Origin of the sequence: Streptomyces sp. NPDC017676, from assembly GCF_044329325.1 — a bacterium.
Lineage (GTDB): Bacteria > Actinomycetota > Actinomycetes > Streptomycetales > Streptomycetaceae > Streptomyces.
Map to the genome: position 1 here is coordinate 111969 of NZ_JBIRJA010000009.1, position 115343 is coordinate 227311.

The following is a 115343-nucleotide window of genomic DNA, read 5'->3' on the forward strand; positions in this document are numbered from 1 at the left end:
GAGGGTGTACTGCTGGTCTCCCGTGTTCAGCCAGCCGCCCTTGCCGATCAGCTCGGGGGCGCGGACTCGGGCGCGTCGGGGTGTGGAGTCGGTCATGGCTTCAAGGGTGCCACCTGACGCCGGCAGCCGTTCCGGCGCCTGTGGACAACCCCGGGTGCTGTGGACAACCCGGGCCGAGGTGCGGCCCGCCCCTGACCGGCGCGGCCGTCAGTCCTGGTGGACCACGTTCCGGCCGGGGCCGCCGGAGAGCGTGTCCCGGCCCGGCCCGCCGTAGAGCCGGTCGTTCCCGCTGTTGCCGTACAGCTTGTCGTTGCCGCTGTTGCCGTACAGGACGTCGTTGCCCTTGCCGCCGTACAGGGTGTCGTCGCCGGTGCCGCCGGTGATCGTGTCGTTGCCGTCGTCCCCGGCCAGGTACTGCGCACCGGCGCCCCCGCGCAGCGTGTCGTCGCCCTTGCCGCCCTGCACGATGTTGTCGCCGCCGCTCGCGTCGACCGTGTCGTTCCCGTCGCCGCCCCAGGCCAGGCCCTCCTTGCCGACCGTGAGCCGGTCGTTGCCCGCGTCCCCCGAGACGTAGGCGCCGTCGAGGCGGCCGGAGTCGGTCGCCTTGTCGTTGCCGGAGCCCAGGGAGATCTGGGCGTAGTAGTAGATCTGGTCGGTGGCGTTCCTGTACGCGAGGGTGTCGTCGCGGTCGCCGAGGTTCACGATCAGGGCGGCGTACGGGTCCTGGCTGTCGAGGCTGGTGACCGTGCAGGAGACCTTCGTGCGGTCCGCGCCGTCCGGGTGGGCGCAGCCGTGGCCGGGCTTGATCGTGACGGTGTCGTCGATCAGGTAGGTGATGCCGGTGCGGTCGGCTGTGAGCGACGCGGTGACGGTGGCCTTGTTGGCCTGGCCGGGGGCGGCCTTGTAGGTGAGCTGCCAGTCGTACTGGTTGACCTCGGCGGTGGCGGGCGAGGTGGCCGCCGACGCGGTGCCGGACAGGGCGAACGGCACGGCCAGCGCGGCGGCCGTGCCGACGGCCAGGGCGAGCGCGCGGACGGGCCGGCGGTGGTGGGTGCGAGCGGACATGGTGGACCTCCGAGTGGAACGGGCGGACTGTTCGGCCGGCTTTCCTCCGGCTCCCGCACCGTTCGACCCGGGGGTGGTCCCGCTGGTTGGGCAACACCCTTGGGAACACCGGAAGTTCATCCCCGGAACACCTGGTGTCCCGGTGGATTCCGGCGTCCCGTCAGGAGCGCTTCAGGAGAGCGCGTGACCCGTGGTCGCGTCCACATGGCCGGGAACGTCCTCGTGCCGGTCGCCGACCGTCAGCGTCCCGGTGGGCTCGAAGAGCAGGATCTCGGTGGGCACGGGCGCGTACGGCTTGTGTTCGGTGCCGCGCGGGACGGTGAACACCGACCCCTTGGGCAGGACCACCGTGCGCTCGCCGGCCGGCTCGCGCAGGCCGATGTGCAGTTCGCCGGAGAGGACCAGGAAGAACTCGTCGGTGTGTTCGTGCGCGTGCCAGAGATGTTCGCCCTCCACTTTCGCCAGGCGGACGTCGTAGTCGTTGACGGCGGTGACGATGCGGGGGCTCCACTGCTCGGAGAAGGAGGCGAGGGCCGTGTCCAGGGAGATCGGTTCCATGCGCTCATCGTGGGGGGTGACGGAGCACCGCACGAGTGCTAGGAATCGCATATGCCGCAAGGATCCTCTCACCGTGTCGTCCTGGTGGTCGACGACAACTCCAACCCCTTCGAGATGAGCTGTGCCATCGAGGTCTTCGGGCTGCCACGGCCCGAGCTGGGGCGGGACCTGTACGACTTCCGGCTGTGCGCTGCCGAGCCGCACACCCGGATGCGGGACGGTTTCTTCACGCTCGGCGGGGTCGCCGGTCTGGAGGCCGCCGAGGAGGCCGACACGCTGATCGTGCCGAACCGCCCGGACACCGAGGTCCCGCGCGCCAAGCGCGTCCTGGACGTCGTACGCCGGGCACACGCGCGTGGCGCCCGCCTCGTCGGCTTCTGCTCGGGCGCGTTCACGATCGCGGAGGCCGGGCTGCTGGACGGGCGCCGCGCGGCCTGTCACTGGATGTGGGCGGAGGCCTTCCGGTCCCGCTTCCCCGAGGTGCGCCTGGAACCGGACGTGCTCTTCGTGGACGACGGCGACATCCTCACCGCCTCCGGCAGCGCCTCCGCGCTCGATCTCGGCCTGCACCTGGTCCGCCGGGACCACGGCGCGGAGATCGCCAACCACGTCTCCCGGCGGCTCGTCTTCGCCGCGCACCGGGACGGCGGACAGCGGCAGTTCGTGGAACGGCCGGTGCCCGAGGTGCCCGACGAGTCCCTCGGCCCGCTGCTGGCGTGGGCGCAGGAACGGCTGGGCGAGCCGTTGACGGTGGCCGACCTGGCGTCCCGCGCGGCGGTCAGCCCCGCCACGCTGCACCGGCGCTTCCGCGGCCAGCTGGGCACGACCCCGCTGGCCTGGCTCACCGCGGAGCGGGTGGCCCTGGCGTGCCGTCTGATCGAACGGGGTGAGGAGCGGCTGGACGTCGTGGCGGCGCGCAGCGGCCTGGGTACGGCGGCCAATCTGAGGGCGCGGCTGCGGCGGGAGACGGGGCTGAGCCCCTCGGAGTACCGCAGGCGGTTCGGGGCGGTGCCCGTGGCGGGTACGGCCGGCCGGACGCACCGGTCAGCGGACCGGGTCAGGACGGCGGGGACGGGTCCGATCCCGCGGTCGCCCGCGATCTGACCTGCTCGCCCCAGGCGTCCGACAGCGCCTTCGGGACCTTCGCCGTCAGGCCCCCGTCCTTGGTGAAGGCGAGCCCCCGGACGTACGCGCTGCTGCCGCAGCCGTCGGTCCAGTGGGTGAGCCGTACGTCGACGGACGTGTCGATGACCGGCCGTTGCTCGCCCTTGCGCGTGACCCGGAAGCGGACCGGACCGGAGGCGGGGTCGACGTCACGCGGCAGCGGGAGGCTCACGTCCGTGATCCGCTCCCGGCGCAGGGTGTCCTCCGCGCACTCGCCCCGCGCGCACAGCTCGTAGGAGCCGCCGGTGAGATCGCCGTATCCCCGGTGGTCGAACAGCACGCCGACGCCGGAGACGACGTCATGGCCGGCGCACGGCTCCCCGTACGAACACCCGGAGGCGGCCGCGAGCAGGGCGGCCCCGGCGGTCAGCAGACCTGCCCGCCTGATCGGTCTCATCACTTCCTGTCCCCTCCGCGGCCCTTCAGGCCGACCTGGCGAACCGGCACAACCTGTGACGATCAGCACGCGCCGGGGAAGCATGACCCGTATGAGATTCCTCGTGCGCGACCGGATCCTCGGCATCGGTGACGACTGGTGGATCGAGGACGACCAGGGCCGGAAGGTGTTCCTCGTCGACGGCAAGGCGATGCGCCTGCGGGACACCTTCGAGCTGAAGGACACCGAGGGCCGGGTCCTGATCGACATCCACCAGAAGATGTTCGCCCTGCGCGACACCATGCTGATCGAACGCGACGGCGAGCCCCTGGCCAGGATCCGGCGCAAGCGGCTGTCCCTGCTGCGCAACCACTACCGCGTCTCCCTGGTGGACGGCACCGAACTCGACGTCAGCGGAAAGATCCTGGACCGCGAGTTCGCCGTCGAGTACGACGGCGAACTCCTCGCGGTGATCTCCCGCCGCTGGCTGAGCATCCGCGACACGTACGGCGTGGACGTCGTACGGGAGGACGCCGACCCGGCGCTGCTGATCGCGGTGGCGGTGTGCGTGATCCACCTCGCCGAGAAGGAGGGGGAGGAGGACTGACGGGGCTAGGGTCTTTCGTTCGGATCAGGCCGGATCAGGGAGCGGGGTCTGGTGCCGTGCATCGCAAGGCGGAGGAGGGCGCCATGGCGGAGCCATGGCCACCGACGACAACGCGGCGAGGCGCGGTGCCAGGGCCCGCGAGCCCGGCATGATCCGAACGAAAGACCCTAGCTCGGGCGCCGGGGCGGTTCCAGACCCAGCACCCGGTCCTTGAGCGCCGGGAACTGTTCGCGGGTCGCGGCGACCTTCGCCGGGTCCAGGTCGACCGTGAGGACCTCTTCTCCGGGGCCGGCCTCGGCGAGCACCTCACCCCACGGATCCACCACGATCGAGTGACCCGCCTGCGGAACTCCGGCGTGGGTCCCGGCCGTTCCACAGGCGAGCACGAACGCCTGGTTCTCCACCGCCCGCGCCTTGGCCAGCAGCGTCCAGTGCGCGCGTCGCCGCTCGGGCCAGCCCGCCGGGATCACCAGCGTCTCGGCACCGGCGTCCACCAGACCGCGGAAGAGTTCGGGGAAACGGAGGTCGTAGCAGGTGGCCAGGCCGAGCGTGGTCCCGGGCAGCCGGGCCGTCACCAGGTCCCGGCCCGCGCCCATCAGCACCGCTTCGCCCTTGTCGAAGCCGAAGCGGTGGATCTTGCGGTAGGCCGCGACCAGGTCACCGGAGGGGGAGAAGAGGAGAGACGAGTTGTAGAGGGTGCCGTCAGGGTCCCGCTCGGGAAGGGAGCCGGCGTGCAGCCACACGCCCGCGTCGCTCGCCGCCTTGGCCATCGCCTCGTACGTCGGACCTTCGAGCGGCTCGGCCGCACGGCCGAACTCCTCGAAGGCGAAGGCACCGGTGGTCCACAGTTCGGGCAGGACGACGAGGTCGGCGCCGCTCTGCTCCCGCACCAGCGCGGCCACGCGCCGGCGCCGGGAGTCGACCGGTTCGCCCTCGTCCACGGCGATCTGGATCAGCGAGGCGCGCACACTACCACCGTCCTGGCATTCGAGTCGTCCACACGGGCCTACGATCGTCACACGAAAGCACTGCCGGGGTGCCTTTCAGCAGCGTAACTTAGCCTCTCAAGACACCCGCCGAAGTGCAGCCGCCGCCCGCTGGCCATGCCGCCACAACCTGCCCGTGTACCGACCGCCGAGGGGTCCTGTTCCGTGAGTCTGCATCCCACCCTCCAGCCCTACGCCGACGCCTGGACCCACTCCATCGAAGCGATATCCGAGATGGTGCAGTCGCTCGTCGAGGGCGAGTGGAACCGGCGGACGCCCTGCCCCGGCTGGTCGGTGCGGGACATCGTGTCCCATGTGATCGGCCTGGACTGCGAGATGCTCGGCGACCCGCGCCCCATCCACTCCCTGCCGCGCGACCTGTTCCACGTCACCACCGAGCACCAGCGCTACATGGAGATGCAGGTCGACGTCCGCCGCCACCACACGGCGCCGGAGATGACGGCCGAGCTGGAGTACACGGTCATCCGCCGCAACCGCCAGCTGCGCAACGAGGCCCGGGACCCCGGCACCAAGGTGCGCGGGCCGCTGGGCACGGAGATCACCCTGGAACAGGCCTACCGGGCCCGGGCGTTCGACGTGTGGGTGCACGAGCAGGACCTGCGCGCGGCCCTCGGCCGCCCCGGCAACCTGGACTCGCCGGGCGCCCACGTCACCCGGGACGTCCTGCTGGAGGCGCTGCCCAAGGTCGTGGCGCACGACGCGGACGCCCCGCGCAGCTCGGCGGTCGTGTTCGACGTGCACGGCCCGGTCGAGTTCCTGCGCACGGTCCGCGTCGACATCCAGGGCCGCGGCACCGTGGAGACCGCCCCCGCTCTCGGCCCCGCGGCCACCCTCAGCCTCGACTGGGAGACCTACGTCCGCCTGGCCTGCGGCCGGGTGAGCCCCGAGGCGGTGGCGGACCGGGTGAAGACGGAGGGCGACCAGGACCTGGCGGCGGCCATCCTGCGCCACTTCGCGGTGACGCCGTGACGGCACCCGGCGGGCCTCCCGGCCCACCGCGGGCGGGTGGGCACGCGGCAGGACCCTCGGCTCACGCCGCGGGCACGTGCACCGTCTCCACCCGGCTGGCGACCAGCCGCTCCCGCTCCCGCCGGGCCGCCCGCCCCCGCAGCCGCAGGATCTGACCGATCCCGAGCGCCTGGAGCACGAACACGGCGCTGAACGCCACGGTGTAGTCGTCCCCGGTCGCGTCCAGCAGCACGCCGATCGCGAAGAGCGTCGTCATGGAGGCGATGAAGCCACCCATGTTGGTGATGCCGGACGCCGTGCCCTGTCGCTCGGGCGGGTTGGCCGGCCGGGCGAAGTCGAAGCCGAGCATCGACGCCGGTCCGCACGCGCCGAGCACCGCGCACAGCACCAGCAGCAGCCACATCGGCGCGTGCTCCCCGGGGTAGGCCAGGGTCGCCGCCCACAGCAGCGCGGTGGCGGCCACCGTGCCCAGCGCCAGCGGCAGCCGCGCCGCGTGGTGCCGGGCGACGATCTGTCCGTAGACCAGGCCGATCACCATGTTGGACAGCACGACGAGAGTGAGCAGTTCGCCGGCCGTGCCACGGCTGAGGCCCTGCGCCTCGACCAGGAACGGCAGGCCCCACAGCAGCAGGAACACCATCGCCGGGAACTGGGTGGTGAAGTGCACCCACAGACCCAGGCGGGTGCCGGGCTCCCGCCAGGACGCGGCGATCTGCCGGCGGACGTAGGCCGCGCCCCGGTGCGGGGACGGCTCCGGCTCCTGCCCCTCGGGGTGGTCCTTCAGGAACAGCAGGGTGAGCACGAGGACGACCGCGCCCGCCAGCGCGCTTCCCGCGAACGCCGGGGTCCAGCCGATGCCGTGCAGCAGCCGGGACAGGACCAGGGTGGAGACCAGGTTGCCCGCCATGCCGACCAGGCCCGCGAGCTGCGCCACCAGCGGCCCGCGCCGGGCCGGGAACCAGCGGGTGCCGAGCCGCAGCACGCTGATGAAGGTCATCGCGTCGCCGCAGCCCAGCAGCGCCCGGGAGGCGAGCGCGGTGCCGTACGAGGGGGAGAAGGCGAAGCCCAGTTGTCCGGCGGTGAAGAGCACCGCACCGATGCTCAGCACCTTCTTGGTGCCGAGGTGGTCCACGAGCAGGCCGACGGGTATCTGCATGCCCGCGTAGACCAGCAGCTGGAGGATGGAGAACGTGGAGAGCGCGGAGGCGCCCACGTGGAAGCGGTCGGCCGCGTCGAGGCCGGCCACCCCCAGTGACGTACGGAAGATGACGGCGACGAAGTAGACGGCCACGCCTATGGACCACACGGCGACGGCCCGGCGTCCGCCGGGCGGATCGCCCGGAAGGGTGGCGCTGCGGCCCGCCAGGCTCATCGGACCTCACCCCGTGCCAGGTGCGAGAACCAGCCCACGTGCCGGTGCACGATCCCGACGGCCGCCTCCGCGTCGCCGGCGCGCAGCGCGTCCAGGATCTCCTCATGCTCGGCGAGCGTCTTGGCGATCCTGTCGGGGTGGGAGTGCATGACGGCGACGCCCATCCGCAGCTGCCGGTCGCGCAACTGGTCGTAGAGCCGGGCGAGGATCTCGTTGCCCCCGCTGCGCACGATCTCGGCGTGGAAGCAGCGGTCGGTGACCGCGGCGGCGGCCAGGTCACCGGCGGCGGCCTGCGCCTTCTGCTGCTCCAGCAGCTCGGCCAGCCGCTCCAGCAGGCCCGGCGGCGCGGGTACGGCCTTACGGGCCGCGTGCTCCTCGACCAGCAACCGGGTCTCCACCACGTCGGCGATCTCCTGCGCGGAGACCGGCAGGACCAGGGCGCCCTTCTTCGGGTAGAGCCGGATGAGGCCCTCCACCTCCAGCCGCAGCAGCGCCTCCCGGACGGGCGTGCGCGAGACCCCGACGGCCTCGGCCAGCTCCCCCTCGGTGAGCAGGGTGCCGCCCTCGTAGCGGCGGTCGAGCACACCCTGCTTGACGTGGGTGTACACGCGGTCGGCGGCGGGTGGCTGCTTGAGGGACTGCGGGGCGGACTGCTCGACGGCCGTGTTCATGCCCACAGCATAGATACAACACGTACGCAAGGGCGGGACCGTCCATCATGCGGACGTGACGAACGCCTCTCGCAGCGCCCGCACAACCTTCTGTGCTACTTACGTGTCACACTTATGCGGCCCCCCTCCCGCTTGCCACCTCAACTCGGCCGCAATCCAGGGGCATTCAAGACATTCGAGGTACATCACTTTGATTACCGGCATCAAGGGCATCCGCCTCCGCAGAGCAACTGCCGTCGCCGTCACGTCCGGCGCGCTGCTCGCGACCGGTGCCCTCACCGCAGCGCCCGCGCAGGCCGTCACCGCGCCGTCGATCGTGGCCAAGGGCGGGTTCGTGATGAACAACGCGAACAGCTCGACGCTGTACGGAAAGGCGGCGGACACCAAGCGCTCCACCGGCTCCACCACCAAGATCATGACCGCCAAGGTCGTGCTCGCGCAGTCGAACCTGAACCTCGACGCCAAGGTCACGATCCAGAAGGCGTACAGCGACTACGTCGTCAAGAACAACGCCTCCCAGGCCCACCTGATCGTCGGCGACAAGGTGACGGTCCGCCAGCTCCTGTACGGCCTGATGCTGCCGTCCGGCTGCGACGCCGCCTACGCGCTCGCCGACAAGTTCGGCTCCGGCTCCACGCGGGCCGCGCGGGTGAAGTCCTTCATCGGCAAGATGAACACCGCCGCCAAGAACCTGGGTCTGAAGAACACCCACTTCGACTCGTTCGACGGCATCGGCAACGGCTCCAACTACTCGACGCCGCGCGACCTGACGAAGATCGCCAGCAGCGCGATGAAGAACTCCACGTTCCGCACGATCGTCAAGACCAAGTCGTACACCGCGAAGACGATCACCAAGACGGGCAGCACCCGCACGATGAACCCGTGGAAGAACACCAACGGGCTCCTCAGCAGCTACAGCGGCACCATCGGCGTGAAGACCGGTTCCGGCCCGGAGGCCAAGTACTGCCTGGTCTTCGCCGCGACCCGCAACGGCAAGACCGTCATCGGCACCGTCCTCGCCTCCTCCTCCATCGCCCAGCGCGAGGCGGACGCGAAGAAGCTCCTCAACTACGGCTTCGCCAAGCTCGGCTGACGCACCGACGACAAGGGCCCGCCGCACCTCCGTGCGGCGGGCCCTTCGCCGTGTGCCGGCGAGTTGTCGGGCGGTCAGGCCCAGGTGATCAGTCGCTTCGGCTGTTCCAGGATCGCCGCGACGTCCGCGAGCACCTTCGAGCCCAGTTCGCCGTCCACCAGGCGGTGGTCGAAGCTCAGGGCCAGGGTGGTGACCTGACGCGGCTTCACCTTGCCCTTGTGGACCCACGGCTGGAGCTTGATCGCACCGACCGCGAGGATCGCCGACTCGCCCGGGTTGAGGATCGGGGTGCCGGTGTCGACGCCGAAGACGCCGACGTTGGTGATGGTCACCGTGCCGCCCTGCATGGCCGCGGGGGAGGTCTTGCCCTCGCGGGCGGTGGACACCAGCTCGCCCAGCGCCTCCGCGAGCTGCGGGAGCGTCTTGTCCTGCGCGTCCTTGATGTTCGGGACGATCAGGCCGCGCGGGGTGGCCGCGGCGATGCCCAGGTTGACGTAGTGCTTGCGCACGATCTCCTGGTTCGCCTCGTCCCAGGACGCGTTGATGTCCGGGTTGCGCTTGATGGCGACCAGCAGGGCCTTGGCGATCAGCAGCAGCGGGTTGACCCGCAGGCCCTGCATCTCCTTGTCCTGCTTCAGCTCCTCGACCAGCTTCATCGTGCGGGTCACGTCCACCGTCACGAACTCGGTGACGTGCGGCGCGGTGAACGCCGAGCCCACCATCGCCTGCGCGGTGGCCTTGCGGACGCCCTTGACCGGGACGCGGGTCTCCCGCGCGGTGTCGTACGACGCCACGGGCGCCGGGGCCGCGGGAGCGGCGGGCGCCGCCGTGACCGGGGCGGCCGGCTCGGCCGTGCGGGGCGTGGCCGCCGCGTGGACGTCCTCACGCGTGATGATGCCGTCCGGGCCGGACGGGGTGATCGCGGCCAGGTCGACGCCCAGGTCCTTGGCCAGCTTGCGCACCGGGGGCTTGGCCAGCGGGCGGGACTTCTCGGCGATCGACCCGCCGTGGCCGTTCAGCTCCGCCTGGACCGCCTGTGCCGGCGCCGGGACGGTGACCTCGGGGCCCTTGCGCGGGCGGCGCCGGGTGGAGGAGGTCGCCACGCCGTACCCGACGAGGACCGGCTGACGACCCTCCGGCTTGGGCTCCTTGGCCGGCGCCTCCGGCTGCCCGGCGGGGGCCTCCGGCTGCTCCGCGGGGACCTCCGGCGCGGCGGCGCCGGCCAGGGCCACCGCGATGATGGGCGTGCCCACGTCCACCGTGGTGCCCTCGGGGAAGTGCAGTTCGCGGACCACGCCGTCGTAGGGGATGGGCAGCTCGACGGCCGCCTTCGCCGTCTCCACCTCGCAGACCACCTGGCCGTCCGTCACCGTGTCGCCCGGCTGGACGTACCACTTGAGGATCTCGGCCTCGGTGAGTCCCTCGCCCACGTCGGGCATCTTGAACTCGCGTACGGACGCTTCCGTCATCGTCGTCACGACCCTCTCCTCAGTACGCCAGCGAGCGGTCGACGGCGTCGAGCACACGGTCCAGGTCCGGCAGGTACTCCTCTTCCAGGCGCGCCGGCGGATACGGGGCGTGGTAGCCGCCGACCCTGAGGACCGGTGCCTCCAGGTGGTAGAAGCAGCGCTCGGTGATCCGGGCGGCGATCTCCGCGCCGGAGCCGAAGAACACCGGTGCCTCGTGCACCACGACCAGGCGGCGGGTCTTCTCCACCGAGGCCTGGACGGAGTCGAAGTCGAGGGGGCTGACCGAGCGCAGGTCCAGGACCTCCAGGGACTTGCCCTCCTCGGCCGCCGCGTCCGCCGCCTCCTGGCACAGCTTCACCATGGGGCCGTAGGCCGCCAGGGTCAGGTCGGTGCCCTCGCGGACCACGCGCGCCTTGTGCAGCGGGGCGGGGATCGCCTCGAAGTCGACCTCGGCCTTGTCCCAGTAGCGCCGCTTGGGCTCGAAGTAGATCACCGGGTCGTCGCTCTGGATGGCCTGCTGCATCATCCAGTACGCGTCCGACGCGTTGGACGGGGAGACCACCTTCAGGCCGGCCACGTGCGCGAACAGCGCTTCCGGAGACTCCGAGTGGTGCTCGACCGCGCCGATGCCGCCGCCGTAGGGGATGCGGACCACGACCGGCAGCTTGACCTTGCCCAGCGAGCGGGCGTGCATCTTGGCCAGCTGGGTGACGATCTGGTCGTAGGCCGGGAAGACGAAGCCGTCGAACTGGATCTCCACCACCGGGCGGTAGCCGCGCAGGGCCAGGCCGATCGCGGTGCCGACGATGCCGGACTCGGCGAGGGGGGTGTCGATGACCCGGCTCTCGCCGAAGTCCTTCTGCAGTCCGTCCGTCACCCGGAAGACGCCGCCGAGCTTGCCGACGTCCTCACCCATGATCAGCACCTTGGGGTCGGCGTCCAGGGCACGGCGCAGCGACTCGTTGATGGCCTTGGCCATCGCCATCTTCTCGGCCATGTCAGTGACCCCCTTCATCGGCGAACGACGCCTGGTAGGCGGCGAACTGGGCGCGCTCCTCGTCGACGAGCGCGTGCCCGTCCGCGTACGCGTTCTCGAAGATGGCGAAACGGTCCGGGTCGGGCATCGCGCGGACCGCTTCGCGCACTCGTCTGCCCAACGCCTCGGACTCGGTCTCAAGTTCCGCGAAGAATCCCTCGTCCGCGTGGTTCGAGGCCTCCAGGTACCGGCGGAGCCGCAGGATCGGGTCCTTCGCCTCCCAGGCCAGCCGCTCCTCGTCGCCCCGGTAGCGGGTGGGGTCGTCGGAGGTGGTGTGGGCGCCCATGCGGTAGGTGAACGCCTCCACCAGGGTGGGTCCCTCACCGTTGCGGGCGCGCTCCAGCGCCCACTTGGTGACGGCGAGGCAGGCCAGGACGTCGTTGCCGTCGACGCGGACGCCGGGGAAGCCGTAGCCCTGCGCCCGCTGGTAGAGCGGGACGCGGGTCTGCCTCTCGGTGGGTTCGGAGATCGCCCACTGGTTGTTCTGGCAGAAGAACACCACGGGGGCGTTGTAGACCGCGGAGAAGGTGAACGATTCGGCGACGTCGCCCTGGCTGGAGGCGCCGTCGCCGAAGTAGGCGATGACCGCCGAGTCCGCGCCGTCCTTGGCCACGCCCATCGCGTAGCCGGTGGCGTGCAGCGTCTGGGAGCCGATGACGATCGTGTACAGGTGGAAGTTGTTGCTGTTCGGGTCCCAGCCGCCGTTGTTCACGCCGCGGAACATGCCGAGCAGGTTGGTCGGGTCGACGCCGCGGCACCAGGCGACGCCGTGCTCCCGGTAGGTCGGGAAGACGTAGTCGTCCTCGCGGGTGGCCCGGCCGGAGCCGATCTGGGCGGCCTCCTGGCCCAGCAGGGAGGCCCACAGGCCCAGTTCGCCCTGGCGCTGCAGGGCGGTGGCCTCGGCGTCGAAGCGGCGGGTGAGCACCATGTCGCGGTACAGGCCGCGCAGCTCTTCGGGGGTGATGCCGGCGACGTAGGCGTCGTACTCGGCGTTCTTGACCCGCTTGCCCTCCGGCGTCAGGAGCTGCACGAGCTCCGGCTCGGTGCTCTTCCTGGCGGTGCTGCGGGTGGTGCGCTTGGTGCCGGTGGCTCCGGTCGCGGCGCCGGTGGTGCCGGTCTTGCCGCCGGCGGTGCCGGCCTTGCCTGCGGCGGTGCGTCGCGGCTTGCGCGCGGCACTGCTCTCCACGGTCACGTGTGCTCCTCCGTCGTTCCGGCCCCCGGGGTTGCCGGTAGGCCAGTGCGGCTCACCTGTTTCGACCACCGGGCACGGGGTGGGTGCCACTCGGCCGGGAACAGGCGTGACAGGTGCCCCGGCGAGCGCCCTGCAACCATCACGTTACCCAGTGCCCCACATTTCTGTGAAACCCCGTTTGACCTGCGATTTTGCTTGGATTTCCAAGTAAATCGAGGTGATGCGGAAGCGCGCTGGTCACAGCCTTGCGGCAGTCCGGAGCACCCGCACGTTATCCCGCGCACCCAGGTCACGGGAAGAGTTTCATGTGAGACCGGCCTCGCACACAAAGAAGGAAAAGTCGCGGTATTTCTACTGCATTCGGATGAGGCCGCGGGGTGCGTACGAACGAGGACCGCGCCGTGGCCCGCGGCGAGCGGGAAAAGCCCGTCTCGTGACCGAAAGCGACCGTCGGCGACTGACTGTGACAAGCCCCAGCTCACACGGGCTGCGCGTGCCCTAGCATCTGGCGCGTGCCGCGCTCATGTGTACCACCCCCCGTGCCCCACGCACTCCCCCTGGGCGCCCTGCTCCGCCTGTACGCCGCGGGGACCGCCCTCACCTGTGAGCCGGTCGACCAGGGCCTGCTCAACCGCGGCTACCGGCTGTGCACCACCAGCGGCCGTTACTTCCTCAAGCACCACTTCGACCCGGACACCGCCGACCCGGCCGCCATCGAGCGCCGGCACCTGGCCACCCAGCGCCTCGCCGACCTCGGCGTCCCGGTCGCCGTACCGCTCCCGCACCGCGAGGGCCGCACGGTCGCCGTCGTCGGCGGCCACGCCTACGCGCTGCATCCCTGGATCGACGGCAGGCACCGGCACGGCGGCCAGCTCACCCGGGGGCAGAGCGCGCGCCTGGGGGCGCTCCTGGGCGCCGTGCACGCCTGTCTGGAGCGTGTGATGCCCCCCAAGGGGCGTACGCGCCCGGCGACGAGCCCCCACCCGGTGGAGAGCGCGGACCCGGCCGACACCTTCGCCCTCATCGACGACCTGCTCGCCCATGTGCGCCGGCACCGCCCCGCCGACGCCTTCGACGAACTCGCCCGGCACCGGCTGCTGGAGCGCCGCGCGCTCCTGGAGCAGCACGCGGACCGGCGCCCGCCGCGCGGCGGTTCGGTGGGCTGGGTGCACGGCGACTTCCACCCGTTCAACCTGCTCTACAAGGACGACGCCCCGGCCGCCATCGTGGACTGGGACCGGCTCGGTGTGCAGCCGCGCGCGGAGGAGGCCGTACGCGCCGCCGTCATCTTCTTCGTGGCGCCCGGCGGGACCCTGGACCTGCCGAAAGTGCGTGCCTACGCGCGCGCGTACCGGCGCGCGGCCGGCGCCACCCCCTCGGAGCTGTCCGCGGCCGTGCACCGGGTGTGGTGGGAGCGGCTGAACGACTTCTGGATGCTGCGCTGGCACTACGAGCGCGGCGACACGCGCGCGGACACCCAGTTCCCGGCCGCGTCGGCCCTCGCGGTGTGGTGGACCCGCGAGTACGACGCGGTGTGCGACGCGTTCGTGCAGTAGGCGCCGGGCATCAGGTCCCCGGCGGGCGGGACGCCCCGCGCGAGCAAGACGCCCCGTGCGGGCGATGAGACGCCTGCGGGCGGGGCGCCTTCGTGCGGCGGGCCGGCGGCGTCACCTCAGGGGGACGCCGTCCCGGCCGCCGTGGGTGTCCTTCAACCGGTGGTGGTGCCGGTGCTGCCGTCCGTCGTGGTGCCCTCGGTGGTGCCGGCGTCACCGGTGCCCGCGTCGGTGCCACCGGCGTCACCGGTGCCCGCGTCCGTGCCACCGGCGTCACCGGTGCCCGCGTCCGTGCCGCCGTTCGTCGGGTCCGTGGGCTGCGACTGCGAGGTCTGCGGCTGCGAGGGCTCGGTGCTCGGGGTGGAACTGGCCGTCCTCGACGGGGTGTACGACGGGGTGGTCGCCGGCGGCCAGCCGCCGGAGCCGGTGCCCGTGTCGGAGCCGCTGTTCGTCTCGGTCTCCGAGGGCTGGTCGGTCTTGTCGTCGGACGGGGTCGGGGTGGGCGATTCGTGCTTCGTGCTCTTGGACTGCGTCTTGGTCGGCTGGACGTCGGTGTCGTCGCCGCCGCTGCCGCCGCCCGCGCCGTTCAGCGCCAGTGCCACGCCCGCCGCGATCGCGATGACCGCGAAGACGGCGAGGAGCCACAGTTTGCCGCGTCCGCCGCCCTTGTTGCCGTGTCCCTCGAAACCGCCGTCGTCACCGCTGCCGTAGCCCGCGGGCAGGATCGGCTGCGGGATCTGCGTGGTGCCCGAGGCGTCCGACGCCGGGTGGGGCATGACGGTCGTCCCGGCGAAGCCGCCCGCCGGGGTCTGCCGGCCGTCGTGCGTCTCCACCGGGCCGGTGTTCCAGGTGCCGGTGTGCCCGCCCTGGTCATAGAGCATCTGCAGGCCGTACTGGACGAGCCCGCGCATCTCCTCGGCCGTCTGGAACCGGTCGTCGGGCTCCTTGGCGAGCGAGCGCATGACCAGGCCGTCCAGCTCCGGCGGGCAGGTCCCGTCGGAGACCTGCGACGGCGGCACCGGCATGTCCTGGACGTGCTGGTAGACCACCGACAGCGGGGTCTCGCCGGTGAACGGGGGCCGCAGCGCGAGGAGTTCGTACAGCAGGCAGCCGGTGGCGTACAGGTCGGAGCGGTGGTCGACGGCCTTGCCGAGCGCCTGCTCCGGGGAGAGGTACTGCGGGGTGCCCATGACCATGCCGGTCTGCGTCATCGTCGTCGACGCGCCGTGCAGGGCGCGGGCGATGCCGAAGTCCATCACCTTGACGGCACCGCTGTCGGTGATGATGACGTTCGCCGGCTTGATGTCACGGTGGACGATGCCGTGCTGGTGCGAGTAGGCGAGCGCCTCCAGCACCCCGGAGACGATGATCAGGGCCTGCTCGGGGCCCGGCGCCTCGGCGTTCATCAGCAGGTCGCGGATGGTGCGGCCCTCGACGAGCTCCATGACGATGTACGGCACGGACTGGCCGCCCACCGTGTCCTCGCCGGAGTCGTACACGGCGACGATCGCGTGGTGGTTGAGGCCGGCGACCGACTGTGCCTCGCGGGTGAAGCGGGCCTTGGAGACCGGGTCCTCGGCCAGGTCCGCGCGGAGCAGCTTGACCGCGACCGTCCGGCCCAGGCGGACGTCCTCGGCCGCGAACACCTCGGCCATGCCGCCCCGGCCCAGCCGGTGCGTGAGCCGGTACCGGCCGTCGCCGACGAGCCCGCCGTTGCCCCACATCTCCGGCGCGTCTGACATGCCGCCGCCAGTCGCCTCGGGGTCGGACGGGCCCTGAGAGCGCTGCGTCTGTGCCATCAGTCCTCGCCGTCGTTTCTGCCCGCGGTGCGCGCGGTGTTGTTACGGTCTCCGTCCGCCACGCTACAGCCTCCGCGGGGGCCACCGGTTCGGAACGGCAACCGGGACCGACCCGAGACGGACCGGTCATGAAACCTCTAGCACGCGCTGTCGTGCAAATTCTGTGCGCCGGTCGTACGCCCGCTGTAACGCTTGCGCGACGCTTCTTGCGCGTACGGTCACGGAACGGGCACCGAGCTTGACGTGTCCGGGCCCTCGGGCAGACTTGGCCGGGAATGACACATTCGATCAAGGCCTGTCCGCCGGCTGACGGCGCCGCACGGCCGGTGGGGGACGCGGAGAGATGAGCCAGGACGGCGCACACGGCCGGTACGCGGGGCAGGCGCTGGCCGGGGGCCGCTACCAGCTGCGCGACTTGCTGGGCGAGGGCGGCATGGCCTCCGTGCACCTCGCGTACGACGCCGTGCTGGACCGCCAGGTCGCCATCAAGACGCTCCACACCGAACTCGGCCGGGAACAGGCCTTCCGTGAGCGCTTCCGCCGCGAGGCGCAGGCCGTGGCCAAGCTCACGCACACCAACATCGTCTCCGTCTTCGACACGGGCGAGGACGAGTTGAACGGCATGGCGACGCCGTACATCGTCATGGAGTACGTCGAGGGCCGGCCGCTGGGCTCCGTGCTGGAGGAGGACATCCGGCAGTACGGCGCGATGCCCGCGGACAAGGCCCTGAAGGTCACCGCCGATGTGCTCGCGGCCCTGGAGATCAGCCACGAGAAGGGGCTGGTCCACCGCGACATCAAACCGGGCAACGTGATGGTGACCAAGCGTGGCGTGGTCAAGGTCATGGACTTCGGCATCGCCCGCGCCATGCAGTCCGGCGTCACCTCGATGACCCAGACCGGCATGGTCGTCGGCACCCCGCAGTACCTCTCGCCGGAACAGGCCCTCGGCCGCGGCGTGGACGCCCGCTCCGACCTGTACTCGGTCGGCATCATGCTGTTCCAGCTGGTCACCGGGCGGCTGCCGTTCGACGCGGACTCACCGCTGGCCATCGCGTACGCGCATGTGCAGGAGGAGCCGGTGGCGCCCTCCTCGGTCAACCGCGCGCTGCCGCCCGCCGTGGACGCGCTGGTCGCCCGCGCGCTGCGGAAGAACCCGAACGAGCGCTTCCCGACCGCCGAGTCCATGCGCGACGAGTGCCTGCGGATCGCGGCCTCCCTCCAGGCGGCACCGCCGAGCATCGTGCCGGGCGCCGGTCCGACGCAGAGCGGCTCGGGCGTCGGCTCCGCGGTGTTCCCGCCGGTCGACCGGACGGCCCCGGCCCCGCACGGGCAGGTACAGACGCCGTACCAGCCGGCCCCGGCACCGGCACCGGTCGCGAACCCGTACGGCCATCCGACGCCCGCCGCTGGTTACGGCTACCCGCAGCAGGGCGGCTACCAGACGCACCCCGTGGGCTACGGCCCCCAGGGCGCCGCCCCGACCCCGCCGCCGTACACGATGGCGCCGCACCAGGCGGGCCGGCCCGGTGGCGGCCGGAGCCGGCGGCCGGTGGTCATCGGTTCGGTCGCGGTGGCGGCCGTTGTGGCCGTGGGGCTGATCGTCGCGCTCACGCTGAGGCACACCGGCGACGACACCAAGGGCGGCAGCGGCGGATCGAGCGCCTCCGCCTCCGCCTCCCACCGGGCGGGCTACCGCCCCCCGGACACCACCCGGCGGATCGACACGGCCAAGTGCACCGATCCGCAGGAGTCCTACAGCGACCCGGACAAGATCGAACTGCCCGACTTCCGGTACAAGGACATCGGCTCCGTGAAGAAGTGCCTCCAGGCCGCGGGCTGGAAGTGGGACATCAAGCACGAGGACGACAACACCTGGGGGGAGGGGACCGTCCTCAACCAGTTCCCCGAACAGGGCACCGACGTCGACGAGGACGACGTGGGCACCATCGAGCTGAGGGTGTCGACGGGCAACCCACCGCAGTGAACCGCCCCCGGATGTCCGGGGTACGGGTCGGGCCCGGCGGTCGTCCGCCGGGCCCTCGGTGTGTCCGGCCGAGTCGGGGGGCTTACAGGTAGGGCCCGCCCGAGCGGCCGCCGGTGTGCTGGTCGTCGCCGCCCTCGTGGCCGGTCATGCCGGGCGGGAGGGCGCGGCGCATCTGCTCCAACTGGGCGCGGGCGGCCATCTGCTGGGCGAACAGCGTCGTCTGGATCCCGTGGAAGAGGCCCTCCAGCCAGCCCACCAACTGTGCCTGCGCGATCCGCAGTTCCGCGTCGCTCGGGGTGACGTCGTCGGTGAACGGCAGGGAGAGCCGCTCCAGTTCCTCGACCAGTTCGGGGGCCAGGCCGTCCTCCAGCTCCTTCACCGAGCTGGCGTGGATCTCCTTGAGTCGCACCCGGCTGGCCTCGTCGAGGGGAGCCGCCCGCACCTCCTCCAGAAGCTGCTTGATCATGCTGCCGATCCGCATGACCTTGGCCGGCTGTTCCACCTGCTCCGTCACCGGGGTCTCACGGGAGTCCTCGTGCCCGTCGCCACCGCCGAGCGCCATCCCGTCCTGACCCACGACAAGGATCTGGGGGTTCCCCGGCGACCGTTCGTTCCTCGGCATCTCCATGCCGCCATTGTCTCGCACGCCACCACCTCATCACCGTGGTGCCCCCTTGTGGGGCTGATCCACCGTTTAGACCCGACGGCCTAATCCGGAATGCCTCCTTTGCCATGGAATGTGAGGCTGGTTCCCGTCGGTTTTCCATCGGTCACGGCACCTGGGCCCCGGGAGGTCACCGACGTGACTGCACGCCCACGACTCACGCTGCGCTGTCTCCGGCTGCTGGTCGTCGTCGCGGCGACGGCACTGCCGGCGCACGGCACCGCCGTCGCGTACGGCGCCACCGCCGTCCTCGCCGCGGAACCGGGCTCCGCCCGCCCGTCCGCCACCGGACACCGGGAGCAGGCTGGAACGCGGCAGGGAACCAGGGAGGGCGCGGCCCGGAAGCACGCGCCCGCGCTGACGGCCGTCCCGGCACACGCGCCCCCCGAGGACACGGCTCCGGAACACGCCGCCCCGGACCGCGGACGCCCGGACCAGGGTCCCCCCGACGAGGCGTCCGCGGAGCAAGCGTCCTCCGACGAGACGTCCCCGGAGGAGACCTCCGACGAGGCGTCCCCGGACGAGACGTCCTCGCAGGACGCGTCTCCTGTCCCTCCGATGCCGTCCGACTCCGCCTCGGCGTCGGTCCGCCCCTATCGCCCCCTCGCCTCCGTGGAGCCGTCCCGTGCGGGCAGCCGGGCCGGTGAGGGGCGGATGCGGCCGGGGCGGCCGGACGGCCCCGAGATCGAGGACGAGGACGACGACCCCCCTCCCGCCACGCCTGCCGCCCAGCCCGAGGAGCCTGAGGAGCCGGAGACGGCGGAGGTGCCGAGCGTCTCCCCGTCGCCCCTGGAGACCGGCCCGGACCCCACCGGTTCCCCGCGGGGGCCCGGCGCCGAGCAGGCGGCCCCACCGGGCGAGGCCCCCACGGAGCCGGTCCTCCGGATCCTCCCGCTCGGCAGCGGTCTGGTCCTCATCGGCCTGGGCCTGGGGCTGGCCCTCCTCGGCCTGAGACTCCGCAAGAGCTGACCGCCAGGAACGGCCGGGGACCTCCTTGGATGGCCCGGGGACCTCCATGGACGGAGCGGACCGGACCGGGGCGGACCGGACTGGAGCGGACCAGGGCGGACCGGACTGGAGCGGACCGGGGCGGACCCGAACCGGACCGGGTCTCGCGGCACCGCCCCGCACCGCCTCCCGCTACGGCGCGACCAGCAGCACCTTGCCGATGTGGCCGCTCTCCTCCACCAGCCGGTGCGCCTCGGCAGCCTCCGGCATCGGCATCTCGCGGTCCACGACCGGGCGGACGTGCCCGGCGGCGAGCAACGGCCACACGTGCTCGCGTACGGCGGCGACGATGGCGGCCTTCTCCTCCAGCGGGCGGGCGCGCAGCGAGGTCGCGCTGATCGCGGCCCGCTTGCTGAGCAGCGTGCCGATGTTCAGCTCGCCCTTCGCACCGCCCTGCATGCCGATGATCGCGAGGCGTCCGTTGACGGCGAGCGCCTGGACATTGCGGTCCAGGTACTTCGCGCCCATGTTGTCGAGGATGACGTCGGCGCCCGCACCGTCGGTGGCCTGCTTGATCTCGGCGACGAAGTCCTGCTCGCGGTAGTTGATCAGTACGTCCGCGCCCAGTTCGGCGCACCGGTCGAGCTTCTCCTTCGTCCCGGCGGTCACCGCGACCCGGGCGCCGACGGCCTTGGCGAGCTGGATGGCCATGGTGCCGATGCCGCTGGAACCGCCGTGCACCAGCAGCGTCTCGCCCGGACGCAGATGGGCGACCATGAACACGTTGGACCAGACCGTGCAGACGACCTCGGGCAGCGCTGCGGCGCGCGTGAGGTCCACGCCCTCGGGCACGGGCAGCAGCTGCCCGGCCGGTACGGCGACCTTCTCGGCGTAACCGCCGCCCGCGAGCAGCGCGCACACCCGGTCACCGACGGCCCAGCCGGAGACGCCGGCGCCGAGCGCGGTGATCGTGCCGGAGCACTCCAGGCCGGGGTAGGGGGAGGCGCCGGGCGGCGGGTTGTAGAAGCCCTGGCGCTGCAGGATGTCGGCACGGTTGACGGCGCTGGCCACCACCTCGACCAGCACCTCGCCCTCGCCGGGCACCGGATCGGGGACCTCGTCCCACACCAGAGCCTCGGGACCACCAGGTTCGGGAATCGTGATCGCATGCATGCCGGTGACGCTACTCCCCCGGTGACCGGTCATCCGGGTGGCAGGGGGCGGGTGTCCGGGGCGACCCGGATTTCGGGGGTGGCGCGGACGATGGTGATGAGCCGGTCCGTCAGCTGGAGCGTGCCGACGGACGGATCGTCGTAGCCGAGCACCCGGTGTCCGCGGAGGACGCTCACCACCAGGTCGTCCGTCTCGCGCGGTGTCTTGCCGACCTCGCCGCGGACCACCGGCCGTTCGACGAGGTCCAGCCCGCTGCCCTGCTGGATGAGGTCCTCCATGACCATGCCGGCCGCGGGGCTGAGCACGGACAGGCCGAGCAGGCGGCCGGCCGCGCCGGAGCTGGTGATGACGGCGTCGGCGCCGGACTGCTTGAGCAGGGGGGCGTTCTCCTCCTCGCGCACCGCGGCGACGATCTTGGCGGTGCGGTTGAGCTGTCGGGCGGTCAGCGTGACGAGGACGGAGGTGTCGTCGCGCTGCGGGGCGACGATGATCTGCCGGGCCTTGTGCACCTCGGCCCGTTTGAGCACGTCACTGCGGGTGGCGTCGCCTATGACGCCCGCGTAGCCCTCGGCGGTGGCCGCGTCGATCACCTTGGAGCTGGGGTCGACCACGACCACCTGCTCCTTCTTCAGCCCGGTCGCGCAGACGGTCTGGATGGCCGACCGGCCCTTCGTGCCGAAGCCGATGACGACGGTGTGGTCGCGCAAGGTGGACCTCCAGCGGTTCAGGCGCCATTCCTCACGGGTGCGTTCGGTGAGGACCTCCAGCGTGGTGCCGACCAGGATGATCAGGAACAGCACGCGCAGGGGCGTGATGACGAGGATGTTGGTGAGCCGGGCGCTGTCGCTGACCGGGGTGATGTCGCCGTATCCGGTGGTGGAGAGGGTGACGGTCGCGTAGTAGAACGCGTCGAGCAGATCGACGGGGCCGTCGGAGCTGTCGCGGTAGCCCTCGCGGTCGGCGTAGACGACCAGCGCGGTGGCGACCAGCACCACCAGGGCCATGACGAGCCGTTCGACGACCTGGCGGATCGGACGCTCCACCACTTTCCTCGGGAGTTTCACCCGATGGGTCACCAGATGTTCGCCCGCCTGGCGGGCGATGGCGTCATGGCCCGGAAGTTTCACGTGAAACACACCCCGATCCCGGCGGTCGCCCAGGGCAGGTCCAGCAGCTCGGCCTCCTCGCCCTGTCGGGCCCCGCCCGGCGGTACGACGGCCAGCGCGTCGGCGGCGGCGACACCACGGAGCATGGCGGGACCGTTGTAGTGCAACGGCATCGCGTGGTCACCGCGCAGCACCACGGGGATGAGCCGGGTGTCGTGCGGGTGCCCGTGCACCGCCTCCCGGAGCGGCAGCGTGTACGGCTCGGGGGCGGGGTGGGCGGCGAGGGTCCGCAGCAGCGGTTCGGCGAGGGTGAGCAGGCCGGAGACGGCCGCGAGGGGGTTGCCCGGCAGGCCGACGAGGTGCTGGTGGTCCTTGGTGCGGGCCAGCAGCATGGGATGGCCGGGGCGCACCTTGACGCCGTCGACGAGGAGTTCGGCGCCGACCCGTTCCAGGACCGGGTGGACGTGGTCGACTGGTCCGGCCGCCGTGCCGCCCGTGGTGACGATCAGGTCGGCGGCGGAGCGGGTGACCGCCTTCTGCAGGGCCTTTGCGTCGTCGCCGATCCGGCGCACGGCGATGACATCGGCGCCGAGCGCACGCAGCCAGGGCGGCAGCATGGGGCCGAGGGCGTCCCGGATCAGCCCGTCGTGCGGCAGGCCCTCGGTGAGCAACTCGTCACCCAGGACCAGGACTTCGGCGCGGGGGCGGGGGACGACGGTGACCGTGTCGTAGCCGGCCGCCGCGGCGAGACCCAGGACGGCGGGGGTGACCAGGGTGCCGACGGGCAGCAACTGGTCGCCGCTGCGGCACTCCTGGCCGCGCGGGCGGATGTCCTGTCCGTGGAGCATCTCGCGGGTGGTGTGCAGGCGGCCCTGGGCGTCGATCCGGCCGTGCTCGGTGCGCAGGACGGCGGTGGTGTCGGCGGGGATGCGCGCACCGGTGGCGATGCGGACCGCCTCACCGTCGGTGAGCGGCTCGGGCTGCGTGTGCCCGGCGAGTACGCCCTCCTCGCGCACCTGCCAGGGTCCGGGTCCGGCGACCGCCCAGCCGTCCATCGCCGAGGTGTCGAAGGAGGGCAGGTCGGTGAGCGCGTCGAGGGGCGCGGCCAGGGCCAGCCCGAGGGCGTCGCCGAGCGGCACGGGGACGGGGGTGCGGCGGGCACGGGAGCGCGCGGCACGCGCGGCGGCCTCCCGTGCCTGGGGCCAGGGGGTGGCCCGGTGCCGTTCTACGGGCCGCGCACCGGGCGACTGGGCGGCCGGGGCGGACCTCTGGCCCGCACCGCCGTCCGTGCTGTCGTCCCGGGGCTCCCTGTGGGCATCCCTCACGAGCGCCAGAGCCTCCTCGACGTCGAGGTCGTCGGTGTCATCGGCGGACGCCTCGGCCCGGGTGCCGGGCGCGGTCATCCGGCGTCCGGGGCGCTCGGGCCCCCGTTCCTCGCGTCCGTGCTGCTCCCACCGTTCTCTTCCTCCCAGCGCAGCGCCAGCGCGGCGGCCTTGCGCGCGGCCTCGGCGACGGCCTCGGGGCCGCCCTTGCCCTGGGCGGCGGCGTAGCCGACGAGGAAGGTGGTCAGCGGGGCGGCGGGCCGGGCCACGCCGTGCGCGGCGTCCCGGGCCAGATCGAGCAGGACGCCGGTGTCGACGTCCAGTTCGATGCCCAACTCGTCCTTGACTGCGGAAATCCATTCATCCAACACGGACCCATGCTCCCTGATGCGTGCCCTGGCCGTCGCGATGTCGTCCCAGGTGTCGCAGTCGAAGGAGGCGAGCGGGTCCGGGACGCGGGTGAGGCGCAGGGCACCGGTCAGCCGGCGGAGGGGCAGCCCGCCGAGGCCGCCGTGCGTGGTGGCGAGGGCGGTCAGCTCGCGGCGCAGGGCAGGGGTGCGGTAGGCGGCCACGAGCGGCTGGTCACGGCCGTCGGCGTCGGTGAGCAGCGCGCCGTCCGCCCCGGTCTGCAGAAGGGCGCTCAACAGCCGCCAGAGCGTGGACCGTTCGAGAAAGGGCAGGTCGGCGGAGAGGACGACGGTGTGCCCGGCGGTGGTGAGCCGCAGGCCGGCCTCCAGCGCGGCGACCGGTCCGCCGCCGGGTGGCTCCTCGCGCGCCCAGCGCACCGGGCGTGCGGTGGGCCGGGGCGCGGCCACGACGACGGTCGTACCGGCGTCCGCGCAGGCCGCGAGCACCCGGTCGAGCAGCGCGCGGCCCCCGACCCGGAGCCCTGGCTTGTCGGCCCCGCCGAGCCGCCGGGCGGCACCGCCGGCCAGCACGACGGCGTCGTACGACGCGGGGGGTCCGGGGTCGGGGGTCCCGGGCGCGGCGGAGGCGGTGTCGGTCATCCTCCGAGTATGTCCTGCCGGTTCCTCCTTCCGAACCTGTGTCTCAGAGGTGGCCGGGTCTCACAGGGTGCGCAGCAGCACCGCCGGCTGCTCCACGCAGTCCGCCACGTACCGCAGGAAGCCGCCCGCCGTGCCGCCGTCGCACACCCGGTGGTCGAAGGTGAGCGAGAGCTGGACGACCTGGCGGACGGCCAGCTCGCCCTCGTGCACCCAGGGCTTGGGGACGATGCGGCCGACGCCGAGCATGGCCGCCTCGGGGTGGTTGATGATCGGGGTGGAGCCGTCGACGCCGAAGACGCCGTAGTTGTTGAGCGTGAAGGTGCCGCCGGTGAGTTCCCCGGGGGTCAGCGTCCCGGTGCGGGCCGCCTCGGTGAGCCGGGCGAACTCCGCGGTCAGGGATTCGGCGTCACGCGCGTGGGCGTCCCGGACGACCGGCACGACCAGGCCGCGTTCCGTCTGCGCGGCGAACCCGAGGTGCACCTGGTCGAGCCGGACGACCTCGCGGGCCTCGGTGTCGACGAAGGAGTTCAGCTCGGGGAACCGGGCGAGGCCGGCCGTGCAGATGCGGGCGAGCAGGGCGAGGAGGGAGATCTTCGGGCCTCCGGCCGCGTTCATCGCGGCGCGGGCGCGCATGAGTTCCGTCGCGTCGGCGTCGACCCAGCAGGTCGCGTCCGGGATCTCCCGGCGGCTGCGGGAGAGCTTGTCGGCGACGGCGCCGCGCACGCCCTTGAGCGGGATCCGGGTGCCGCGCTGCGCGACGGGCGCCGCGGGGGGCCGTACGACCGGCTCCTCGGCCGTGCGGACCGGTGCCGCCCCTGCCCGCAGCGCGTTCTCGACGTCCGCCCGCAGGATGAGCCCGTCCGGCCCCGACCCGGCCAGCCGCCGCAGATCCACGCCGTTGTCACGGGCGAGCTTGCGCACGAGGGGGGAGATCACGGGGACCGGGCCCTCGGTGGGAGCGGCGGTGGACGTGGTCGGCACAGCGGTGGGCGAGGCGGGTGCCTGCGCCACCGCCGGTGCCACGCGCGCGTGGGCGTCGGCCCGGGCGTTCCCGCGCCGGGCGGCCCGCCCGTTGACCGGGGCTCCGGTCGGCGCCGCCTGTCCGTCGCCGTCGGCCCCGCGCCGGACGCCCTGTCCGTCGACCGCGGCCGTGCCCGCCCGCACCCGGCGCCTGCGTGCCGCCGGGGCCTGGGTGCCGTAACCCACCAGCACGTTGCCGGAGCCCTCCGGCTCCGGTGTCCGTTCGCCCACGGCCACCGTCAGGAGCGGGGCGCCGACGGGCAGTTCGGTGCCCTCCTCGCCGAAGCGGGCGGTGACCACGCCGCCGTACGGGCAGGGCACCTCGACCATCGCCTTGGCCGTCTCGACCTCGACCACCGGCTGGTCCACGGCGACCACGTCACCGACCTGCACCAGCCAGCGGACGATCTCCGCCTCGGTGAGCCCTTCACCGAGGTCGGGCAGCTTGAACTCCAGCACCTGAGCCATCAGCCCTCGGCCTCCCACTGCAGCCGGGCCACGGCGTCCAGGATGCGGTCGACGCCGGGCAGGTGGTGCCGCTCCAGCATGGGCGGCGGGTACGGGATGTCGAACCCGGCCACGCGCAGCACCGGCGCCTCCAGGTGGTGGAAGCAGCGCTCGGTGACGCGGGCCGCGATCTCGCCGCCCGGTCCGCCGAACCCGGTGGACTCGTGGACGACGACGGCCCGGCCGGTGCGCCGGACGGACGCGCAGACCGTCTCGTCGTCGAACGGCACCAGAGAGCGCAGGTCGACGACCTCCAGGTCCCAGCCCTCGGCCTGGGCGGCCTCGGCGGCCTCCATGCAGACCGGCAGCGAGGGGCCGTAGGTGATGAGCGTGGCGCTGCGGCCGGTCCGGCGGACCACGGCCCGGCCGATGGGCTCGACGTCCGTCGGCTGCTCGGGGTTCCAGCTGTCCTTGGACCAGTACAGCCGCTTGGGCTCCAGGAAGACGACCGGGTCGTCGGAGGCGATGGCCTGGCGCAGCAGCCCGTAGGCGTCGGCGACGGTGGCGGGGGTGACGACGTGGAGCCCGGGCGTCGCCATGTAGTAGGCCTCGGAGGAGTCGCTGTGGTGCTCGACGCCGCCGATGCCGCCGCCGTAGGGGATGCGGACGGTGATCGGCAGGGGCATCCTGCCGCGCGTGCGGTTGCGCATCCGGGATACATGGCTGATGAGCTGCTCGAACGCCGGGTAGGCGAAGGCGTCGAACTGCATCTCCACCACGGGCCTGAGGCCGTACATGGCCATGCCGACGGCGGTGCCGAGGATGCCGGCCTCGGCGAGGGGGGTGTCGGTGCAGCGGTCCTCGCCGAACTCCTTGGCGAGCCCGTCGGTGACGCGGAAGACCCCTCCGAGAGTGCCGACGTCCTCCCCCATGACGTGCACGGTCGGGTCGGCGGCCATCGCGTCGCGCATCGCGCGCGTGAGGGCCTGTGCCATGGTGGCGGGCTTGACGGCGACGGTGGTCATCGGGCGCCGCCTTCCGGGGCGCCGGGCCCGCCGTGCTGCTCCTGCTCGGCCTCCAGCTCGGCCCGTAGCAGGGCGCGCTGCTCGCGCAGTTGGGAGGTGGTCTCGGCATAGACGTGGTCGAAGAGGTCCATCGGGTCGAGCTCGGGGTCCTGGTTCATGCGTTCCCGCAGGGAGGCGGCCATCGTCTCGGCGTCCTGGCGGGCCGCCTCGACGCCGGCGTCGTCCAGCAGTCCGCGCGTGGTCAGTTCGCGTTCCAGCAGCTCGATGGGGTCGTGGGCGCGCCAGGCCGCGACCTCGGCCTCACCCCGGTAGCGGGTGGCGTCGTCGGCGTTGGTGTGGGCGTCGACGCGGTACGTCACCGCTTCCACCAGGGTCGGGCCGCCGCCCGCGCGCGCGTGCCGTACGGCGTCGCTGAGGACCTCGTGCACGGCCGCGGCGTCGTTGCCGTCGACCAGCCGGCCCGGCATGCCGTACCCGACGGCCTTGTGGGCCAGGGAGGGCGCGGCGGTCTGCTTGGCGAGCGGTACGGAGATGGCGAAGCCGTTGTTCTGCACCAGGAAGACGACCGGTGCCTGCCAGACGGCGGCGAAGTTCAGCGCCTCGTGGAAGTCGCCCTCGCTGGTGCCGCCGTCGCCGACCATGGCCAGCGCGACCACGTCGTCACCCTTGAGGCGGGCGGCGTGGGCGAGGCCGACGGCGTGCGGGAGCTGGGTGGCGAGCGGGGTGCTCAGCGGGGCCACCCGGTGCGCGTAGGGGTCGTAGCCGCTGTGCCAGTCGCCGCGCAGCAGGGTGAGCGCCTCGGCGGGGTCCACGCCCCGGGCGACGACGGCGAGCGTGTCGCGGTAGCTGGGGAAGAGCCAGTCGCGCTCCTCCAGGGCCAGGGCTGCGGCGATCTCGCAGGCCTCCTGGCCGGTGCTGGACGGGTAGACGGCGAGCCGTCCCTGCTTGGTGAGGGCGGTGGCCTGCGTGTTGTACCGGCGCCCGCGCACCAGCTCGGTGTACAGCCGGCGCAGCAGGCCGGGGTCGGCCTTGCCGGCCGCCTCGGTGCCGAGGACGCGGTAGGGCTCGGCGTCGGGCAGCAGCGGCGCGGCGTCCATCCGGGGCTGCCAGGCGGGCGGCGGCGATGGCCGGTACGCGCCCCGCTGCTCCAGAACCGTCATGACGGCACCTCCTCGTGGGGGTGGCTACGGGAGGCGTGTCGTCTGTGACTCGCCTCACCAACCGATTGTTCGGTCGTCGGCACATTTTGGCTACAGGTGCCTCCAGGCTGTGGACAAACGGTTCTCCACAGCCTGGAATGACAGCAGGACGTCCATGGCGAGGAAGCGGGGGGACATGGGAGCTGAACAAATGGCCGCCGGGCCGCAGGACGGCGCCGTGCCGCCGCCGCGCCCGCTGGACGCCATCGACCAGGACATCCTGAAGATCCTCCAGGCGGACGGCCGGGCCTCGATACGGTCCGTCGCCGAGCGCGTCCACGTCTCGCGCGCCAATGCCTACGCGCGTATCAACCGGCTCGTCGAGGACGGGGTGATCCGGGGCTTCAGCGCGCGCGTGGACCACGAACGGGCGGGACACGGCACATCGGCGTACATCACGCTGAAGATCGTCCAGAACAGCTGGCGCACGGTCCGCGAGCAGCTCAGGCAGCTGCCCGGCGCCTCCCACATCGCTCTGGTGGGCGGCGACTTCGATGTGCTGCTGCTGGTGCACACACCCGACAACCGGGCGCTGCGCGAGCTGGTGCTGACCCGGCTCCAGGCGATCCCCGAGGTGCTCAGCACCCGCACGCTGCTGGTGTTCGAGGAGGAGGACCTGGAGCCGGAGGGCTGAGGTCAGTCCTGGCGCAGCCCCGAGAAGACCAGCCGGACCACGGCGTCGGCCACCTCCTGCCCGCTCGCGCCCCGCGCGTCCGGCCGGTACCACTCCACGATCGAGTTGATCATCCCGAAGACCAGCCGGGTGGCCAGGCGGACCTCCACGTCGCCGCGCACGTCCCCGTCGGCCGCCGCCGCCTTCAGCAGCTCGGCGACCCGGTGGTCGAAGTCGCGGCGCCGCTCCAGCGCCCAGCGCTCGGTCTCGGTGTTGCCGCGCACGCGCAGCAGCAGCGTCACATAGGGCAGCTCGGCTATGAGCACCTCGACCATGCGGCGCACGACGTGCTCCAGCCGTCCGGCCGGACGCCCCACGCGCGCGTGCTCCTCCTCCAGGATCGCGAACAGGCCGTCCAGGGCGCGGCTGACGGCCCGGCGCAGCAGCTCCTCCTTGCCGCTGACGTGGTGGTATATCGACGACTTGGAGATGCCGGCCGCCTTGGACAGGTGCTCCATGGAGGTGCCGTCGTAGCCGCGCTCGTTGAAGACGCGGACGGCGACGGAGAGCAGCGTCTCGGGGGTGTAGGTGTCGCGCTTGGCCGTGGTCATGAGGTGCCCTCCCGCTTGTCGGTGGCATACGCGTGGCGGTACAGCGCGAGGGAGGGCGCGTAGCGTCCGGAAGGGTCGCGCTCGTGCATCTCGTCCAGGACGTCGAAGGCGAAGTCGCGGCCGAGCCTGCGGTCCCACTCGAAGGGCCCGAGCGGGTAGTTGACGCCGAGGCGCATCGCGGTGTCGATGTCCTCCTCGGTGGCCACGCCCTTGGCGACGGCGTCGTGGGCGAGGTCGATGATCCGGGCGACCGTGCGGGCCACGATCATGCCGGGGACGTCGCCGATGACGCTGACCTCCTTGCCGAGCGCCTGGAACAGGCCGGTGGCCTCGGCGAGGGTCTGCGGCGAGGTGTCCTGGGCGGCGGACAGGGCGATGCGGGTGGCCGTGCGGTAGTCCAGCGCGAGGTCGAAGTAGACGACGTCCCGGAACTCGGCGGAGGTCTGTCCGTCGGCGAGGACGAGCTGGCCGCCGCTGGGCAGCACCAGGCGGGTGCCGTGGTCCTCGTCCTCCTCGCGGACCCGGATGCCCGCCTCGCGGATCATGGTCAGCAGTGCGGCGGCAGGGCCGAGACCGCCCTCGGCGATGACGTAGGCGGGCGGCTGTTCCTTGTCGGCGGTGTGCGGCTCGGGCCGCTCGGCGCCGTCGGCGTAGTCGTACCAGCCGCGTCCGCTCTTGCGGCCGAGCCGTCCGGACTCCACCAGCCGGCGCTGGGCGAGCGAGGGCGTGAAGCGCGCGTCCTGGAAGAAGGACTCCCACACCGAGTGGGTGACGGACTCGTTGACGTCCTGGCCGATCAGGTCGGTCAGCTCGAACGCGCCCATCTTGAAGCCGCCGCACTCCCGCAGCACCGCGTCGATGGTGGCGGGGTCGGCGGCCTGTGCCTCGTGGACGGCGAACGCCTCGGCGTAGAACGGCCGGGCGATGCGGTTGACGATGAAGCCGGGGGTGTCCGCGCAGGCCACCGGCGTCTTGCCCCAGGCGCGGGCGGTCTCGTACGCGCGCGTGGCCGACGTGACGTCGGTGGCGAACCCGGAGACCACCTCGACCAGCGGCAGCAGCGGCGCCGGGTTGAAGAAGTGCAGGCCGACGAAGCGGCCGGGGTGGCGCAGGGCGCCGCCGACGGCCGTCACCGACAGCGAGGAGGTGTTGGTGGCGAGCAGGCAGTCCTCGGCGACGATCTCCTCCAGCTCGCCGAAGAGCCGCTGCTTGACGTCCAGCCGCTCCAGGACGGCCTCCACGACCAGCCCGCAGCCGGCCAGGTCCGCGAGGCTGTCCACGGGCTCCAGGCGGGCGCGGGCCGTGTCGCGGTCGGCTTCCGTGAGCCGGTCCTTGGCCACGAGCCGGTCGAGGCGGGCGCCGATCGCCGCGGCCGCGTCCCGGGCCCGCCCGGGTGCGGCGTCGTAGAGCCGCACGGGGTGCCCGGCGACCAGCGCGACCTGGGCGATTCCCTGGCCCATGGTGCCGGTTCCGACGACGGCCACGGGGCTGCTGAGGTCGAGTGCTGTCATGTGCGCGATCCTCCCGCACGGGGTTTTCCACAGATGCGGCGGACCCCCTTGTACCGACCGATCGTTCGGTTACTCTAGCTCTGACCGCCCCATCCCGCTGCTCTTTCTGCCAGGTCCGAACTCGACGACGAGTTCTCCAGACGAGGAGTTGGTCCCGCATGGCCGCCGAACTGACCGCGCCGGAGCTGATCGAGAAGCACCGGCCCACGCTCGACCAGGCCCTGGAGGCCATCCGCACCCGCGCGTACTGGTCCCCGCACCCCGAACACCCCAAGGCCTACGGAGAGAACGGCAGCCTGGACGCCGCGGCGGGCAAGGCCGCCTTCGACGCCGTGCTGGGCACCCGCCTCGACCTCGGCCAGCCCGGCACGGACGACTGGGTGGGCGGCGAGGTCTCGCCGTACGGCATCGAGCTGGGCGTCACGTACCCGCACGCGGACGTCGACGTGCTGCTCCCGGCCATGCGGGCCGGGCAGCGGGCCTGGCGGGACGCGGGCCCGGAGGTCCGGGCGGTGGTCTGTCTGGAGATCCTCAAGCGGATCAGCGACCGGACGCACGAGTTCGCGCACGCCGTGATGCACACCAGCGGGCAGGCCTTCATGATGGCGTTCCAAGCGGGCGGCCCGCACGCCCAGGACCGCGGCCTGGAGGCGGTGGCGTACGCGTACGCGGAGCAGGTCCGCACCCCGGAATCGGCGGAGTGGACCAAGCCGCAGGGCAAGCGCGACCCGCTGGCCCTCACCAAGCGGTTCACCGCGGTCCCGCGCGGCATCGGCCTGGTCATCGGCTGCAACACCTTCCCGACCTGGAACGGCTACCCGGGCCTGTTCGCCTCCCTGGCCACCGGCAACGCGGTCCTGGTCAAGCCGCACCCGCGCGCGGTGCTGCCGCTCGCGCTGACCGTGCAGGTCGCCCGGGAGGTGCTGGCCGGGGCGGGCTTCGACCCGAACCTGGTGGCGCTGGCCGCGGAGCGCCCGGGCGAGGGCATCGCGAAGACCCTCGCCACCCGCCCCGAGATCAAGATCATCGACTACACGGGTTCGACGTCCTTCGGCGACTGGCTGGAGGCCAACGCCCGCCAGGCGCAGGTCTACACGGAGAAGGCCGGCGTCAACACGGTGCTCGTGCATTCCACGGACGACTACAAGGGCATGCTGTCCAACCTGGCGTTCTCGCTGTCCCTGTACAGCGGCCAGATGTGCACCACCCCGCAGAACCTGCTCATCCCCCGCGACGGCATCACCACCGACCAGGGCCCCAAGACGTTCGACGAGGTCACCGCCGACCTCGCCCGCGCGGTCGACGGGCTGCTCGGCGACGACGCGCGGGCGAACGCGCTGCTGGGCGCGATCGTCAACCCGGACGTCAAGGCCCGCCTGGAGGCCGCGGCCGGCCTCGGCGAGGTCGCCCTCGCCTCCCGCGAGGTCACCAACCCGGAGTTCCCGGGCGCGGTGGTCCGCACCCCGGTCGTCGTCAAGCTGGACGGCGCCAAGCCGGACGACGAGGCCGCCTACATGAGCGAGTGTTTCGGCCCGGTCTCCTTCGCGGTCGCCGTCGACTCGGTGACGGACGCGGTGGAGCTGCTGCGCCGCACGGTCCGCGAGAAGGGCGCGATGACGGTCGGCGCGTACACCACGGACCCCGGAACCGAGCGCGCCGTCGAGGAGGTCTGCCTGGAGGAGGCGGCCCAGCTCTCCCTCAACCTGACCGGCGGGGTCTACGTCAACCAGACGGCCGCGTTCTCCGACTTCCACGGCTCGGGCGGCAACCCGGCGGCCAACGCCGCCCTCACCGACGGCGCGTTCGTCGCCAACCGCTTCCGGGTTGTGGAGGTGCGCCGGGAGATCTAGACCCTGGGCGCGGCTCCGGTCGCGCTCCAGTGGTACAGCGTCATCGCCACGCTGGTGGCCAGGTTGTAGCTGGAGACCTGGGGGCGCATCGGCAGGCGCAGCAGGTGGTCGGCCCGGGCGCGGAGTGCCGGCGACAGGCCGGAGCGTTCCGAGCCGAAGGCCAGCACGGCGTCGTCGGGCAGCTTCGTGCCGCGGATGTCCTCGCCCTCCGGGTCGAGGGCGAACAGCGGCCCGGCGGGCAGCTCGTCGACGCCGAGGCGCTCGACGGCGGTCGCGAAGTGCAGGCCCGCGCCGCCGCGCACCACGGTGGGATGCCAGGGGTCGAGCGTGCCCGTGGTGACCACACCGGTCGCCCCGAAACCGGCGGCCAGCCGGATCACGGCACCGGCGTTGCCCAGGTTGCGGGGGTTGTCCAGCACCACGACGGGCGCGGTGCGGGGCGTGCGGGCGAGCGCGCGCAGGTTGGCCTCGCGGGACGGCCGTACCGCGAGGGCGGCCACACCGGTCGGATGGGGCCGCGGGACGAGGGAGGCGTACGCCGGGTCGGGCACCTCCGCCAAGAGGGCGTCCAGGGCGTCGCGGACGTCCCCGGCCAGCTCCTCGGCGAGGGCGAGTGCGGCCCGCCGGTCGGTGGTGACCGCGACCGGCACCTCGGCCCCGAAGCGCAGCGCGTGCTTCAGGGCGTGGAAACCGTCGAGCAGCACGGCGGTGTCCGCGTGCTCGCGCCAGCGGCTCAGCGGGTCGCTCATGCGGTGAACCCTACGTGGTCCGCCGTGCTCTCCTCGGGGGAGCGCGGCGCGGGGACCGTAGCGCCGCCGCGCCGGGCGAACCGGTCCCGTGCGCGTGCCGCCAGGCCGCCCAGCCGGCGCAGGAAGGACGTCGGCAGGAAGACCGAGTCGGCGGCGATCATCGCCAGCGAGAAGAACGGCAGTCCGAGGACGACCGCGATCACCGCGTGCTCGGTCATCATCAGCACCAGCAGGACGTTCTTGACCCGCCGGTTGAACAGGGTGAACGGGAAGGCGACCTGCACCATGACGGTTCCGTAGGCCACGATCATCATGATCGTGCCGCTGGACGACATCAGGTCGGCGAGGCCGGGCCAGGGCGAGAAGTAGTCCAGGTGGAGCGGGTAGTAGACGGCGGTGCCGTCCTGCCAGCGCGAGCCCTGCACCTTGTACCAGCCGGCCGTGGCGTAGATCAGACAAGCCTCCGCCATGATCACGACCAGGGCGCCGTTGTGCAGGATGTTGGCGATGACGTCCAGCAGCATCCGCGGCTGCCGCCAGGTCTCCCGGCGTCCGACGGCCCACCACAGGCCGAGTCCCGCCCAGGCCGTCCACAGCAGCGCCTGGATCAGCCAGCCGTTGTAGAACCGGCCGGTCACCGTCGCCGTGCCCAGCGCCAGGCCGAGCACCACCCACAGCACCGGTCCCACCCGGTCGGCGGGCGCCCGCTCGCCCCGCGCGCGTGCCGCCGCGCCGTGGGCCGCGCGCCGCGCGTCGAGGGACCAGACCTGTCCGCAGCGCGTGAACACCAGGTAGATGGCCATCAGGTGCAGGACGTTGTCGCCGCCGTCGCCGATGAACACGCTGCGGTTCTGCAGCGACAGCACGCCCACCATGAACAGCACGGACGCGGTCCGGGTGCGCCAGCCGAGCACCAGCGCCGCGCTGGCGAGGATGGCCAGCGTGTAGCAGCACTCGAACCAGAGCTGTCCGTCGGACCACAGCAGCGCCGTGAAGGCGTGGTTGCCGGCGGTCAGCTGCCGGGCGAGGTTCCAGCCCCACGGTCCGGCGGGACCGTACAGCTCCTGGCGATGGGGGAACTCGCGCAGCAGGAACAGCAGCCAGGTCCCGGCGAAGCCGATCCGGATCACGGCGCTCTGGTATGGCCCGAGGGCCGCCTCGGTGACCCGGGCGACACCGCGCGACAGCGTCAGGGAGAGACGGTTCACCGCACACCTCCGGCGGCCTCGTCGGCGGTCACGGACCACCAGGGCAGCAGACGGTAGACGGGCTTGTCGGAGATCCGCTCACGACTCCACGGCGGCGGTTGCACATTGGTGGTGCTGGAACGGACCTGCACGCGTCGTATCACGCCTGCCCGGCTCGTCGGATCGTCCCGGTACAGCCGCATCACCACGATCCGGCGCAGGTACTGCTCGGACAGGGAGCCGCGCAGACCGACGGGACGGTTGTCGGCGGCGTGCGTGGCGGCGAAGAAGTCCCAGGCCCGGCGCAGCTCGTTCTGCTGGGTGTGGCTGGGCGCGAGGTTGCCGTCGATGGCGGCGCCGTCCTGGGCGGACAGGTCGGTCCACCCTGTGGTGCGCAGGCCGCCGTCCCGCATCCGCACCTCGGCGCGGACCTGTACGGCGATGTTCTGCTGCAACGGGTTAGGGGCGAACAGCTTCCAGTTCTGCTCGAACTCCGGGTACACCCACTCCTCTATCGCCTTGCCGTGCTGCTTCGTCACGGTGTTGGCGGGCGCGAGGCTGAGGAAGACCATGAGCAGGTGCACACAGGCGGCCACGGCGACGACGGCGAGGGCCAGCGCGGCACCGACCTGGTAGCCGGGGGAGAGCGCGGCGACGCCGGTGCGGGGCCTGGACGCCTCGGCGGGCGGCGGGGGCGGCGGCTGCGCGGGGGCTTCCGGGAGACGCGTCCCGGCCGGCCCGTCCGGGCCCTGCGGGCCCCACGAGTCCTCGTCGTACGCGTCCATTCCGTCCCGTCCCCCGTTTCGGCTCATGCGGCTGGTCAGTCGTTCGGCTCGTGCGGTTCGTGCGACCCGGTCGTCCGGCCCAGCGGTCGGCTGAGCGGGGCGGCTCGGGAGCGCAACGCCGGTCACAGGCGTCACATGGTTCACAGCACCACTTCTCGGCGCTCGCACGGAACGGTACTCAGCCCCGGGCCCCGGGCGCAGCCCCGGGTACGGGCGACCGTGGTGGTCCTCGCCACGCGGTACGGCTCCGGCCACGGGCGGCGGTACGACCTGCCGTGCCTTGTCCGCCCTTGTCCACAGGCTGTGGGCGCAGTTTTCCACAGCGGTTGACACCCACCGCGGCCCGGCACACCATGGACTACGCACGAACCGAACGATCGGTCGGGACACTGCCCAGGACCGTAGACCCGGACAGAGTCCAGGCAGTCCGGGGCGCAAGGACCGGGCAGAGTCCACCGCAGTCCGGGACGTGAGGACCGGACAGAGTTCACCGCAGAGCCCGAGGTCAGGGGGACCGCATGGCCACAGCAGCCGCGCAGCGCACGGCCCGCACCGAGGCGGACGGCACACCGGACACCGCCGACACGGCGGCCTACCAGCGCGCCTTCGACGCGGCCGTGGCCGCGGACGAACGCATCGAACCCCGCGACTGGATGCCCGACGCCTACCGCGCGACCTTGGTCCGGCAGATCGCCCAGCACGCACACTCCGAGATCATCGGGATGCAGCCGGAGGCCAACTGGATCACCCGCGCGCCCTCCCTGCGCCGCAAGGCGATCCTGATGGCCAAGGTCCAGGACGAGGCCGGTCACGGCCTGTACCTGTACAGCGCGGCCGAGACCCTCGGCACCGGTCGCGACGAGCTGCTCGACAAGCTGCACAGCGGCCGCCAGAAGTACTCCTCGATCTTCAACTACCCCACCCTGACCTGGGCCGACGTCGGCGCGATCGGCTGGCTGGTGGACGGCGCCGCGATCACCAACCAGGTCCCCCTGTGCCGCTGCTCCTACGGCCCGTACGCCCGCGCGATGGTACGGATCTGCAAGGAGGAGTCGTTCCACCAGCGCCAGGGCTACGAACTGCTGCTGGCCCTCAGCAAGGGCACCCCCGAGCAGCACGCCATGGCCCAGGACGCCGTGAACCGCTGGTGGTGGCCGTCACTGATGATGTTCGGCCCGCCCGACGACGAGTCCCAGCACTCCGCGCAGTCGATGGAGTGGAAGATCAAGCGCCACTCCAACGACGAGCTGCGCCAGCGCTTCGTGGACATCTGCGTCCCGCAGGCCGAGTCCCTGGGCCTCACCCTCCCCGACCCGGAACTGCGGTGGAACGAGGAGCGGGGGCACTACGACTTCGGTCCGATCGACTGGACGGAGTTCTGGGAGGTCCTCAAGGGCAACGGCCCCTGCAACGAACAGCGGATCACCCAGCGCAGGCGCGCCCACGACGAGGGCGCGTGGGTACGGGAAGCGGCCGCGGCCTACGCGGCCAAGCACACCGGCGGCACCGGTGAGACAGGAGCGACGCGAGCATGAGCACCACCGACTGGCCCCTGTGGGAGGTCTTCGTGCGCTCCCGGCGCGGCCTCTCCCACACCCACGCCGGCAGCCTGCACGCGCCCGACGCCGAACTGGCCCTGCGCAACGCCCGCGATCTGTACACCCGGCGCGGCGAGGGCGTCTCCATCTGGGTCGTTCCCGCCGCCGCGATCACCGCGTCGTCGCCGGACGAGAAGGACCCGTTCTTCGAGCCGGCCGCCGACAAGCCCTACCGGCACCCGACCTTCTACGAGATCCCGGAAGGGGTGAAGCACCTGTGACCGCCACCGGCCCCGCGGCCCGCCCCGACACCGGCCCCGCCACCGTCCCGGTGACCGCCGCGCTCGCCCTGGGTGACGACGCCCTGGTGCTCTCCCACCGCCTGGGGGAGTGGGCCGGGCACGCCCCGGTCCTGGAGGAGGAGGTCGCCCTCGCCAACATCGCCCTGGACCTGCTCGGCCAGGCCCGGGTGCTGCTGTCCCTAACCGGCGACGAGGACGAGCTGGCCTATCTGCGCGAGGAACGCGCCTTCCGCAACCTCCAGTTGGTCGAGCAGCCGAACGGCGACTTCGCGCACACCATCGCCCGCCAGCTGTACTTCTCCACCTACCAGCGGCTCCTCTACAGCGAACTCGCCACCGGTGACGGCCCGTTCGCGCCGCTGGCCGCGAAGGCGGTGAAGGAGGTCGCCTACCACCGCGACCACGCCGAGCAGTGGACGCTGCGGCTCGGTGACGGCACCGAGACCAGCCACGAGCGGATGCGGCGGGCCTGCGACGCGCTGTGGCGGTTCACCGGCGAGATGTTCCAGCCGGTGGAGGGCCTGACCGCCGACTGGGCCCGGCTGGAGGAGCGCTGGCTGGAGTCCGTCACCGACGTTCTCGGCCGGGCCGGCCTCCCGGTCCCGGAGGGCCCGCGCACCGGAGCCTGGTCGGCGGGCGCCGGCCGGCAGGGCCTGCACACCGAGCCGTTCGGCCGGATGCTCGCCGAGATGCAGCACCTGCACCGCAGCCACCCGGGGGCGTCATGGTGACCGCCACCGCCCTGGAAGAGCGGCTGCTGGAGCTGGCCGGCGCGGTGCCCGACCCCGAACTGCCCGTCCTCACCCTGCGCGAGCTGGGCGTGCTCCGCGCGCTGCGCGTCCACGGCGGCGACGGAGGCGACGCGGTGGAGGTCGACCTGACCCCGACCTACACGGGCTGCCCGGCCATCGAGGCGATGAGCCTCGACATAGAGCGGGTGCTGCGCGCCCACGGCATGCGCGAGGTCACCGTCCGCACGGTGCTCAGCCCCGCCTGGTCCACCGACGACATCACCCCCGAAGGGCGCGAGAAGCTTCGGGAGTTCGGCATCGCACCGCCGCGTGTGCGCCACGGGGACGGCCCGGTGCCGCTGACCCTCGGCCCGACCCGCACGCAGACCCCGCATGCCGCGGACTCCCGGAAGGCCTCGCAGGCCCCGCACGCCGACCGAGACGTGCACGGCACGGACACCGCGACCGAACCGGTCCGCTGTCCGCACTGCGGATCGGCCGAGACCGAGCTGCTGAGCCGGTTCTCCTCCACCGCGTGCAAGGCACTGCGCCGCTGCCTGGCCTGCCGTGAACCGTTCGACCACTTCAAGGAGTTGTGATGGCCCGCTTCCACCCGCTCCCGGTGGCCGCGGTCGACCGGATCACCGACGACTCCGTCGCCCTGACCTTCTCCGTCCCGCCCGGGCTGCGTGAGGAGTACCGGCACGCGCCCGGCCAGCATCTCGCGCTGCGCCGCCGGGTCGACGGCACGGAGATCCGGCGCACCTACTCGATCTGTTCCCCCGCCCCCGACCCGGAGGGCGAGGGCCCGGACAGCCTGCGGGTGGGGGTGCGGCTGGTCGAGGGCGGGGCCTTCTCGGCGTACGCGCTGAAGGAGATCAACGTCGGGGACGTGCTGGAGGTGATGACCCCGGCGGGCCGCTTCACGCTGGAACCGGCGCCGGGCCTGTACGCCGCGGTCGTCGGCGGCAGCGGCATCACCCCGGTGCTGTCCATCGTCGCCACGCTGCTGGCGCGCGAGCCGGCGGCCCGGTTCTGTCTGATACGCGGCGACCGCACGGCCGCCTCGACGATGTTCCTGGAGGAGGTCGCCGACCTGAAGGACCGCTACCCGGAGCGGCTCCAGCTGGTGACCGTGCTCTCCCGGGAGGAGCAGCAGGCGGGCCTGCCGTCCGGCCGGCTCGACCGGGAGCGGCTCACCGGGCTGCTGCCCGCGCTGCTGCCGGTCGGTGAGGTGGTGGGCTGGTTCCTGTGCGGGCCGTACGGGCTGGTGCGGGGCACGGAGCAGGCGCTGCGCGAACTGGGCGTGGCCCGGGACCGGATCCACCAGGAGATCTTCCACGTGGACGCGGGCTCGGCCCCGGCGGCCACGGCTGCGGCGCCCGCGCACAGCACCGTCACCGCACGGCTCGACGGTCGCGGTGGCACCTGGCCGGTGCGGGAGGGCGAGTCGCTGCTGGAGACGGTGCTGCGCAACCGGCCCGACGCCCCCTACGCCTGCAAGGGCGGGGTGTGCGGGACCTGCCGGGCCTTCCTGGTCGCGGGCGAGGTGCGCATGGACCGCAACTTCGCGCTGGAGACGGAGGAGACGGAGGCCGGGTATGTGCTGGCCTGCCAGTCGCATCCGCTGACGGAAAGGGTGGAGCTGGACTTCGACCGCTGACCCGCCCGTTCCCTCCTCCTGGAACCGCTGCACGCTGCACGGCTCCACAGCTGTGGCGCCTGGGCCGAGCACCTGGAGCTGTCGCTCGGCCGGGCGGCGGTGTACGAGGAGAGGGTGGGCGACCTGCCGGCCACCCGTCCCGTCGGCTGCCCGGCCCCGGGCGGCCGGGCACCGGGGGCCAGGGGCCAGGGGCTGGACACCAGGCATCAGGGATCGGGGACCGGGAATGGTCCGGGGCTACAGGACGAAGCCCGGCTTGCCGTCGTCGGTGATGACCGGGCGGCCGGCGGCCTGCCAGTGCTGCATGCCGCCGTCGACGTTCACCGCGTCGACGCCCTGCTGGACCAGGTACATGGTGACCTGGGCGGAGCGGCCGCCCGAGCGGCAGATGACGTGGACGCGTCCGTCCTGCGGGGCGGCCTCGGTCAGCTCGCCGTAGCGGGCCACGAACTCGCTGAGGGGAATGTGCAGGGCTCCCCCGGCGTGGCCCGCCTGCCACTCGTCGTCCTCGCGGACGTCCAGCAGGAAGTCGCCGTCCTTGAGGTCCGTGACCTGGACCGTGGGCACACCAGCTCCGAAATTCATGGCTCCGACGCTACCCGAAGCGAGGAGCGGTTCAGTCCTGCCCCAGCAGGGCGGCCAGTTCCGCCTCCCGCTGGGCGATGTCGGAGCGCAGCCGGTCGGCGATCTCGTCGAGCAGCCCGTCGGGGTCGTCCGGCGCGAGGCGGAGCATGCCGGCGATCGCGCCGTCCTCCAGTTCGCGGGCGACGAGGGTGAGCAGCTCCTTGCGCTGGGCGAGCCATTCGAGGCGGGCGTACAGCTCCTCCGCGGGGCTCGGGCGGCGCTCTGGCGGTACGGGTCCGGCGGCCCACTCCTCGGCCAGCTCCCTGAGCAGGGCCTCGTCGCCGCGGGCATAGGCGGCGTTGACCCGGCTGATGAACTCCTCGCGCCGCTTCTGCTCCGCTTCCTCCTGGGCCAGGTCCGGGTGGGCCTTGCGGGCCAGCTCGCGGTAGAGCTTGCGGGCCTCCTCGCTGGGCCGCACCCGCTGCGGGGGCCGTACCGGCTGGTCGGTGAGCATGGCGACGGCCTCCGGGAACAGGCCGTCACCGTCCATCCAGCCGTGCAGCAGTTCCTCCACGCCCGGGATCGGCATCACCTGGGCCCGGGCCTCCGCGGCGCGGCGGATGTCCTCGGGGTCGCCGGTGCGCGCGGCCCTCGCCTCGGCGATCTCCGCGTCCAGCTCCTCGATGCGGCTGTAGAGCGGACCGAGTCGCTGTTCGTGGAGGCGGGCGAAGTTCTCGACCTCGACGCGGAAGGTCTCCACGGCGATCTCGTACTCGATCAACGCCTGCTCGGCGGCCCGTACGGCCTGTTCGAGCCGTTCCTCGGGGCGGGGGGCCTGGGACTGGCCGGCTTCCGGGGTTGTCACCCGCCCAGCGTAGCCGTTGCCCCGGCCCGGCCCGGGTGCGGTTCCCGCGCTCCCCGCACACCACCCCGGGAACCCCGGGGAGCCGTCCCGCCCCGTCCCGCCCCCGCCCGGGAACCCGCCCACGAGAGCCCCCGGGACCGTGCTCTAGACGCCCGGCTCCGCCTCGATCCGCCCCGCCCTGATCCCCGCGACCAGCTCGGCGTGGTCCGCTTCCGTGCGGTCGGCGTAGACGACGGCGAAGTCGGCGATCGCCTCGTCCAGCTCCTCGTTCTTGCCGCAGTAGCCGGCGATCAGCCGGGGGTCGGCGCTGTGGGAGTGGGCGCGGGCCAGCAGGGCGCCGGTCATACGGCCGTAGTCGTCGATCTGGTCGGCGGCGAGGGCGGCCGGGTCGACGCTGCCCTTGCGGTTGCGGAACTGCCGCACCTGGTACGGGCGCCCCTCGACAGTGGTCCAGCCCAGCAGGGTGTCGCTGACGACCTGCATCCGCTTCTGCCCGAGGACCACGCGGCGCCCCTCGTGGGGCACAGCGGGCGTCTCGAAGCCGGCCGTGACCAGGTGCGGGACGAGCGCGGAGGGACGGGCCTCCTTCACCTGGAGGACCAGGGGCTCGCCACGGTGGTCGAGGAGCAGGACGACGTAGGACCGGGTGCCGACGCTGCCGGTGCCGACCACCCGGAAGGCGACGTCGTGCACGGCGTGCCGGGCGAGCAGCGGGTGGCGGTCCTCACCGAGGGTGTCGACGTACGACTCCAGGGAGGCGGCTACCGCGGCGGCCTCCGCGTCCGGGATGCGGCGCAGCACCGGCGGCGCGGGCACGAACCGGCGTCCGCCGTCCGGCACCGACTCGGTCGACTTCGCGGCGAACCGGCCGCTGGTGTTGGCCCGGGCCTTCTCCGAGACCCGCTGGAGCGTGCCGAGCAGATCGTGGGCGTCGGTGTGGGAGACCAGTTCCTCGTCCGCGATGGCGTTCCAGGCGTCGAGCACGGGCAGCTTGGCGAGCAGCCGCATGGTGCGGCGGTAGGCGCCGGCCGCGTCCTGGGCCGCGGCACGGCAGGTGTCCTCGTCGGCGCCCGCCTCGCGGCCGGCGAGCACCAGTGAGGCCGCGAGCCGCTTGAGGTCCCACTCCCAGGGTCCGTGCACGGTCTCGTCGAAGTCGTTCAGGTCGATGACGAGGTCGCCGCGGGCGTCGCCGTACAGCCCGAAGTTGGCCGCGTGCGCGTCACCGCAGATCTGGGTGCCGATCCTGGTGGTGGGGGTGCGCGCGAGGTCGTACGCCATGAGTCCGGCGGAGCCGCGCAGGAAGGCGAAGGGGGTGGCCGCCATCCGGCCCACGCGCAGCGGGGTCAGTTCGGCGATCCGGCCGGCGTTGGACTCCGCCACCGCGCTCACCGCGTCGGGACGGGCGGCGTCCAGGTCCAGTGTGCGGTGGGCGGAGCGCGGCACGCCCGCCCGCAGCGCCTTGCCCTCCTGCTTCGGCGAACCCTGCGGCGGCCATGCGGCGAACCCGCGCACCCGGGGCAGGCGGCGCGCGCCCCGGTCCGCCGCGTCCGTCACTTCCACATCGGTTCCGGTCACCGCGACCGCCTCCCCCGCACGGCCCGCCCACCTGCGAACAGGCGACGGTACGAACATCAACTCGGGGAGACGGTACAACCGGTGGCCGAAAATCGTCAGACCCTGTGGAGAACTCCCCGGGGCGCAGCCCCCGAAGACCGTTCTGCGAGCCTCCACCCGAGGGTCAGCGCCTCCTCGGCGCCGAAGCAGGTGAGCAGCCGCCATGCCGACGCCGACCAGGCGAACACCGCGTCCTGCCCGAACTCCCGGCCCAGCGCGCGCGCTTCGTCGTCACTCAGGCCGACGACCGCCGCGCTCTCCTCGGTGTGCCGGCCTTCCGGGTCACCGCCGACAGCGGGCCACCACACGAGCCCCCGCCGGCGCAGCAGGCCGAGCAGTTCCCGATGCGCGCGGTGGTTGTGCTGTGCCGAGGCGCGGGTGCCCCGGGGGTTGTGGGCCGTGATCACGTGGAGGGTCTCCCCGTGCGGAACGGGGAACCGGCCGGCCGCCACTCCGGACGGTGCAGGGGTGACGCGGACCGGTCCTCCGGGCAACTCCACGTCCACGACGGCCTGCTGGTAGAGACCCCACTGGGGCGTTCGCGTGATCGGGATGCCTGCGGTCATGGGGGTCTCCGTTCGAGAGGGACCCCCTTACCCGCCGGGCAGGGAGATCCGCGCTTACCCCCACGGGACCGTGGGGGCCCGGTCTTCCCTGGAGGGCACCTTGCGCGGTGAGCGAGGTTGCCAGCCGACGCTCGTCCAGGGGCGCGATCGGCTTCGTGACCGAGGCGGATCCTGACACAGGGGCCGGCGGGAAGTCCAGCTTCCGGAAGGCGAGGGCACCTCCCCGCCTGCGCCTCCCCGCCTCCTCGTGAAGGACCGGCCACGAACCCGCCGTTCGGATCCGTGGCCGGCCGCCCGCTCCGGACGGCCCGTCGCTTCGGACGACCCATCGCTCCAGACGGCCCGTCGCTGCCGTCACATCCGCGTCACATCTGCCGTCACGTGCGCCGTGACATGCGCCGTCACATGACGGCCTTGTACCCCTTCCACCCCGTGGCGATCTTCACGCGGCCCCCGAACGAGCCCTTGCCGTTGCCGTTGTAGCGCCAGACGGTGCCCGCGGTGTCACGGGCCACGAGGTCCGCGCGGCCGTCGCCGGTGAAGTCGCCCGTGCCGACGACCGCGTTGTAGGAGGCGCCCCAGTCCGCGAACACCTTGACGCGGGCCTTGAGGCCGCCCGTGCTCGTGGTGTTGGCGTCGTACCGCCACAGCTCGTTGGACTTGTCCTGGACGAGGAGGTCGCCGCGGCCGTCGCCGTTGAGGTCACCGGCGCCGACGATCTTCTTGTAGCCGGTCCAGTGGGAGGCGATCTTCGTGCGGGCGGACAGCTTGCCGTTCGCCGCGCCCTTGAAGAGGTAGACGTCTCCGGTCGAGGACTGGCGGCCGATCAGGTCGGGCCGGCCGTCGCCGTTGACGTCGCCGGGAGAGGTCAGGACGTCGTACGCGTTCCAGCCGGAGGTGCCGAGCGAGGTGTACGGCGTGGTGGGCGTCGGGGCCTTGCCACAGGCCGGGCGGTAGGCCCGCAGGGCGCCGCCGGTGCGGACCAGCACGTCGTTGCAGTGGTCGCCGTTCAGGTCGCCGAACGGCACGAACCGGGCGGTGGCCGGCCAGCCGGAGCCGGAGACCGTGCCGCCCAGGGTTCCCGTGCCGGTGCCGCGCCGGACGGTGAGGGTGCCGGAGGAGCTGAGGGTGAGGACGTCACCGACCCCGTCGTTGCCGGCGTAGTCGCGCGGTGCCGCCGTTCCCGCTGTCACCTTGACGTCTCCGGAGAGAGTGAGCGCGGCGCCCTGGCCGTCGGCGGGCCGGGCGGTGAGGCTCCAGGTGTAGGCGCCGTTGGTGACCAGGCGGCCCGCGGTGTCCCTGCCGTCCCAGGCGGCCGTCAGCAGGCCCCGGGCCGTGCCGCCGGAGAGCGTACGGACGGTGGCGCCGGACGCCTTCCGGCGGACGGTCACCTTCCAGTCGGCGGCGGGCTTGGACAGCCACCAGGTGCCGGACCAGTTCGCGGAGCCCGCGGTGACCGTGGCGTCGACGGACGTGAGCGGGGACGCCGGGACGCCGGCCGGTACGACGTGCACGCGCTGGTCCCGGTCGGCGTAGGCGACGCCGCCGCCGAAGCGGTCCACGGTCCAACTGGTCCCGGCCCCGGTGTTCTCCTGGCCGAGGTCGGTCCAGTCGGCCAGCTCACGGCTCGGCAGGTCGGTGTGACTGCCGCCGGACGGCAGCCCGTTGTGCAGGTCGAGCAGCCTCAGCCCGCTGTCCGACTGGGTGCCGGGAACCCGCTCGACCAGGTATCCGTCCCCGAGCAGGACCCGGCCGTCCGGGGCCGTGGAGGTGCGCTTGGTCGTCCGGTCGTACAGGCCCGCGCCGTGCGGGTCGCCCCAGCTGTCCCGGCAGACCCAGTAGACGAAGCGGCCCACGGCCTGGAGGTCGGACGGGGTGCAGCCGTTGCGGGTGGTGAAGGACTCGACGGCGGTCCCCGCGGGGAGCCGGGTGGCCGTGACCTTCCCGCCGCTCGCCGCGCCGCTCCACAGGGTGTTCCCCCACACGGCCGCGGCGACCCGGTCGCGCTTGAGCAGGACCTTGCCGGCCCCGGCGGTGGCGAACTCACCGATGTACTGCTTGCCGGAGGAGGCGCCCTCGACGAGGGCGTACCGCCCGGAGAGGTCCGTGAGCTCCGGGGAGTCGTCGCCGGTGTCGAGGGTCGGGCCCCAGTCGGCGGCGCCGTTGGTGCGGAGCATGGTCAGTCCGGACTCGGTGGCGTCGCGGCGGCCGTGCCGGCCGGTGCCGTCGGCGAACATCCGGATGCAGCGGGGCGTGGTCTCGTCACAGAACCCGTCCCAGCCGCTGACCAGGCCGTCCACGGTGGTCCGTGCGGGGCTCGGGGTGCCGCTCGTGGTGAGCCAGGTGCTGCGGTAGGCGCCGAGGATCGTGTGCGGCTGGTAGAGCGTGCTGTTGTCGGCCGTGGTGAGGATGCCGCTGCCGAGGGAGAGTCCGTGGACCTGCGCGGGCATCGGCTGTACGGCGGTCAGACGGGTACGGGTGACCGAGCCGTCGGCGCCCTCGGCGACCCGGTACACGCCCCAGTCGAGGTCGCCCTGGTCGACGTACGCCGCGGCGCCCGCCACCAGGACGGAGCCGTCCGGGGCCTGGACGAGCTGGTGGGCGGCCGGGTCCATGACCTTGGTCAGGACCGTGTCCGAGCCGTCGGCCGTGAGGGTGAACAGGGGCTGGCCCCGGTACTTGTCGTCGCCCGGCGACATCGGCTCGACGCCCAGCAGTACCGAGCCGGCGACGCCGTAGGAGGCCTCGTACGTCAGCGAACTCGTCTCCAGGGTGCGGGGCGTCGCGGCCGGGTCGGCCCGGTCGAGCAGATCCGCCTTGCTGCGTCCGGTGCGCAGCCGCAGCACCGAGCCGGGACTCAGCCGGAAACCGGTCACGTCCCAGGCCTCCTGCGGATCGGGCCGGTCGGGCAGCGCCGCCGCCGCGCCGGTGGCGAGGTCGACGATGCTCCAGTGCCTGCCGTCCTCCGTCTGGTGACGCAGGATGACGGACCGTGCGTCGCCGTCCTCGACGCGGATGTCGTAGGCGCCGCCGGGCAGTCCCGTCACCGGCGTCCGGTGGACCTCGCCGTCGGCGGCCCTCAGGAGCTGGTAGGCGCCGGGGTTGCCGGCGAGGTCGCTCGTGCTGGTGAGCACGGTGTCGCCGAACGTGCCCTCGTACGTGTGGCCCTCGGGCACCGGCACCACGACGGTGCCGCCCGCCGTTCCCGCGCCCTTGACGAGCGTGACCTGGGCGTCCTCCTCCGAGTAGAGGGCGACGGTGTCGGATCCGTCGCCGTAGTGGCCGGGTTCGAAGGAGACGTCCCCGCGGTAGGAGCCGTTGTCGATGTCGTAGTGGAGCGGGACCGGCATGCGCTGGTCCAGCGCGGTGGTGGTGCCGGTGGCGTAGTCCGTCCACAAGTACCGGTCGTCACCCTCCTGCACCCACAGGAAGCCGCTGGTCCCGGCGTTGAGGATCCAGGTGAACCGGGGGACGGCCCGCGCTGCGGCGGGCAGGACGAGTTCTCCCGCGGCGACCGTGGGCGCGGCCGGCGCCGCCGTCGCGGGTGTGGCCGCCAGCGGCAGGCCGAGGCCGAGCGCCGCCGCGAGGACGGCCGCGGTGCGTCGTGCAGGGCGTGATGCGGGCTGGGGTCTGTGCCGGTGCGTACCGATTCGGGCCACCGTTCCTCCAGAGAGCAGGGGAGGCATGGGCGGAGGTACGGCAACGCTCTGGCATCCCCTCCGGCCCCCCGGCCGCTCCCCCCACGCGCGCGTGGGGGGAAGGCTAACAGCATGGACATGACGCTCTCGGCGGGTTTCGGCGAGGAGAGCGTCACCCTGACCCCGGACGCTGCCCGTGACTTAGCTCACAGACGGGTCACGGCACACCGAAGCCCGGCTGTGCGATCCCCCACAACTGCGAGTACGACGAGAAACGGGCCCCTGCCGTGACTTCCGTCACCGGCAGAGACCCGTCTCATCGGTTTCTCTGTGCGCGAGGGGGGAGTTGAACCCCCACGCCCTTGCGGGCACTGGAACCTGAATCCAGCGCGTCTGCCTATTCCGCCACCCGCGCATTGGGTGTGTCCTCCGGCTCCGGCCCTTTCGGCCCGGCCCCTTCCGACACCCAGAACATTAGCACGTCGTACGGGGTGGATTCACATCGCTTCCCGTCCGGCCCCCACCCCCGGCACGCACGGCACACGCCCCAACGAGGCACCCACCGAACGCCGCACGTATCAAGGCGGCGCGCTTCTCGTATCAACCTCGTACCGGTCCGGGCAGTCTGCCCGGGAGGCGGACCGGGTCCACAGCCGGGTGCGGGACACTGGACTTCGCCCGCCTCTACGATCCATGGCAGCAGGACACGCACCCGGGAGTTCGAAGGGGAGCCGCTGGGGGAACCGGCTGATTGGCGGGCGCGTAGATACGATCAGTGAGCAGTACCAGCAGTACCCGGCAAGGCAGCCGCCCGACAGCGGCCGAGCGGCGGCCAAGACGGCGGCACAGGACAGGCAAGACGACGGCAGGGACGGAGGAGGTGCCCCATGGGAGTCCTGAAGAAGTTCGAGCAGCGTCTCGAAGGTCTGGTGAACGGCACCTTCGCCAAGGTCTTCAAGTCCGAGGTCCAGCCCGTGGAGATCGCCGGAGCGCTCCAGCGGGAGTGCGACAACAACGCCACCATCTGGAACCGTGACCGGACCGTCGTGCCCAACGACTTCATCGTGGAGCTGAGCGCGCCGGACTACGAGCGCCTCAGCCCCTACTCCGGGCAGCTCGGCGACGAGCTGGCCGGCATGGTGCGCGACTACGCCAAGCAGCAGCGCTACACCTTCATGGGGCCGATCAAGGTCAACCTGGAGAAGGCCGACGACCTGGACACCGGTCTGTACCGGGTGCGCTCGCGCACCCTCGCCTCCTCCAGCGACCAGCAAGGGGCACCGCAGGCTCCCGGCGCGCCGGCGCCCGGCCGCCCCGCGGCGGGCGCCCCCGGCGGCTACGGCTACCCGCCGGCCGCTCCGCCCGCCGGCGCCCCCCCGATGCCCTCCGCACCGCCGCCCGGCACCCGCCCCGGCGGGTACGGGTACCCGCAGCCCGCCACACAGCGGCCGGCCGCGGCCCCGATGAGCGGCGCGCGCACCCGCTACTGGATCGAGATCAACGGCACCCGCCACCAGATCTCCCGCCCGACGCTGGTGCTGGGCCGCAGCACCGACGCCGACGTGCGGATCGACGACCCCGGCGTGTCCCGCCGGCACTGCGAGATCCGGACCGGAACGCCCTCGACGATCCAGGATCTCGGCTCCACCAACGGCATCGTGGTGGACGGGCAGCACACCACCCGCGCTACGCTCCGCGACGGCTCGCGGATCGTCGTGGGCAGCACCACCGTTATCTATAGGCAAGCCGAAGGGTGAAGCGGGGGCAATGTCAGAGCTGACCCTCACGGTCATGCGGCTGGGTTTCCTGGCCGTACTGTGGCTGTTCGTGATCGTGGCCGTGCAGGTCATCCGGAGCGACCTGTTCGGTACGCGCGTCACCCAGCGCGGATCGCGTAGGGAGGCGGCACGGCCGCAGCAGCCGGGCCGGCAGCAGACCCGGCAGCAGGCCACGCCCCCGCCGCAGCGCGGCCAGCAGGGCGGCGGCGGCCGGCGTGGCCGCAACGCCCCCACCAAGCTGGTCGTGACCGAGGGCACACTCACCGGCACCACCGTCGCGCTGCAGGGCCAGACGATCACCCTGGGCCGGGCGCACGACTCCACGATCGTGCTGGACGACGACTACGCCTCCAGCCGCCATGCCAGGATCTACCCGGACCGTGACGGCCAGTGGATCATCGAGGACCTCGGTTCCACCAACGGCACCTACCTGGACCGGTCCCGGCTGACGACCCCCACACCGATCCCGCTGGGCGCGCCGATCCGCATCGGCAAGACCGCAATCGAGCTGCGGAAGTAGTGCTACGTCATGAATGAGCGCGAGCGGAGCGAGCACGCAGCGGCAGGCCGCCACCCGGTCTCCGGCGCGCTCCCGACCGGAGGGTGGGCAGTGTGGCTCGACACGACCGGCTGCATTCGGAGCCGACGGGCGAGGTGCGCATGAGTCTGTCACTGCGCTTCGCCGCCGGATCGCACAAGGGCATGATCCGGGAGGGCAACGAGGACTCCGGTTACGCCGGTCCGCGCCTGCTCGCCATCGCCGACGGCATGGGCGGCCAGGCGGCGGGCGAGGTCGCCTCCTCCGAGGTGATCTCCACTCTGGTCACGCTCGACGACGACGTGCCCGGCTCCGACATCCTCACCTCCCTGGGCGTCGCCGTGCAGCGCGCCAACGACCAGCTGCGCGCGATGGTCGAGGAGGACCCCCAGCTCGAAGGCATGGGGACGACCCTCACCGCGCTGCTGTGGACCGGCCAGCGGCTCGGTCTCGTGCACGTCGGCGACTCGCGCGCGTACCTGCTGCGGGACGGTGTGCTCACCCAGATCACCCAGGACCACACCTGGGTGCAGCGGCTGGTGGACGAGGGCCGGATCACCGAGGAAGAGGCCACCACCCACCCGCAGCGCTCGCTGCTGATGCGCGCCCTCGGCAGCGGCGACCACGTCGAGCCCGACCTGTCGATCCGCGAGGTCCGGGCCGGCGACCGCTATCTGATCTGCTCCGACGGCCTGTCCGGCGTGGTCTCCCACCAGACGATGGAGGAGACCCTCGCCAGCTACCAGGGCCCGCAGGAGACCGTGCAGGAGCTCATCCAGCTCGCGCTGCGCGGCGGCGGACCCGACAACATCACGGTCATCGTCGCCGACGTGCTCGACCTGGACACCGGTGACACCCTCGCCGGGCAGCTCTCCGACCAGCCCGTCGTGGTCGGCGCCGTCGCCGAGAACCAGCACCACCTGCACGACAACGGCATCATGCAGACCCCGGCGGGCCGCGCCTCCCACCTGGGCCGTCAGGGCCAGGGGCACGGCGGCGGGGAGTTCGGCCCGCCCGGCTCCGGCGACACCACCGGCTACATCCCGGCCGACGGCTTCGGCGACTACGCCGACGACGACTTCACCAAGCCGCGCAAGCGGCGCAGATGGCTGAAGACCTCGCTCTACGGCGTCCTCGCCCTCGCCGTCGTCGGCGGCGGCCTGTACGGCGGCTACCGCTGGACGCAGACCCAGTACTACGTCGGCGCCAAGGACGAGCACGTCGCGCTGTACCGCGGGATCAGCCAGGACCTGGCCTGGGTGTCGCTGTCGAAGGTGGAGAAGGACCACCCCGAGATCGAACTCAAGTACCTGCCGCCGTACCAGCAGAAGCAGGTGAAGGCGACGATCGCGGAGGGCGGCCTGGAGGCGGCCCGGACGAAGGTCCAGGAGCTGGCCGTGCAGGCCTCCGCCTGCCGCAAGCAGGCCGAGCGCCAGGCGGCCGAGCGCGCGCGGGACGACGCCAAGGGCGGCCGGGACAGGACCGGCGGCACCAACGGCACCGGCACGTCCACGGGCACCACCACGCAGACCGCCTTCGTCAAGGCCTCCCCGACGCCGAACACGACCCCGAACCCGTCGGCCTCGAAGACGTCCCCGACGTCCCCTTCGAAGTCGCCGTCCACGACCCCGTCCGCGACCCCCAGCCCCGGCCCGACTCTCTCGGAGGACGAGCAGAAGGTCGTCTCGCTGTGCGGTAAGCAGTAGGCAAGCCGTGAGAGGCCCTGTCACACGATGAGCAGTACTACGAACTCGCCGACGCACCACACGTCCACGATCGGCGCGATCGGCGCGCCGAGCCGCCGCAACACCGAGCTGGCCCTGCTGGTCTTCGCCGTGGCCATTCCCGTGTTCGCCTACGCGAACGTGGGCCTGGCCATCGACGGCCAGGTCCCCGCGGGCCTGCTGAGCTACGGCCTCGGGCTCGGTCTGCTGGCCGCCGTCGCCCATCTCGTCGTACGGAAGTTCGCCCCGTACGCCGACCCGCTGCTGCTGCCGCTCGCCACCCTGCTCAACGGGCTCGGGCTGGTGTGCATCTGGCGGCTGGACCAGTCCAAGCTGCTCCAGCAGATCCATGTCGCGGGCGGCAAGGCGACCAACCAGCTGATCTACACGGCGATGGGCATCGCGCTGTTCGTGGCGGTGCTGGTCTTCCTCAAGGACCACCGCACGCTCCAGCGCTACACCTACATCTCCATGGTGGCCGCGCTGTTCCTGCTGCTCCTGCCGCTGGTCCCGGGCCTGGGCGCGGACGTGTACGGCGCCAAGATCTGGATCTCGATCGGCAGCTTCACCATCCAGCCCGGTGAGTTCGCCAAGATCGTGCTGGCGGTGTTCTTCGCCGGTTACCTGATGGTCAAGCGCGACGCGCTCGCGCTCGCCAGCCGCCGCTTCATGGGCCTGTACCTGCCGCGCGGCCGCGACCTCGGCCCGATCCTCGTCGTCTGGGCGATCTCGATCCTCATCCTGGTCTTCGAGACCGACCTCGGTACGTCGCTGCTGTTCTTCGGCATGTTCGTGATCATGCTGTACGTCGCCACCGAGCGGACCAGCTGGATCGTCTTCGGTCTGCTGATGTCCGCCGCCGGCGCCATCGGCGTGGCCAGCTTCGAGCCGCACATCAAGGTCCGTGTGCAGGCGTGGCTCGACCCGATGCGCGAGTACACGCTCAGCCGCACCCCCGGTGTCACCGGTGTCCACTCCGACCAGCTCCAGCAGGCCCTGTGGGCGTTCGGCTCCGGCGGCACCCTCGGCACCGGCTGGGGCCAGGGCCACTCCGAGCTGATCCGGTTCGCCGCCAACTCCGACTTCATCCTCGCCACCTTCGGCGAGGAGCTGGGCCTGGCCGGCATCATGGCGATCCTGCTGATCTACGGTCTGATCGTGGAGCGCGGTGTGCGCACCGCCCTCGCCGCCCGCGACCCGTTCGGCAAGCTGCTCGCCATCGGCCTGTCCGGTGCCTTCGCGCTCCAGGTCTTCGTCGTGTCCGGCGGTGTGATGGGCCTCATCCCGCTGACCGGTATGACGATGCCGTTCCTCGCCTACGGTGGTTCGTCGGTCATCGCCAACTGGGCGCTGATCGGCGTGCTGATCCGCATCAGCGACACCGCCCGCCGCCCGGCGCCCGCCCCGGCCGCCAACCCCGACGCCGAGATGACCCAGGTGGTCCGCCCGTCATGAACAAGCCCCTGCGCCGGATCGCGATCTTCTGCGGCCTCCTCGTCCTCACCCTGCTGCTGCGGGACAACTACCTGCAGTACGTCAGGGCCGACAAGCTCAAGGACGACCCGAACAACCGCCGCGTCACCATCGCCCGCTACGCCACTCCGCGCGGCGACATCATCGTCGACGGCGACCCCATCACCGGGTCCGCGCTGACCAGCAAGACCGGTCTGAACGACCTGAAGTACAAGCGGACGTACAAGAACGGCGCCATGTGGGCGCCGGTCACCGGCTACGCCTCGCAGGCCTTCGGCGCCACCCAGCTTGAGTCCATCGAGGACGGCATCCTCACCGGCGACGACGACCGGCTGTTCTTCCGCAAGACGCTGGACATGATCACCGGCAAGGAGCAGCAGGGCGGCAACGTCGTCACCACGCTCAACGCCGCCGCGCAGAAGGCGGCGTACGACGGTCTGAAGCAGCGCGGCGGCAAGGGCGCGGTCGTCGCCCTGGACCCCTCGACCGGCAAGATACTGGCGCTGGCCTCCTACCCGTCGTACGACCCCTCGTCGTTCGCGGGCAACACCAACGACGACGCCGCGGCCTGGAAGAAGCTCCAGAAGAAGTACAACCCCAACGACCCGATGCTGAACCGGGCGCTGCGCGAGACCTACCCGCCGGGCTCCACCTTCAAGGTGGTCACGGCCGCCGCGGCGCTGGAGAACGGCAAGTACACCTCGGCCGACGAGAAGACCGACTCGCCGCTGCCGTGGACCATGCCGGGCACCACGACCGAGCTGAAGAACGAGGGCAACATCCCGTGCGAGAACGCGACCATGCGGGTCGCGCTCCAGTACTCGTGCAACACCGTCTTCGGCAAGATCGGTGCGGACCTCGGCAACGACAAGATGCTCGCGGAGGCGAAGAAGTTCGGCTTCGACGCCGAGCAGTTCACCCCGGTCCGCTCCAGCGCCTCGGTGTTCTCGGACGACATGAACCAGTCGCAGACCGCGCTGTCCTCCATCGGCCAGTACAACACCGCCGCCACCCCGCTCCAGATGGCCATGGTCGCCTCCGCGGTCGCCAACGACGGCAAGCTGATGAAGCCGTACATGGTCGACTCGCTCCAGTCCTCCAACCTGGACCCGGTCGCCACGACCAAGCCGGAGGAGCTGAGCCGGCCGCTGTCGCCGAAGAACGCGCAGATCCTCCAGGACATGATGCAGACGGTGGTCGAGAAGGGCACCGGTACCCGCGCGAAGATCGACGGCGTGACGGTCGGCGGCAAGACCGGTACCGCCCAGCACGGTGTCGAGAACAGCGAGAACCCGTACGCCTGGTTCATCTCCTACGCCAAGCTCAGCGACGGCAGCTCGCCGGTCGCCGTGGCCGTGGTGATCGAGGACGAGAGCGCCAACCGCGACGACATCTCCGGTGGCGGCCTGGCCGCGCCGATCGCGAAGAACGTCATGGAGGCGGTCATCGGCTCCAAGAAGTGACCGTCGTCGGGCACCGGGAGTGAGGCCGCTCACAGCTCCTTCACATCGCCGCACGTTGCGATACCGGTCCTGTATCGGGTTACGGGCTTGGCCAGGTCACACAGAACGAGCCGGGTACGGTAGGCCCGGACGGCAGCCTCCGGCCGCGCACAGGGGTGCGCGGCCGAGACCGACGGAGAGGGCTGGTAGGTAGCTATGGAAGAGCCGCGTCGCCTCGGCGGCCGGTACGAGCTGGGCCAGGTGCTCGGCCGCGGTGGCATGGCGGAGGTCTACCTCGCGCATGACACCCGGCTCGGCCGCACCGTGGCGGTGAAGACGCTGCGCGCGGACCTCGCGCGCGATCCGTCCTTCCAGGCCCGGTTCCGCCGGGAGGCCCAGTCGGCCGCCTCGCTCAACCATCCCGCGATCGTCGCGGTCTACGACACGGGCGAGGACTACATCGACGGGGTCTCCATCCCGTACATCGTGATGGAGTACGTCGACGGTTCCACACTCCGCGAGCTGCTGCACTCCGGCCGCAAGCTGCTGCCCGAGCGCGCCATGGAAATGACCATCGGCATCCTCCAGGGCCTGGAGTACGCGCACCGCAGCGGCATCGTCCACCGCGACATCAAGCCGGCCAACGTCATGCTGACCCGCAACGGTCAGGTCAAGGTGATGGACTTCGGCATCGCCCGCGCCATGGGCGACGCCGGCATGACCATGACGCAGACCGCGGCGGTCATCGGCACCGCCCAGTACCTCTCGCCGGAGCAGGCCAAGGGCGAGCAGGTCGACGCCCGGTCGGACCTCTACTCGACCGGCTGCCTCCTCTACGAACTGCTGACGGTACGGCCGCCCTTCGTGGGCGACTCCCCGGTGGCCGTGGCCTACCAGCACGTCCGGGAGGAACCGCAGCCCCCGTCGGTCTTCGACCCCGAGATCACGCCCGAGATGGACGCGATCGTCCTCAAGGCGCTGGTCAAGGACCCCAACTACCGCTACCAGTCGGCCGACGAGATGCGCGCCGACATCGAGGCGTGCCTGGACGGCCAGCCGGTCGCGGCCACGGCCGCGATGGGCGCGGTCGGCTACGGCGGCTACCCCGACGACCAGGCGACGACCGCCCTGCGCTCGGAGCCGGGCGCGGCGGCGACCACCATGCTCCCGCCGATGAACCCCGACGACGGCGGCTACGGCTATGACGAGCGCCCGGACCGCCGCCGCCAGCAGAAGAAGTCCAACAGCTCCACGATCCTGCTGGTGGTCGCGGGCCTGCTGGTCCTGGTCGGCGCCATCCTGATCGGCATGTACGCGTTCGGCGGTGACGGCAAGGGCGACGGCAAGGTGCCCGTGCCGGCGTTCGTGGGCCAGCCGGAGAAGACGGCCCGCAAGATGGCCGAGAACGTCGACCTCAAGGTGGCCGTCACCAAGAAGGCCTGCGAGAACCAGGCCACCGGCAACGTCTGCTCCCAGAACCCGGAGCCGGGCCAGAAGGTCGAGAAGAACAGCACGGTCGACCTGGTGATCTCCACGGGCGCGCCCAAGGTGACCGTGCCGGACGTGCGCGGCATCCAGTTCGACCAGGCCGAGGCCCAGCTCAAGGAGAAGGGCTTCCAGGTCGAGAAGAAGACCCAGGTGTCGACCCAGACGCCCGATGTCGTCATCACCCAGGACCCCGAGGGCGGCACCAGCAAGGAGAAGGGCACCACGATCACCCTCACGGTCGCCAAGGCCGAGGAGAAGGTCACCGTCCCCGATGTCACCGGCAAGTCCTGCGACGAGGCGAAGGCCGAACTCCAGGCCAAGGGGCTGGCCCCGACCTGCAACGACACCCCGGTCAGCGATCCGGCCCAGGACGGCAAGGTCCAGAACACCAACCCGCCGGCGGGCCAGCAGGTCTCCAAGAACACGCCCGTCGCGATCAACGTGGGCAAGGCTGAGCAACCGCAGCAGAAGCAGGTGCCGGACGTGACTCGGAAGACCGTGAAGGAGGCCCAGCAGATCCTGCAACAGCAGGGCTTCACGAACATCCAGGTCAACGGACCCACTGACGACAAAGCGCGGGTCGTCCTTCAAACCCCGCAGCAGGGCACCCAGGCGGACCCGGCCAGCACGCAGATCGTTCTGACGACCGTGGACTTCGGCGGCGGCAACAACGGCGGCAACAACGGCGGCGACAACGGCGGCGGCGGCTTCATCGGCGGCTGACGCCCCCCGCACACACGTGGGCCCCTGCCGGGACATCCCGGCAGGGGCCCACGCGCACGCTCAGCGCAGTTCCCTCGGCGGAGTGCGGTCGGCGTCCACCTTCTCCACCCGGACCAGTTCCCCCCACACCACGTACCGGTAGCGGGAGGTGTAGACGGGGGTGCAGGTCGTCAGGGTGATGTAGTGGCCCGGCTTCTTCCTGCCGGACTCCTTCGGGACGGCGGAGAGGACCTTGACGTTGTACTTCGAGGTCTCGGGGAGGACCGAGTAGACCTTGTAGACGTACCAGTCGTCCCGTGTCTCGAAGACGATCGGGTCGCCCTTCCTCAGCTTGTCGATGTTGTGGAACTTCGCGCCGTGTCCGTCCCGGTGGGCGGCGACGGAGAAGTTGCCCGTCTTGCCGGTGGTGGGGAGCGTGGCCTTGACGGGGTCGGTGTAGTAGCCGGCCACACCGTCGTCGAGGACGTCCGTGCCCGTGCCCTTCTCGACCAGCACCTCGCCGTTGCGCATCGCCGGCACGTGCAGGAACCCGATGCCGTCCTTGGTGTCGAGCGCGCCGGGACCGGACTTCTGCTGCCGGGCCCAGTGCTCGCGGACCTTGTCGGCCTGCCGGTCCGCCTTGCGGTCCGCTATCACGTTCGTCCACCACAGCGAGTAGACGACGAACAGGCCGAGCAGCACGCCCGCTGTGATGAGGAGTTCCCCGAAGACGCTGACCGCCAGCGCGATCCGGCCGGGGCGCCGGCGCCGGGCCGGTTCCGGATCCGGTTCGGACGCGTCCGTGGTCTCGTCGGTCTCGTCGGCGGTCGCTGCCACTGTGTCCTCTGCCCTTGGTCCGTGAGCCTGGTCGATGAGCCCTACTCGATGAGCGCGTCCGGCTTGCCCTTGCTGCGCGGCCGTTCCTGGACCATCTTGCCCCAGACGATCAACCGGTACTTGCTGGTGAACTCCGGCGTGCAGGTGGTGAGGGTGATGTAGCGGCCGGGCCGGGTGAAGCCGGAGCCCGGCGGGACCGGGTTCAGCACGCTGGTGTTGGACGGCGGGGTCACCGGAAGCATCGAGGTCACCTTGTACACGAAGTAGGTGTCCTGCGTCTCGACCACGACCGCGTCCCCGGCCTTGAGCCGGTTGATGTACCGGAACGGCTCACCATGCGTGTTGCGGTGCGCGGCGAGGCCGAAGTTGCCGGTCCTCGCCTCGGGCATAGCCGTCTTCAGCGGGGCCTCGCCGTAGTGCCCGACCATGCCCTTGTCGAGCACCTTCTTGTTGCTGACGCCCTCCGCGATGGGCGCGACCACGTCCAGCTTCGGGATGTGCAGGATGGCGAAGCCCTGCCCCGGCTCGAAGACGCCCGGGTTGCGCTTGCCGTTGGCCCAGTCGTCCTGGAGCTGGTGCGTCTCGCTGCCGGCCTGCGCGTGCGCGCGGACGTTGGTCCACCACAGCTGGTAGGTGACGAACAGCAGCATCAGGACGCCGGTGGTGATGAAGACCTCGCCGATCGCCCGGCTCGCGACGGTCGCCGGGCTCGGCTTGCGCAGCCGGGCCTGCCGCCGGGCCTCCACCCGGCTCAGGGGCCGCTGCGGGTCCCGGGCCGCCGGGGGGACCGCCGCCTCCCGGGCGTCCCTGGCCCCGCCGTGCCGCCCGCCACGGCGCTTGGCGGCCTTTCTGCGGGCCGCTCGGCCGCCCGGTGTGGCCGCGGTGGCCGCAGCGGCCCACGGGGCTCCAGAGGCCCCTGTGCCCGCCCCTGTGGCGTCGCCTCCCGCGCCGTATCCCGCCGGCCGCGGAATCCGCAGCGCCATCGTCTCCTCGTCGACGCGCGGCGGGGACGCCCTGCGGTCCTCAGCGGCAGGCGGCGGCGCCGTGAGGTCCTCCTCGGTCAGCCGGGGCATCGGAGCCGTCGGCGGATCCTGCCGCCGCCCGCCGTACGGCCGCCTGCCACGGGAGGTCTCGTACGGCCGCGCACCGCCGGAGGACTCGTACGGCCTCTCGCCGTCGGACAAGTCCTCGCGCTCGGGGCGCAGCGCGGTCACGCCGTGGCCCTGCCCACCACCGGGGCGAGCCCCGCCGACCTCGCCACGGCACCGTGGTCGCCGCACTCCGCCAGCCAGTTGGCCAGCATCCGGTGGCCGTGCTCGGTCAGCACCGACTCGGGGTGGAACTGCACACCCTCCACCGGCAGTTCCCGGTGGCGCAGGCCCATGATGATGCCGTCGTGCGTGCGGGCGGTCACCTCCAGCTCGGCCGGGACCGTGGCCGGTTCGGCGGCCAGGGAGTGGTAGCGGGTCGCCGTGAAGGGGGAGGGCAGGCCCGCGAAGACGCCCTTGCCCTCGTGCTCGACCGGTGAGGTCTTGCCGTGCAGCAGCTCGGGCGCCCGGTCGACCACACCGCCGTACGCCACCTGCATCGACTGCATGCCGAGGCACACGCCGAAGACCGGCACCCCGGTGGCCGCGCAGTGCCGGACCATGTCCACGCACACGCCCGCCTCCTCCGGGGTCCCCGGTCCGGGCGAGAGGAGCACGCCGTCGAAGCCGTCCTGGGCGTGCGAGGTCGACACCTCGTCGTTGCGCAGGACCTCACACTCCGCGCCCAGCTGGTACAGGTACTGGACGAGGTTGAAGACGAAGCTGTCGTAGTTGTCGACGACGAGAATCCGCGCACTCACTGGTTGTCCACCGTCACATCGTTGAAGGGCAGCAGCGGTTCGGCCCACGGGAAGACGTACTGGAACAGGACGTAGACCACGGCCAGGATCAGTACGAGGGAGATCAAGGCCCTCACCCACGCGTTGCCCGGCAGATGCCGCCAGATCCAGCCGTACATGCCGTCCCCTGCCGTCCCTTCCGTATCCGCTACGGCACCAGACCCACGCCGTACGTCACCAGACTAACGGCGTGGAGCCCCCGGTTCGCCTGCCTCCGCAGGCTGTGTGTACCCGGACTTACGGGCAACAGGGTCGATCACCTCGACATCCGGCGGCACTGTTTCGCAGGGGCCTTTGTCGATCCGATACGTGTACGAGGGTTCGGGTCCGCTGACGATCACCCGCACGGGTGACTCCCGGACGGACGTCTACCCCACCGGCTTCGCGTAGTGCAGATCGACTGTGCCGGAGTATCCGGGAAGAGTCACCGTCCCGTCGTCGGTGACCTTCCAGCCGAGGCCGTAGACGTTGACGTAGACCATGTAGGTCTGGATCGCCTTGCTCGCGGCGAGCGCCTGCTTCAGCCGGTCCGGGTCCCCGACGGCGGTGATCTTGTACGGCGGCGAGTAGACGCGGCCCTGGAGGATCAGGGTGTTGCCGACGCAGCGCACCGCGCTGGTGGAGATCAGCCGCTGGTCCATGACCTTGATGCCCCGGGCGCCGCCCTGCCACAGCGCGTTCACCACGGCCTGGAGGTCCTGCTGGTGGATCACCAGGTAGTCGGGCTGCGGCTCGGGATAGCCGGGGAGCTTGGCGGTGGCGCCCGGCGGGGCGTCGTTCAGGGTGACGGTGACGGCCTGGCCGGTCAGCTTCCGGGTGCCCGCGCTCTTCTCCAGCCGGCCGAGGTTCTCGTCCTCGGCCTTGGTGCTGCCGTCGTCGCTCTCGGCCAGCGACTCCACGCTGTCGCGCAGGGTCGCGTTGGACTCGTCCAGCTCCTTGTTCTTGCGGCTGCGCTGCTGGATCAGGTCGGACAGCTTCAGCAGGGAGCCGTCCTGACGGATGTCGGTGCCCTTGGCGGTGTCGAAGCTGGTGAAGAAGATGAGCCCGGCGAGCGCGAAGACGGCCGCCGTGAGGATCCGCACGGCCCGCACACGCGGTCGGCGGACGGGGCCCGAACCCGTTGATCCCGTCCCGGGGGAGTCGGCAGAATTGCTCAACGTACCCTTATCTCCTTCGGCGCCACGGAAGCACTACGCTAACGGACGCCCGGGGGAGCACACAGAGTCGTCATGTTGGCCCCTTGTACGCTGCCCCGAGCCCGACCCAGTTACCTGCGCGGCCACGCAGCGCATCGACAGGAGAGACCCTCGTGCCGAAGTCACGTATCCGCAAGAAGGCCGACTACACGCCGCCGGCGGCGAAGCAGGCGCAGGCCATCAAGCTCACCAACCGCGCGTGGGTCGCGCCCGTGATGCTGGCCATGTTCCTGATCGGCCTGGCCTGGATCGTCGTCTTCTACGTGACCGACGGCTCGCTGCCGGTCGACAGCCTGGACAACTGGAACATCGTCGTCGGTTTCGGGTTCATCGCCGCCGGATTCGGTGTCTCCACGCAGTGGAAATAGCTCTGCCCAAGGCTATCCGCCGAGTTATCCACAGGCCAGGGGTGCTGTCCACAATCCCCTGGGGAAAAGAAACTACGATCTGTGGATAACTCATCGGGCGTTGACGCCGGTGTGACTGGCCCACCGATCCCCATACATCTGTTCGCCCCCTGTCCGACCTGCGGAAACACATCCGAGCGACAGGGGGCACACCTGTGTCCGCACCGTGTGCACAAGATCCGCCACCCCCTGTGGACAACGGTTCGGTATCAGGTGAGCTGAGCGGTCCTGACCAGGGCCAGCGCCACCGACAGCAGCAGGACGACGGCACAGGTGCCGTACTGCACCAGGGCCCGCTTCTCGCGCGGGGCGTGGACCATCGCGTACCCGGTGACGACACCGGCGACGAGGCCGCCGATGTGCGCCTGCCAGGCGATGTTCGCCCAGGTGAAGGTGATGATGAGATTGATCACCAGCAGGGCGACGAGCGGGCGCATGTCGTAGTTCAGCCGACGCATCAGCACGCCCGTCGCGCCGAAGAGGCCGAAGATCGCTCCCGAGGCGCCGAGGGAGGGCTGGTTGGGCGCGGCGATCAGATAGGTCAGGGCGCTGCCGGCGAGCCCCGAGACGACATAGAGGGCGAGGTAGCGGGCGCGGCCGAGGGCCGCCTCCAGGGGGCCGCCGATCCACCACAGGCTGAGCATGTTGAAGAGGATGTGGGCGTAGCCGCCGTGCAGGAACATCGCGGTCAGCAGGCGGTAGTACTGGCCCTCGGCAACGCCCTGCACGCCGTCGAGCAGGGGGGTGTATGCCTGTCCGATCAGCTCGAACCGGTTGGTGAAACGGTCACCGACGGCGACCTGCACCAGGAACACCGCGAGGTTGATCCCGATCAGGATCTTGGTGAGCAGGCGGGGGTCGGCCGTGACCGTGCCCCCGGCGACCGTGCGCGGCCGGGACGCCGCGGGCGTGTGCCCCGTGCCCGAGCCCTCGCGGACGCACTCCGGGCACTGGAAGCCGACCGAGGCGCTGATCATGCACTCCGGGCAGATGGGCCGGTCGCAGCGGGTGCAGCGCACGCCGGTCTCGCGGTCCGGGTGCCGGTAGCACACGGGCACGCTCCGGGCGGCGTCCTGCGCGCTCCCTGCGGCCTGGTCCATCAGATCCCCTTGCTCGTCGTGTCCGTCCTGACGGTACTGCCCTGCTCCGTCCATCCTTACGGACGAGCGGCGCGTTTGGTTCCCCTCAGTCCTCGCGCGTCTCCACCACCACCGTCTCGATGACGACGTCGGCCAGCGGGCGGTCGTTGCGACCGGTGGGCACGTTCGCGATGGCGTCGACCACCTTCTGGGAGGCCGGGTCGGTGACCTCGCCGAAGATGGTGCGCTTGCCGTTCAGCCAGGTGCTCGGGGTGACGGTGATGAAGAACTGCGAGCCGTTCGTCCCCGGGCCGGCGTTGGCCATCGCCATCAGATAGGGCGTGTCGAAGGCCAGGTCCGGACGGCACTCGTCCTCGAATCCGTAACCGGGCCCGCCGAGGCCGTTGCCCAGGGGATCACCGCCCTGGATCATGAACCCGCTGATGACGCAGTGGAAGACCGTGCCGTCGTAGAGCGGGTTCCTGCTCTTCTCGCCGGTGCCCGGGTGTGTCCATTCGCGTTCCCCGCGGGCGAGCTCGACGAAGTTTCTGACCGTGACGGGAGCGTGGCGGGGGAAGAGCCGCACCTCGATGTCGCCGAGGGTGGTCTTCAGGGTGGCATACAGCTGCTCGGCCACGATCCGCCTTCCGTCGTCGTCCGCCGCGGCACCTCCGATCCTTCCACGGTCCCGTCCGCGCGTCGCCGGGCGGCCGCGACTTGTGCCGGGCGGGCGGCGCGCGCCGGTGATTCGTGGCAGTGTCGTCCGCAAGCCCCCTGTTGCCCCGGATGAGGCCGGAGGGAGCGATGGGCACCCATATGCGCGCCCGCACATGCCACACCGGCCGCGGGCAGGCATGATCCGTAAAAGGGTGGAAAGTCGAAATACCGTACGCCACCGAGGAGGAGGAACCCGTGACCCGCATCGACAGCGTGCGCGCCGCGACCGGCTCGGCGAAGGACAGCGTGCTGCACGCCGCGGAAGTGGTGGCGCCCTACGCCGACACGGCCAAGGAGCGTGCCGCGTACTACGCGCAGGAGGCACGCGTACGGCTGGCGCCCGTGGTGTCGCAGGCCGCCGAACAGGCCCGCGTGCAGTACGACGCCCGGCTCGCCCCACGCCTGGAGCAGGCCCGCACGCATGTGCCGCCGAAGGTGGACCTGGCCGCGCAGGAAGCCGCCGTCCGCACCCGCAAGGCGGCCCGGCAGGCCGCCGCCTACTCACGTCCCAGGATCGAACACGCCGTGGCCGCGACCGCTCCGGTCCGCGACGAGGCGGCCGCGCGCGGTGCGGCCGCGCTGGCCGCGCTGCGCGGTCAGGTCTCGGCCCGGGACATCCAGAAGCTGGCCCGGCGGAACGCCCGCCGGTCCCGCGCCGGCCGCACCCTGAAGGTGGTGGCGGTGCTGACCGCTCTGGCGGGCGGTGCCTTCGCGGCCTGGAAGTGGTGGGACAAGCAGGCCAACCCCGACTGGCTGGTCGAGCCGCCCGCGGCGACGGAGGTACCCGACGAGGGGCGCATCACGTCCGTGGACGGCAGCGACGCCCAGAGCCTGGACCCCGAGGTCCAGGCGAAGCAGGCGGAGGACGACGCCGCGGACCGCGACGACGAGGTCTGAGCGCACGGAACACATCGGCACACACCATCGGACCCTCCGGCCATGAGCGATCGGGCCGGGGGGTCCTTCATATGCGCGAAATGCCCCCTGACACTGCGTCTCCGCAGATCAGGGGGCATTTCTCGGGGTGGAGCCTAGGGGAGTCGAACCCCTGACATCCGCCATGCAAAGACGGCGCTCTACCAACTGAGCTAAGGCCCCGGGAAGGAGCGACCGGCCGGAGGAATCACGTCCGGCGGGCGCCGCAGACCAGAGTACCGGGTCACCCCCCGTATCCCGCAAAAAGATTGGGGGTCCCCGTGGATGACCACTCTCCGTAAGATGCTCGACGTGGTTCGCGACAGCGAACCGCGGTTTTCAGGGGAAGCGATGGGGAGACGCAATGGACGCCGCACAGCAGGAAGCCACCGCCAGAGCGCGGGAGCTGCAGCGGAACTGGTACGGGGAGCCGTTGGGGGCGCTCTTCCGTAAGCTCATCGACGATCTCGGGCTGAACCAGGCCCGGCTGGCGGCGGTCCTGGGCCTGTCCGCGCCGATGCTCTCGCAGCTGATGAGCGGCCAGCGCGCGAAGATCGGCAATCCGGCGGTGGTCCAGCGGGTGCAGCTGTTGCAGGAACTGGCGTCCCAGGTCGCGGACGGCAGCGTCAGCGCCGCCGAGGCGACCGAGCGGATGGACGAGATCAAGAAGTCGCAGGGGGGCTCCGTGCTCAGCAACACCACGCACACCACGAACAGTTCGGGCGCGCCCACGGTCAAGCGGGTGGTGCGCGAGATCCAGTCGCTGCTCCGCTCGGTGGCCGCCGCGGGTGACATCATCGACGCCGCGGACACCCTCGCCCCGAGCCACCCCGAACTCGCGGAGTTCCTCCGCGTCTACGGCGCCGGCCGCACCTCCGACGCGGTCGCGCACTACCAGTCCCACCAGAACTGACCGCGGGGCCGGTTCGGGGCGGGGGGTCCGGGCCGGCCGGACGCGGGGTACGCGGGGCAGGTGCGTGGGGGGCTTCGTCGGACCAGGGGAGGAGCGGCGGCTGCCATGGGTGAGGTCTTCGCCGGCCGGTACGAACTGGCCGACCCGATCGGACGCGGTGGTGTCGGTGCCGTGTGGCGTGCCTGGGACCATCGCCGCCGGCGGTACGTGGCCGCCAAGGTCCTCCAGCAGCGCGACGCCCACTCCCTGCTCCGCTTCGTGCGCGAGCAGGCGCTGCGCATCGACCACCCGCACGTCCTCGCCCCGGCGAGCTGGGCCGCCGACGACGACAAGGTGCTGTTCACCATGGACCTGGTCGCGGGCGGCTCCCTGGTCCACCTGGTCGGCGACTACGGCCCCCTCCCGCCGGCGTTCGTGTGCACGCTGCTGGACCAGTTGCTGTCCGGGCTCGCCGCCGTCCACGCCGAGGACGTCGTCCACCGGGACGTCAAGCCCGCCAACGTGCTCCTCGAAGCAACCGGCACCGGCCGGCCCCGGCTGCGGCTGTCCGACTTCGGCATCGCCATGCGGCTCGGCGAACCCCGGCTGACGGAGACCAACCTCGTGGTGGGGACGCCCGGTTACCTCGCTCCCGAGCAGATGCTGGGCGCCGAGCCCGACTTCCCTGCCGACCTCTTCGCCGTCGGCCTGGTCGCCCTGTACCTCCTCGAAGGCGCCAAGCCCGATGCCAGGGCGCTGGTGCAGTACTTCCTCGAACACGGAACACCCGGCCCGCCCAAGGGCGTTCCGGAACCGCTCTGGCAGGTCGTCGCCTCCCTGCTCCAGCCCGATCCCGTGGACCGGTTCCGCACCGCCACGGGGGCACGCAAGGCGCTCGCCGCCGCCGCCGAACTCCTGCCGGAGCCGGGCCCCGACGACGAACTCATCGAGATTTTCGACCAACTCGGCCCGCTCCCGCCCGGATTCGGCCCCGACGGCCCTCTCCGGCAGGCTTCCGGTCTGGCGTCGGACCTGGTTCCGGGCCGGGTGGACGAGTCCGGTGCGGCGGCCGATCCCGTGGAGAGCAAGGCCGTTGAGCGCGCCGGCGGCGGGTCGGCCCGGCCCGTTGCGGCCTCGGCGGTGGAGCCGCGTTCGACGCCCACCCCCACCGGTTCCCTCTCGGACACGGGCAGCTTCCGCCTGCCGCCGCCCCGGCAGGACCCGGTCCACCCGGTCCCGCCCCCCGCCCCCGGGCCGGCCCCGGCCCCGACTCCGGACCCCCGTATCGACACCGCCACCGCCGCCTACACCACGCGCGACCCACAGGTCCCACCCCCCACACCCGCGATCCCGAGCCCCACCGACGACCCACAGGCTCCAGCGCTCACAACATCCACACCGGTACCCCGAAGCCCCACTCGCGCCCGCGGGCGCCGGGCCCGGCGTGCGGCCCGGCGGCCCGGTCCCCCGGCCAGGGCCGCGATCCCGCTCCTGCTGCTGGCGCTCGCCTGCTACGCCGTCGGCTTCTGGGCGCTGACCCGGCTGTGAGCCCGCCGGGCCGCCACCCACCACCCGCCGAACACCACCAACACCCCGGAACCCGCGCCGACCCCGCCACCCCACTCCCGCCCCCGACACTCCCCAGCTACACCGTCGGCCCCCGGGCGCCGGCCCCGCCGTGAGCCCGCCGGGCCGCCACCCACCACCCGCCGAGGACCAGCAGCAGCGCGGTTCCCGTGCCGATTCCGCCGACGGCGACCAGCCGCATCACCCGGTCGCCGGCCCCGTCCCCGGTGTTCCCGGTCAGCGCTGCCTCCCGGTCCTCGTCGGTGACCGTGAAGACGTCGTCCGGCACGGGCCGGCCGGCGTACGCGGGCCCCGCCTGCGCCCGTCCGTCCACCCGGACCCGCAGGGTCACCTCGAACGGACCCTGCCCGAAGGTGCCGGCCAGCCGCGTGCTGAGGTGCAGGACCAGGTAGTACTCGCCGGCGAACCGGACGGAGGTCACCCCGGCGGGCACGGCGTACCGGTTGGGGTACTCCACCGGCGGCAGCGGTGCGAGGGCGGCGGACTTCGGGGCGCCGGTGTAGCCGAGGGAGGAGTCGTCGACGTAGCCGCGGACGGGGTTGTAGAGGGAGAGGTTCAGGGCGCCGCCGACGTAGCCGTGGCCCGGCGCGCCGTCCAGGTCCGCGGAGGCGTGCAGTCGCCGGCCCCAGTCCAGCGGCACCTTGTAGAAGCGGGTCTCGCCGGGGCTGAGACGGGTGCGCCAGATCCCTTGGCCCACCGGGCGCGCCGCGGCGAAACCCGTGCCGCCTGAGCGGTCCCGGGCGCTGCCGGTGAGGGGTTCCGGCGTGGCGGAGTCCCAGGTCCGCGGCGCGGTGGTGGGCCCCGCCCCCGCGAGGCCGGGTTCGGTGGCGGGCGCGATCTCCAGGTCCCACGGCTCGGGCGCGGCCGCCGCCCCGGAGCCCTCGGCGTCGAGGCGCTCGACGAGCAGGTAGTACGTCCCCGCGCCCTGGCACAGCGCCTTGCCGGCCTCGCGCTGGGCCAGGGCCGTGACCGGGCGGGGGCTGAGCCCGGCGCCGATGAGGGCGGAGGCGTAGAAGCAGGAGGCCCCGTTCGCGTCCCGGAGCGAGACGCGGATGCCGTCGGTGGCGGAGACGGTGGCGTCCGCCGGTGGTACGGCGGTGACGGGCACGTACGCCGTGTCCGCGGCGGTCAGGCGGAGGCGGTAGTAGAGCCTGCCGTTGCGGGGCAGCGAGCTGCGGTAGGTGTGGCCGGGGTCGAGCAGGACGGCGTCCGTGGTGCCCTTCGTACCCGCGACGGTCCGGGCGCCGGGGGCGAAGGTGTACGACCCCGGGCGCGCGTCGGCGGCGGCACCGGCCGGCAGAGCGTGGGCAGGGGCCGGCGCGGCGAGGGCCGCGGAGAGTCCCAGCAGCACGGTCACGGCACCCCGGGCGACGGCGGCTCTTCGCCGCACCCACGTCCGCGCCGGACCCGCCGCCGGCCACCCGGCCGCCCCGGCCCCGGCCGCCGTACCGCCCCCTCGGCCCCGCACGCGCCACACCCCCCAGTCGTCGGACGGCCGCACCGGACCGGCGGACCGCAGGCCCATCCTGCCCCGGCCGCCGCTGCGCCATCCGGGCAACGCGTACGCCCGTCCGAAACGCCGGCACCGTCCGGCACCTTCCGCCCCGCCCGTCTACCGCACCCGCCGCGACCCCGCAACACGGGACAGGGGTCCGCGCGACACGGCCGGGAAACACGACACGGCCGGAGAACGCGAAACCCCGACCGCGCAGGCGGCCGGGGTCGGTACAGATCGGGTATCGGGACTCACGAACCCGTGGGCACGGAGTCAGTCGCCTCCGTCCACAGATCCTGCTCGGCGCGATCCGCCTGGATCTGGCGGTACACGAGGAGCCCGCCGATGGCGGCCAGTGCGACCAGGAGCAGCTTCTTCACCGCGCGACCTCGTCTTTCCTTGACGTAGGGGACCTCTGGCGCCCGACTATACACACCGACCGATATCGATCGGTGACCTGCGTCGGGGCCCAACTCCCGCCTCGGACAGCGGCAGAGGTTCCTCGCCCCCGTGCACCCGTCCGGGTGGTGTTGATCTGAACATCGACGCGCCACGGGCGTCGGTCCACCACTTCCCGGCCCACATACACATCATGAGGAAAGTACGCAAATCGCCCAACCCGAAAGTGAGGGGCCATGACCGCCCAGAACAAGGTCATGAAGCTGTGGACCGCCATCGTCACCGCCTTCCTCGCGCTGTGCACGGCGCTCGGACTCGTCTCCGCCACCACCACGACCGCCGCCGCGGCCGCACCCCGGACCGAGACCCCGAGCACCGACACCGGCACCGCGCACCGCACCATCCCGACGATCCCGGCGATGCGCCACCGGCCCTGGTCCCATGCCAGGGCCCTGCCCCCCACGATGAAGCAGCGGATCCGGGCCGAGGCCCACGGCAAGACGCCGGGCTGCCGGCACCGCCCCCTCGACGGGACACAGACGGAATCGCAGCCGTGGGTACCGGAGCAGACGGACGCCAGGTCCCACGACCAGCACCTCTCGGACTCCCTCGACTGCTGATCCCTCCCCCACCGCAGTACCGCAACGTCTCGACCGCACGGCGACTTGCGTACGCACCAGTCGACACGAACAGACCCCCGGCCGGGTTCGGCCGGGGGTCTCGCGCTTTTCCCGGTGGGTCATCCTCGTACGGCAACGACCCGCACCCCACGGAAAGGTGGTGAGCGCTGCCGTGAACCGGCGCGTCACCGTAGTCACCGCTGTCCACGGCCCGTCCGCCCGGTTCCTGGCGGACGCGTACGCGTCGCTGTGCGCGCAGCGGCTGCCCGCCGGCTGGGAGTGGGAGTGGGTGGTCCAGGAGGACGGCACGACGGACGCGGTCCGCCCCCATGTCCCGGACGACGCCCGCGTGAGCTTCCGCCAGGGCCGGCCGGGCGGACCCGGGGTCGCCCGGACGATCGCGCTGGCGCGGGCCCGGGGCGCGTACGTCAAGGTGCTGGACGCCGACGACCAGCTCATGCCCGGCGCGCTCGCCCGCGACCTGGCCGTGCTGGAGGCGGACCACACCGTCGGCTGGACGACGTGCCGCGTCCTGGACCTGCTGCCCGACGGCTCCACGGCCGCCTTCCCCGGCGATCCCGACGAGGGCCCCATCGAGCGCGGCACCGTCCTCGACCACTGGAAGCGGAACGGCTTCCTGGCCCCGGTCCACCCGGCGAGCCTGTGCGTCCGGCGGGAGCTGCTCACCGCGCTGGGCGGCTGGATGGCGCTGCCGGCCTCGGAGGACACCGGCCTGCTGCTGGCGCTGGACGCGGTGAGCCGCGGCTGGTTCTCGGCGGAGCCCGGTCTGCTGTACCGCAAGTGGGAGGGCCAGGTCACGGGACAGGCGGCCCATGTCGACCCCGCCGAGCGGGCGGCCCGCACGGCCGTCGCGGAGGCCCGGGCGCGCGCGCTCACCGCCTTCGGCTGGAGCTACCCACCGGCTCCTTCCTCCGCCGGCTGAGGACGGCCGTGCTACTCGGCCTGCTCGTGCTGCTCGGTGAGGACGATCGCCTGCGAGGGGCACTTCTCGGCGGCCTCCAGGACCGTCTCCCGGACCCGCGGCTCCCCGGCCGCGTCCGCTCCGCCGGCCCGTAGGACGCCGTACCCGTCCTCGAACGCGAACACGGCCGGAGCCCGGTGCGCGCACTCGGCGGAGCCGTAGCACAGGGAACGGTCGACGGAGACCTTCATCTGTCCTCCAGTCGTGGGCGATGACCTTCAGGCGGCCTTCAGGACGTCACTGCCCGGCCACGCGCCCCTTGAACCGGACCGCCCGGCCACCGGGGGCGGAACACGGCGGTGCGGGGGCGGGGGGTCTTGGCGGACGGGGGCTCGAAGGTTCCCGCCCGCCCGGCACCGGTCCCTCCCCTCGTGGGGACCGGTGCCGAACGGTGCGGGGCTGTCGACCCGCGCCAAGTCGGCGGGGCGGCGCGGGTCGAAGAACGGAAACGGTTCGCGGGGCTGCGCGCGGATCGGCGCGGGTCGGCGCGGCGCGATGCGAGGCGTGCGACTTTGACCGAGAACGTTCGGTGCCATGGGCTGTCTCTCCGAGCGCTGAGCCGGTGGCCTGTCCGGACGGTGTGTGACGGGTCCGCTACCGGGTTCGGATCCTGCCATCTGTCACCGCCGCAGAGGAGGTTCCGGTCTCCGGTCCGCCCCTTAACCGCAGGTCAGGCGTATAAGGTGAGTTTTCCGGTCCGGACGTCACACGCGGAGGAAAGTAAGGGGTGGGACCTTGAGTTCCGACTCAGGGGCACGCACAGCCTTCGCCGAACGCCTCGCGCTGCTGTACAAGGAGGCCGGAAACCCTCCCCTCAAGAGCGTCTCGGAAGCGGTCGTACGGCTCCAGCGGATCGATGAGCGCGGCCGGCCGGTACGGGTGTCCGCGCAGCGGATCAGCGACTGGCGCCGGGCCAGGAACGTACCGGCCCAGTTCGCCGCCCTCGCGGCGGTCCTGCAGATCCTGATCCCGGAGGCACGGCGGCTGCGTCCCGCCCCGGTCTCCGCCGGCCTGTACGACCTCGCCCACTGGCAGCGGCTGTGGGAGCTGGCCGTGGCCGGACCGGCCGGCGATCGGCCCGCGCCGCCCTCGGAGGAGAACCGGCGGCCACCGGCCCAGGCCCCGCCCGTCGCCGGTGGCGTGTGTCCGTACCGGGGGCTGGCGCCGTACCGGCGGGAGGACGCCCGGTGGTTCTTCGGCCGGGAACGGAGCACGAAGGCCCTCGTCGCCCAGCTCCGCGCGGCCGAGCGGTCCGGCGGGCTGGTCATGCTGGTCGGCGCCTCGGGAGCCGGGAAGTCCTCCCTGCTGAACGCCGGCCTGATCCCGGCGGTCCGGGACGGGGCCCTGAGCACGGGGGCGATCGGCGGGGCCGGGAGCGCAGGCGCGGGGGCGATCGGCGGGGCCGGGAGCGCGGGCGCGGGGGCACAGGGCGGGGCTGAGCACGCGGGCACGGGGGCGCAGGGCGGGGCTGAGCACGCGGGCACGGGGGCGCGGGGCGGCCTCCTCCCGCCTCCGCCCCCGGTCGACCGCTACGACCACCCCCGCGACCGTTCCACCGACCAGCCCGGCGACCGCGCCACCGGCCAGCCCGGCCGTCGTCCTTCCAACCACCCCGCCGACCTGCCCTCCGGCCACCCCACGGACCGCCCCTCCAACCACTCCACGGACCACCCCACACCCGACCACCCCACCGACCACTCCTCCGACCACCCCACACCCGACCGCCCCGCCGATCCCCTGGACCCCGTCCTCCAGTTCGTCCCCGGTGCCGATCCGCTGGGTGAGCTGGTCCGCCGTGTCCCCGATCTCGCCGCCGTCGCCGCAGAGGCCCGCGGGGCCGAGCGGGAGGCGGCGCGGAACCCGGCGCTGCCGGGCTGCGACGCCCCGCACATCGCCCGTGCCGTGCGCGAGGCGGTCGCCGCCTGGGCGGACCGCGCCACGGGCCCCGACGACCGGCCGGTCGTCATCGTGGACCAGTTCGAGGAGGCGTTCACCCTCTGCGCCGACGAAGCCGACCGGCGCGTCTTCATCCACTTCCTGCACGCCGCCTGCACCCCGTCCGCCGGCACCGCCGGACCCGCGCCCGTCCGGGTCGTCCTCGGTATCCGCGCCGACTTCTACGAGCAGTGCCTCGGCTACCCCGAACTGTCCGACGCGCTCCAGCACCGGCACATGGTGCTCGGCCCGCTGACCAGCACCGAGCTGCGCGAGGCGGTGACCGGTCCGGCCAAGGCGGTCGGGCTGGAGCTGGAGCCGGGCCTCGCCGAGCTGATCGTGCGCGAGGTGAGCGCCGACGGCCCGCGCGGCGCGCACGACGCGGGCGTGCTCCCGCTGCTCTCGCACGCCCTGCTGGCCACCTGGCAGCGCCGGAAGGCCGGCCGGCTGACCCTGGCCGGGTACCGCGCGGCGGGCGGCATCCAGGGCGCGGTCGCGGCGACCGCCGAGCGCGCCTGGTCCGGGCTGGACCCGGCGGCCCGTGCCGCCGCCCGGCTGCTCCTGCTGCGGCTGGTCCGGCTGGGCGAGGACACCCAGGCCACACGCCGGCGCGGCACCCGGCGGCAGCTGGCGGAGGAGTCCTCGGACCCCGGCAAGACGGAGGAGTCGCTGGAGGCCCTGGTGCGGGCCCGGCTGGTGACGCTGGACGCGGACACCGTGGAGATCACCCACGAGGCGCTGCTGCACGCCTGGCCCCGGCTGCGGCACTGGATCGACGAGGGCCGGGGCGACCATCTGCTGCGCCAGCGGCTGGAGGAGGACGGCCGGGCCTGGGAGGACTCGGGCCGGGACAGCTCGCTGCTCTACCGGGGGTCGCGGCTGGAGCAGGCCCGCGCCTGGGCCCGGTCCGCCGGGGACACCTACCTGACCCGGAGCGCGGTGGAGTTCCTGGCCGCCTCGGTGCGGCTGCGCAAGCGCTCGGTGTGGCTGAGCCGGGCCGCGGTGGCGGCGCTGGTGGCGCTGGCCGTGCTCGCGGCCGGTACGGCGGTGATCGCCTGGAAGCAGCGGGACGACGCCGTGTTCGAGCAGGTGCTCGCCGAGGCCGACCGGGTCCAGCACACCGATCCGTCCCTGGCCGCCCAGCTCGACCTGGTCGCGCACCAGCTCCGCCCCGGCGACGAGGGCACGTACAGCCGCCTGATCTCGATCGTGAACGCGCCGCTGGCCACCCCGCTGTCCGGCCACGCCGGCGCCGTCTACCTCACCTCCTTCAGCCCGGACGGCAACACGCTGGCGACGGCCGGCTACGACCGCACGGTCCGGCTGTGGGACGTGACCGACCCGAACCACCCGGCCCCGCTCGGCAGGCCCCTGACCGGCCACACGAGCTGGGTCAGCAGTGCTGTCTTCAGCCCGGACGGCCGGACCCTGGCCAGCGCCGGCGACGACGGCACGCTCCGGCTGTGGGACGTGACCGACCCGGCGCAGGCCCGCCCGCTGGGCGAACCGCTCACCGGTCACCAGGGCACGATCTACCTGGTCGCCTTCAGTCCCGACGGGCGCACCCTGGCCACGGCCGGCGAGGACCGTACGGTGCGGCTGTGGGACGTCACCGACCCGCGTCGGCCCGGCACCCTCGCCACTCTGCGCGGGCACAGCGCCGCGGTGCGCTGTGTGGCGTTCGGCCCGGACGGGCGGACGCTCGCGACGGGCGGCGACGACGACACGATCCGGCTGTGGAACGTCTCCGCGCGGCGCCGGCCGGAGCCGGTCAGGACGTTGCGGGGGCACACGGACCTCGTGCACTCGGTGGCCTTCAGCCCCGACGGGCGCACCCTGGCCAGCGGCAGCGCGGACGACACCATCCGGCTGTGGGACGTGACCGACCCCGCCCGCGCCGCGGCGGTCGGCTCGCCGCTGACCGGTCACACCGGCCCGGTCTGGTCGGTGGCGTTCAGCCCGGACGGCGGCCGGCTCGCCGCCGCGAGCGCGGACAGCACGGCGAGCCTGTGGAACGTCAGCGATCCCTCGTCCCCGTCGCAGGTCGGCGAGCCGCTGGCGGGCAGCAGCGGGGAGATGTACGCCCTGGGGTTCCGCCCGGACGGCCGTACTCTCGCCACCGGCAGCGGGGACGGCAAGGTGCGTCTGTGGTCGGTCCCGACCTCGGACATGATCGGCCGGAGCGGAGCGTTCCGTCCGGACGGCCGGGTGCTGGCCACGGCCGCCCGGGACGGCAGGCTGCGGCTGTGGAACGTGACGCGGCCCGGCCGGCCGGAGCTGCTCGGCGAGCCGTTCATGCGGGCCGACGGCGACCAGCGCTCCCTGGTGTTCTCCCCCGACGGCCGCACGCTCGCCGTCCTCACCGGCGTCCGGACGGTCCACCTGTGGGACGTCACCGACCCCGCCCACCCGGTCGCCGCCGGCCCGCCGCTGCGCCTGCGCACCCGCTTCATGGGTCCCGACGCGCTCGCCTACAGTCCGGACGGCCACACCCTGGCCACCGCCTACGACGACCGCACCGTCCAGCTGTGGGACGTGACCGACCCGGGCCGCCCGTCCCCGCTCGGCAGGCCCCTCACCGGCCACCGGGGCTACATCAACAGCCTCGCCTTCAGCCCGGACGGCCACACGCTGGCCAGCGGCAGCGCGGACAGCACGATCCGGCTGTGGAACGTGACCGACCCGGCGCACGCCCGCCCGCTGGGCAAGCCCCTCACCGAGCACTCCGGGCCGGTCAACACGCTCGCCTTCGGCCCGCACGGCCACACCCTGGCCAGCGGCAGCGACGACGACACGGTCCGCCTGTGGAACACCACCGACCCCGCGCACGCCGGACCCCTGGGCAAGCCGCTCACCGGCCACACCGAGGCGGTCACGTCCCTGACGTTCAGCTCCGGCGGCGACACCCTGGCCAGCGGCGGCAACGACAACACGGTCCGCCTGTGGAACGTCACCGATCCCGCCTCGGCGTCCCCCATCGGCCAGTCGATGAGCCCCAACGCCAAGACGGGCAACTTCCTCATCTTCAGCCCCGTCAGCCACGTCCTCGGCGTCTCCAGCGGCACCGACACGGTCCGCCTGTGGAGCCTGGACGCCGACACGGCGATCCGGCACATCTGCTCGGTCACCCGGGGCGTCCTGACCCCCCAGCGCTGGCACGAGTACCTGCCGCGCCTGGGCTACGACCCCCCGTGCGGTCGATGATCGGCCAACCTGCGTGATTCCCCCCGGACTTGGCCCCACACAACCGACAACCTTGTTACCCTTGGCCATAGCCCGATCGCTGGTGCATCCCCCGTCGCCAGCGGTCGGGCCTTTTCTTGTGCCGCGCCGCCTCTCTTGTGCCGCACCCGCGGGTCTCTGCCCTCCCGTGATGCCCCCGCAGCGTGACCACCGGTGTGCGGGGCACTCGTGCGCACCGGAGGAGGCGGTACGCATGACTGACGACGAGTTCTACAGCGAGACCGGCCGGAAGGCGCGACGCTCCCGGAGGACCGCCCCAGGGAGGGAGCACTTCCGAGCCCGGCCCGGGGCGGCAAGGCCGTCTGGACAGTCCTGGGCCTAGTGGTTCTTTTCATCATCGTCTTCGCACTCATACTGGTCTGAGTGGTGGACGCCTGTCCGCGACAAAAGACCTCCGGTCCTGCTGGACCGGGTGGCTTCTCGCTTTCAGCACCTGTCCTACTCCTCCGGTTCCCACGCGCGGAGCAGGTCGAACAGACCTGCGTCTCCCTCGATCCGCAGGGAGTCCGCCGGGATACGGTCGTACAGGAAGAGAACCAGCTCATTGGCCGTGCCGCGAACGGAGACGCCGGCCGCGTTCGGGCCCTCGTCGGCCGCGGCGACAGGCGTCGTGCCGGGCGCGGGGACACGGGCGGAGCGCGCGCCGTCGCCGTCGACCGTGAGGCGCCAGGAGCGGCCCTCGGTGGCGTGGAAGTCGAAGGCGGTGGGCTTGTGCGGCCAGGCACTCGTCGTCGCGACGCAGGTGAACAGGAAATCCTCGACACCGTCGAGTGCCACCTCGTCCGGCAGCGGCTCCGGGGCACCCACAGTGATCTGGGCGTCGTAGGTGTGCACCGCCATCTGCTGGAGCTGGTGCCGGGCGACGGCGCCACAGGTCTGCGGCGACTGCCCCGCACCCCACCACGTCCAGCAACCGCGATCCGGGCCGGCCTCCCGCAACGCGTCCAGCAGTTGCTCCGTGGACTCCGCCAACCACGCCGGCAGGGCCTCGCGCTCCCGAGGCGCAGCCGGGGCGCCTTCCGCCACGGACTTGGCCGGTGCGGGCCCCGCGGCGACGGTGGCGGCCCAGTCACGGCGCCCCTCACCGATGTGCTGCGCCAGATCGAACAGCGTCCACTCCGGGCAGGTCGGCACCTGCGCGTCGAGGCTGGGCGCGGAGGCCACCGCGGCGCGGAAGGCGGTCGACCGTTCGTCGATCAGTCGCAACAGAACGGGGAACGCGAGTGTCGTTGTCACAGGGACTCCCTATCACCGCGCTCCGACCATCGGACAGTGATTTTCACAGCCGCCGCGGCGAGGGCGCGGCACGGGCCGGGCGCCCACTCGGCTGATGTCAGCCATGAATGCCGAAGACCCCCAGCCGATCTCGACTGGGGGTCTTCATGCTGGTGGGGCTAACAGGATTTGAACCTGTGGCCTCATCCTTATCAGGGATGCGCTCTAACCAACTGAGCTATAGCCCCGCCGCGCTCTGCGGTGTGTGTCCCGCGCGCTGACTCCTGAAGATTAGCGCACGACCGCGCCAGTCCCAAAATCGGTTGTCGGGGGACCGTCAGAACGCCGCTGGTCCGGAGGTCACTCGTCCTCGGCCAGCGTCAGTTCGATGCCGCCCACGAACCCCGCGGAGAGGTTGTAGATGAACGCGCCGAGCGTCGCGAGCGCCGTGGCCAGGACCACGTCGATGACCGCGATGATCGCCGCGAACGTCAGGACGTGGGGGAGCGACAGGAACGCCTGGAGGTCAAAACCGTTCGCCTCGTTCGAGCCGGTCGCCTCCGAGATCGTCCCGCCGACCGTCGAGAACACGCCCATCGCGTCCATGACCATCCACAGCACCGCCGAGGCGACGACCGTGCAGATGCCGAGCGCGATGGAGAGCAGGAAGCTGACCTTCATCACCGACCACGGGTCGGCCTTGGCCACCCGCAGCCGCGCCTTGCGGGTCCGCGGCGCCGTCCGCACGCCCGTACGCGGCTTGCGCGTGGCGCCGGCGGGCGCCTGCGCCGGATAGGCCTGCGGCGGGTGGTAGGGCCCGTCGGCCTGCTCCGACCGCCGCTCCCCGGGAAGGGGCGACGCCGGCCGCGCCTCACCGGACGCGGCCGGGCCTCGGGTGTCCGTCACAGTTCCCCCCTGGGATCCAGACGTACGGGAAGAGTCCGTCTCGGACACCTTCACCGGCTTCAGGTTCGTCGTCTGCGGGTCGTGCGCGCCACCGGCGGGGGCACTCCCCGCCGGCAGCCCGTTCGCGGCGGAGCCACGGCCGCCGCCGTCCGTTTCCGTACCCGTGGAGGTACCGGCCGATCCGGCGCCCGTGGCTCCGCTCACGCTGACTCACTCCTCGTGCTACTCGGCCGAGGGTGCCTCACCCTCGTCCGTGCCGGTGGTCGCGGCACCCTCGGCGGTCTCGTCCACGGCCACGTCGCCGTCGACTTCCTCCGCCTCGCGCCCCGCTTCGGCGTTACGTGCGATACCGACGACGGCATCGCGCTTGCCCAGATTGATCAGTTGGACGCCCATGGTGTCACGGCCCGTCTCCCTGACCTCGCTGACTCGCGTGCGAATCACACCGCCGGAGAGGGTGATCGCGAGGATTTCGTCGTTCTCCTCGACGATCAGCGCGCCGACGAGCGAACCACGGTCCTCCACGATCTTGGCGGCCTTGATGCCGAGGCCGCCGCGGCCCTGGACGCGGTACTCGTCGACGGCGGTCCGCTTCGCGTACCCACCGTCGGTGGCAGTGAACACGAACGTACCGGGTCGCACCACATTCATCGAGAGAAGCTCGTCGCCCTCCCGGAAACTCATCCCCTTGACACCGGAGGTGGCGCGGCCCATCGGGCGCAGGGACTCGTCCGAGGCGGTGAACCGGATCGACTGCGCCTTCTTGCTGATCAGCAGCAGATCGTCGTCCGCCGAGACCAGCTCGGCGCCGATCAGCTCGTCGTCCGAGCCGTCCTCGCGTTCCCGCAGGTTGATCGCGATGACACCGCCGGAGCGGGGCGAATCGTAATCCTTCAGTGGCGTCTTCTTGACCAAGCCCGACTTGGTGGCCAGCACCAGGTACGGCGCCGCCTCGTAGTCACGGATCGCCAGGATCTCGGCGATCGCCTCGTCCGGCTGGAAGGCGAGCAGGTTCGCCACGTGCTGGCCGCGCGCGTCCCGGCCGGCCTCGGGCAGCTCGTACGCCTTCGCCCGGTACACCCGGCCCTTGTTGGTGAAGAACAGCAGCCAGTGGTGCGTGGTGGAGACGAAGAAGTGGTCGACGATGTCGTCTTCCTTCAGCTTCGTGCCGCGCACGCCCTTGCCGCCGCGCTTCTGCGCCCGGTAGTCGTCCGTCTTCGTCCGCTTGACGTAGCCGCCGCGCGTGACGGTGACGACGATGTCCTCCTCGGCGATCAGGTCCTCGATGGACATGTCGCCCTCGTACGGGATCAGCTTGGTCTGCCGGTCGTCGCCGTACTTCTCGACGATCGCGGCCAGCTCCTCGCTGACGATCCCGCGCTGGCGGACCGGCGAGGCGAGGATCTCGTTGTACTCGTTGATCTTCGCCTGGAGTTCGTCGTGCTCCTGGACGATCTTCTGCCGCTCCAGGGCCGCCAGGCGCCGCAGCTGCATCTCCAGGATCGCGTTGGCCTGGATCTCGTCGATCTCCAGCAGGTCCATCAGGCCCGTGCGCGCGACGTCGACGGTCTCACTGCGCCGGATCAGCGCGATGACCTCGTCGATGGCGTCCAGGGCCTTCAGCAGACCGCGCAGGATGTGCGCGCGCTCCTCGGCCTTGCGCAGCCGGAACCGCGTCCGGCGGACGATGACCTCGATCTGGTGCGTCACCCAGTGGCGGATGAACGCGTCCAGGGACAGCGTGCGCGGCACGCCGTCGACCAGCGCCAGCATGTTGGCGCCGAAGTTGGTCTGCAGGTCCGTGTGCTTGTACAGGTTGTTCAGCACGACCTTGGCGACCGCGTCCCGCTTCAGGACGATCACCAGGCGCTGACCCGTACGGGACGACGTCTCGTCGCGGACGTCCGCGATGCCGCCGATCTTCCCGTCCTTCACCAGGTCGGCGATCTTCTGCGCCAGGTTGTCCGGGTTCACCTGGTACGGCAGCTCGGTCACCACCAGGCACTGGCGGCCCTGGATCTCCTCGACCTCGACCACCGCGCGCATCGTGATGGAGCCGCGCCCGGTCCGGTACGCCTCCTCGATGCCCTTGCGGCCCACCACCAGGGCGCCGGTCGGGAAGTCGGGGCCCTTGATGCGCTCCATGAGCGCGTCCAGCAGCTCCTCGTGCGAGACCTCGGGGTTCTCCAGGTACCACTGGGCGCCGGCCGCGACCTCGCGCAGGTTGTGCGGCGGGATGTTGGTCGCCATGCCGACCGCGATACCGGCCGAGCCGTTGATCAGCAGGTTCGGGAAGCGGGCCGGCAGGACGGTCGGCTCCTGGGAGCGGCCGTCGTAGTTGTCCGTGAAGTCGACGGTCTCCTCGTCGATGTCGCGGACCATCTCCATCGACAGCGGCGCCATCTTGCACTCGGTGTAGCGCATCGCCGCCGCCGGGTCGTTGCCCGGGGAGCCGAAGTTGCCGTTGGAGTCCACCAGCGGCATCCGCATCGACCACGGCTGGGCGAGGCGCACCAGGGCGTCGTAGATGGAGGAGTCGCCGTGCGGGTGGTAGTTGCCCATGACGTCGCCGACGACACGGGCGCACTTGTAGAAACCGCGCTCGGGGCGGTAGCCGCCGTCGTACATCGCGTACAGCACACGGCGGTGGACGGGCTTGAGACCGTCCCGGACGTCGGGCAGCGCACGGGACACGATGACGGACATCGCGTAGTCCAGGTACGAGCGCTGCATCTCCGTCTCAAGCCCGACGGGCTCGACACGCATCGCGAGTTCGCCGCCCTCTTCGGGGGTGACGGGGGTGTTCTCGTCGGCCATTGCTGGTGAGGATCCTTCCTGGTGCGGTCAGCTGAGACCGACTCAGATGTCGAGGAAGCGGACGTCCTTGGCGTTGCGCTGGATGAACTGGCGACGGGCCTCGACGTCCTCGCCCATGAGGACCGAGAACAGGTCGTCGGCCTGGGCGGCGTCGTCCAGGGTGACCTGGCCGAGGACCCGGTGCTCCTGGTCCATCGTGGTCACGCGCAGCTCCTCGGCGTTCATCTCGCCGAGACCCTTGAAGCGCTGGATCGAGTCCTCGCGGACGCGCTTGCCGCGCTGGCGGCCCATCTCGATCAGCGCGTCGCGCTCACGGTCCGAGTAGGCGTACTCCACGTCGTCACGGCCCCACTTGATCTTGTACAGCGGGGGACGGGACAGGTACACGTGCCCGGCCTCGACCAGCGGCCGCATGAAGCGGAACAGGAAGGTCAGCAGCAGGGTGCTGATGTGCTGCCCGTCGACGTCGGCGTCCGCCATCAGGATGATCTTGTGGTAGCGGAGCTTCTCGATGTCGAAGTCCTCGTGCACACCCGTGCCGAAGGCCGAGATCAGCGCCTGGATCTCCTGGTTCTGCAGGATCTTGTCGATCCGGGCCTTCTCCACGTTCAGGATCTTGCCGCGGATCGGGAGGATCGCCTGGTACTGCGGGTTCCGGCCGGACTTGGCCGAGCCGCCGGCGGAGTCACCCTCGACGATGAAGATCTCGCACTTGGCCGGGTCGTTGGACTGGCAGTCGGCCAGCTTGCCGGGCAGCGACGCCGACTCCAGCAGACCCTTGCGGCGGGTCAGGTCACGGGCCTTGCGGGCCGCCACGCGCGCGGTGGCCGCCTGGATGCCCTTGCGGATGATGTCCGCGGCCTCGACCGGGTTGCGGTCCAGCCAGTCGTTGAGGTGCTCGTAGACCGCCTTCTGCACGAAGGTCTTGGCCTCCGTGTTGCCCAGCTTGGTCTTCGTCTGGCCCTCGAACTGAGGCTCGCTCAGCTTGACCGAGATGATCGCCGTCAGACCCTCACGGATGTCGTCACCCGTGAGGTTGTCGTCCTTCTCGCGCAGCAGCTTCTTGTCGCGCGCGTACTTGTTGATGAGGCTGGTGAGGGCCGCGCGGAAGCCCTCTTCGTGCGTGCCGCCCTCGTGGGTGTGGATGATGTTCGCGAAGGAGTACACACCCTCGGTGTAGCCGCTGTTCCACTGCATGGCGACCTCAAGGGACAGGCTCTTGTCCTTGTCCTCGGCCTCCAGCGAGACGACCGTGGGGTGCACCGCCTCTCCCTTGCGGGAGTTGAGGTACTTCACGAAGTCGACGATGCCGCCCTCGTAGTGGTACGTGACGGTCTTGACCTCGGCCTTCTCGTCCGCACCCGCCTCGTCCGCGCCGCTCGTGGCCTTCGCGGACTCGCGCTCGTCGGTGAGCCGGATCGTCAGGCCCTTGTTGAGGAACGCCATCTCCTGGAAACGCCGGGAGAGCGTCTCGAAGGAGTACTCGGTGGTCTCGAAGATCTCCGGGTCGGCCCAGAAGGTGACCGACGTACCCGTCTCCTCCGTCGCCTCGTGCTTGGCCAGCGGCGCCGTCGGGACGCCCATCTTGTAGTCCTGCGTCCAGCGGTGGCCGTCGGTCCTCACCTCGACGGCGACCTTGGTGGACAGCGCGTTCACGACGGACACACCGACACCGTGCAGACCGCCGGAGACGGCGTACCCGCCGCCGCCGAACTTGCCGCCCGCGTGCAGCACGGTCAGCACGACCTCGACGGCCGGCTTGCCCTCGGAGGGCACGATGCCCACCGGGATGCCACGGCCGTTGTCGACGACGCGCACGCCGCCGTCGGCGAGGATCGTCACGTCGATGGTGTCCGCGTAGCCCGCCAGCGCCTCGTCGACCGAGTTGTCGACGACCTCGTACACCAGGTGGTGCAGACCGCGCTCGCCCGTGGAGCCGATGTACATGCCGGGCCGCTTGCGGACCGCGTCCAGCCCTTCGAGCACGGTGATGGCGCTGGCGTCGTAGGAAGCGGAGGCCGCGGCGGACTCCGTGGCCTCGGCGTTCACGCCGGCGTCGGTGGACGGGATGTTCTCGTTGGGGTTGCCGGAATCGGCCACGAAGCGCCCTTTCTGGCACAGCACGAGCCGGGCTCGTCGGCAGGTTGCCGGAGCGGCTGCGGCATGTTGCGTTGGTAAGCCTTGATCAGCGTTGCTCAGCTTTTCCCGGGCGGTCCCCACGTTGGGGCGGGATTGTCTTCCAGTCTACCGGTAGCACTGACATCGATGGGGGTTTGCGGGCACCTGAGCTCCCATGTGCCGCCCTCAACCGGTCTGTGCCGGGTACCGATATACGGAAGGGGGCTCCAAGGGGCTCACGGCGGCACTCAGCGCTTCGAGCCGTCAACCGGTGGCTACTGTCGGGTCAGATGGCGGTCCGAGGCCGATCGCCGGGGGTTCCGGGGCGCTCCACCGCGGTGATCCACACCTGTGGACGGGGGTACGACGGCACGCCGGGGCGGCCGCCCGACGTGAGGTACATCACCCGTAGGTGTCGCCGGGTCCGGTGCTCCCCGGAGCCCGCAGCGGGCCGTAGCGGCGGGCCTGGCCGCCCGGATTGAGCACCTTGATCATCCGTACGCTGCCGTGCCCGAGGTCCTCGTTGATCCGCGCCACCAGGGTCGGGGCGAGCACCCGGAGCTGGGTCGCCCAGGCCGTCGAGTCGCACTGGACGGTCAGCACCCGCTCGTCCTCGTCGTACCGCTGCGGCACGCAGTGCTTGGCCAGGTCCTCGCCGACGATCTGCGGCCAGCGGCCCATCACCCCGCCCACGGCGGCCGGCTTCTCCCAGCCGCGCTCGGTGATCAGCCGGTTGATCGCCGCGCCCAGCGCCATGGGGTCGCGTCCGTCGGCGCGCGCGCCGGAGCGCAGACCGCCACCGCGCCGCGCCTGCTTCTTCTGCCGCGCCGCGTCGCCCCGCGCGCGTGCCTGCTCCCTCGCCGCGCGCAACGCCACGCGCGCGAGGTCGACACCGGACGGCTCGTCACCGCCCCGGGCGCTCGTCCTCCGCGGGCCGGGGGTGTCCGGGACCGGCTCTTGGCTGCTCATACGCGCTCCACCGTCCCACCGGCCACCGCGTACCGCGCGCCGGCCAGCACATGGGGTACGTCGTCGTCCACGGCGGCGGTGACCAGCACCTGCTCGCCGGGCGCGACCAGCTCCGCCAGCCGCTCCCGGCGACGGGCGTCCAGCTCGGCGAAGACGTCGTCCAGGATGAGCACCGGCTCGTTGCCCTCGGCGCGCAGCAGGTCGTAGGAGGCCAGCCGCAGCGCGAGCGCGTAGGACCAGGACTCGCCGTGCGAGGCGTAGCCCTTGGCGGGCAGCTGACCGAGCTTGAGCAGCAGGTCGTCGCGGTGCGGTCCCACCAGGGTGACGCCCCGTTCGATCTCCTGCCTGCGCGCCTCCGACAGGGCCGCCATCAGCTGGGCGTACAGGTCCTCACGCGTGTGTGCCTCGCCGGGCGCCGACGGCTTGTACTCCAGCGCGACCGGACCGCCGCCGGGAGCGAGCTGTTCGTACGCCTTGTCGGCGAGCGGCCGCAGCGCGGCGACGAGATCCATCCTCTGGGCGAGCAACTCCGCGCCCGCGCGCGCGAGATGCTGGTCCCACACGTCGAGCGTGGACAGGTCCGCCCCCGGGCTCGCCTCCGCTCCCCCGGGAGGTGCCCCCCTCCGGCCCCCGTGCCGACGGGCCAGCGCGGCCGTCTTCAGCAGGGTGTTGCGCTGCTTGAGCACCCGCTCGTAGTCCGAGCGCACACCCGCCATCCGCGGGGACCGCGCGGTGATCAGCTCGTCCAGGAACCGCCGCCGCTCTCCCGGGTCGCCCTTGACCAGCGCGAGGTCCTCGGGCGCGAACAGCACGGTCCGGACGATCCCCAGCACATCCCGCGGCCTGACCTGCGAGGACCGGTTGATGCGGGCGCGGTTGGCCCTGCCGGGGTTCAGCTCCAGCTCGATGAGCTGCTGCCGGTCGCCCTGCCGGACCTGCGCCCGCACCACCGCCCGCTCGGCGCCCATGCGGACCAGGGGGGCGTCGGAGGCCACCCGGTGGCTGCCCAGGGTCGCCAGGTACCCGACCGCCTCCACGAGGTTGGTCTTGCCCTGCCCGTTGGGGCCGACGAAGGCGGTGACGCCCGGGTCGAGCGGGACCTCGGCCCGGGCGTACGAGCGGAAGTCGGCGAGCGACAGATGCGTGACGTGCATGGCGGTACCGCCGACCTCCCTCGGGCTTGTGGATCGCGGAGCGACCCTCTTGTGGATCGCGGAGCGACCCTGTGGATTACTTCTTCTCCACCGCGTGACCGCCGAACTGGTTGCGCAGCGCGGCGATCATCTTCATCTGCGGCGAGTCCTCCTGGCGGGAGGCGAACCGCGCGAACAGCGACGCGGTGATCGCCGGCAGCGGCACGGCGTTGTCGATCGCGGCCTCCACAGTCCAGCGTCCCTCACCCGAGTCCTGTGCGTAACCGCGCAGACCGTCCAGGTGCTCGTCCTCGTCGAGGGCGTTCACCGCGAGGTCCAGCAGCCAGGAGCGGATGACCGTGCCCTCCTGCCAGGAGCGGAAGACCTCACGGACGTCCGTGACGGAGTCGACCTTCTCCAGCAGCTCCCAGCCCTCGGCGTAGGCCTGCATCATGGCGTACTCGATGCCGTTGTGGACCATCTTCGCGAAGTGGCCCGCGCCGACCTTGCCCGCGTGCACCGAACCGAAGTCGCCCTCCGGCTTCAGCGCGTCGAAGACCGGCTGCACCTTGGCGACGTTCTCGGCGTCGCCGCCGTACATCAGCGCGTACCCGTTCTCCAGGCCCCAGACGCCCCCGGAGACACCGCAGTCGACGAAGCCTATGCCCTTGGCGGCCAGCTCCTCGGCGTGCCTCTCGTCGTCCGTCCAGCGGGAGTTGCCGCCGTCCACGACCACGTCGCCGGGCTCCAGCAGCTCGGCGAGCTGATCGATGGTCGACTGGGTGGGCTCGCCGGCCGGGACCATCACCCAGACCACGCGCGGGCCCTTGAGCTTGCCCACGAGCTCTTCCAGGCTGTGGACGTCCGCGAGGTCCGCGTTGCGGTCGTATCCGATGACGGTGTGGCCCGCGCGGCGGATCCGCTCGCGCATATTGCCGCCCATCTTGCCGAGGCCGACGAGACCGAGCTCCATCAGTTGTGTTCCTTAGGTCGCTGTGTGGCGTGAGAGGCACCGGAAGTGCCGAGCCGAGCCTAAACCCGGACGCTCGTGCACAGCTGTGGGCATAGCCGCTCACCTGCGGGAACGGTCTCGTCCATCGACTCGTGCCGCCGTAGCTGCGCGGCCGGCGGCCACCCGGCCGACCGACCACGGTGCCGGGCGCCCCTGCGGCGTCCCGGCACCGTGCACAGCTGTGGACGACGATCAGCCGCTGAGCCGCACCGGCATGATCAGGTACTTGTAGGCCTCGTCGGCCTCCGCGTCCACCGCCGCCTTGCCGCTCAGCAGCGCCGGCTTCGTGGACGTGGTGAACGACAACTGCGCCACCGGCGAGTCGATCGCGCTCAGACCGTCCAGCAGGAACGTCGGGTTGAAGGCGATGGAGATGTCGTCGCCGTCCAGCTGGGCGTCCACCCTTTCCACAGCCTGTGCGTCGTCGCTCGACCCGGCCTCCAGGATCAGCACGCCCTGCTCGAAGCTCAGCCGCACCGGGGTGTTCCGCTCGGCGACCAGCGCCACGCGCTTGACGGCCTCCACGAAGGGCGCCGTCTCGATCACGGCGATGGAGTTGAACTCGGTCGGGAACAGCGTGCGGTACTTCGGCAGGTCGCCTTCGAGCAGACGCGTGGTCGTACGCCGCCCGGCGCCCTCGAAACCGATCAGGCCCTCACCGGCACCGGAGCCGGACAGCGCCAGCGTGACGCTGTCACCGGCGCCCAGCGACTTCGCGGTGTCCAGCAGCGTCTTCGCCGGGACCAGGGCGACCGCGGACGCGTCGGGGTTCTCCGGCTTCCACAGGAACTCGCGGACCGCGAAGCGGTAGCGGTCGGTGGAGGCCAGGGTGACCGTGTCGCCCTCGATCTCGATGCGCACACCGGTGAGCACCGGGAGCGTGTCGTCCCGGCCGGCCGCGATGGCCACCTGGGAGACGGCGGCGGCGAAGACCTCACCGGGGACGGTGCCGGTCGCGTTCGGCATCTGCGGCAGCGACGGGTACTCCTCCACAGGCAGGGTGTGGAGGGTGAACCGGGAGGAGCCGCACATCACGGTGACCCGTACACCGTCTGTGGAAATCTCCACCGGCCGGTTGGGCAGGGCGCGGGAGATGTCGGCGAGCAGCCGGCCGGAGACGAGGACGGTGCCCTCCTCCTCGACCTCCGCCTCGACGTTCACCCGTGCGGAGACCTCGTAGTCGAAGCTGGACAGGCTGAGCTGGCCGTCCTCGGCCTTCAGCAGCAGGCCGGCGAGGACAGGCGCCGGCGGACGGGCCGGGAGGCTGCGTGCGGCCCACGCCACTGCCTCCGCGAGTACGTCGCGTTCCACCCGGATCTTCACCGTAAGCCGCCTCCTGATGCTGCCGTTGCTGCTGAGTCCTCCGACTCGGTGTCACCGCCCTCTGCGACGGGAAGGACACCGGAACCAGTCTGACGCACGGCACTGACAGTAGGTGCCCGTTGGGGTCAAGTCGGACCGGGGGGCAGCCGGACGCGAGACAGCGAGTTGTGCACAGGCCCCGCTTCGAAACGATTGCCGAGCTCTCTCTAGTCGGGAGTAGTAGTAGGGCCTGTGGATACCGTGGATAACCACGTTTGCCCAGCTCAGCGCGGATATTTTATCCACCGGCCCTGTGGGTGGAGGCAGTGGACAACCGGGGCTGTCTGTGGAGAACAGAAAGTTCTGCACACGTCGCCCACAGGCTGAGGGCAGTTCTCCCCAGCTGTGTCCCCAGGAATACCCAGGTTTCCCACACCCCAATCCGGCAGCTTCCTGTGACGGCTTTCACTCGACGCGGTGAGCGGGTGCGCCGGGTTGCCGAACAGTGGACAGCGCTGTGGAGAAGCTGGGGATCGCTGGGGACAAGTGCCCCCAGCCTGTGGGCCGCCGGTGGACAACTCCGTGCACAGGCTGTGGATCTCCGCGTTGTCCACAGTCTGTGGAGATCGTTCGTCCACGATTCCACAGGCCCCTGAGCTGGGCGGAAGCCAGGGGCGAGGCTGCCCTGTGGACGCAGTTCGGGACAACTCCACAGTCCCCAGGATGTGGACGGAAGAAAGTCAGCGAATCTGTGGAGAGTGGCCGTAACCAGGCAGGTAATCGAACACCGGATGGCGAGCGGCGGTACCCGCGTGGCGCCGCGGCAGGCCGCACCGGTCGGTGGCACGGCCGACCCACGGTCGGCGTCACGGCAGGCTCACGATCGGCGCCACGGCAGGTCCACAGGCGGTGCCGGGGCGGCGCACGGTCGGTGCCGCGGCAGATCCGCGGTCGGCGTCAGGGAAGGCGCATGGTGCTGCCGCAGGCGCACGGTCGGTGCCACGGCAGGCCCGCTCGGTCGGAGCCACGGGAGCCGTGCCGCCGGCGGCGGACGGGCGGCCCTCCCCACGCTCTCCGTCAAAGCTCCGGGCAAGGGTTGGCCGAACGGCCGCCGGGGACGCGAAGAGGCGCCCCCGGGAACTCGTCCCGAAGGCGCCTCGGTGCCGCCGTACGACCGGCGCCGGCCGTGGGTCAGCCGTTCTTGATCCGGTTGGTCAGCTCGGTCACCTGGTTGTAGATCGACCGCCGCTCGGCCATCAGCGCCCGGATCTTGCGATCGGCGTGCATGACGGTCGTGTGGTCCCGCCCACCGAACTGCGCCCCGATCTTCGGGAGCGACAGATCCGTCAGCTCCCGGCACAGGTACATCGCGATCTGCCGCGCCGTGACCAGCTGACGGCCGCGCGAGCTGCCGCACAGGTCCTCGACCGTGAGCCCGAAGTAGTCCGCCGTCGCCGCCATGATGGCCGTCGCGGTGATCTCCGGCGTCGAGTCCTCGCCGCCGGGGATCAGGTCCTTCAGGACGATCTCCGTCAGGCCCAGGTCCACCGGCTGCCGGTTGAGCGAGGCGAACGCCGTCACCCGGATCAGCGCGCCCTCCAGCTCACGGATGTTCCGTGAGATCCGGGAGGCGATGAACTCCAGCACCTCCGGCGGGGCGTTGAGCTGCTCCTGCACCGCCTTCTTCCGGAGGATCGCGATGCGCGTCTCCAGCTCGGGCGGCTGGACGTCGGTGATGAGACCCCACTCGAAGCGGTTCCGCAGCCGGTCCTCCAGCGTGACCAGCTGCTTGGGCGGCCGGTCGCTGGAGAGCACGATCTGCTTGTTGGCGTTGTGGAGCGTGTTGAAGGTGTGGAAGAACTCCTCCTGCGTCGACTCCTTGTCCGCGAGGAACTGGATGTCGTCGACGAGCAGGATGTCCATCTCCCGGTAGCGCTTGCGGAAGCTGTCGCCCTTGCCGTCGCGGATGGAGTTGATGAACTCGTTGGTGAACTCCTCCGAGCTGACGTACCGCACGCGCGTGCCCGGGTAGAGGCTGCGCGCGTAGTGCCCGATGGCGTGCAGGAGGTGCGTCTTGCCGAGCCCCGACTCCCCGTAGATGAACAGGGGGTTGTAGGCCTTCGCCGGGGCCTCGGCGACCGCGACCGCCGCCGCGTGCGCGAACCGGTTGGAGGCGCCGATGACGAACGTGTCGAACAGGTACTTCGGGTTCAGCCGCGCGGTCGGCTCGCCGGGGCCGCTCGCCGGCGCGGGCTGCGCGGCCAGCGGCCCGGGGGTGCCCGTCGAGGGCACGTCCGGACGGCCGGGACCACCGCGGTGCACCGGCGGCTCGGGCAGCTCACGGCGGACCAGTTCGCGCTGGTCGTACTCGGTCCGGGACGGGTCGTAGTCCGCGCGCGGGGAGTCGTAGTCCGGGCGGGAGGGTTCGTAGTCCGCGCGCGGGCCGTCGTAGTCGCCGCGCTGCTGCTCGTACGGCGACCGGTCCATGCCCTGCGGGCGGTAGTCCTGCGCCGGCGAGCCGTACGCGTCCGGGCCGGAGCCGTAGCCGTCCTGGGACGACGGCGACGCGTACGGATCCCGCTCGGGGAAGCCGAGCCGGGGCTGCTGCCAGCCGTACTCGTCCTGACCGGGACGCGGCCAGGCGCCGGGCTCGGGACGCTGGTACTCCGACGGGTAGGCCGGGCGGGCGGTGGGGAGCTGGTCCGGGCGGGCGGGCGGAAGCTGTTCGGCGCGCGGGTCACCGCCCGGGCGGTCGCCGCGGTGGCGGCCGTAGCCCTCATACGGTCCCGCGGGAAGTTCCGGTTCCTCGTAGCGAGGCTTCGGCGTCTGCGGCGCGGGGGGTGCCGGCGGCTCGCCCGCCGAGTCGTCCACGGTGATCGCGATCCGGATGGGACGGCCGCACTCCCGGCTCAGCGTCTCGCTGACGATGGGTGCCAGGCGGCCTTCCAGGACGCCCTTCGCGAATTCGTTCGGCACGGCGAGCAGGGCGGTGTCCGCGACCAGCGCGAGCGGCTGGCAGCGCCGGATCCAGTGCTCGTCCTTCGCCTCCACACCCTGTCCGCGGCCCTCTCCGAGGAGCTGCTCCAGTACTCGTGGCCACACTGCGGCAAGATCGGCAGGTACGTCAGCCACAGGGCACGCTCTCTCACAGGTCCCACGAACGTGTGGTTCGGGGACGGGTCGGGATGGAATCCGGGTGGGTCGGTGGGGGGCAATCCCGCTCGGGCGGGGACAAGGGAACGAATCGGAGTTCAGCCACGGTAGTCAGCGCGGCGGGTACGGTTCAAGTTGTTGTCCCCAGCCTGTGGACAGTGTCCCCCGGTGACCCTCGGTTTGACCGGATGGCGCAGCCCCGCGTACCGTAACCAGGTCGAGTTGTCGATGGCTGCTGCCGCCTGCCTCCGATGGGCACAGATCACGTCAGGTGATCGGGAAGCGGTGCACTCGGGCGTGACGCGAGCTACTCGTGGGCGCACGGTGACAGCCAGGACGGCACCCCGCCACTACCGATTTCTTCTGGAGCCCCCGAGTGAGCAAGCGCACCTTCCAGCCGAACAACCGTCGTCGCGCGAAGACCCACGGCTTCCGGCTGCGTATGCGCACCCGTGCCGGCCGCGCGATTCTCGCGTCCCGCCGTAGCAAGGGTCGCGCCCGCCTGTCCGCCTGATCCCGATCAGGTCATGACGTCGTGCTGCCCACCGAGAACCGGCTGAGGCGGCGCGAGGACTTCGCGACCGCGGTACGACGAGGTCGTCGGGCCGGACGCCCGACCCTCGTCGTCCACCTTCGAAGCGGTGCCACGGACCCGCACGCGCCTGGGGAGAGCGCTCCCCCGACGCGTGCGGGTTTCGTCGTGAGCAAGGCCGTGGGTGGCGCGGTCGTGCGCAACACAGTGAAGCGCAGACTGCGTCATCTGATGCGTGACCGAGTCGCCCTGTTCCCCCCCGGTAGCCTGGTAGTCGTACGAGCGCTGCCCGGAGCGGGCGACGCAGACCACGCACAGCTGGCCCGAGACCTGGATGCCGCCCTTCAGCGGCTGCTGGGAGGGGGCGCGCGATGAAGTACCCGCTGCTGGCTCTGATCAAGCTGTACCAGTGGACGATCAGTCCGTTGCTGGGGCCGGTGTGCAAGTACTACCCGTCGTGCTCCCACTACGGCTACACGGCCATCGACCGGCACGGTGCGATCAAGGGAACGGCACTCACCGCCTGGCGCATCCTCCGGTGCAATCCGTGGTCGCTCGGCGGTGTGGACCATGTTCCGCCGCGTAAGCGCCCGCGGTGGCACGAAATGCTGCGCAACGCGTGGCGCGCACGCAGGGGCGGGCCCTCCGCCGCCGAACCGGCCACCGAAGCGAAGCCCGAGAAGCCTGCTTCCGAGCTTCCTCCGAGCCCGGCCGCAGAGACCTCGTCCCATGCCCAAGGAGCATGATTAGTGGACACGATTGCCAGCCTCTTCAGCTTCATCACCACACCCGTCTCATGGGTCATCGTCCAGTTCCACACGGTCTACGGCGCCCTCTTCGGCCCTGACACCGGGTGGGCCTGGGGCCTGTCCATCGTGTCTCTGGTGATCCTGATCCGCATCTGCCTGATCCCGCTCTTCGTGAAGCAGATCAAGGCGACCCGGGCCATGCAGACGCTCCAGCCCGAGATGAAGAAGATCCAGGAGCGCTACAAGAACGACAAGCAGCGTCAGTCCGAAGAGATGATGAAGCTGTACAAGGAGTCGGGCACCAACCCGCTCTCCTCGTGCCTTCCCATCCTGGCGCAGTCCCCGTTCTTCTTCGCCCTGTACCACGTGCTCAACGGCATCGCGTCGGGCCACACCATCGGCGTCATCAACGAGTCGCTGCTGGCCAGCGCACGTAAGGCGCACATCTTCGGGGCCCCGCTCGCCGCGAAGTTCAAGGACGGCTCCGGCACGATCCACGCCCTGGGCGCCTCGGTCACCGACGTCCGTGTCGTGACCGTGGTCATGATCGTCCTGATGTCGGCGTCGCAGTTCTACACGCAGCGCCAGCTGATGACGAAGAACGTCGACACGACGGTGAAGACGCCGTTCATGCAGCAGCAGAAGATGCTGATGTACGTCTTCCCCATCATGTTCGCCGTCTTCGGTATCAACTTCCCGGTCGGTGTCCTCGTCTACTGGCTGACCACCAACGTGTGGACCATGGGCCAGCAGATGTACGTGATCCACAACAACCCGACCCCGGGTTCCAAGGCCCAGGCCGCCTACCTGGAGCGTCTGACCAAGCACGTCACGCACCACGGCAAGGTCCGCCGCCGGAGCGAGAAGACCATCGTCAAGGCGATCGTCGCCAAGGGACGCGACCGCAACGAGTTCGAGCGCAAGTTCATCAACTCGCTGACCAAGGCCGGCCTCGCCGCCCAGAGCGACGGCACCGTGGTGAAGAGCACGGTTCACGCCGGGGCGCAGACCGAGGACGGTGCGCCCGTCGACACCACCACGGCCACCGCCGCGCGGCGCCAGCAGCCCAAGCGTCAGACCAAGGCCCAGCGCCAGTCCGGGCCCAAGCAGGCGGGCGACCCCACCTCGCTGGAGAAGTCCGGCGAGCCGCAGGACGCCAAGCCCGCTACTGCCAAGCAGCCCCAGAAGCCCGGCTCCGGCACCCGCAGCAAGGCCCAGTCCGGCCAGCGCAAGGGTGGCCCGCAGCGGCCCAAGTCCCCGTCCAAGAAGTAAGAAGGAGCCCATCCCGTGACGGAAGGCACCACCTCCGCCGCTGCCGAGGGTGCAGACACCCTCACCCGCCTGGAGCAGGAGGGTGAGATCGCGGCGGACTACCTGGAGGGTCTGCTGGACATCGCCGACCTCGACGGCGACATCGACATGGACGTCGAGGCCGACCGCGCCTCCGTGTCGATCATCAGCGACACCGGCAGCCGCGACCTGCAGAAGCTGGTCGGCCGGGACGGCGAGGTGCTGGAGGCGCTTCAGGAGCTGACGCGCCTGGCGGTGCACCGGGAGACCGGCGATCGCAGCCGGCTGATGCTGGACATCGCGGGTTACCGGGCCAACAAGCGGTCCGAGCTGTCCGAGCTGGGTGCCAAGGCCGCCGCCGAGGTCAAGAGCACCGGCGAGCCCGTGAAGCTCAAGCCGATGACCCCGTTCGAGCGCAAGGTCGTGCACGACGCGGTCAAGGCCGCGGGGCTGCGCAGCGAGTCCGAGGGCGAGGAGCCGCAGCGCTTCGTCGTCGTGCTGCCCGCCTGATCGGCTCTCCCATTTCCACCGGCCCCGTCTGTTGAGCAGGCGGGGTCGAACTTTGTCAGCCTGGTAGTTCTGGTGGCCGGTGCGCGAAGCGCCGGCGCTGTACGGAAGGACGGTCCCCGTGACGGAGGCAGCGGAGCTTCCCCCCGCGCCCGAGCAGGCGCGCGAAGTGTTTGGTGATCGCTTCGCCGATGCGGTCCGCTATGCGGAGCTGCTCGCCGAGGCGGGCGTGCAGCGGGGCCTGATCGGTCCGCGGGAAGTGCCCCGTCTGTGGGAGCGGCACATTCTGAACTGCGCGGTGCTCTCCGAGGCGGTCCCCGAGGGAGTGACGGTCTGCGATGTCGGCTCTGGCGCCGGGCTGCCGGGCATCCCGTTGGCTCTGGTCCGCGACGACCTGAACATCACGCTGCTGGAGCCCCTCCTGCGGCGCACCAACTTCCTCACGGAGGTCGTCGAGCTGCTCGGCCTGGACCACGTCACGGTGGTGCGCGGCCGTGCCGAGGAGGTTCTGGGCAAGCTCCCGCCGGTCCACGTGGTGACGGCCCGGGCCGTGGCTCCGCTCGACCGCCTGGCCACCTGGGGCATTCCGCTGCTGCGGCCGTACGGCGAGATGCTCGCACTCAAGGGCGACACCGCCGAGGAGGAGCTGAAGGCATCCGCTGCCGCGCTCAGCAAGCTCGGCGCGGTGGAGACGTCCATCCTCCACGTGGGTGAGGGCATCGTGGATCCGCTGTCGACGGTGGTGCGGGTCGAGGTGGGTGAGAGCCCGGGCGGTGTGCGCTTCGCCGCCAAGCGGGCGAAGGCGGCCCGGACGGGACGGACTCGCCGACGCCGCTGATCCGTCCTGACGGCGAGACGTACTCCACACAAGCTGCCAAACCCGCGCAAGCCGGAGTGTCGCGACGGTCCGGTCGTCGCCGCTGTGCATCGTGTTTCACGTGAAACGTCGCTCCCTGCTGCACGGCATCATCAGTCGTGGCCGCGCTGCGGCCGAACCTCGCGACCGGAAGCCCCTCGGTTCCCTCGGAGAGGTCCCCACCCCGCATGCTCCGGCCCCATCTCCGGCATCTTCGTCCCCCTCCGGGGGCACGGAGTTGTCCACAGAGGTGGATTTCTCCACAGAAGACCAGGCCTCACTGGTTCACGACCCCGAAGACATGGGAGGCTCTGTTCATTGCGAGCCTGAAGTCGAGGAGAGTGAATCCTTGCGGTCCGACGCCAATATCGCGGGACCGATGACCGATCCGGTCCCCGGTCCCCGCACCGAGTCGATGGGGGCGGATGTTTCACGTGAAACACCGCCTCCGATGGACGACACTCCCATCGGTCGTGCGGCCCAACTGGCGGTGGAAGCTCTCGGCCGCGCCGGCGAAGGCCTGCCCCGACCGGAGCAGACCAGAGTCATCGTGGTCGCCAACCAGAAGGGTGGCGTGGGCAAGACGACGACGACCGTCAATCTTGCCGCTTCGCTGGCCCTGCACGGTGCCCGCGTCCTGGTGATCGACCTCGACCCGCAGGGCAACGCGTCCACGGCCCTCGGGATCGACCACCACGCCGACGTTCCGTCCATCTACGATGTGTTGGTCGAAAGCAAGCCTCTCGCCGAGGTCGTCCAGCCCGTCGTGGATGTCGAAGGTCTCTTCTGCGCCCCGGCCACCATCGATCTCGCCGGTGCGGAGATCGAGTTGGTGTCCCTGGTGGCCCGGGAGAGCCGGCTCCAGCGGGCCATCCAGGCGTATGAGCAGCCGTTGGACTACATCCTCATCGACTGCCCGCCCTCGCTCGGCCTGTTGACGGTCAACGCGCTGGTCGCGGGTGCCGAGGTACTCATCCCGATCCAGTGCGAGTACTACGCGCTGGAGGGCCTCGGCCAACTCCTGCGCAACGTCGACCTGGTGCGGGGGCACCTCAACCCCGCCCTGCATGTGTCGACCATCCTGCTCACCATGTACGACGGCCGGACGCGCCTTGCTTCCCAGGTCGCGGAAGAGGTGCGCAATCACTTCGGTGACGAGGTGCTGCGGACGAGCATTCCCCGCTCCGTCCGTATCTCCGAGGCACCGAGTTACGGGCAGACGGTGCTGACTTACGATCCAGGATCGAGCGGCGCCCTCTCGTACCTTGAGGCCGCCCGAGAAATCGCGCTGAAGGGCATCGGCGTCAGCTACGACGCGAGCCAGGCCCATATCGGCGCACAGAACGACCCAAGCATGGTGGAGGGGATCCAGTGAGCGAGCGACGGAGGGGTCTGGGCCGTGGTCTCGGCGCACTGATCCCTGCTGCCCCGACGGAGAAGGCACCGGCTCCGGCGGCAATGGGGGGCGGAGGGTCGAGCTCCCCCGGAGCCGTTCCGGTGCTGACGACTGACCGCGGAGTGGCCGCGGCGAAGGTGGCCACCCTGCCGCCGGTTGCCCAGGAGACCGAGGTGGCTCCGGCGAGCCAGACCGTGGAGGCGCCCGCGCCCCCGATGGGTGCCCACTTCGCCGAGATCCCCCTCGACGCCATCACGCCGAACCCGCGCCAGCCGCGTGAGATCTTCGACGAGGACGCGCTCCAGGAACTGGTCACCTCCATCAAGGAGGTCGGTCTGCTGCAGCCCGTCGTGGTGCGGCAGCTGGGGCCCGGCCGCTATGAGCTGATCATGGGCGAGCGGCGCTGGCGCGCCTGCCGCGAGGCCGGCCTGGAAGCCATCCCGGCCATCGTCCGGGCCACGGAGGACGAGAAGCTTCTCCTGGACGCGCTGCTGGAGAACCTGCACCGTGCGCAGCTGAACCCGATCGAAGAGGCCGCTGCCTACGATCAGCTGCTGAAGGACTTCAACTGCACGCATGACCAGCTGGCCGACCGGATCGGTCGGTCCCGTCCGCAGGTCTCCAACACTCTGCGTCTGCTGAAGCTGTCCCCGACCGTCCAGAAGCGGGTGGCGGCCGGAGTGCTCTCGGCCGGTCACGCCCGGGCGTTGCTGGCCGTCGAGGACTCTGAGGAGCAGGACCGGCTGGCACACCGGATCGTGGCCGAGGGGCTGTCCGTCCGTTCCGTGGAAGAGATCGTGACCCTGATGGGCTCGCGGCCTCAGAAGGCTTCGCGCTCCCGGGGGCCCCGGGCCGGTTCGGTGCCCTCGCCGGCACTGAGCGATCTGGCCACGCGGCTCTCGGACCGCTTCGAGACGCGGGTGAAGGTCGAGCTGGGCCAGAAGAAGGGCAAGATCACCGTGGAGTTCGCCTCCGCGGATGATCTGGAGAGGATCCTCAGCACGCTCGCCCCGGGCGAGAAGCTGGCCCTTCAGAAGAGCCTTCAGGAGAGCGACGCCGAGGAAACGCACGACTGACCCTTGGGCGGGTACCGCCCCGTGCAGCAGTGGAGCGGACCGTGTCCGGTGTGTACCGGAACACGGTCCGCTCTTTGCTTTGAGGCGGTATCGAGTGAATCCGATCGTGGATACGATGCGATCAGACAGGGCACATGCACCGGACAGCGTCTGCGTCTGTGAGTGGAGAGACGGGGGCAGCCGCTCGCGATGCGGCGGGCGAAGGAAGCGAGGATCAGCCTTCATGGGGCGTCGGCTCGTGCCGCTCACACTGGACAACCTTCAGGATCTTCCCCACCGTTGTCGTTCGTGTGTCTTCTGGGAGCTGGACCCTGTCAGCGGCGAAGCGGCGGTGAAGGCGGGCACGGCCGCGCTGGAGAAGGAGTCCTGGATCTCCGCCGTCCTGCTGGACTGGGGGTCGTGCGGCCGGGTGGTGTACGTCGATGACGTACCGGCGGGCTTCGTCCTGTACGCTCCGCCGGCGTATGTCCCTCGCTCGACGGCCTTCCCCACGAGTCCCGTCTCGCCGGACGCCGTCCAGCTGATGACCGGCTTCGTCATGCCGGGATACCAGGGGCAGGGGTTGGGCCGGGTGCTGGTGCAGACGGTGGCCAAGGATCTGCTGCGCCGGGGCTTCAGGGCGATCGAGGCGTTCGGTGACTCCCGCTGGAAGGAGCCCGCCTGTCTGCTGCCCGCCGAGCATCTGCTGGCCGTGGGCTTCAAGACGGTCCGGCAGCACCCCACGCATCCCCGGCTGCGGCTGGAGTTGCGGTCCACGCTCTCCTGGAAGGAAGACGTGGAGATGGCACTCGACCGGCTCCTGGGAGCGGTTCAGAAGGAGCCGGCGCTGAGGCCGCTGTAGCGGAGAGGGATCAACATGAAGGGGCCGACCCTTGCGGGTCGGCCCCTTCATGTTTCACGTGAAACGTCACTCGGCGATGAACTCTTCGAGGTCACGGAGAAGCGCGGCCTTGGGCTTGGCGCCGACGATGGTCTTGGCAACCTCGCCGCCCTGGTAGACGTTCAGGGTCGGGATGGACATGACGCCGTACTTGGCGGCCGTGCCGGGGTTCTCGTCGATGTTGAGCTTGACGATCTCGATCTTGTCGCCGTGCTCGGCGGCGATCGCCTCCAGGGACGGGGCGATCTGACGGCACGGGCCGCACCACGCCGCCCAGAAGTCCACGAGGACGGGCTTGTCGCTCTTGAGGACCTCCTGATCGAAGGAGTCGTCGGTCACAGTCTTCAGGTTGCCGGCCACGGTGGGCTCCTTACCTTGGTCGTGCGGTGGGGTGAGGGAGAGGGAAGGTCAGACGGTGGTCTTCTCGGGCTCCGCCTTTTCCTCGTCCGCGAGGGCGGCGAGGAAGCGCTCGGCGTCCAGGGCGGCGGAGCAGCCGGTCCCGGCCGCGGTGATCGCCTGGCGGTAGGTGTGGTCGACCACGTCACCGGCGGCGAAGACACCGGTCACGTTGGTGCGGGTGGACGGGGAGTCGACCTTCACATAGCCCTCCTCGTCCAGGTCCAGCTGGCCCTTGAACAGCTCGGTGCGCGGGTCGTGGCCGATCGCGATGAACAGGCCCGTCGCGGACAGCTCGGACAGCTCGCCGGTCTTGACATTGCGCAGCTTCAGACCGGAGAGCTTCTGGTCGCCCTGGATCTCGGCGACCTCGCTGTCCCAGACGAACTTGATCTTCGGGTCGCCGAAGGCGCGCTCCTGCATGGCCTTGGAGGCGCGCAGGGTGTCCCGGCGGTGGACGATCGTCACGGACTTGGCGAACCGCGAGAGGAAGGTGGCCTCCTCCATCGCGGTGTCGCCACCGCCGATCACGGCGATGTCGTGGTCCTTGAAGAAGAACCCGTCACAGGTGGCACACCAGGAGACACCACGGCCGGAGAGCGCGTCCTCGTTCGGCAGGCCCAGCTTGCGGTGCTGGGAGCCGGTGGTGACGATGACGGCCTTCGCCCGGTGGACCGTGCCCGCCGTGTCGGTGACGGTCTTGATCTCACCGGTCAGGTCGACGGAGACGATGTCGTCCGGGATCAGCTCGGCACCGAATCGTTCGGCCTGGGCGCGCATGTTGTCCATGAGCTCGGGGCCCATGATGCCGTCGCGGAAGCCCGGGAAGTTCTCCACCTCGGTGGTGTTCATCAGGGCGCCACCTGCGGTGACGGCGCCTTCGAACACCAGGGGCTTCAGCGACGCACGGGCGGTGTAGAGCGCCGCCGTGTAGCCTGCGGGCCCGGAGCCGATGATGATCACGTTACGGACGTCGCTCACGGCTTGATTCCTCGTCTCTGGTCTGCGTCAGTCGACCGGCGGGAGCCCCTTTCGGGACTCTCACCCCACCCAACGGATCCTACGGGCCCCGCATTCCCGGTGTGCCACGGCACACGCGTGCCCGGGAACGGCCGAAGGAGTGTTCCAGCCGACTCAGTGACGCGCGACGGACTGCTTCAGCAGAACTGTGCCGGCCGAAGCCGTCTGCTGGTGCACACAGGTCGCGTCGACCACATAGGCGGTGACCCGCTTGCTGTCGTGTGTGTCGGCCACGACGACGAGATAAGCAGCCTTACCCGCGTACGTTCCCGTCTTGGCGCCCAGGACGTCAGCGCTCTGGTTGAGTGCTTGCCGGACACAGTCGGGGACCGGAACCGTGGTCTGGAGCAGGGTGTTGGGGCGCTCGGTCGAGCCGGGCGCGTCCGACCCGCCGTCACCGCCCAGTCGGGGCTTCGCGCTGTCCGGCAGCAGACCCTTCTTGGTGGCGAGGAGGGCGTGCACCTGGTTCTGCACGCTGTCGCCGGAGAAGGTGTCGACGGAGGCGGTCGGTGTCCCGTGGGCGGTCGTGTGGTCGGCGGTGTCCCCGAGCGACTTGACGATCAGGCCTCCGGCCCCCAGTACCGCGGCGGTCAGAACGGCGCCCAGAACGAGCCGGCCACGGCGCCGCCCACGCCGTGGTCCCTTGCGGCCGGGTCCGGTCCCCGCGCGCGGACGCCCTGCGGGGCGGTCGGCAGGGTGATCAGTGGCAGGGGCGGTGGAGTGGGGAGCGGGGTGCGCACTGGGGTGAGCAGCGGGGTGGACAGTGGGGGACGTTGTTTCACGTGAAACATCGGCTCCGGTCTCCTCGCCGCCCGCGTTCAGCGGTGCCACGGCTGCAAGGGCGACGCCGATGCGCTCGACCACATCGTCCGGCATACGTTCCGGCGCCGGCACGGATCCCAGCAGGCCGCGGATCTCCTCCAGCGACGTATAGACGTCCGCGCACTCCTCGCACACGTCCAGATGGCTCCGTACGGCGGTGCTGCGGTCCGGTGGAAGGAGGCCCTCGGTGAGGTCGGAGATCTCCGCGACGTCCGGGTGCCCGGCCGTGTCTGTCGTGGAAGTCACGCTCGCCCACCTCCGCCCTTCACTACGGCTGTATTGCTCGGTCCCGCGTCCTTGGAAGGTCCGCTCGGTGACCCCGTTGCCGGTGGGACGGATGACCCCTGCCCCCGGTTCCGTTCCGGGCCGGTCTCTTTTCCTCCTCCGGCGTCGGCCGATCGTGCCTGCGGAGTGCCTTCGGGCCGTAGATGGGTGAGCAGCGGCAGCAGCCTTGCCCTGCCCCGGGCGCACCGGCTCTTCACCGTCCCCGTGGGGACATCGAGGATGCGCGCGGCCTCCGCCACGGGGTAGCCCTGCATGTCCACCAGGACCAGAGCGGCCCGCTGCTCGGGTGGAAGGGTGCCGAGCGCTTCGAGGAGCTGGCGGTGCACGTCCTTCCGCTCGGCCGGTGCCGAGGCGGACTCGTGCGGCTCCAGCAGTTGCTCCAGCCGTTCGGTGTCGTCGACCGGAGCCGTCTTCCGCGAGGCCGCCTTACGCGCCCGGTCCAGGCAGGCGTTCACCGTGATCCTGTGCAGCCACGTCGTGACGGCCGACTGCCCCCGGAAGGTGTGGGCGGCCCGGTAGGCCGACACCAGGGCGTCCTGAACGGCGTCAGCGGCCTCCTCGCGGTCCCCCAGGGTCCGCAGGGCGACCGCCCAGAGCCGGTCCCGGTGGCGCCGCACGATCTCACCGAAGGCCTCGGGGTCGCCTTCCACATGGCGGGCGAGCAGGTCGCGGTCGCCCACTCCGTCATATCCGGCCTCCGCCATCTGCCCCTCCGGTCCGGGTGAGACGTCAGCCCGTGAACTTCACTTCGCCGATGGCCTGCTTGTAGCCGACGCTGGCGTACAAGGTGGAGTCGTATCCCGAGTTGGGCACGGCCGTCAGCCAGACGAGAACGTACTGCGTCTTGACCGGCTTGGTGACCTTCACCGTGGCCGTGGTGCCCGTCGTCGTGGCGCTGCCGATCTTCGTCATGGAATCCAGCGAGGCCGGGGACAGCGAATCCGCGGCGTACAGCTCGACCGTCGTGTGGTCACCACCGTAGCGGAGGTCGATGGTGGCCGCGCCGAGCTCCTTGGCCGAGCCGAGGTCGTACACGATGCCGACGCCCGGCTTGAACGGCGCGATGGTCGGACCTTCGTTGAAGCTCTTGGTCTTCCAGTACGTCGAGGTGTCGCCGTCATACGTCTTGGGGACGTTACCGGGACTCTGGGCGTCGCCCTTGGCGACGAACTCCTGCCCGGTCTGGATCTTTATGGGGGTCGGCTTCGGCTTCACGGCGTTCTTGTCGCCGCCGTCCGTCGTCTGGCTCTTGTTGGTGTCGTCCGACTTCCCGCCCCGGTCCATCAGAGCGTCAGCCAGTTGCCAGCTGCCCAGACCAAGGGCGGCGATGAGCAGGGCCGACACCGCCCACTTCAGGGCCTTCCCGGTGCGGCTCTGCAGCGGGGGCGGCGGGGGAGCGAGCGGCTGGGTGACCCCCGGGTGCGGGGCCGGGCGGCCGTAGGTGCCCTGCTGATAGGTCGTGCGCTGGTACTCCGGCGGGGCCGTGAACGCGGGCTCGGGCGGGCGGATGCGCGGCATCTCACCGATCGCCTTCACCAGCTCCTCCGGCGTGGTGCACGGAGCCTCGTGACGGGACGCCGTGGCACCGTCGTTGACGAGGGCGCGCATGGCGAGTTCGGACAGTCCGCGGTGCACACCGGCCCGCACCTGGTCCGGAGGGATGAGTCCGATGTCCTTGGGGAGGCCGGACAGACCGTAGGCGTCACTCTCGTAGGGCCAGCGCTGGGTCAGCGCCGCGTACAGCAGGGCGCCGATCGCCTCGGTGTCGGTGCGCTGCGGGGTGTCGGAGGTGACGCCCCGCAAGGCGGCGTTCACAGCGAGACCACGGATGCGCCACTGACCGGTGGAGGCGCGCAGCACAGCGTTCGGGTTCAGCCGCAGATGGGCGAGGCCCTCCCGGTGGGCGGCGGCCATGGCGGAGGCGACCTGACTGACCATCTGGTAGGCGTCGTGCGGTTCCAGCGGGCCGCCGGCGAGCAACGTGGACAGTTCGGTGGCGTCGGGCAGCCACTCGTGGACGACGTAGACGAGGTCGTTCTCCTCGACGGCGTCGAGGACCTGGACGAAGCGCGGATCGCCGAGGAGCGCCGAGGATCGGGCGGCGGCGAGGACGGAACGGGCCCGGGCGTGCTCCGCGGGCAGTACATGGACGCCGACGGCACGACGGAGTTTCTCGTCGACCGCACGCCAACTGCTGAATCCGTCCAGACGGGTGACGCACTCCTCCAGCCGGTAGCGTCTGGCGAGCTTGTGACCGCTGTGCAACTCCGGAGGCGAGGCCTTCCGTCCGGGACCTTCGGTTCCGCCGCTCCCCTGTGCCTCCACGCTGTCCGTGTCCCGCTCCGGGTTCTTGGCCACCCCGTCGGCCGTGGACTGGTCCGCCTTGGCGGTCAGCGGTTGCTCACCGCTGTTGTCTGCCACGTCGACGGCAGCCGTGCTCCGTTCCGCCACCGTCGTCCCTGCCTCCCCATCCGTTGCACGCTGTCCGACGCCGAAACCAATTGTGCCCACAGTCCGCCGCTATGCACGACACACAGCAGCGGACGATGGTTGTGCGCCTACCCCCGCCTCAACGCCCCAGACGCCCGCGCACCATACCGACGAGCGAGTTGAGTTCCTCGATGCGCATCCGGCGGGCGGCGACGAAGAAGACGCCGAAGAGAACCACACCACCGGCGAGCAGCGCGGCGAAGGAGCCGACGACGCCCAGGCCGAGGGTGTGTCCGATGCCGTAGCAGGCCGCACCGCTGAGGAGGGCCGCCGGAACCGAGGCGATACCCAGTCGCGCGTAGGTGCGCAGCACTCGGGAGCCGTCCAGGTCCCCGCCCAGCCGCTGGCGCAGCCGGCGCCAGGCGACGCCCACCCCGATGGCGTAGGCCAGGCCGTAGGCGGCGGCCATGCCGGCGACGGCCCAGCGCGCCGGCAGCAGGAAGTAGCAGAGGGCCGAGGCTCCGGCGTTGACCGCGGCCACGATGACCGTGTTGTAGAAGGGGGTGCGGGTGTCCTCGTAGGCGTAGAAGGCGCGCAGGACGACGTACTGCACGGAGTAGGGGATCAGACCGAGGGCGAAGGCCATCAGCATGTACCCCATGTTGGTGGCCGCGCCGGTACCGGCGGAGCCGAAGATCAGCGTGCACATCGGGACGCCGAGCGAGACGAACCCGAAGGCGATCGGCACGATCGCGACCGCGGTGGTGCGCAGACCCTGGGAGATGTCGTCGCGGACGGCCCCCGCGTCGCCCTCGGCGGCCGAGCGCGAGATGCGCGGCAGCAGGGCGGCCATCAGGGAGACGGTGATGATGGCCTGCGGCAGGCCCCAGATCAGCTGGGCGTTGGCGTAGGCGGCGAATCCGGCGCCCTTGACCCCGGAGTCCTTGCCGGCGGCGGTGGACAGCTGGGTCACGACCATGGCGCCCGCCTGGTTGGCGAGGACGAACAGGACCGTCCACTTGGCGAGCATCGCGGCCTTGCCGAGGCCGTGGCCCTTCCAGTCGAACCGCAGCCGGACCCGGAAGCCGGTCTCGCGCAGGTAGGGGATCATCGCCAGGGCCTGGACGACCAGGCCGAGCAGCACACCGACGCCGAGCAGACGCTGGCCCTCCGGCGGGATGTTCTGGACCGTCATGTGCGAGTTCGCGGCGGTGCCGTAGACCCAGATGAACATGCCGAGCGTCACGATGATGACGATGTTGTTCAGGACCGGGGTCCACATCATCGCGCCGAACTTGCCGCGGGCGTTGAGGATCTGACCCATCACCACGTGGATGCCCATGAAGAAGATCGAGGGCAGGAAGTAACGGGTGAAGGTGACCGCGACCTCGTTCGCCGCGGGGTCGTCGGCCACCGGGGCGGCCAGCAGGCGCACCAGCAGCGGCGCGGCGAACATCGCGAGCCCGGTGAGTGCGGCGAGGGCCACCATCACGAGGGTCAGCAGCCGGTTGGCGAAGGCCTCGCCACCGTCCTCGTCCTCCTTCATGGAGCGCACCAGTTGGGGCACGAACACGGAGTTCAGGCCGCCGCCGACGGTCAGGATGTAGATCATCGTCGGCAGCTGGTAGGCCACCTGGAAGGAGTCGGCGAGGAAGCCGAGGCCCAGCGCGGCGGCGATCAGCGCGGAGCGGATGAAGCCGGTGAGCCGGGAGACCATCGTGCCCGCCGCCATGACCGCACTGGACTTCAGCAGCCCGCCGGCCCGCCCGCCCTTCTTGGCGGGAGCGGCCGTGTCACCGGCCGTGGTGGCTTCCGGCTCGCTGAGCCCCGGGCCCGCGGGGCCCGGAGCGGCGGCCGGAGCGGGCACCTGGGACTGTGCCGCGTACCCGGTGGCGGACGGACCGGACGGGTATCCGGCGCCGGCGTACGGGTGGCCCTGCTGCGGGCCGTGAGCGTGCGGCTGCGGGTACTGGCCGACAGGTCCGTACCCGCCGCCCGGTGCCGCGGCAGGTCCCGGAACGGCCGGGGGATCCATGGGCGCGTGGGCGCCGCCGTGCTGCTGGTCCTTGAAGAGGTGCGCGAAGGCGTCCGGCTCGTGGTACTCCTCGCCGGAGTGCGAGACCAGATCGTCCACGCCCACGAACTGGGTCGTGCGCGGGTCTTCGCCGTACGGCAGGTACGGGGTCGCGCCACCCGGCTCCGGTGCCGGGGTCTGCGCCCACACGTTCGGGTCGGGCGCGTAGGGCGACTGGGCGGGAGGGGCATACAGCGGCTGCTGCTGGTCGTACGTGCCCGGTGGCGGCGGCGGGTGCGCGGCACGGTCGTACAGCGCCTCGGCGACCGGGTCCTGGGCGGCCAGGTCGTGCGCCCGGTAGGGGTCCTGCTCGTAGGCGTCCTGGAGATACATGTCCGCCGCGTGCTGCGGCGGCACCTGGCCGGGCTCGGGCGGCGGCTCGGGGTAGCCCGAGCCGGCCGCGCCCTGACCGCGGTCACCGTCGTACGGCGCGTTCATGCTTACCCCACCTCATCGTCCCGGGCCCACCGGCCACGACATCGCTCAACGGTCCACTCTCTCACCCGTCCCGGACGGGTCGGCGCTTTCCGGTGCGGTGTCCGGCGCAGGGTCACTCGGCTGCTCCGGGTCGTCTGCCCCGGAGGTGGAGTCGGACTCTTCCGGGAGACGGTCGCCGGGCGCTTCCGGGTTCCCGGGCTCGCCCGTGTTCTCCCCCGCGGTGCCGGGGCCGTCCTCGTCGGCCTGCCGGGCGGCCGCGCGCTTGCGCTGGGTGTACATGCGGAAGCCGGCGAGCACCAGGAGCAGGACGCCGCCCCCGATGACCAGCATCACGGTGGGCGTGACCTCGGTGACCTTCACATCGAAGCTGACGGCGTCGCCGTAGGGCTGGCCGTCCTCGGTGTACAGCTGGGCGAGGACCGTCACCCGGCCGTTGGCGTTGGCGGAGGTGGTGAACTTCACCGACTGGCTGTGCCCGCCGGAGACCTCCACGGGCTGTTCGTCGTAGGCCTTGCCGTGGATCTTCAGACGGGTCGGCATGGTGGAGGTGAGGCGCAGCACCAGGTGGCCCACGGGCTGGACCAGGTTGTTCTGGACGGTCACCGGGATGGTGGCGCTCCGCCCCGAGAGCTTGGTCTCGGACTTGTCGATCAGCTTGACCTGCTGGGTCAGGTCGTCGATCCAGGCCTCCACGCCGTCGCGATAGCTGACCGCCTCGCCGCGCCTGCCCCGCCAGGACGTGGACATCTCGCGGTTTATGGCCCGCCCGAAGGGCGTGACCACGCGGGACTGGTCGGAGAGGATCACCCGGAAGTTGTCGAGCTTGTCCTGGGTGCGGGCGATCTGGTCGAAGACCGCCCGCGGCAGTTCCTGCCGGCGCAGCGAGGACGGGTAGGCGGACGTCGACGGGATGCGCGTGGTGGCGCCCGGGTCGGGCTTGTCCTTGGCCGCCGCGGAGAGGTCCTGGAACTGGGACCAGGTGCCGCCCTGGAGTGCCTTCAGCGCCGCCGCCATCGCCTGGGCCTGGCTCGCCGTGGGCATGCGCTGCGGGGCGACGACGATGCTGCGCTGCTTGTCCGTCTGCGCGTTCAGCGCCAGGCTCTGGGCCAGGAACCGCTGGACGGCGAGGGTGGCCGAGCCAGCCTTCGTGAGGTCGCCCTCGAACGCCTTGGACAGCCGGGCGTCGGCGACCACCGCCGTGGTGCCTCCCCCGACCGGACGGGCGGCGGACGGCGTGTACGGCAGTCCGCCGGTCTCCTGGAGGCTGTCGCTGCGGGCGATCACCCGGTCGGCGCCGGCGGAGGTCGCGACCTTCATGATCGACGGGTCCACGGCACCGTCCACCGGCCAGGCGAAGTCGGTGCTCGGTGTGACATGAAGCACGGTCTTCACGGTGAGAGCAGCGACGTCGGTGGCGTCCTTGAGGTGGCTGAGCGATCCGGTGACGCTGGTGCCGTTGTGCGCCAGGGAGGCCAGGTCCGGGTCGGCGAACGGCAGGGCGACGACCTCCTTGCCGGCCACCGCCTTCTGCAGGGCCGCCAGCCACTGCTTGGCGATCGCCTGGTGTTCCCGCGGACCGGGCGTGCTGGTGCCGTCGGCGCCCTGGAGCCGGTAGTTGCCCGCGGCCATCGCGTCGACCGAGGCGAGGAGGTCGGGATCGATCACCCAGGTGACGTCGAGGTCCTTGCCCAGGTCCACCATCTGGGCCAGCCGGCCGCCGGGGGCCAGCTCCTTGGCCAGGTCGTCGTCGAGGAACTCCGGCGTCTGCAGCTCTCCCGCGCCCGTCTTGGCCGTCATGTGGACCGTGGAGATCAGCGGCCACAGGAAGGACGTCTTGGTCTTGGTGTCGGCCTCTGACGGCTGCCACGGCAGGAACGTCCGCTGGACGCCGAGCACCTGGTCCCAGGCCTGGGCGGAGGTCTGGCCGGACAGGGCGACATCGAACTCGTAGACCCCGTCGTCGCCGAGGTCGAGCTTGTCCACGGGGACGGAGATCGTGAAGTGCTCGGCGACCCCGGGGGCCAGCTTGTCGAACTTCTCCTCGTACTTGTCGCCGACCTCCGTGCCGGTGCTGCCCTGCGGCTCGTCGGAGTGCCGGGCGACGGAATCGATCTCCGAGCGGCTGGTCAGCTCGGGGCCCACGCGCAGACCCACATGGGCGTCGGTGACGGCTTGCTTGCCGTTGTTGGTCACCGTGCCCGACACGGTCAGCGTGTCGCCGTCGGTGGGGGCACTGGGGCTGAGCGAGTCCAGGGAGACGGACACCGTGCCGGACGAGGCCGCCTGAGCGGGCCCGGCGGCGGGCAGCTGGAGCACACCCGCCAGCAGTGGGGTCCCGGCGAGCAGTGCTCCGGCGCGCCGCAGCCACCGGCGGGCAGGTGAGGCACTGGTCCCCTGGAAGTCAGCCGCCTCGGCCACGCGCTCGCCCGTCCCTCGTCGTCGTCAGTGGTCGTCGGAATGTGCGTCCACGCATGGTAACGATGCGCGCTGAGGGGAAGTGCCGCGGTCTCCTCCACAAGATCGAAAGACAACCGTGACCCGTCCCCTATATCCAGTATCGAGGGGAGAGCGGCCGTACGCCGCAAGAGCAGCGCTTGCACGGGTATGCCGGGAGCTGTCCGCAGCGCGTTAAGGGGGCGCCTCCGGCCGCGCCGGGCACGTACCCTCTTCTGTTGTGCCGAACCCGAACGAAGACACTCCCTCTGCCCTGAGCCAGGCGCAGCAGCGCGCGGTCGCCGAGCTGCTGCGGGTGGCCCCGGTCGCCGACGACCTCGCCCGCCGATTCCAGGAAGCGGGCTTCTCGCTCGCCCTGGTCGGCGGATCGGTCCGCGACGCGTTGCTCGGCCGGCTCGGCAACGACCTGGACTTCACGACCGACGCCCGCCCCGAGGACGTACTGAAGATCGTCCGGCCCTGGGCGGACGCCGTCTGGGAGGTGGGCATCGCCTTCGGCACGGTCGGCGCGCACAAGGGCGGCTACCAGATCGAGATCACCACCTACCGTTCCGAGGCCTACGACCGCACCTCGCGCAAGCCGGAGGTGTCGTACGGCGACTCCATCGAGGAGGACCTGGTCCGCCGCGACTTCACCGTCAACGCCATGGCCGTGGCGCTGCCGGCGAAGGAGTTCATCGACCCGCATGGCGGACTGGAGGACCTCGCGGCCCGTGTCCTGCGGACCCCCGGCACGCCCGAGGAGTCGTTCTCGGACGATCCCCTGCGCATGATGCGGGCCGCCCGGTTCGCCGCCCAGCTGGACTTCGAGGTCGCCCCCGAGGTCGTCACCGCCATGACGGAGATGGCCGGGCGGATCGAGATCGTCTCGGCTGAGCGGGTCCGGGACGAGCTGAACAAGCTCATCCTCTCCGCGCACCCGCGCAAGGGGCTGAGCCTGCTCGTCGACACCGGGCTCGCCGGACATGTCCTGCCCGAGCTGCCGGCGCTGCGGCTGGAGAGGGACGAGCACCACCGGCACAAGGACGTCTACGAGCACACGCTGATCGTTCTGGAGCAGGCGATCGCGCTGGAGGAGGACGGCCCGGACCTCACCCTGCGCCTGGCCGCGCTGCTGCATGACATCGGTAAGCCGCGCACCCGCCGTTTCGAGCAGGACGGCCGGGTCTCCTTCCACCACCATGAGGTGGTCGGCGCCAAGATGACCAAGAAGCGCATGACCGCCTTGAAGTACTCCAACGAGCTGGTGAAGGACGTCTCACGGCTGGTCGAACTACACCTGCGCTTCCATGGCTATGGAACCGGGGAGTGGACGGACTCGGCGGTCCGCCGGTATGTCCGTGACGCGGGCCCGCTGCTGGACCGCCTGCACAAGCTGACCCGTTCCGACTGCACCACGCGCAACAAGCGCAAGGCGATGGCACTGTCCCGGGCCTACGACGGCCTGGAGGAGCGCATCGCCCAGCTCCAGGAGCAGGAGGAGCTTGACGCGATCCGCCCCGACCTGGACGGCAACCAGATCATGGAGATCCTGGGGATCGGTCCCGGCCCGGCAGTCGGCAAGGCGTACAAGCACATGCTGGAGCTGCGCCTGGAGAACGGGCCGATGGAGCACGACACCGCGGTGACGGCGCTCAAGGAGTGGTGGGCCGAGCAGGGCTGAGTCGGTCGGGGCGATGTTTCACGTGAAACAGTCGCCGGAGACGGAGACACCGAGGGGCGATGTTTCACGTGAAACATCGCCCCTCACTCTGTACTGCGACGCGCGAAGCGAGCCAGTCCGACGGTGATCACTCCATAGATGACCGCGACGAGAGCCACCAGCACTGTCGAGCGGCCGTCCGGCGGAAGCATCAGGGCCGCCACTCCGGCAGCGCCGACGAAAGCGACGTTGAAGAGCACGTCGTACACGGAGAAGACCCGGCCGCGGAAGCCGTCCTCGACACAGGACTGGACGATCGTGTCCGTGGCGATCTTGGCGCCCTGGGTGATCAGGCCCAGAACGAAGGCCGCGACCATGAGTGGTCCGGTGGCGAAGGGCAGGCCCAGGGCGGGTTCCAGCACCATGGCCGCGCCGGAGCACACCATGATCCAGCGGATGGGACCGAGCAGTCCCGCCGCCCACGGCGTCACCACGGCCGCCGCGAAGAATCCCGCGCCGGACAGTGCCAGCGCCGGCCCGAGGAGTCGCAGTCCTTCCTCGGGAGTGTCGGCCAAGGCGTAGCGGCAGAGCATGAGCAGCAGGACGAGGAGGGCGCCGTAGCAGAAGCGCATCAGTGTCATCACGCCCAGAGCCCAGGCTGCTTCCCTGCGCCTGGGCGCGGCCAGGTGTCCCAGGGCCGCCAGCAGCTCGCGTGCCGTCGTGGCGAGCGCCGTGCCGAGGCGGGGGCGGGCCGGGTGTCGGTCGGGTCCGAGCAGGCCGGGTGCCAGGCGGAGGGACGCGAGGCTCGCGCACAGGTACAGGAAGGCGCCGAGCAGTACCACCGCCGCGTCGGAGTCCGATGCCGTGATCCGCACGCCGAAGGCCAGGGCCCCGCCGACGGTCGCGGCCAGGGTGCCGGCGGTCGGGGAGAGAGAGTTGGCCAGCACCAGGCGCTCGGTGTCGACGACCCGTGGCAGGGCGGCGGACAGCCCGGCGAGGACGAAGCGGTTGACGGCCGTGACACACAGCGCGGACACGTAGAAGAGCCAGTCGGGAGTGTGGCCGAGCATCAGCGCGGCGGTGGCCGCGGCCAGCAGGGCGCGCAGCAGGTTGCCGTACACGAAGACCTGCCGGCGGCGCCAGCGGTCCAGCAGGACACCGGCGAAGGGTCCGACCAGTGAGTAGGGGAGCAGCAGGACCGCCATCGCCGAGGCGATCGCGGCGGCCGAGGTCTGCTTCTCCGGAGAGAAGACGACGTACGCGGCGAGCGCGACCTGGTAGACGCCGTCGGCGCCCTGGGACAGGAGACGGACGTACAGCAGGCGCCGGAAGTTCTCCAGGCGCAGCAGGACGCGCAGGTCACGGACGACGGGCATGGATCACACCCTCACACATGCGGAAGGTCCCCGGGTCGCGGGACCCGGGGACCTTCACAGCCCTGGCAGGAGCGTTCTCGTGCGAGCGGCGCCGGGCGTCTTAGCGCTCGACCTCACCGCGGATGAACTTCTCGACGTTCTCGCGGGCCTCGTCGTCGAAGTACTGGACCGGCGGGGACTTCATGAAGTACGAGGAGGCGGACAGGATCGGGCCACCGATGCCGCGGTCCTTGGCGATCTTCGCGGCGCGCAGCGCGTCGATGATGACACCGGCGGAGTTCGGGGAGTCCCAGACCTCCAGCTTGTACTCCAGGTTCAGCGGGACGTCACCGAAGGCGCGACCCTCCAGGCGGACGTAGGCCCACTTGCGGTCGTCCAGCCAGGCCACGTAGTCGGACGGGCCGATGTGGACGTTCTTCTCGCCGAGGTCCCGGTCGGGGATCTGGGAGGTGACGGCCTGCGTCTTGGAGATCTTCTTGGACTCCAGGCGCTCACGCTCAAGCATGTTCTTGAAGTCCATGTTGCCGCCGACGTTCAGCTGCATCGTGCGGTCGAGGATGACACCGCGGTCCTCGAACAGCTTCGCCATGACGCGGTGCGTGATGGTGGCGCCGACCTGGGACTTGATGTCGTCACCGACGATCGGCACACCGGCCTCGGTGAACTTGTCCGCCCACTCCTTGGTGCCGGCGATGAAGACCGGGAGGGCGTTGACGAAGGCGACCTTGGCGTCGATGGCGCACTGGGCGTAGAACTTCGCCGCGTCCTCGGAACCGACGGGCAGGTAGCAGACCAGGACGTCGACCTGCTTGTCCTTCAGGACCTGGACGACGTCGACCGGCTCGGCGTCCGACTCCTCGATGGTGGCGCGGTAGTACTTGCCGAGGCCGTCGAGGGTGTGGCCGCGCTGGACGGTGACACCGGTGGTGGGCACGTCGCAGATCTTGATCGTGTTGTTCTCGGAGGCGCCGATGGCGTCCGCGAGGTCAAGGCCGACCTTCTTGGCGTCGACGTCGAACGCGGCGACGAACTCGACGTCGCGGACGTGGTAGTCACCGAACTGCACGTGCATCAGGCCGGGGACCTTGGACGCCGGGTCGGCGTCCTTGTAGTACTCGACTCCCTGCACCAGCGACGCGGCGCAGTTGCCCACGCCGACGATGGCTACGCGAACCGAACCCATTCCGGTTGCTCCCTGTGTGTACGAGTGAGGCCCTGACTGGGACTCACGTGGCGGTGTCGTCGGGCGTATCCGTCCGGGGAGTGTCCCCGGGACGGGGCAGGCCGCCCGTCGATCCAGTGGTGGTGTCCTGCTGAGCGGACCCCCCGGACGCGGAACCCCTCAGGTCCCGCCCGGCCCGCTCGCTCTCGATGAGCTCGTTCAGCCAGCGCACTTCGCGCTCCACGGACTCCATCCCGTGGCGCTGGAGCTCAAGTGTGTAGTCGTCGAGGCGCTCCCGGGTGCGCGCAAGCGAGGCGCGCATCTTCTCCAGGCGCTCCTCCAGGCGGCTGCGCCGGCCCTCCAGGACGCGCATGCGCACATCGCGCGAGGTCTGCCCGAAGAAGGCGAACCGTGCGGCGAAGTGCTCGTCCTCGTACGCGTCGGGACCGGCCTGCGAGAGCAGTTCCTCGAAGTGCTCCTTGCCTTCCGCGGTCAGCCGGTAAACGATCTTGGCGCGGCGTCCGGCGAGGGGAGTGGCGAGGGCGTCGTCGTGGGTGTTCCCGGGTTCCTCGATCAGCCAGCCGTTGGCGACCAGCGCCTTGAGGCAGGGGTACAGCGTCCCGTAGCTGAACGCGCGGAACACACCCAGTGACGTGTTGAGGCGTTTACGCAGCTCGTAGCCGTGCATCGGGGACTCCCGGAGCAGGCCGAGCACGGCGAACTCAAGGATGCCGGAGCGCCGGCTCATCGTCGCCTCCTCCCGGTCCCGCAGGTCCGTCCCGCAGGTCTCGCACCGCCTGGCAGCGTCTTTATCTCGTGCTGATGTATCGACTCGATACATCAGCACGATAGAACGGCCTACCGCACGCGACAAGAGGGAGAGTGGTGAACGGGATCACATCACCGTTTCGTTGGAGGCAACTTGCCTGTTTTGGGGTGAACTTCGGAGCTCGGCGCGTTTTGGTGGTGCGTAGTCTGTGCGGCATGCACACCACCGGGAACCGCGTGATGCCTGGGGAACGTCGTCGTCCCCGGTGCAGTACGGGTGAATGCAGGACCGACCACATCCGTACTTCGGGGGGACCGGAAATCAGCCGCCGTTCCAGGCGCGCACGGGTGCGCCTGCCCGAGGAGTAATCGTTCGATGAGCGAGCACCGTCGCAAACCGCCGCAGCCGCAGGGAGGCGGACGTGCCGCGGCCCGACGCGGCCAGTCCGGTCCGTCCTCCGGCCGCCGTGCGGCACCGCGAGGCGCCACCGGGTCCCCTGCCGACTCCTATGGGTCCCGTTCCCCGGGGTCGGAGCCCACTGACCCGGGAAGTGAGGAGCGTTCCTACGGCGGCCGTGCCGAGGCCCGCCGTGCCGCGCAGAGAGGTGGCCGACGCAGAGCGGCCGACAACGCCGGCGGCCGGCGCGGCGGCCCGGGCGGGCCGACCGGTCCCGGGCGCGGCGGCGGCCGCGCGACGACCGCACCCGGCAAGAAGCGGTTCATCGACTACCCGAGGGCCGGCAAGTACGGCTGGCGACGCTGGGTGCCGTCCTGGAAGCTGGTGAGCGGGCTGTTCGTCGGCTTCGTCGGGAGCCTGGTGGTGATGGTCGGCGTCGGCTACGCGATGGTCTCGATCCCGAACGAGAACGACGCGGCCAAGTCCCAGAACAACGTCTACTACTGGGCCGACGGCAGCCAGATGGTGGCGACGGGCACCGGGGTGAACCGGCAGAACGTCACCATCGACAAGATCCCCGAGGCCATGCAGTGGGCCGTGATCTCGGCGGAGAACAAGAGCTTCTACGACGACTCGGGCGTCGATCCCATGGGTATCGCCCGAGCCCTGGCGAACATGGCCCGGGGCGGTCAGACGCAGGGTGGCTCGACGATCACCCAGCAGTTCGTGAAGAACACCTACCTGAGCCAGGAACAGACCGTCACCCGCAAGTTCAAGGAGATGTTCATCTCCATAAAGGTGGGCACGAAGCTCGACAAGAAGCAGATCCTGCAGGGCTACCTGAACACCTCGTACTACGGTCGCGGCGCCTACGGCATCCAGGCCGCCGCGCGGACCTACTACGGCAAGGACGCGCTCGACCTCAGCCCGAGCGAGTGCGCCTTCCTGGCGGCGCTGCTGAAGGGTCCGACGTACTACGACCCGGCCGGCAACGCGGACCTCGACCCGTCGGCGAACGCGAAGGACAACCGAGAGCGTTCCGAGAAGCGCTGGGCCTGGATCCTCAGCGAGATGCACAAGGACAAGCACCTCACGGACGACCAGTACCAGCTGGCCAAGAGCAAGTACCCCGAGCCCCAGGACCGCAAGGCGACCAAGGGCATGACCGGCCAGATCAGCTACCTCGTCGACACGGCCAAGAAGTACGTGCTGAACCACTCCAAGATCACCGAGGCGCAGTTCGACCAGGGCGGCTACCAGGTCTACACGACCTTCGACAAGAAGAGCGTCAACGCCCTGAGCGCGGCTGTGAAGAAGGTCCAGAAGGAACGCCTCGACCCGAAACATCGCGATCTGGACAAGTACGTCCAGTTCGGTGCGGCATCGGTGCTGCCGAAGGACGGTGCGATCGTCGCGCTCTACGGCGGTGACGGGTACGAGAACGGACACTTCACCAACAACGCCGACACCTCCGGTGTCCCCGTCGGTTCGACGTGGAAGCCGTTCGTGCTGGCCGCGGCAATGGAGTACGGCACCTACAAGTCCGACGGTGAGGGCATCTCGCCGCTGAGCAAGTACAACGGCAACGACAAGCTCAAGGTGAGGAACCAGGACGGAAGCTACGTCCTGAAGAAGGACGGCTCGGTCTTCTACCAGCGCAACGAGGGTCCCAAGCCCTGGGGCTACATCACGCTGCGCAAGGCCATGGAGCAGTCCGTCAACACGCCGTTCGTGCAGCTCGGGATGGACGTGGGGATGACGAAGGTCCGGGACGTCGCGAAGGCCTCCGGCATCCTCGACGCAAGCTTCGCCGACCTCAACCCGTCCTTCGCGATCGGCACCTCCACGCCGAGCGCGATCCGTATGGCCGACGCCTACGCGACGTTCGCCGCGTCGGGCCAGCACACGGATCCGTACTCGGTGACGAGCGTCAAGAAGGACGGCCAGGAGTTGCCGGGCTTCACCAAGCCCAAGCGGACGCAGGCGATGCCGGAGAACGTGGCCAACAACGTCACGGACACGCTGGAGAACGTGATCCAGAACGGTACGGGCCAGAACGCCAAGGCCCTGGGACGTACCGCCGCCGGCAAGACGGGTACCACGGACAGCAACAAGTCGGCCTGGTTCGTCGGCTACACCAAGCAGCTGTCGACCTCGGTCGCGATGTTCCGCGAGAACCCCAAGGACCACGAGCTGCTGTCCATGAATGGCACGGCGGGCGTGGACTCCATCCACGGTGGTGACATCCCGACCCAGGTGTGGACCGAGTACATGAAGGAGGCGCTCAAGGGCAAGAACGACCCGGGCTTCCCGGACCCCGCCGAGATCGGCAAGGTCCAGGACGAGGTGGGTGCTCCGTCCCCGACCCCGAGCGTCACCATCACGCCCAGCCCGACGCCGAGTGACACGCCGACCCCGACGCCGAGCGTGACGACCACCTCACCGTCACCGACGCCGAGCGAGTCCTGCCAGTTCGGCTGGGACCCGAACTGCAACGGCAACGGCAATGGCACCGGCGGAGCGAACGGCAATGGCACCGGAGGCGTGGACACGGGTGGCCTCGACGGAGGCACAGGCGAGTCGCCGTCACCCACGGTCACGGACACGACAGGGACCGGTAACACCCGAGGAAACGGCAACGGGGGCTTCTTCGGAGGTCAGACCGGTTAACCCGGTGATCTGACCGGTTGGCGACCATATCGCCCACCGAGGGTGTTTCACGTGAAACATGGGCCGCCGCACCCACCAGGTGCGGCGGCCCTCGGTGTTTTCCCAGCCGGGTACGGCAGGATGTGCCCCATGCCCAGTGCAGAGATGACGCCCGCGAGCATGCACGAGCCCGAGTCCGTGCGGTCCGTCGCGGCCGAGGCGGTGCAGCCGACCAGGGAGGACGAGGTCGCCGCCGCAGGCAGTGAACTGATCGGCGGCCCCCTGGGACGGCACGCCCTGCTGGGGGCCTCCTGGTGGACCCCCGTGCGGGTCGTGGCGCTCGTGGCGATCGGCATGTTCGCCCTCGGCCTGGTCCAGAAGGCGCCCTGCTACCACAGTGGCTGGTTCTTCGGAGCGAGCAGCCAGTACACGCACGCCTGCTACTCGGACATTCCGCACCTATATCAGGGCCGCGGGTTCGCCGACCACCTCGTGCCGTACTTCGACAAGCTCCCCGGCGACATGGACTACCTCGAATATCCGGTGCTCACCGGCCTGTTCATGGAGGTGGCCTCCTGGCTCACGCCGCACAGCGGCAGTATCCAGCACCAGGAGCAGTGGTACTGGTTCGTGAACGCCGGGATGCTGATGGTGTGCGCCGCCGTCATCGCCGTGTGTGTGGCCCGTACCCACCGTCGGCGTCCCTGGGACGGTCTGCTGGTCGCCCTGGCGCCCGCCCTCGCGCTGACCGCGACCATCAACTGGGACCTGCTGGCCGTGGCGCTGACGGCCGCCGCGATGCTGATGTGGTCCCGGGGCCGCGCCGTCGCCTTCGGTGTCCTCCTGGGGCTCGCCACGGCCGCCAAGCTGTATCCCGTGCTGCTGCTGGGGCCGCTGCTGGTGCTGTGCTGGCGGGCGGGCAGGTGGCGCGCGTTCTTCCAGGCCGTGTGCGGAGCGGTGGTCGCCTGGCTCGTGGTGAACCTGCCCGTGATGATCACGCACGACGCGACGGGCTTCCACATCCGTGAGGGCTGGGCGAAGTTCTACACCTTCAGCAAGGAGCGCGGCGTCGACTTCGGCTCCTTCTGGCTGATCTGGGCGCAGAACTCCAGCAGTCCGCCCACCACCGAGTTCGTCAACACCGCCGCCACGGTGCTCGTGGTGCTGTGCTTCCTCGGCATCGCCGCGCTGACGTTCACCGCCCCGCGCCGGCCGCGCTTCGCCCAGCTCGCCTTCCTGATGGTGGCCGCCTTCGTCCTCACCAACAAGGTCTACTCGCCCCAGTACGTCCTGTGGCTGGTGCCGCTGGTGGTCCTCGCCCGGCCCAAGTGGCGGGACTTCCTGATCTGGCAGGCGTGCGAGGTGGCGTACTTCCTGGGCATCTGGCTGTACCTCGCCTACACGACCAGCGGAGACGCCCACAAGGGCCTGCCGACGCAGGGCTACCACTGGGCGATCGTCGTGCACCTGCTGGGCACGCTGTACCTGTGCGCCGTGGTCGTCCGGGACATCCTCATGCCGGAGCGGGACGTGGTGCGCCGGTCCGGCGACGACGATCCGTCGGGC

At 71.2% G+C, this 115343-nt stretch carries 97 protein-coding genes, 3 tRNA genes, 1 pseudogene and 1 riboswitch (2 of these 102 cut by a window edge); of the genes and pseudogenes, 39 read left to right on the forward strand and 62 right to left on the reverse strand.

Features of this window, described 5'->3' with window-relative positions; all coding sequences use genetic code 11:
* The 3 genes from ACH4LD_RS20915 to ACH4LD_RS20925 all read right to left on the reverse strand — a co-directional run.
* A protein-coding gene (locus tag ACH4LD_RS20915) for a thioredoxin-like domain-containing protein (RefSeq protein WP_398054800.1) crosses the window boundary here: on the reverse strand, window positions 1–96 show its start. It extends 1740 nt beyond the left edge of the window; 96 of the gene's 1836 nt are visible here — the first part of the coding sequence; its start codon is at window positions 94–96; the stop codon falls past the left edge of the window.
* A gap of 111 nt (window positions 97–207) precedes the next feature.
* The gene (locus ACH4LD_RS20920; RefSeq protein ID WP_398054801.1) at window positions 208–1065 is read right to left on the reverse strand and encodes a calcium-binding protein; all 858 of its coding nucleotides are present in this window, start codon (window positions 1063–1065) and stop codon (window positions 208–210) included.
* Window positions 1066–1236: 171 nt separating this feature from the next.
* Window positions 1237–1623 (reverse strand): cupin domain-containing protein, encoded by a 387-nt coding sequence (locus ACH4LD_RS20925; RefSeq protein ID WP_398054802.1) that lies wholly within the window; start codon window positions 1621–1623, stop codon window positions 1237–1239.
* A 51-nt stretch (window positions 1624–1674) separates the two neighbouring features.
* On the opposite strand from ACH4LD_RS20925, the gene ACH4LD_RS20930 reads away from it, so the two are divergent.
* Window positions 1675–2727 carry a helix-turn-helix domain-containing protein gene (locus ACH4LD_RS20930; RefSeq protein WP_398054803.1) on the forward strand — a complete coding sequence of 351 codons (1053 nt, stop codon included), beginning with the start codon at window positions 1675–1677 and terminating at the stop codon, window positions 2725–2727.
* On the opposite strand, the gene ACH4LD_RS20935 is transcribed toward ACH4LD_RS20930, so the two are convergent.
* On the reverse strand, window positions 2681–3184 hold the full coding sequence (locus tag ACH4LD_RS20935) for a hypothetical protein (RefSeq protein WP_398054804.1): 504 nt from the start codon (window positions 3182–3184) through the stop codon (window positions 2681–2683). The genes ACH4LD_RS20930 and ACH4LD_RS20935 overlap by 47 nt on opposite strands.
* Before the next feature lie 91 nt (window positions 3185–3275).
* On the opposite strand from ACH4LD_RS20935, the gene ACH4LD_RS20940 reads away from it, so the two are divergent.
* Window positions 3276–3770 (forward strand): LURP-one-related family protein, encoded by a 495-nt coding sequence (locus ACH4LD_RS20940; protein ID WP_132785067.1) that lies wholly within the window; start codon window positions 3276–3278, stop codon window positions 3768–3770.
* A 167-nt stretch (window positions 3771–3937) separates the two neighbouring features.
* Here the strand turns inward: ACH4LD_RS20940 and ACH4LD_RS20945 are convergent, their stop codons facing one another.
* Window positions 3938–4738: a carbon-nitrogen family hydrolase gene (locus tag ACH4LD_RS20945; RefSeq protein WP_132784773.1), complete on the reverse strand. Its 801-nt coding sequence runs from the start codon at window positions 4736–4738 to the stop codon at window positions 3938–3940.
* Between the two features lie 183 nt (window positions 4739–4921).
* Here ACH4LD_RS20945 and ACH4LD_RS20950 point away from each other — a divergent pair, with 183 nt between their 5' ends.
* Window positions 4922–5746 carry a maleylpyruvate isomerase family mycothiol-dependent enzyme gene (locus tag ACH4LD_RS20950; RefSeq protein WP_398054805.1) on the forward strand — a complete coding sequence of 275 codons (825 nt, stop codon included), beginning with the start codon at window positions 4922–4924 and terminating at the stop codon, window positions 5744–5746.
* Window positions 5747–5807: 61 nt separating this feature from the next.
* Here the strand turns inward: ACH4LD_RS20950 and ACH4LD_RS20955 are convergent, their stop codons facing one another.
* Both ACH4LD_RS20955 and ACH4LD_RS20960 read right to left on the reverse strand, forming a co-directional pair.
* Window positions 5808–7118, reverse strand: coding sequence for a nitrate/nitrite transporter (locus ACH4LD_RS20955; RefSeq protein ID WP_398054806.1), 1311 nt, complete (start codon window positions 7116–7118; stop codon window positions 5808–5810).
* Entirely contained in the window at window positions 7115–7789 is a 675-nt protein-coding gene (locus ACH4LD_RS20960; protein ID WP_103813660.1) for a GntR family transcriptional regulator, read from the reverse strand. The genes ACH4LD_RS20955 and ACH4LD_RS20960 overlap by 4 nt, the downstream gene beginning before the upstream one ends.
* Window positions 7790–7979: 190 nt before the next feature.
* Here ACH4LD_RS20960 and ACH4LD_RS20965 point away from each other — a divergent pair, with 190 nt between their 5' ends.
* Window positions 7980–8882, forward strand: a complete 903-nt coding sequence (locus ACH4LD_RS20965) for a D-alanyl-D-alanine carboxypeptidase family protein (protein ID WP_398054807.1) — start codon at window positions 7980–7982, stop codon at window positions 8880–8882.
* Between the two features lie 74 nt (window positions 8883–8956).
* Here the strand turns inward: ACH4LD_RS20965 and ACH4LD_RS20970 are convergent, their stop codons facing one another.
* Genes ACH4LD_RS20970 through pdhA (ACH4LD_RS20980) form a run of 3 tightly spaced genes read right to left on the reverse strand, consistent with a single transcriptional unit; the run spans window position 8957 to window position 12579 of the window.
* Entirely contained in the window at window positions 8957–10360 is a 1404-nt protein-coding gene (locus ACH4LD_RS20970; RefSeq protein WP_398054808.1) for a dihydrolipoamide acetyltransferase family protein, read from the reverse strand.
* Between the two features lie 10 nt (window positions 10361–10370).
* Window positions 10371–11348 (reverse strand): alpha-ketoacid dehydrogenase subunit beta, encoded by a 978-nt coding sequence (locus ACH4LD_RS20975; RefSeq protein ID WP_103813530.1) that lies wholly within the window; start codon window positions 11346–11348, stop codon window positions 10371–10373.
* A gap of 1 nt (window position 11349) precedes the next feature.
* A complete protein-coding gene (gene pdhA, locus ACH4LD_RS20980) occupies window positions 11350–12579 on the reverse strand; it encodes a pyruvate dehydrogenase (acetyl-transferring) E1 component subunit alpha (protein ID WP_398054809.1) in 1230 nt (409 codons plus the stop codon).
* A gap of 539 nt (window positions 12580–13118) precedes the next feature.
* On the opposite strand from pdhA (ACH4LD_RS20980), the gene ACH4LD_RS20985 reads away from it, so the two are divergent.
* Window positions 13119–14135, forward strand: coding sequence for a phosphotransferase (locus ACH4LD_RS20985; protein ID WP_207928319.1), 1017 nt, complete (start codon window positions 13119–13121; stop codon window positions 14133–14135).
* A 152-nt stretch (window positions 14136–14287) separates the two neighbouring features.
* Here the strand turns inward: ACH4LD_RS20985 and ACH4LD_RS20990 are convergent, their stop codons facing one another.
* Window positions 14288–15931, reverse strand: a complete 1644-nt coding sequence (locus tag ACH4LD_RS20990; RefSeq protein ID WP_398054810.1) for a protein kinase — start codon at window positions 15929–15931, stop codon at window positions 14288–14290.
* Between the two features lie 343 nt (window positions 15932–16274).
* On the opposite strand from ACH4LD_RS20990, the gene ACH4LD_RS20995 reads away from it, so the two are divergent.
* Complete coding sequence (locus tag ACH4LD_RS20995; protein ID WP_398054811.1) at window positions 16275–17918, forward strand: protein kinase; 1644 nt, start codon at window positions 16275–16277, stop codon at window positions 17916–17918.
* Window positions 17919–18000: 82 nt separating this feature from the next.
* Here ACH4LD_RS20995 and ACH4LD_RS21000 read toward each other — a convergent pair whose 3' ends face one another.
* Complete coding sequence (locus ACH4LD_RS21000; protein ID WP_132784785.1) at window positions 18001–18546, reverse strand: bacterial proteasome activator family protein; 546 nt, start codon at window positions 18544–18546, stop codon at window positions 18001–18003.
* Between the two features lie 174 nt (window positions 18547–18720).
* Here ACH4LD_RS21000 and ACH4LD_RS21005 point away from each other — a divergent pair, with 174 nt between their 5' ends.
* Window positions 18721–19551, forward strand: coding sequence for a hypothetical protein (locus ACH4LD_RS21005; RefSeq protein ID WP_398054812.1), 831 nt, complete (start codon window positions 18721–18723; stop codon window positions 19549–19551).
* Window positions 19552–19722: 171 nt separating this feature from the next.
* Here the strand turns inward: ACH4LD_RS21005 and ACH4LD_RS21010 are convergent, their stop codons facing one another.
* From ACH4LD_RS21010 to pdhA (ACH4LD_RS21040), 7 genes are read right to left on the reverse strand one after another with little or no spacing between them, the layout of a single operon-like run.
* The gene (locus ACH4LD_RS21010; protein WP_398054813.1) at window positions 19723–20703 is read right to left on the reverse strand and encodes an NAD(P)H-quinone oxidoreductase; all 981 of its coding nucleotides are present in this window, start codon (window positions 20701–20703) and stop codon (window positions 19723–19725) included.
* 29 nt (window positions 20704–20732) lie between these two features.
* Window positions 20733–21830 (reverse strand): potassium channel family protein, encoded by a 1098-nt coding sequence (locus ACH4LD_RS21015; protein WP_398054814.1) that lies wholly within the window; start codon window positions 21828–21830, stop codon window positions 20733–20735.
* The gene (locus tag ACH4LD_RS21020) at window positions 21827–23212 is read right to left on the reverse strand and encodes a molybdopterin molybdotransferase MoeA (RefSeq protein WP_398054815.1); all 1386 of its coding nucleotides are present in this window, start codon (window positions 23210–23212) and stop codon (window positions 21827–21829) included. The genes ACH4LD_RS21015 and ACH4LD_RS21020 overlap by 4 nt, the downstream gene beginning before the upstream one ends.
* Window positions 23209–24138, reverse strand: a complete 930-nt coding sequence (locus ACH4LD_RS21025; protein WP_398054816.1) for an NTP transferase domain-containing protein — start codon at window positions 24136–24138, stop codon at window positions 23209–23211. Before ACH4LD_RS21025 ends, ACH4LD_RS21020 begins: the two co-directional genes overlap by 4 nt.
* Window positions 24139–24198: 60 nt before the next feature.
* The gene (locus tag ACH4LD_RS21030) at window positions 24199–25626 is read right to left on the reverse strand and encodes a dihydrolipoamide acetyltransferase family protein (RefSeq protein ID WP_398054817.1); all 1428 of its coding nucleotides are present in this window, start codon (window positions 25624–25626) and stop codon (window positions 24199–24201) included.
* A complete protein-coding gene (locus ACH4LD_RS21035; protein ID WP_398054818.1) occupies window positions 25626–26630 on the reverse strand; it encodes an alpha-ketoacid dehydrogenase subunit beta in 1005 nt (334 codons plus the stop codon). Before ACH4LD_RS21035 ends, ACH4LD_RS21030 begins: the two co-directional genes overlap by 1 nt.
* Window positions 26627–27790, reverse strand: a complete 1164-nt coding sequence (pdhA, locus tag ACH4LD_RS21040) for a pyruvate dehydrogenase (acetyl-transferring) E1 component subunit alpha (protein ID WP_398054819.1) — start codon at window positions 27788–27790, stop codon at window positions 26627–26629. The genes ACH4LD_RS21035 and pdhA (ACH4LD_RS21040) overlap by 4 nt, the downstream gene beginning before the upstream one ends.
* A gap of 175 nt (window positions 27791–27965) precedes the next feature.
* Here pdhA (ACH4LD_RS21040) and ACH4LD_RS21045 point away from each other — a divergent pair, with 175 nt between their 5' ends.
* Window positions 27966–28463 carry an Lrp/AsnC family transcriptional regulator gene (locus ACH4LD_RS21045; protein ID WP_374938359.1) on the forward strand — a complete coding sequence of 166 codons (498 nt, stop codon included), beginning with the start codon at window positions 27966–27968 and terminating at the stop codon, window positions 28461–28463.
* Window positions 28464–28465: 2 nt separating this feature from the next.
* Here the strand turns inward: ACH4LD_RS21045 and ACH4LD_RS21050 are convergent, their stop codons facing one another.
* Together ACH4LD_RS21050 and ACH4LD_RS21055 are read right to left on the reverse strand one after the other, a co-directional pair.
* On the reverse strand, window positions 28466–29053 hold the full coding sequence (locus tag ACH4LD_RS21050) for a TetR/AcrR family transcriptional regulator (RefSeq protein ID WP_398054820.1): 588 nt from the start codon (window positions 29051–29053) through the stop codon (window positions 28466–28468).
* A complete protein-coding gene (locus ACH4LD_RS21055; protein ID WP_398054821.1) occupies window positions 29050–30564 on the reverse strand; it encodes a 3-hydroxyacyl-CoA dehydrogenase in 1515 nt (504 codons plus the stop codon). Before ACH4LD_RS21055 ends, ACH4LD_RS21050 begins: the two co-directional genes overlap by 4 nt.
* A gap of 158 nt (window positions 30565–30722) precedes the next feature.
* Here ACH4LD_RS21055 and paaN point away from each other — a divergent pair, with 158 nt between their 5' ends.
* Window positions 30723–32414 (forward strand): phenylacetic acid degradation protein PaaN, encoded by a 1692-nt coding sequence (gene paaN, locus ACH4LD_RS21060; protein WP_398054822.1) that lies wholly within the window; start codon window positions 30723–30725, stop codon window positions 32412–32414.
* Here the strand turns inward: paaN and ACH4LD_RS21065 are convergent.
* Genes ACH4LD_RS21065 through ACH4LD_RS21075 form a run of 3 tightly spaced genes read right to left on the reverse strand, consistent with a single transcriptional unit; the run spans window position 32411 to window position 35135 of the window.
* Window positions 32411–33163 carry a TrmH family RNA methyltransferase gene (locus tag ACH4LD_RS21065; RefSeq protein ID WP_398054823.1) on the reverse strand — a complete coding sequence of 251 codons (753 nt, stop codon included), beginning with the start codon at window positions 33161–33163 and terminating at the stop codon, window positions 32411–32413. The two genes, paaN and ACH4LD_RS21065, sit on opposite strands and share 4 nt — an antisense overlap.
* Window positions 33160–34371 carry an HTTM domain-containing protein gene (locus ACH4LD_RS21070; RefSeq protein ID WP_398054824.1) on the reverse strand — a complete coding sequence of 404 codons (1212 nt, stop codon included), beginning with the start codon at window positions 34369–34371 and terminating at the stop codon, window positions 33160–33162. The genes ACH4LD_RS21065 and ACH4LD_RS21070 overlap by 4 nt, the downstream gene beginning before the upstream one ends.
* Entirely contained in the window at window positions 34368–35135 is a 768-nt protein-coding gene (locus ACH4LD_RS21075; RefSeq protein ID WP_398054825.1) for a DUF5819 family protein, read from the reverse strand. The genes ACH4LD_RS21070 and ACH4LD_RS21075 overlap by 4 nt, the downstream gene beginning before the upstream one ends.
* A 518-nt stretch (window positions 35136–35653) precedes the next feature.
* Here ACH4LD_RS21075 and paaA point away from each other — a divergent pair.
* The 5 genes from paaA to ACH4LD_RS21100 are packed head-to-tail and all read left to right on the forward strand — an operon-like array spanning window position 35654 to window position 39369.
* Window positions 35654–36670 (forward strand): 1,2-phenylacetyl-CoA epoxidase subunit PaaA, encoded by a 1017-nt coding sequence (gene paaA / locus ACH4LD_RS21080; protein ID WP_398054826.1) that lies wholly within the window; start codon window positions 35654–35656, stop codon window positions 36668–36670.
* On the forward strand, window positions 36667–36954 hold the full coding sequence (gene paaB / locus ACH4LD_RS21085; protein ID WP_014673816.1) for a 1,2-phenylacetyl-CoA epoxidase subunit PaaB: 288 nt from the start codon (window positions 36667–36669) through the stop codon (window positions 36952–36954). Before paaA ends, paaB begins: the two co-directional genes overlap by 4 nt.
* Window positions 36951–37706 carry a 1,2-phenylacetyl-CoA epoxidase subunit PaaC gene (gene paaC / locus ACH4LD_RS21090; RefSeq protein ID WP_398054827.1) on the forward strand — a complete coding sequence of 252 codons (756 nt, stop codon included), beginning with the start codon at window positions 36951–36953 and terminating at the stop codon, window positions 37704–37706. The genes paaB and paaC overlap by 4 nt, the downstream gene beginning before the upstream one ends.
* On the forward strand, window positions 37700–38305 hold the full coding sequence (paaD, locus tag ACH4LD_RS21095; protein ID WP_398054828.1) for a 1,2-phenylacetyl-CoA epoxidase subunit PaaD: 606 nt from the start codon (window positions 37700–37702) through the stop codon (window positions 38303–38305). Before paaC ends, paaD begins: the two co-directional genes overlap by 7 nt.
* Window positions 38305–39369 (forward strand): 2Fe-2S iron-sulfur cluster-binding protein, encoded by a 1065-nt coding sequence (locus ACH4LD_RS21100; protein ID WP_398054829.1) that lies wholly within the window; start codon window positions 38305–38307, stop codon window positions 39367–39369. Before paaD ends, ACH4LD_RS21100 begins: the two co-directional genes overlap by 1 nt.
* 237 nt (window positions 39370–39606) lie before the next feature.
* On the opposite strand, the gene ACH4LD_RS21105 is transcribed toward ACH4LD_RS21100, so the two are convergent.
* The 6 genes from ACH4LD_RS21105 to ACH4LD_RS21130 form a co-directional block, all read right to left on the reverse strand.
* A complete protein-coding gene (locus tag ACH4LD_RS21105; protein ID WP_132785071.1) occupies window positions 39607–39936 on the reverse strand; it encodes a rhodanese-like domain-containing protein in 330 nt (109 codons plus the stop codon).
* A gap of 49 nt (window positions 39937–39985) precedes the next feature.
* On the reverse strand, window positions 39986–40798 hold the full coding sequence (locus ACH4LD_RS21110; RefSeq protein ID WP_398054830.1) for a hypothetical protein: 813 nt from the start codon (window positions 40796–40798) through the stop codon (window positions 39986–39988).
* 144 nt (window positions 40799–40942) lie between these two features.
* The gene (locus ACH4LD_RS21115; RefSeq protein WP_398054831.1) at window positions 40943–42430 is read right to left on the reverse strand and encodes a DUF2252 domain-containing protein; all 1488 of its coding nucleotides are present in this window, start codon (window positions 42428–42430) and stop codon (window positions 40943–40945) included.
* Between the two features lie 38 nt (window positions 42431–42468).
* Entirely contained in the window at window positions 42469–42978 is a 510-nt protein-coding gene (locus tag ACH4LD_RS21120; protein WP_398054832.1) for a DUF3293 domain-containing protein, read from the reverse strand.
* 45 nt (window positions 42979–43023) lie between these two features.
* Window positions 43024–43139: riboswitch (SAM riboswitch) on the reverse strand.
* Between the two features lie 240 nt (window positions 43140–43379).
* Window positions 43380–46637, reverse strand: coding sequence for an FG-GAP-like repeat-containing protein (locus ACH4LD_RS21125; RefSeq protein WP_398054833.1), 3258 nt, complete (start codon window positions 46635–46637; stop codon window positions 43380–43382).
* 310 nt (window positions 46638–46947) lie between these two features.
* A tRNA-Leu gene (locus ACH4LD_RS21130) sits at window positions 46948–47031 on the reverse strand.
* A gap of 472 nt (window positions 47032–47503) precedes the next feature.
* Between ACH4LD_RS21130 and ACH4LD_RS21135 the strand changes: the two genes are divergently transcribed.
* From ACH4LD_RS21135 to pknB, 6 genes are all read left to right on the forward strand, one after another.
* Window positions 47504–48373 carry an FhaA domain-containing protein gene (locus ACH4LD_RS21135; protein WP_398054834.1) on the forward strand — a complete coding sequence of 290 codons (870 nt, stop codon included), beginning with the start codon at window positions 47504–47506 and terminating at the stop codon, window positions 48371–48373.
* A gap of 10 nt (window positions 48374–48383) precedes the next feature.
* A complete protein-coding gene (locus tag ACH4LD_RS21140) occupies window positions 48384–48914 on the forward strand; it encodes an FHA domain-containing protein (protein ID WP_398054835.1) in 531 nt (176 codons plus the stop codon).
* Window positions 48915–49054: 140 nt separating this feature from the next.
* Complete coding sequence (locus ACH4LD_RS21145) at window positions 49055–50638, forward strand: Stp1/IreP family PP2C-type Ser/Thr phosphatase (RefSeq protein WP_398054836.1); 1584 nt, start codon at window positions 49055–49057, stop codon at window positions 50636–50638.
* Window positions 50639–50665: 27 nt separating this feature from the next.
* On the forward strand, window positions 50666–52111 hold the full coding sequence (locus ACH4LD_RS21150; protein WP_398054837.1) for an FtsW/RodA/SpoVE family cell cycle protein: 1446 nt from the start codon (window positions 50666–50668) through the stop codon (window positions 52109–52111).
* A complete protein-coding gene (locus tag ACH4LD_RS21155) occupies window positions 52108–53592 on the forward strand; it encodes a penicillin-binding protein 2 (RefSeq protein WP_132784810.1) in 1485 nt (494 codons plus the stop codon). The genes ACH4LD_RS21150 and ACH4LD_RS21155 overlap by 4 nt, the downstream gene beginning before the upstream one ends.
* 195 nt (window positions 53593–53787) lie before the next feature.
* On the forward strand, window positions 53788–55782 hold the full coding sequence (gene pknB, locus ACH4LD_RS21160; protein ID WP_398054838.1) for a Stk1 family PASTA domain-containing Ser/Thr kinase: 1995 nt from the start codon (window positions 53788–53790) through the stop codon (window positions 55780–55782).
* Between the two features lie 60 nt (window positions 55783–55842).
* Here pknB and ACH4LD_RS21165 read toward each other — a convergent pair whose 3' ends face one another.
* The 6 genes and pseudogenes from ACH4LD_RS21165 to ACH4LD_RS21190 form a co-directional block, all read right to left on the reverse strand.
* Complete coding sequence (locus ACH4LD_RS21165; protein WP_132784812.1) at window positions 55843–56598, reverse strand: class E sortase; 756 nt, start codon at window positions 56596–56598, stop codon at window positions 55843–55845.
* Between the two features lie 41 nt (window positions 56599–56639).
* Window positions 56640–57812 (reverse strand): class E sortase, encoded by a 1173-nt coding sequence (locus ACH4LD_RS21170; RefSeq protein WP_398054839.1) that lies wholly within the window; start codon window positions 57810–57812, stop codon window positions 56640–56642.
* Complete coding sequence (locus tag ACH4LD_RS21175; protein WP_398054840.1) at window positions 57809–58447, reverse strand: aminodeoxychorismate/anthranilate synthase component II; 639 nt, start codon at window positions 58445–58447, stop codon at window positions 57809–57811. Before ACH4LD_RS21175 ends, ACH4LD_RS21170 begins: the two co-directional genes overlap by 4 nt.
* On the reverse strand, window positions 58444–58605 hold the full coding sequence (locus ACH4LD_RS21180; protein ID WP_103813562.1) for a hypothetical protein: 162 nt from the start codon (window positions 58603–58605) through the stop codon (window positions 58444–58446). Before ACH4LD_RS21180 ends, ACH4LD_RS21175 begins: the two co-directional genes overlap by 4 nt.
* A gap of 63 nt (window positions 58606–58668) precedes the next feature.
* Window positions 58669–58800, reverse strand: a pseudogene (locus tag ACH4LD_RS21185) (class E sortase); the annotation flags it as partial.
* A gap of 54 nt (window positions 58801–58854) precedes the next feature.
* On the reverse strand, window positions 58855–59643 hold the full coding sequence (locus ACH4LD_RS21190; protein ID WP_398054841.1) for a DUF881 domain-containing protein: 789 nt from the start codon (window positions 59641–59643) through the stop codon (window positions 58855–58857).
* Window positions 59644–59795: 152 nt separating this feature from the next.
* On the opposite strand from ACH4LD_RS21190, the gene crgA reads away from it, so the two are divergent.
* On the forward strand, window positions 59796–60050 hold the full coding sequence (gene crgA / locus ACH4LD_RS21195; RefSeq protein ID WP_014673794.1) for a cell division protein CrgA: 255 nt from the start codon (window positions 59796–59798) through the stop codon (window positions 60048–60050).
* 248 nt (window positions 60051–60298) lie between these two features.
* Here crgA and ACH4LD_RS21200 read toward each other — a convergent pair whose 3' ends face one another.
* Together ACH4LD_RS21200 and ACH4LD_RS21205 are read right to left on the reverse strand one after the other, a co-directional pair.
* Entirely contained in the window at window positions 60299–61189 is an 891-nt protein-coding gene (locus ACH4LD_RS21200; protein WP_132784815.1) for a rhomboid family intramembrane serine protease, read from the reverse strand.
* 85 nt (window positions 61190–61274) lie between these two features.
* Window positions 61275–61805 carry a peptidylprolyl isomerase gene (locus tag ACH4LD_RS21205; RefSeq protein ID WP_132784816.1) on the reverse strand — a complete coding sequence of 177 codons (531 nt, stop codon included), beginning with the start codon at window positions 61803–61805 and terminating at the stop codon, window positions 61275–61277.
* A gap of 275 nt (window positions 61806–62080) precedes the next feature.
* Here ACH4LD_RS21205 and ACH4LD_RS21210 point away from each other — a divergent pair, with 275 nt between their 5' ends.
* Entirely contained in the window at window positions 62081–62782 is a 702-nt protein-coding gene (locus tag ACH4LD_RS21210) for a DUF5324 family protein (RefSeq protein ID WP_132784817.1), read from the forward strand.
* Between the two features lie 128 nt (window positions 62783–62910).
* On the opposite strand, the gene ACH4LD_RS21215 is transcribed toward ACH4LD_RS21210, so the two are convergent.
* Window positions 62911–62983 (reverse strand) — tRNA-Ala (locus ACH4LD_RS21215).
* Window positions 62984–63164: 181 nt separating this feature from the next.
* Here ACH4LD_RS21215 and ACH4LD_RS21220 point away from each other — a divergent pair.
* Window positions 63165–63713, forward strand: coding sequence for a DNA-binding protein (locus ACH4LD_RS21220; RefSeq protein WP_030982183.1), 549 nt, complete (start codon window positions 63165–63167; stop codon window positions 63711–63713).
* A 105-nt stretch (window positions 63714–63818) separates the two neighbouring features.
* Window positions 63819–65240: a serine/threonine-protein kinase gene (locus ACH4LD_RS21225; protein ID WP_398054842.1), complete on the forward strand. Its 1422-nt coding sequence runs from the start codon at window positions 63819–63821 to the stop codon at window positions 65238–65240.
* Between the two features lie 97 nt (window positions 65241–65337).
* On the opposite strand, the gene ACH4LD_RS21230 is transcribed toward ACH4LD_RS21225, so the two are convergent.
* Together ACH4LD_RS21230 and ACH4LD_RS21235 are read right to left on the reverse strand one after the other, a co-directional pair.
* Complete coding sequence (locus ACH4LD_RS21230; protein ID WP_398054843.1) at window positions 65338–66669, reverse strand: hypothetical protein; 1332 nt, start codon at window positions 66667–66669, stop codon at window positions 65338–65340.
* Window positions 66670–67025: 356 nt separating this feature from the next.
* Window positions 67026–67154, reverse strand: a complete 129-nt coding sequence (locus ACH4LD_RS21235; RefSeq protein ID WP_003999697.1) for a DLW-39 family protein — start codon at window positions 67152–67154, stop codon at window positions 67026–67028.
* 255 nt (window positions 67155–67409) lie between these two features.
* Between ACH4LD_RS21235 and ACH4LD_RS21240 the strand changes: the two genes are divergently transcribed.
* Both ACH4LD_RS21240 and ACH4LD_RS21245 read left to right on the forward strand, forming a co-directional pair.
* Window positions 67410–67793 carry a DUF6344 domain-containing protein gene (locus tag ACH4LD_RS21240; protein ID WP_132784871.1) on the forward strand — a complete coding sequence of 128 codons (384 nt, stop codon included), beginning with the start codon at window positions 67410–67412 and terminating at the stop codon, window positions 67791–67793.
* A gap of 160 nt (window positions 67794–67953) precedes the next feature.
* Window positions 67954–68736 carry a glycosyltransferase family 2 protein gene (locus ACH4LD_RS21245; protein ID WP_398054844.1) on the forward strand — a complete coding sequence of 261 codons (783 nt, stop codon included), beginning with the start codon at window positions 67954–67956 and terminating at the stop codon, window positions 68734–68736.
* A gap of 11 nt (window positions 68737–68747) precedes the next feature.
* On the opposite strand, the gene ACH4LD_RS21250 is transcribed toward ACH4LD_RS21245, so the two are convergent.
* Complete coding sequence (locus ACH4LD_RS21250) at window positions 68748–68966, reverse strand: ferredoxin (protein ID WP_398054845.1); 219 nt, start codon at window positions 68964–68966, stop codon at window positions 68748–68750.
* Between the two features lie 544 nt (window positions 68967–69510).
* Here ACH4LD_RS21250 and ACH4LD_RS21255 point away from each other — a divergent pair.
* Window positions 69511–73914, forward strand: a complete 4404-nt coding sequence (locus ACH4LD_RS21255) for a WD40 repeat domain-containing protein (protein ID WP_398054846.1) — start codon at window positions 69511–69513, stop codon at window positions 73912–73914.
* 477 nt (window positions 73915–74391) lie between these two features.
* On the opposite strand, the gene ACH4LD_RS21260 is transcribed toward ACH4LD_RS21255, so the two are convergent.
* The 10 genes from ACH4LD_RS21260 to dnaA form a co-directional block, all read right to left on the reverse strand.
* Complete coding sequence (locus ACH4LD_RS21260) at window positions 74392–75189, reverse strand: maleylpyruvate isomerase N-terminal domain-containing protein (RefSeq protein WP_398054847.1); 798 nt, start codon at window positions 75187–75189, stop codon at window positions 74392–74394.
* 150 nt (window positions 75190–75339) lie between these two features.
* A tRNA-Ile gene (locus ACH4LD_RS21265) sits at window positions 75340–75416 on the reverse strand.
* A 112-nt stretch (window positions 75417–75528) separates the two neighbouring features.
* Window positions 75529–76278 (reverse strand): DUF3566 domain-containing protein, encoded by a 750-nt coding sequence (locus tag ACH4LD_RS21270; protein ID WP_398054848.1) that lies wholly within the window; start codon window positions 76276–76278, stop codon window positions 75529–75531.
* Window positions 76279–76296: 18 nt separating this feature from the next.
* Window positions 76297–78891, reverse strand: a complete 2595-nt coding sequence (gene gyrA, locus ACH4LD_RS21275) for a DNA gyrase subunit A (protein WP_398054849.1) — start codon at window positions 78889–78891, stop codon at window positions 76297–76299.
* A gap of 42 nt (window positions 78892–78933) precedes the next feature.
* Window positions 78934–81015, reverse strand: a complete 2082-nt coding sequence (gene gyrB, locus ACH4LD_RS21280) for a DNA topoisomerase (ATP-hydrolyzing) subunit B (RefSeq protein ID WP_103813575.1) — start codon at window positions 81013–81015, stop codon at window positions 78934–78936.
* Between the two features lie 396 nt (window positions 81016–81411).
* Complete coding sequence (locus ACH4LD_RS21285) at window positions 81412–81978, reverse strand: DUF721 domain-containing protein (protein WP_398054850.1); 567 nt, start codon at window positions 81976–81978, stop codon at window positions 81412–81414.
* The gene (gene recF / locus ACH4LD_RS21290) at window positions 81975–83132 is read right to left on the reverse strand and encodes a DNA replication/repair protein RecF (RefSeq protein WP_398054851.1); all 1158 of its coding nucleotides are present in this window, start codon (window positions 83130–83132) and stop codon (window positions 81975–81977) included. Before recF ends, ACH4LD_RS21285 begins: the two co-directional genes overlap by 4 nt.
* Before the next feature lie 76 nt (window positions 83133–83208).
* Window positions 83209–84084, reverse strand: coding sequence for a phosphogluconate dehydrogenase (NAD(+)-dependent, decarboxylating) (gene gnd, locus ACH4LD_RS21295; RefSeq protein ID WP_014673776.1), 876 nt, complete (start codon window positions 84082–84084; stop codon window positions 83209–83211).
* 231 nt (window positions 84085–84315) lie between these two features.
* A complete protein-coding gene (gene dnaN, locus ACH4LD_RS21300; protein ID WP_103813578.1) occupies window positions 84316–85446 on the reverse strand; it encodes a DNA polymerase III subunit beta in 1131 nt (376 codons plus the stop codon).
* Window positions 85447–86616: 1170 nt separating this feature from the next.
* A complete protein-coding gene (dnaA, locus tag ACH4LD_RS21305; RefSeq protein WP_398054852.1) occupies window positions 86617–88557 on the reverse strand; it encodes a chromosomal replication initiator protein DnaA in 1941 nt (646 codons plus the stop codon).
* Window positions 88558–88954: 397 nt separating this feature from the next.
* On the opposite strand from dnaA, the gene rpmH reads away from it, so the two are divergent.
* The 9 genes from rpmH (at window position 88955) to ACH4LD_RS21350 (ending at window position 95825) form a co-directional block, all read left to right on the forward strand.
* Window positions 88955–89092, forward strand: a complete 138-nt coding sequence (rpmH, locus tag ACH4LD_RS21310) for a 50S ribosomal protein L34 (protein ID WP_003956500.1) — start codon at window positions 88955–88957, stop codon at window positions 89090–89092.
* A gap of 21 nt (window positions 89093–89113) precedes the next feature.
* Window positions 89114–89485: a ribonuclease P protein component gene (gene rnpA / locus ACH4LD_RS21315; protein WP_078611778.1), complete on the forward strand. Its 372-nt coding sequence runs from the start codon at window positions 89114–89116 to the stop codon at window positions 89483–89485.
* A complete protein-coding gene (gene yidD / locus ACH4LD_RS21320; RefSeq protein WP_030640154.1) occupies window positions 89482–89856 on the forward strand; it encodes a membrane protein insertion efficiency factor YidD in 375 nt (124 codons plus the stop codon). The genes rnpA and yidD overlap by 4 nt, the downstream gene beginning before the upstream one ends.
* Before the next feature lie 3 nt (window positions 89857–89859).
* On the forward strand, window positions 89860–91131 hold the full coding sequence (yidC, locus tag ACH4LD_RS21325) for a membrane protein insertase YidC (RefSeq protein ID WP_398054853.1): 1272 nt from the start codon (window positions 89860–89862) through the stop codon (window positions 91129–91131).
* A 15-nt stretch (window positions 91132–91146) separates the two neighbouring features.
* Window positions 91147–91659 (forward strand): R3H domain-containing nucleic acid-binding protein, encoded by a 513-nt coding sequence (locus tag ACH4LD_RS21330; protein ID WP_132784882.1) that lies wholly within the window; start codon window positions 91147–91149, stop codon window positions 91657–91659.
* A 118-nt stretch (window positions 91660–91777) separates the two neighbouring features.
* A complete protein-coding gene (rsmG, locus tag ACH4LD_RS21335) occupies window positions 91778–92494 on the forward strand; it encodes a 16S rRNA (guanine(527)-N(7))-methyltransferase RsmG (RefSeq protein ID WP_030640149.1) in 717 nt (238 codons plus the stop codon).
* 319 nt (window positions 92495–92813) lie between these two features.
* On the forward strand, window positions 92814–93887 hold the full coding sequence (locus ACH4LD_RS21340; protein ID WP_103813669.1) for a ParA family protein: 1074 nt from the start codon (window positions 92814–92816) through the stop codon (window positions 93885–93887).
* The gene (locus ACH4LD_RS21345; RefSeq protein ID WP_398054854.1) at window positions 93884–94984 is read left to right on the forward strand and encodes a ParB/RepB/Spo0J family partition protein; all 1101 of its coding nucleotides are present in this window, start codon (window positions 93884–93886) and stop codon (window positions 94982–94984) included. The genes ACH4LD_RS21340 and ACH4LD_RS21345 overlap by 4 nt, the downstream gene beginning before the upstream one ends.
* A gap of 223 nt (window positions 94985–95207) precedes the next feature.
* The gene (locus ACH4LD_RS21350) at window positions 95208–95825 is read left to right on the forward strand and encodes a GNAT family N-acetyltransferase (protein ID WP_103813583.1); all 618 of its coding nucleotides are present in this window, start codon (window positions 95208–95210) and stop codon (window positions 95823–95825) included.
* 66 nt (window positions 95826–95891) lie between these two features.
* Here the strand turns inward: ACH4LD_RS21350 and trxA are convergent, their stop codons facing one another.
* From trxA to ACH4LD_RS21385, 7 genes are all read right to left on the reverse strand, one after another.
* Window positions 95892–96224: a thioredoxin gene (gene trxA / locus ACH4LD_RS21355; protein ID WP_103813584.1), complete on the reverse strand. Its 333-nt coding sequence runs from the start codon at window positions 96222–96224 to the stop codon at window positions 95892–95894.
* 48 nt (window positions 96225–96272) lie between these two features.
* Complete coding sequence (trxB, locus tag ACH4LD_RS21360; RefSeq protein ID WP_398054855.1) at window positions 96273–97241, reverse strand: thioredoxin-disulfide reductase; 969 nt, start codon at window positions 97239–97241, stop codon at window positions 96273–96275.
* A 153-nt stretch (window positions 97242–97394) separates the two neighbouring features.
* Entirely contained in the window at window positions 97395–98348 is a 954-nt protein-coding gene (locus tag ACH4LD_RS21365; RefSeq protein WP_398054856.1) for an anti-sigma factor family protein, read from the reverse strand.
* Window positions 98345–99091 (reverse strand): RNA polymerase sigma factor SigM, encoded by a 747-nt coding sequence (gene sigM, locus ACH4LD_RS21370; RefSeq protein ID WP_398054857.1) that lies wholly within the window; start codon window positions 99089–99091, stop codon window positions 98345–98347. The genes ACH4LD_RS21365 and sigM overlap by 4 nt, the downstream gene beginning before the upstream one ends.
* A gap of 25 nt (window positions 99092–99116) precedes the next feature.
* Window positions 99117–100838 carry a protein kinase family protein gene (locus ACH4LD_RS21375; protein WP_398054858.1) on the reverse strand — a complete coding sequence of 574 codons (1722 nt, stop codon included), beginning with the start codon at window positions 100836–100838 and terminating at the stop codon, window positions 99117–99119.
* 118 nt (window positions 100839–100956) lie between these two features.
* Entirely contained in the window at window positions 100957–103329 is a 2373-nt protein-coding gene (gene murJ / locus ACH4LD_RS21380; protein ID WP_398054859.1) for a murein biosynthesis integral membrane protein MurJ, read from the reverse strand.
* Window positions 103330–103374: 45 nt separating this feature from the next.
* Window positions 103375–105747, reverse strand: coding sequence for a DUF6049 family protein (locus ACH4LD_RS21385; RefSeq protein ID WP_398054860.1), 2373 nt, complete (start codon window positions 105745–105747; stop codon window positions 103375–103377).
* Window positions 105748–106003: 256 nt separating this feature from the next.
* Here ACH4LD_RS21385 and ACH4LD_RS21390 point away from each other — a divergent pair, with 256 nt between their 5' ends.
* Window positions 106004–107446, forward strand: a complete 1443-nt coding sequence (locus ACH4LD_RS21390; protein WP_132784889.1) for a CCA tRNA nucleotidyltransferase — start codon at window positions 106004–106006, stop codon at window positions 107444–107446.
* Window positions 107447–107529: 83 nt separating this feature from the next.
* On the opposite strand, the gene ACH4LD_RS21395 is transcribed toward ACH4LD_RS21390, so the two are convergent.
* From ACH4LD_RS21395 to ACH4LD_RS21405, 3 genes are all read right to left on the reverse strand, one after another.
* The gene (locus ACH4LD_RS21395; protein ID WP_398054861.1) at window positions 107530–108801 is read right to left on the reverse strand and encodes an MFS transporter; all 1272 of its coding nucleotides are present in this window, start codon (window positions 108799–108801) and stop codon (window positions 107530–107532) included.
* A gap of 100 nt (window positions 108802–108901) precedes the next feature.
* Window positions 108902–109984, reverse strand: coding sequence for an inositol-3-phosphate synthase (locus ACH4LD_RS21400; protein WP_014673757.1), 1083 nt, complete (start codon window positions 109982–109984; stop codon window positions 108902–108904).
* Between the two features lie 43 nt (window positions 109985–110027).
* Window positions 110028–110711 (reverse strand): PadR family transcriptional regulator, encoded by a 684-nt coding sequence (locus tag ACH4LD_RS21405; protein ID WP_398054862.1) that lies wholly within the window; start codon window positions 110709–110711, stop codon window positions 110028–110030.
* 396 nt (window positions 110712–111107) lie between these two features.
* Here ACH4LD_RS21405 and ACH4LD_RS21410 point away from each other — a divergent pair, with 396 nt between their 5' ends.
* Window positions 111108–113798: a transglycosylase domain-containing protein gene (locus tag ACH4LD_RS21410; protein WP_398054863.1), complete on the forward strand. Its 2691-nt coding sequence runs from the start codon at window positions 111108–111110 to the stop codon at window positions 113796–113798.
* Between the two features lie 129 nt (window positions 113799–113927).
* Window positions 113928–115343, forward strand: the 5' portion of a protein-coding gene (locus ACH4LD_RS21415) for a glycosyltransferase family 87 protein (protein WP_398054864.1). The gene runs 138 nt beyond the window's last position; the window shows 1416 of its 1554 coding nt (coding positions 1–1416); it begins with the start codon at window positions 113928–113930; its stop codon lies beyond the right edge, outside the window.

What these genes read in the sequence shown, in the direction of transcription:
- ACH4LD_RS20920 (WP_398054801.1), bottom strand. Translation starts at nt 1,065, where the DNA reads ATGTCCGCTCGCACCCACCACCGCCGGCCCGTCCGCGCGCTCGCCCTG.
- ACH4LD_RS20925 (WP_398054802.1), bottom strand. Translation starts at nt 1,623, where the DNA reads ATGGAACCGATCTCCCTGGACACGGCCCTCGCCTCCTTCTCCGAGCAG.
- ACH4LD_RS20930 (WP_398054803.1), top strand. Translation starts at nt 1,675, where the DNA reads ATGCCGCAAGGATCCTCTCACCGTGTCGTCCTGGTGGTCGACGACAAC.
- ACH4LD_RS20935 (WP_398054804.1), bottom strand. Translation starts at nt 3,184, where the DNA reads ATGAGACCGATCAGGCGGGCAGGTCTGCTGACCGCCGGGGCCGCCCTG.
- ACH4LD_RS20940 (WP_132785067.1), top strand. Translation starts at nt 3,276, where the DNA reads ATGAGATTCCTCGTGCGCGACCGGATCCTCGGCATCGGTGACGACTGG.
- ACH4LD_RS20955 (WP_398054806.1), bottom strand. Translation starts at nt 7,118, where the DNA reads ATGAGCCTGGCGGGCCGCAGCGCCACCCTTCCGGGCGATCCGCCCGGC.
- ACH4LD_RS20960 (WP_103813660.1), bottom strand. Translation starts at nt 7,789, where the DNA reads ATGAACACGGCCGTCGAGCAGTCCGCCCCGCAGTCCCTCAAGCAGCCA.
- ACH4LD_RS20975 (WP_103813530.1), bottom strand. Translation starts at nt 11,348, where the DNA reads ATGGCCGAGAAGATGGCGATGGCCAAGGCCATCAACGAGTCGCTGCGC.
- ACH4LD_RS20990 (WP_398054810.1), bottom strand. Translation starts at nt 15,931, where the DNA reads ATGGCACAGACGCAGCGCTCTCAGGGCCCGTCCGACCCCGAGGCGACT.
- ACH4LD_RS20995 (WP_398054811.1), top strand. Translation starts at nt 16,275, where the DNA reads ATGAGCCAGGACGGCGCACACGGCCGGTACGCGGGGCAGGCGCTGGCC.
- ACH4LD_RS21000 (WP_132784785.1), bottom strand. Translation starts at nt 18,546, where the DNA reads ATGGAGATGCCGAGGAACGAACGGTCGCCGGGGAACCCCCAGATCCTT.
- ACH4LD_RS21010 (WP_398054813.1), bottom strand. Translation starts at nt 20,703, where the DNA reads ATGCATGCGATCACGATTCCCGAACCTGGTGGTCCCGAGGCTCTGGTG.
- ACH4LD_RS21020 (WP_398054815.1), bottom strand. Translation starts at nt 23,212, where the DNA reads ATGACCGCGCCCGGCACCCGGGCCGAGGCGTCCGCCGATGACACCGAC.
- ACH4LD_RS21025 (WP_398054816.1), bottom strand. Translation starts at nt 24,138, where the DNA reads ATGACCGACACCGCCTCCGCCGCGCCCGGGACCCCCGACCCCGGACCC.
- ACH4LD_RS21030 (WP_398054817.1), bottom strand. Translation starts at nt 25,626, where the DNA reads ATGGCTCAGGTGCTGGAGTTCAAGCTGCCCGACCTCGGTGAAGGGCTC.
- ACH4LD_RS21035 (WP_398054818.1), bottom strand. Translation starts at nt 26,630, where the DNA reads ATGACCACCGTCGCCGTCAAGCCCGCCACCATGGCACAGGCCCTCACG.
- pdhA (WP_398054819.1), bottom strand. Translation starts at nt 27,790, where the DNA reads ATGACGGTTCTGGAGCAGCGGGGCGCGTACCGGCCATCGCCGCCGCCC.
- ACH4LD_RS21045 (WP_374938359.1), top strand. Translation starts at nt 27,966, where the DNA reads ATGGGAGCTGAACAAATGGCCGCCGGGCCGCAGGACGGCGCCGTGCCG.
- ACH4LD_RS21050 (WP_398054820.1), bottom strand. Translation starts at nt 29,053, where the DNA reads ATGACCACGGCCAAGCGCGACACCTACACCCCCGAGACGCTGCTCTCC.
- ACH4LD_RS21055 (WP_398054821.1), bottom strand. Translation starts at nt 30,564, where the DNA reads ATGACAGCACTCGACCTCAGCAGCCCCGTGGCCGTCGTCGGAACCGGC.
- paaN (WP_398054822.1), top strand. Translation starts at nt 30,723, where the DNA reads ATGGCCGCCGAACTGACCGCGCCGGAGCTGATCGAGAAGCACCGGCCC.
- ACH4LD_RS21065 (WP_398054823.1), bottom strand. Translation starts at nt 33,163, where the DNA reads ATGAGCGACCCGCTGAGCCGCTGGCGCGAGCACGCGGACACCGCCGTG.
- ACH4LD_RS21075 (WP_398054825.1), bottom strand. Translation starts at nt 35,135, where the DNA reads ATGGACGCGTACGACGAGGACTCGTGGGGCCCGCAGGGCCCGGACGGG.
- paaA (WP_398054826.1), top strand. Translation starts at nt 35,654, where the DNA reads ATGGCCACAGCAGCCGCGCAGCGCACGGCCCGCACCGAGGCGGACGGC.
- paaB (WP_014673816.1), top strand. Translation starts at nt 36,667, where the DNA reads ATGAGCACCACCGACTGGCCCCTGTGGGAGGTCTTCGTGCGCTCCCGG.
- paaD (WP_398054828.1), top strand. Translation starts at nt 37,700, where the DNA reads ATGGTGACCGCCACCGCCCTGGAAGAGCGGCTGCTGGAGCTGGCCGGC.
- ACH4LD_RS21100 (WP_398054829.1), top strand. Translation starts at nt 38,305, where the DNA reads ATGGCCCGCTTCCACCCGCTCCCGGTGGCCGCGGTCGACCGGATCACC.
- ACH4LD_RS21115 (WP_398054831.1), bottom strand. Translation starts at nt 42,430, where the DNA reads ATGTTCGTACCGTCGCCTGTTCGCAGGTGGGCGGGCCGTGCGGGGGAG.
- ACH4LD_RS21120 (WP_398054832.1), bottom strand. Translation starts at nt 42,978, where the DNA reads ATGACCGCAGGCATCCCGATCACGCGAACGCCCCAGTGGGGTCTCTAC.
- ACH4LD_RS21135 (WP_398054834.1), top strand. Translation starts at nt 47,504, where the DNA reads ATGGGAGTCCTGAAGAAGTTCGAGCAGCGTCTCGAAGGTCTGGTGAAC.
- ACH4LD_RS21140 (WP_398054835.1), top strand. Translation starts at nt 48,384, where the DNA reads ATGTCAGAGCTGACCCTCACGGTCATGCGGCTGGGTTTCCTGGCCGTA.
- ACH4LD_RS21145 (WP_398054836.1), top strand. Translation starts at nt 49,055, where the DNA reads ATGAGTCTGTCACTGCGCTTCGCCGCCGGATCGCACAAGGGCATGATC.
- ACH4LD_RS21150 (WP_398054837.1), top strand. Translation starts at nt 50,666, where the DNA reads ATGAGCAGTACTACGAACTCGCCGACGCACCACACGTCCACGATCGGC.
- ACH4LD_RS21155 (WP_132784810.1), top strand. Translation starts at nt 52,108, where the DNA reads ATGAACAAGCCCCTGCGCCGGATCGCGATCTTCTGCGGCCTCCTCGTC.
- pknB (WP_398054838.1), top strand. Translation starts at nt 53,788, where the DNA reads ATGGAAGAGCCGCGTCGCCTCGGCGGCCGGTACGAGCTGGGCCAGGTG.
- ACH4LD_RS21180 (WP_103813562.1), bottom strand. Translation starts at nt 58,605, where the DNA reads ATGTACGGCTGGATCTGGCGGCATCTGCCGGGCAACGCGTGGGTGAGG.
- ACH4LD_RS21200 (WP_132784815.1), bottom strand. Translation starts at nt 61,189, where the DNA reads ATGGACCAGGCCGCAGGGAGCGCGCAGGACGCCGCCCGGAGCGTGCCC.
- ACH4LD_RS21220 (WP_030982183.1), top strand. Translation starts at nt 63,165, where the DNA reads ATGGACGCCGCACAGCAGGAAGCCACCGCCAGAGCGCGGGAGCTGCAG.
- ACH4LD_RS21225 (WP_398054842.1), top strand. Translation starts at nt 63,819, where the DNA reads ATGGGTGAGGTCTTCGCCGGCCGGTACGAACTGGCCGACCCGATCGGA.
- ACH4LD_RS21240 (WP_132784871.1), top strand. Translation starts at nt 67,410, where the DNA reads ATGACCGCCCAGAACAAGGTCATGAAGCTGTGGACCGCCATCGTCACC.
- ACH4LD_RS21250 (WP_398054845.1), bottom strand. Translation starts at nt 68,966, where the DNA reads ATGAAGGTCTCCGTCGACCGTTCCCTGTGCTACGGCTCCGCCGAGTGC.
- gyrA (WP_398054849.1), bottom strand. Translation starts at nt 78,891, where the DNA reads ATGGCCGACGAGAACACCCCCGTCACCCCCGAAGAGGGCGGCGAACTC.
- ACH4LD_RS21285 (WP_398054850.1), bottom strand. Translation starts at nt 81,978, where the DNA reads ATGAGCAGCCAAGAGCCGGTCCCGGACACCCCCGGCCCGCGGAGGACG.
- recF (WP_398054851.1), bottom strand. Translation starts at nt 83,132, where the DNA reads ATGCACGTCACGCATCTGTCGCTCGCCGACTTCCGCTCGTACGCCCGG.
- gnd (WP_014673776.1), bottom strand. Translation starts at nt 84,084, where the DNA reads ATGGAGCTCGGTCTCGTCGGCCTCGGCAAGATGGGCGGCAATATGCGC.
- yidD (WP_030640154.1), top strand. Translation starts at nt 89,482, where the DNA reads ATGAAGTACCCGCTGCTGGCTCTGATCAAGCTGTACCAGTGGACGATC.
- ACH4LD_RS21340 (WP_103813669.1), top strand. Translation starts at nt 92,814, where the DNA reads ATGGGAGGCTCTGTTCATTGCGAGCCTGAAGTCGAGGAGAGTGAATCC.
- ACH4LD_RS21350 (WP_103813583.1), top strand. Translation starts at nt 95,208, where the DNA reads ATGGGGCGTCGGCTCGTGCCGCTCACACTGGACAACCTTCAGGATCTT.
- sigM (WP_398054857.1), bottom strand. Translation starts at nt 99,091, where the DNA reads ATGGCGGAGGCCGGATATGACGGAGTGGGCGACCGCGACCTGCTCGCC.
- murJ (WP_398054859.1), bottom strand. Translation starts at nt 103,329, where the DNA reads ATGAACGCGCCGTACGACGGTGACCGCGGTCAGGGCGCGGCCGGCTCG.
- ACH4LD_RS21395 (WP_398054861.1), bottom strand. Translation starts at nt 108,801, where the DNA reads ATGCCCGTCGTCCGTGACCTGCGCGTCCTGCTGCGCCTGGAGAACTTC.
- ACH4LD_RS21400 (WP_014673757.1), bottom strand. Translation starts at nt 109,984, where the DNA reads ATGGGTTCGGTTCGCGTAGCCATCGTCGGCGTGGGCAACTGCGCCGCG.
- ACH4LD_RS21405 (WP_398054862.1), bottom strand. Translation starts at nt 110,711, where the DNA reads ATGAGCCGGCGCTCCGGCATCCTTGAGTTCGCCGTGCTCGGCCTGCTC.
- ACH4LD_RS21410 (WP_398054863.1), top strand. Translation starts at nt 111,108, where the DNA reads ATGAGCGAGCACCGTCGCAAACCGCCGCAGCCGCAGGGAGGCGGACGT.